We start from the raw sequence: 114,710 nt of genomic DNA, 5'->3' as shown, positions 1-114,710 counted from the left end.
GGTGCGTGTGGTCAAGCTCGATCCGATCCTGTGGTACCTGATGGATGGCGGCGGACTGCGCGGCATGCAGCTGGCAGTGCAGCAACTGAGCGAGGCGATCGGCGGCGAGACGGCGCAAGGATCCGCGGCGCCGGCGAACGCGGCAAGCGAGCGCCGCTCGCAGCGTTAGGCGATCGGCGCCGCCGCGCCACTCAGGCCGCCGGCTCGGCGTGAATCTTCCCCAGCAGCCACTGCATCCCGGCCAGATGCTGCTGGTCGTGGCTGCACAGATAATGGACCAGGCTGCGGACCGTCAGTGGTCCGTAGCCCTCGAACTCCGCGGTGCGGGCCAGTTGCCGATCGTCCAGGCCGGCAAGCAACGCGACGGTCTTCTCGCGTGCCGTGCGGAAGTCTGCGAGCACCTGCGCGGCATCGGCCGTCGCATACGCGCGCTCGATCGCCAGCGCGTCGCCGTCGATCGACGGCAGCAGCGGGTGGGTCTCGCTCAGCGCGCGCTCGAAGCGCACGTGATAGCCGTCGATCTCGATATCGCGAACGTGGCACAACTGGCCGATCGCGGTGAACGGCTCGCTCGGCACACCCTCCCAACTGGCGGGTGACCAGTTGCGATGCGTGGCCGGAACGGCGGCGTGGAAGGTCTCAAGTTGGCGCGGGAAAGCGCGCAGGGCGGCAAGGGTGGCGGCGTCGATCATGTCGTGGGGGCGCTGGTGCGCAGCGTGGTGGAACGCGTCGCTCAATGTACCCAGCCACGGGGCACGCCGACAATCATGACGCCGCTGTTCTCCCTCGCCATACCGGAACAGAAGAACAGAAGAACAGAAGAACAGAAAAACAGAACCGAGCGGCAGCACCGCTAGGCGGCGGCCGCCTCGTCGCCGGCATTCCGATCGATCTGCCGCATTGCCTTCTCGATGTCCTCGGCCTCGGTTGGCCTGACCAGCCGCGCGACTTCCTTGCCGTCGCGCAGGAACACCAGCGTCGGCCACAGCTTGATGCGGAACGAGCGGCCCAGCGGACGGCCACTGCCGTCCTCGACCTTGATGTGCCGCACCCGTTCGTGGCGCGCAAAGGCCGAAGCGATCGGCGCCTGCGCCCGCATGCAGTAGCCGCACCAGGGCGCGCCGAATTCCAGCACCGCCGCGCCGGGGAGCGCGTCGATATCCTCGCGCGGCGGTTCGATTGCCATATAGGTTTCGGACATGGCCATTTTGTCGTCTCCATCGTTGTCGTCGATACCCATGATCTAGCGAAATTCACGCCAAGCCAGGCTCAAGTGTGTGGCGAAGCTGACGTAAACCCTGAATGAAACCACACTAACATCTGAATTAAGCGGCTAATGGGCCGCTTTTCTGATGGATAGCCGTCCCCTGGCCCACCATGAACATCAGTCAACGTCTGCTTTTCACGCTGTTCTTTTCCCTGTTCGGTTTGCTCGCCGTCGGCTTCGGCGGCATCTGGCAGTTGAACCAGGCCGAACAACGCCTCGAGTACTTCAACGAAAACACGCTGACCAGCGTGCGTCGGCTCAATGCGATCAAGGACAGCACCACCGCGATCCGGGTCCAGTTGTATCGCCACGCGCTGGCGGACGATCCCAAGGCCAAGGACGATGCCGAGCAGGAGATCGTCAACGCGATCAAGCGCTTCGACGATCTGGCCGCGAAGTACGAGCGCGAGGACATCTCCAACGATGCCGACCGCAAGCTGCTCGAGGAAGATCGCGCCGCACTGGCGCGCTACCGCGCCCAGCATGCCGCCTTCTTCGCGCTCTCGCGCACCAACGACACCGCCGGCCTGCACGCGATGCTGTCGTCGGGCGAGCTGCATCTGGCCTCGGCCGCGCTGCGCAAGCAGATCGACGCGCATCTGGACTTCAACACCAAAATGGGCGACGACTCGGTCGCCGAGAACCAGCGCGCCAGCGCGATCGCGGTGCGCGTGTTCGCTGCCGTGATCGGCGTGACCGTGCTGGCGGTCGCCGTGCTGGCGTGGCTGCTGTATCGCCGCATCCGCGACAGCCTCGGCGAGATGCAGGCCAGCATGCAGCATGTCAGCGAAACGCTGGACCTGACCCATCGCTCGCCGGTGCATCGTCTTGACGAGGTCGGCCGTACCGCGCAGAGCTTCAATGCGCTGCTCGATCGCGTTGCCGCGGCGATGCGCGAGGTGCGGCAGTCCAGCGATTCGGTCGGGGTGGCCGCACGCCAGATTGCGGCCGGCAACGCGGACCTGTCGTCGCGCACCGAGCAGCAGGCCGCCTCGCTCGAGGAGACGGCTTCCAGCATGGAAGAGCTGACCACCACGGTGCGCCACAACGCCGACAGCGCGCGCCAGGCCAGCACGCTGGCCGACAACGCCGCCGCCGTCGCGCAGCACGGCCATGTCGCCACCGGTCAGATGGTCGAGACGATGGGCGCAATCAGCACCAACTCGAACCGCATTGCCGAGATCACCGGCATGATCGAAGGCATCGCGTTCCAGACCAACATCCTGGCGCTGAACGCGGCCGTGGAAGCGGCGCGGGCGGGCGAGCAGGGCCGCGGTTTCGCGGTGGTGGCGGGCGAGGTCCGCACGCTGGCGCAGCGCTCGTCGAGCGCCGCCAAGGAGATCAAGGAACTGATCGACGCCTCGGTCACGACGGTGCGCACCGGCTCGGCGCAGGCCGAGGGCGTGGGCGCGACCATGAACGAGATCCAGCAGGCGGTCAAACAGGTGTCCGACATCATCGGCGAGATCGCTGCGGCCACTGGCGAACAGAGCCGCGGCATCGAGCAGGTCAACCAGGCGGTCGGCCAGATGGATCAGGTCACGCAGCAGAACGCCGCGCTGGTCGAGGAGGCCGCTGCCGCCGCCCATTCGCTGGACGAACAGGCCGCGCGCCTGCTCGAGACGGTGTCGATGTTCCGCCTCGCGGCCGGCCATGGTGCCGCCGCACCGTCGAAGGCGCCCGCGGCTCGCCACGCGCAACTGGCAGCGGCCTGACGCCGAAGCGCCGCGACCCGAGGCTTCGACGGCTCGGGCTGCGCTAGTGCCGGTTGGCGGCCACCCGCTGCACGGTGCCGCGATGGCCATCGACCGCCAGCGTATCGCCGTCGGTCAGTTGCGACAGGATGCCCGGCAGATTGACCACGGCCGGAATGCCGAACTCGCGCGCGACGATCGCACCGTGCGACAGGTAGCCGCCGGTCTCCATCACGAGGCCGCCGGCGCGCAGGAACAGCGGCGTCCAGGCCGGATCGGTGCTGGGCGCGACCAGGATGTCGCCGTTTGCCATCGCGGTCGCCTGTTGCGGGCTGCGCGCGACGCAGGCCGGTCCCTGTGCCTGGCCGGCGCCGACCGGGGTGCCTGTCCAGCGGCCGGCGGCGGCATCGGCCAGCGATGCGGCATCCGGGGGCGCTGAAGGCAACACCGCCGGCAGCGCGCCCGGCTGTTCCACGATCACCGCGGGCTCGGCTTCGGCGGCCTGGCGAGCCAGGATCTCCGCGCGCCGCGCCGCGCGCCGGGCGGCATGCCACAGCGGCAGGCGGCCTTCCGCGGCAGCCAGCAATTCGTGGGCGGTCAGATGGAACACATCTTCGGGCCGCGCCAGGCGCTGGCCTTGACCCGGATCGCCGGCACCGGCCAGGTGCGTGCCCAACGCCAGCGCGGTACGCCGCACGGCTTCCAGATACCGCATCAAGGCGCTGCGCGCCGCCTCGCGCTGATTGCACTCGCGCGTCGCCACCCGCACCATCCGCCGCAGCAGCGGCAGCATCATCGGCCGGGCCAGCGGCGCAATCGCGTCGCGCAGGTGCCGCCATGCGGCGCGCGCCGCGTCGTGCTGGCGCTGTCGCACCGCATGCGTGCTGGTGCCGATCATGCCGACCACGGTATCGAGCAGATAGTCGGGTGCCTCGCGCCAGCGGGGCTGCCGCACATAGCTCTCCGCAGTGGCGCGATGGCCGTAGCGCTCGAGAAATTCGGCGAACGCGCTGCGGAACGGGCTGTGGGGCGGCAGCGCTTGTTCCCATTGCGCGCCAACGCGGCCTGCGCTGCGCAGCCACGCCAGCGCGTCGCGGTCGGCCGCTGCGGTCTCGGCCAGCATGATCAGCGCATAGCCCTGCTGGGCGGTGACGCTCGGTTCGCCGCCCGCCATCAGTGCGGCGGTCAACGCATAGCCTTCGCCGGGACAGTACCGCTCCACGAGATCGACCAGCCCTGCCAGCGTGCCGCCGGCGGATCCCTGCAGAAAGAACAGCGCATCGGCCTGCGCGACCGTGCGGAACTGCTCGCGCAGCAGCCGTGCCAGCGCGGCGGGATCGTCGGGCAGCGTTTGCTGGCGCCACTGGCGCGTCTGCTCGGCGGCGCGCGCCAGCGCGGCTTCGCCCCGGCGCCGTTGTCCCGGTGAGCGCGCCAGATAGCGGAGCATGCGCAGGCCGCGTGCGAGCCGGTCGCGCCCGCTTGGCGGCGGCACGGCGATCTCCGGCTGGGTGCCGCCGAGCAAGCGGTTGACCGCTTCGGGACGCACGCCCAGGGCGTCGTAGCATTCCCATTGCATCAGCGACACGTCCAGATACAGGCGGCCGTCGAACAGCGCCGCATGCTCCGTGCCGGCCAATATCGGATAGCCGGACAGCCGGAAGCCGAGCGTCAGCATCCGGTTGGCCATCGTCCGGCAGCCGTGCCAATCCAAAGCGGACAGCGGGTCGGGCATGATCTCGCGGGTATTGCCGCGGGACCAGTAACGCGGCTGCTCGCGCAGCGCCCGATATGTGTGCCGCGCCCGTGCGGTGACGGGGCGCGCCTGCACGATCCAGAAGCGCTCGCCGTCCCAGACCCATTCGATGTCGTAGCGGGGACTGGCGAAGTCGAGGGCGCTCGCGGCGTCGCGCGCCAGTTCGGCGAGCGCGACGGCCTGCGCGTCGGACAGCACCGCCTGAACGGCCTGCTGCGCGGGCGTGTCGATCACGGCGGTGCCGCCGCCGGACAGGATCTGCGTCATCCGCTGCTTGCTGCCAAGCCGGCGTCCGATGACGCGCAGCGTATCGTCCCCGTCGGTGCTTTCGTTGTTCTGCAACCGATATTCGTCGCCATCGGCCTGTCCGCCGACCAGCGCTTCGCCGAGGCCCCAATGCGCATGGATCAGCAACTGATCGTCGCGGCCCGATAGCGGATCGCAGGTGAAGGCGATGCCGGCCGCCACTGCGCGCAGCAGCGGCATCACCACGACCGCCATCGACGGCGCTTCCCGATCGAGTCCGAGGCGCTGCCGATAGGCGACCGCGGCCGGTTCCCATACCGAATCCCAGGCGGCCTGCACTGCCTCGGCCACGGCATCCACGCCGATTACGTTCAGCCGCGACAGGTGGATGCCGGCGAACGAGGCCTGGGCCGAATCCTCCTGCGGAGCCGACGAGCGGACCGCCAGCGGGATCGTCTCCCAGTCACGGACCGCCAGTTCACGAGCGAGCGCGTCGCGCAGAGCCTGACATACCGGGTCGCCGGCGCGCCGGTCGCGGCTGGCATCGGCATGGATCACGAAGCCGTCGGGCACCGGCACGCCCAACTGCGCCATCAGCGCCAGCTGCCAGCCCTTGCCGCCGGCGGCCGTGGGGCCGTGCGCGGCAGCGGCCGGCCAGTCGAGCAACAGCGTGCTCATCGTTCGAGCTCCGGCTCCGCGGCACGTGCGGCGCCGTGAAAGAACAGGTCGACGATGGCCGCGAACTCGGCGCGCAGATCGCCGTCGGCGGCTGCGAGCCAGCGCATCAGCGCGCCCAGATACAGATGGTGGAACAGCGTGGCCAGCTGCCCCGACGGCAGGTCGCGCCGCAGTTCGCCGCTTTGCTGCGCGGCCGCCATCAGGGCATCGAAGGCCAGGTCCATGCCGCTGCGCCCGGGCGCCGCTTCGCGGTCGCCATTGACGTCATGGGCGCCCGGCCCGAAGCGGCCCGGCCCGAGGTCGAGAAAGCGAAAGCGCAGATAGTGGGGCAGGTAGCCGCGGCGCGCCTCGCACCAGTCGGCCGATGCCGACAGCAGATAGCACAGCCTCGCCTGAAAGCTGCCGAGCCCGTCCAGCGCCGCGCGCAACTGCTGCAGTCCGGCGGCCAGCTCGCCGTGGAACTGGTGGGCCAGCAGCGCCTCCTTGACCGGGAAATGGTTGTACAGCGTGCCCTTGGCCACGTCGGCCTGCGCGGCGATCTGCTCCATCGTGACCGCGTCGTAGCCGTGCGTTTCGAATAGCGCGAAGGCGGTCGCGGCGAGATGGTCCAGCGTCTGGTTGCGCTTGCGCTGGCGCCGCCCCAACGGCGGGGCGGCGCAGGCGTTGGCCGCGTGGGCGGGAGAGTCGAACGGCGTTTGAGCGGATCGCTGTGGCGTGGCTTCCATTTGCACGTCGCTTAATTTTGAACGTCGTGCAATTTTATGCGCCGCAATGCGCTTGTCAAGCGATTCGAGCAAACGCTCAGACGACGGTCTCCGCCTCGGTGTCGCCGATATAGACGACCTTCTCGGTCATCGGATCGAACGGCAGCGAGCCGTGCTCGTGTATCACCAGCCAGCGGCCATCGCGCTTCTGGAAGCAGACCGTGATGCGGATCCAGGTGCCGCCGGCCGGATGATCCGGCTCGTCCAATGGGGCGATGCGGCTCAGGCAATGGCAGAAGGCGAGATCGGCGCCGACGGTCAGCGCGATGTCCTTGCGTTCGGAGCGGAAGCGCTGGGGCAGATACGGAAAGCATGCCTCCCAGGTGGCCCGGTACGCGTCGACGCCTTGCAGCGCATAGGGCGGCTTGACGTCGAACATCGCCACGTCGGGCGCATAGTTCGCGGTCATGGCGGCGACGTCGCGCCGTTCCAGCGCTTCGGCCCAGTCCTCCATCATCTGCAGGATGATGCGCTCATTGGTCTGCTCGTCCTTGCTGATGCTCATGATGTGCTCCTTGTCGGTTCGGTGGCGAACCCGCCGGCCGGCCATCGGCCCGGGCCGTACGGCGGTTCCTATACCCTTGTCGAACGGCGCCGGGCCGATTCGACAGCGCCGTGGAACTTTGGAGCGCCGCTGGAATCTCGTGCTCTAAAATGCACAGAACCGGGTTTGCCACCGCTGGCAGCGGCGGCATTCGCGCCGATACTTGTCGGAAGACCTGTCAGGTCGCAAACCATCGAGGAGTGCGTCATGAGGAAGGTTCGTCTTGTCATCGTGCTGGGTGCCGTCATGCTGCTGGTCGGCGGCTGCTTCCTGCTGGGCATGGGTGACCGCGCCAGGTTGACTGTGGCGCAGGGCACCGGTCCTTCGCCGACCCTGCCGCCGCCGAACAAGACCTTGCTGCCCACCGTGGACATCGCGCCGGCGATCGGCTGGCCGGACGGCGCGAGGCCGACGCCGGCGCCCGGGCTCTCCGTGACCGCCTTCGCCGACGGCCTCGATCATCCCCGCTGGCTCTATGTGCTGCCCAACGGCGACGTGCTGGTGGCCGAGTCGAATGCGCCGCCCAAGCCCGAGTCCGGCAAGGGCATCCGCGACTGGGTCATGAAGCTGGTGATGAAACGCGCCGGCGCCGGGACCCCAAGCGCCAACCGCATCACGCTGCTGCGCGATACCGACCGCGACGGCGTCGCCGACAAGCGCTCGGTGTTCCTGCAGGGCTTGAATTCGCCGTTCGGCATGGTGCTGGTGGGGAACGACTTTTATGTCGCCAATGCCGATGCGCTGATGCGTTTTCGCTACCGTCCCGGCGCCGACCGGATCGACGAGCCCGGCGTCAAGGTGGTGGATCTGCCCGCCGGCATCAACCACCACTGGACCAAGAACGTGATCGCCAGCCACGATGGGCGCAAGCTGTACATCACGGTCGGCTCGAACAGCAATGTCGGCGAGAAAGGCATGGAGATCGAAGAGGGCCGCGCCGCGATCTGGGAACTCGATCGCGCCAGCGGCAAGATGCGCCTGTATGCGACCGGCCTGCGCAATCCGAACGGTCTCGCCTGGGAACCGGTGACCGGCCAGCTGTGGACGGCGGTCAACGAGCGCGACGAGATCGGCAGCGATCTGGTCCCCGACTACATCACCGCGGTGCGGGATGGCGGCTTCTACGGCTGGCCGTACAGCTATTGGGGCCAGCACGTCGATACGCGGGTCAAGCCGCAGCGGCCCGAACTGGTTGCCACCGCGCTGGTCCCCGACTATGCGCTCGGCCCGCATACCGCATCGCTGGGCATCACGTTCGCGGACGGATTGCGCTGGCCCGAGCCGTTTCGCGAAGGGTTGTTCGTCGGCCAGCATGGCTCGTGGAACCGCAAGCCCAAGAGCGGCTACAAGGTGATTTTCGTGCCGTTCCGCGGCGGCGTGCCAAAGGGCGAGCCGATCGATGTGCTGACCGGCTTCCTCGATGGCAACGAGCGCGCCCATGGCCGTCCGGTCGACGTCAAGGACGATCGCCGGGGCGGGCTGCTGGTGACCGACGATGTCGGCAACGTGGTCTGGCGCGTGACGGCGATGACGCCGAAGCGCCGATGAGGGGCGGTGGAGCGGGGTGGGCGGCCGCCGTGTTGCTGCCGCTGTCGGGATGGGCCGTCGCACAGGATGCGCCCACGGCGCCGGATTCGGGTTCGGATGCGGAGCGGGCGCTGGCGCCAGTGGTGGTGACGGCCACGCGCATCGACGCCTCGGTATTCGATACGCCCGCATCGGCCGACGTGGTCTCCGGCAGCGCGCTGCGCGAGGGCCGACCGCAGATCAATCTGAGCGAGGGGCTCGGCGGCGTGCCGGGCCTGCTGGTCAAGGACCGGCACAACTATGCGCAGGACCTGCAGTTGTCGATCCGCGGTTTCGGCGCCCGTTCGAGCTTCGGCGTGCGCGGCCTGCGGCTGTATGTCGACGGCATTCCCGCGACGATGCCGGACGGGCAGGGGCAGACGTCGAACATCGATATCGCCTCGATCGATCGCGTCGAGGTATTGCGCGGTCCCGCGTCGGCGTTGTACGGCAATGCGTCCGGTGGCGTGATCCAGGTCTGGACCGAGCCGGGCGCCCGCCCGCCGCTGCTCGAAGGCAGCTTCGGCGCCGGCAGCTACGGCACCTGGCGCTATGGCCTGAAGGCCAGCGGCGCGCCGGCCGAAGGCGAGCCGGGTCTGGACTATCTGGTCAGCGCATCGCGCTTCACCACCGAGGGGTATCGCGACCACAGTGCCGCGCGCAAGAACCTGGGCAATGCGAGGCTGACCTGGCGTCCCCATGCCGACAGCAGCTGGACGCTGGTGGCGAACGCGGTCGATCTGAGCGCGCAGGATCCGCTCGGGCTGACACGCGCGCAGTTCGAGACCGCGCCGCGCTCGGCGCCGCTGGCCGAACAGTTCAACACCCGCAAGACCGTGCAGCAGGCGCAAGGCGGCCTGCGCCACGAGCGCCGGATCGACGCCAACAACACGCTGATGGCGATGGTCTACTACGGCCAGCGCGAGACGCGCCAGTTCCTGTCGATTCCACCCGCGGCGCAGCGCAGCCCCTTGTCGGCCGGCGGTGTCATCGACCTGGCCCGCGACTACGGCGGGGCGGACCTGCGCTGGACGCACCATGCGCAGGTCGGCCACATGCCGTTGACGCTGATTGCGGGACTGGCCTACGACACGATGGAGGAAACGCGCCGCGGCTACGAGAACTTCATTGGCAGCGCCGAGCAGCCCGTGCTCGGCGAACAGGGTCGCCTGCGGCGCGACGAACGCAACACGGTCTGGAACTTCGATCAGTATCTGCAGGCTTCGCTGGACTTGACCCCGCGCTGGACCGTCGAAGCGGGCCTGCGCCACAGCACCGTGCGCTTTTCGTCGAGCGACCGCTATATCGTCGGCGCCAATGGCGACGACAGCGGCTCGGTGCGTTACGACAAGTGGTTGCCGGTCGGGGCGGTACGCTATCGCGTCGGCGACTCGCTGAATCTGTATGCCACCGCCGGACGCGGCTTCGAAACGCCGACGCTCAACGAAATCTCGTATCGCCCGGACGGCGCGGCCGGCCTCAATTTCGCGCTGCGCCCGGCCACCAGCACGTCGGTCGAAGTCGGCGCCAAGCAGAAGCTGGCCGGCGGCCTGCTGACCGCCGCGCTGTTCCAGACCCGCACCGATCAGGAGATCGTCACCGCCACCAGCAGCGGCGGCCGCGCCAGCTATCGCAATGCCGGCCGCACACTGCGCCAGGGCCTGGAACTCGGCTGGAGCGGCGTGCTGCATCGGCATTGGCAGGCGCAACTGGCCTACAGCTTTCTCGACGCGACCTTCCGCGACACGGTGCCGCCCGGCATCGTCGCCGGCAACCGCCTTCCCGGCACCGCCCGCCACGCCTTCTATGGCGCGCTGGGATGGGCTCCGCCGCGCGGCTGGCGCGCCGGCATCGACGTGCGCTATCTGAGCGCGGTCCCGGTAGACGATCGCAACAGCGACCGCGCGCCCGGCTATTTAGTGACCGGCATCCAGGCGAGCTACGCAATGCCCTTCGGCCGCTGGACCGTCAATGCCTTTGCGCGCATCGACAATCTGTTCGACCGCCGCTATGCGGGATCGGTGATCGTCAACGATGGTAATGGGCGATATTTCGAGCCGGCGGCGGGGCGCAATGCCTTTGCGGGGATATCGCTGTCGTATGCGTTCTGAGACCGGCGTTTTGAGACCGGCGTTCCAAGTCCCGCCGTTCTGAGAACGGCTTTCTGAAGCCGGTATTGCGGTAATTGCTCCGTTAATTCCGTGCCGCGAAGAATGCAATGGAGTTCGCAGAAAGCGGGCCGTGTTTCAGCTCTTACAATATGTCACGCCTTTCCGGAGCGACGGGAAATTATGCTCAAGATTCCCAATAAGGAGTGAAGGAGAGGGAAATGAGAACGAATTTCAAATACCGGGGGCTGGCGTTCGGCGTGGCCGCGTCGGCCGCAATCCTGGCCGGCTGCGGTGGCGGCGGCGATGACGATGGCGATGGCGGCAAAGGTACGCTCAGCGTATCGATGACCGACGCGCCGGCCTGCGGCTTCGATCATGTCTTCGTCACCGTCGACAAGATCCGCGTCCATACCAGCGCCAATGCCGAAGATGGCGCGGGTGGCTGGGCCGAGATCGACGTCAACCCTTCCCGCCGTATCGATCTGCTGTCGCTGCAGAACGGCACGCTGACCAAGCTGGGCCAGACCGTGCTGCCGGCGGGCCAGTATCAGCAGATCCGGCTCGTGCTCGACCGCAATACCGGCAATTCGCTCGCCAATTCGGTGGTGCCGACCGGCGGCACCGAACAGCCGCTCGATACGCCGAGCGCGACACAGAGCGGTTACAAGATCATTCGTCCGTTCACCGTGCAGCCCGACACGCTGGTCGACCTGGTGCTCGACTTCGATGCCTGCCGGTCGATCGTTCAGCGCGGCAACGGCTCCTATGCGCTCAAGCCCGTGGTGACCGCCGTGCCGCTGGTGGTCAGCGGCGCGATCCAGGGCTATGTGTCGCCCGCACAGGCGGGCGCAACGGTCTATGCCCAGCAGAATGGCGTGACCATCAAGGGGACGCTGGCCGACAGCAATGGCGCCTTCACGCTGTCGCCGCTTTTGCGCAGCAGCGATGCCGGCAATTACAGCGTGGTGGTGGTGCAGAACGATCGTGCGACCGGCGTGATCCAGAACGTGCCGGTCACCGCGCAGACCACCACCACGGTGTCGACCTCGGCCGCGCCCATCACGCTGCCGGCCTCGCCAATGCGCCGGATCACCGGCTCGGTGCTGCCCGCCTCCGCACAGGCCTTCGTGCAGGCGAAGCAGACCGTCGCCGGCGCGCCGATCGAGGTGGCGGTCGCCAATGCGAACTTCGATACCGGCGCCTATCAGCTGAACGTGCCGGCTGCGGCGCCGCTGGTGGGCACGTATCAGCAGACGCTGCCGATCGCGCTTGCTGCCGATACGGCAGCGGCAGGCAAGTACACTGTCACGGCGACTTCGATCACTGGGGCCACGCTGAGCACCGACCGCGACGTTTCCGCGGCCGATGCGACGGCGAACTTCCAGTTCTGATGCAACGAACCCCCAACGAAAAAACCAGGAAAACGCAATGAAGGCAATGAAAGGAATTTGCGCGCTGCTGATCGGCGCCGGCACGCTGCTCGGCGGCTGCGCGGTCTATACCCCGCACGGTGCGGTCGTCACGCCGGGTGCAGTCGTGGTGGACCCGGGCCCCGGCCCGTACCACTGCCCGCCGGGACAGGCGAAGAAGGGCCGCTGCTGATCGCGGCGACCCGGTTGGCGATGAGCCGACCGCCACCGTGAAGATGGGCCCGCGGGCCCATCTTTTTTTGCCTGTTCTTGCCATGACGGCCGGCGGCAATCCCTCAATCGCGAATCAGCTTGTCGAGCTTGCCCTGGACCCTGGCCCAAGCCTCGTGCTCCGGCAACGGCCCCTTGGCCCGCAACAGCGGTTTCCATTCCGGCTTGCGCGCCAATTCGGCATTGATGGCAATGAAATGGCGCTGGTCGTCGGGAAGATTTTCTTCGGAATAGATCGCACCCACTGGGCATTCGGGCACGCACATCGAGCAATCGATGCATTCGTCGGGATCGATCACGAGGAAATTCGGCCCTTCGTGGAAACACGACATTGGGCAAACCTCGACGCAATCGGTATAGCGGCACTGGATGCAGGCATCCGTTACGACAAACGTCATGGGGCAATGCGACAGGGACAGCGGGACAACGAAAGCCCCGATGCTAGCGCGCAAGGCGGCCGCCGTGCCGGCGCCGGTTTGTGCGACACCATCAAAAATCTTCAAGCCAGGCCGCGGTACGGCCTTCGACGGGCGCCAATAAAAAGGGGCCGGTAGGACTACCGGCCCAACGTCCTTGCACCCATGAAGAAGACAAGGTCGATATGATCGTTCGCGCGGCGGCGCGCTGTGGCTGGCGCCGCCGCATGCCCGCGCTTGCGGGCGCCAGCAGACTGGCTTAGAAGCGGTGACGCATGCCGATCGTCACGCCGGTCTGGTTCTCGCCGGCCTGGGCGGTGCCCGCGCCGTTCAGGCCCAGATCCGAACCGTCCTTGTTGCGCACGTAGCCGACGTTCATATAGACGTCGGTGCGCTTGGACAGCGAGTAGTCGGCGGACAGCACGAACATCCACGGATCGGCACCGGTGTTCTTGGTGTCTTCGTAGTAGGCCGCGCCGGTCAGGCTGAAGGCCGGGGTGAACTTGTAGCGAGCGCCGGCCCAGTACAGGTTGCTGCGGACGCTGGTGTCGGTCAGCGCGCCGAGGCCCTCGTCACGCATCCAGCGATAGCCGGCGAACACCTTGGCGGCGCCGAACTCGTAGGCCGTACCGATCGCCGCGCGCTTGGCTGCGCGGTCCTGCAGCGCGATGGTGGCGCCCTGGTACTGGTCGTAGGCGGTACCGATCGAGAAGCCGCCCGCCGCATACGACAGGCCACCGCCGAACTGGCGCGCCACCTTGGCTTCGCCCGGCACTTCGCCGTTGTTGTCGCGGCCGAAGCTGTAGAAGCCGGTCGCGGTCAGGCCACCGAACTTGCCGGTGTACTTGATGTTGTTGTCGGCGCGGCCGTTGAAGGCCGAATCGACGCTGTTCAGCGAGTAACGCGGGCCGACGCCCATCGGGTCGAAGGCGCCGAACAGGTCGTACAGCGCGTTTTGCTGACGGCCCAGCGTAATGGTGCCGAAGTTGCCTTGCAGGCCGACGTAGGCGGCGCGGCCGAACAGGCGGCCACCCTGGGCCGAACGGCCGGTGTCGATATCGAAGCCGCTTTCCAGCACGAACAGACCCTTCAGGCCGCCGCCCAGGTCCTCGGTGCCGCGCAGACCCCAGCGCGAGCCCGACAGGTTGCCGGAGTTCATGCGCACGGCGGTGTCGCCGCCGCCGGCGCTCGGGGCGTTGCTGATGACTTCGATGCCGGCATCGACGATGCCGTACAGCGTGACGTTGGTTTGGGCGGACGCTGCGCCGGAGGCGGCGGTGGCAGCGGTCGCGGCCAGCGCGAGGAGGGCTTTCTTCACGGTGTGTTCTCTTTTGACTGGTGATGGAAGACTGAACAGGTCTGCCGCCGGCAGCGTGGCGCGGGTTCGACCCGTGAACCCCTGCCGGCGCAAACGGGGGCGATCTTCGCTTGCTTTTATGACACCTATAAGTAAGGTGAAAATCACGTTGTAAAAAAGCTGCACCGCAGTCGCCAACCACCGGATTGACCTGTCCGTGAAGACGTCCAAAGCGTGCCGATACGAAAAGGGCGAAGCGCCAAAGCGCTTCGCCCGATCGGCGATTCAGGTCAATCGAGGTCCCGCGGCGCCTCAGCTGCCCTTGGCCAGACGGCTTTGCATGCGCTTGGCGCGATCGGCCGAGCCCGGATGCGAATCGAACATGCCCGACTTGCCGCCATCGAGCTTGGCCAGCTTCTCGAAGGCCGTCACCAGGCCCTGGCGATTGGCCTTGTTCTTCGTCAGCAGGTCGAACGAGTAATCGTCGGCCGCGGTTTCCTGCGCCTGCGAGAACTGCGCATTGATCAGCTTCTCCGACAGATCGCCCAGCTGCGATTGCGACAGCGCGGCCACCGTGCCGTTGGCGCTGGCGGCCAGCGCGCCGCGCGCGGCGACGGCGGTGTAGGCCACCTGCATCTGGCTCTTGCTGTGGCCCAGTGCCACGTGGCCGATTTCATGGCCGAGCACGCCGCGCACCTCGTCGTTGTTCATCATGTCCATCAGGCCGCTGTAGACGCGCACGCAGCCGTTGGCCATCGCCCAGGCGTTGACGTCCTTGGTCAGGTAGACCTTCGCCTGGACCGGCACGCCGCTGTCCTTCAGGCCGGCCATGATCGCGGTCAGGCGCTTGGTGTACGGGCTGTTGGCCGGCGCGATCCTGTTTTCCTTGTCCGATTCGGCGCAGGCCTGTTCCGACAGCGTCTTGACGTCGGCGTCCGACAGCGTGGCGGCCTTGAACAGCGAGCCGCCGGCATCGACCAGGCCATTGACATTGCTGCCGGCGCAGCCGGCGATCAGCGCGGCGGCGCAGGTGGAAAGCAGGGTGAGAGAGAGAACGGTTTTCATGCGTTGAATTGCCCCTGGATTTTTATTAATTCGTATCAAGCGTGCCCGACAAATAAAAGGCGCCGCATTGTACGGTTTTTTTCAATCCTGCATTGCAAACAACGGTCATTAAAAAACGCCGGGCGGGCCGGCGTTTCAGGACTATTGGCGGCCATTGCCGCATCAGGATCGCTTGCGATTGACAAATTCCGCCATAAAGCGCTGCGGCTCGCCGGTATCGAATGCGCTGCCGAATTCGGCGACGCTGTCGGCGATCGCCGTATCGACCGGCTGATCCTCCCATTGGCGCAGCAGCCGTTTCTGCTGGCGCACCACCGTCGGACCGAAGCCGGCCAGCAATTGCGCCACCCGCTCGACCTCGGCGTCGAGCTCGGCCAGCGGCACCACGCGATGTACCAGCCCCCACGACAGCGCCTGCGCGGCGTCGCACAGCTCGCCGGTCAGCAGCATCCATGCCGTGCGGGCATTGCCGATCAGCCGCGGCATCAGCGCGGCGTGAATCACCGACGGAATGCCGACCTTGACTTCGGGCATGCCCAGGTTGGCGTTGTCGCCGGCGATCCGCAGGTCGCAGGCCAGCGCCAGCTCCAGTCCGCCGCCCAGGCACCAGCCCGGCATGCGGGCGATCACCGGCACCGGGCAGTGCCGCACGGCGTCGCACAGCGCACGCAGGCCCGTGATGAAGCGCTGGGCACTGTCGCGCGTCAGTCCGGCCATTTCCTTGATGTCGGCGCCGCCGATGAAGCCCTTGTCGCCGGTGCCGCGCAGGATCAGCACGCGCACCCGCGGATCGGCGGCGAGCGTGCGTACCGCCTCGGTCAGCGCGGCGATCACCGGCGTGCCGAGGATATTGAGCGAGCCGGCTTCGCTGATGGTCAGCGTGGCAATGCCGCGCGCGTCGATGACGACGGCGGCGTGGCGGCCAGGATCGGCATCCGTATGGGTGGGGGCGTTCATGATGTCCTCACTGCAGTCTGGCGAACTGGATCTTGTCGACGACGCGCTTCCAGTGCTGGTTTTGATGGCGGATCAGGTCGGCGAAGGCCTTGCGCGAGGTCCATGCCGGAATCGCGCCCTGCTTCTCGATGGCGGCGATGACCTCGGGATCGGCCAGCGCCTGGCGCACCGCATCGTTGAGCTTGTCGAGGATCGCGTCGGGCGTGCCGGCCGGCGCGCCGAGGCCGAACCACGACGGATTGTTCATCGCCGGCAGCCCGGCCTCCGCGTAGGTCGGCACATCGGGCAGCAGCTTGAGCCGCTGCTTCGCGGCCACCGCCAGCGGCTTCAGGCGCTTGCCCTGGATCAGGCCCGAGGACGACGGAATATTGTCGAACACCACCTGGATCTGGCCGGCCACCGCGTCGTTCAGCGCCGGTCCCAGGCCCTTGTAGGGGACATGCAGCATGCGCGTGCCGGTCTCGCTCATGAACAGCTCGCCGTTCATGTGGCTCAGGCCGCCGTTGCCGGAGGAGCCGAACGAGTACTTGCCGGGGTTCGCCTTCAGCAGCTTGATGAACGAGGCCACGTCGGTCGCCGGGAACGACGGATTGACCACCAGCACGTTGGGCACGTCGGCCAGGTTGCTGATCGGCGCGAAGTCCTTGACCGGGTCGTACGGCGTTTTCACGTAGACGTTCGGATTGACGGCGTGCGAGCTCTCGACCTCCATCACCAGCGTGTAGCCGTCGGCCGGCTGCTTGGCCGCATAGGCGCTGCCGACCGCGCCGCCCGCGCCCGGCCGGTTTTCGACCACCACCGGCTGCGCCAGGATCGCACCCATTTTCGTGCCGACGATCCGCGCCAGGATGTCGGTGGTGCCGCCGGCCGCGTAGGGCACGATCAGCTTGATCGGCTCGTTGGGAAAGCTGTCGGCATGCGCGTGCGTGGCGATGGCGGCCGTGGCGATCAGCGCGGCGAGCATGGCACAGATCGGCGGGCGGGACTTGCGCGCCGGAGCGCGGTGCGGATGTTTCAAGGGTGTCTCCTCGTGGATGTCGGTATGGGAAGGAAAGAATCAGCTGCCGTGCTCGCCGAGCAGCGGCGGTGCGGCGGGCGAGGCGGCAAGCGCGTCCGGCAGCATCGGATTGCGCACCATCGGATTGCGCACCATCGGAATGCGGCCGAGCGCCGGATGCTCGGCGTACTGCAGCAGGCCGCGGTGCCGGACCTGCGGATGCGCGAAGACTTCTTCGATCGAATGGATCGGTCCCCATGGCACGCCGGCCGCATCGAAGGCATCGGTCCACTGCCGGCGCGGGCGGGTCGCGAATACCTGCGCCAGCAAGGCGCGCAATGCCGGCAGATTGGCGATGCGCGCGCTGTTGGTGCGATAGCGCGGATCGTCCGGCAGGTCGGCGAGCCCGGCCACCTCGCAGAAGCGCGCGAACTGCGCATCGTTGCCGATCGCCAGGATCAGGTGGCCGTCCGCGCAGCGGAAGACCTCGTAGGGCGCGCAATTCGGATGCGCATTGCCGCTGCGCGGCGGGTTGCGCCCCGAGAACAGATAGTTGGCGCCCTGGTTGGCGTTGAGCGCCACCGCGACATCGAGCAGCGCGATGTCAAGATGCTGCCCCACGCCGCTGGCCTGGCGCTGGAACAGCGCGGCCAGTACCGCCGAGGTGGCATACATGCCGGTGCTCAGGTCCACCACCGCGACGCCGGTGCGCAGCGGCCCCTCGCCGGGCTCGCCGTCGGGCTGGCCGGTATAGCTCATCAGGCCGCCCATGCCCTGGAACACGTAGTCGTAGCCGGGCTTGTCGGCCATCGGGCCGCTCTGGCCGAAGCCGGTGATCGACAGGTAGACCAGCCGCGGGTTGCGCGCCTGCAGGCTCGCATAGTCGAGCCCGTAGCGCCGCAGCGTGCCGGCCTTGAAGTTCTCGACCAGCACGTCGGCCTCGTCGGCCAGCGCCAGGATGGCGGCCTTGCCCTCGGCGGTGGTGAAGTCGATCGCCAGCGAGCGCTTGCCGCGATTGCAGCAGGCGAAGTATGCCGACATCCGTTCGCTGCCATCGGCCGACTGCAGATAGGGCGGACCCCAGCCGCGCGTATCGTCGCCGCGCTCCGGATGCTCGATCTTGGTGACCTCGGCGCCGAGGTCGGCCAGATTCTGGGTACACCAGGGCCCGGCAAGGATTCGGGACAGGTCCAGCACCTTGATGCCGGACAGGGCCTTGTGCAGCATGGGGTCTCCGCGTCGATTCGATCGCGGAGCAGTATATTTTTGCGCCCGGCGGCCAACCAGTCGAATGTCTTCAAGCCACCGTTCGCGGCAATTCAACGGTACGGCCGGGCGTCATGGCAGCACGTCGCGCGTCGCGGCCACGTGCGGATCGCCCAGCAGGAACTCGGCAAACGCCTCGGCGAAAGCGGGCAGCTTGCCCGGCGCCGGCAGCACCAGATTGAGCTGGCGCCGCGCCCAGTCCTCGGCCAGGCGCACCCCGACGACGCGGCCGTCGCGCAGCGAGCCCGCGGCGACGCTGCGCGGCACCAGCGCCAGCCCCACGCCGGCTTCGACCAGCGCCAGCACCGCATCGAAGGTCGGCGCATGCAGGCGCACATTGGGCGTGCGTCCCAGCCGGTGCGCGGTATCGCGCAGGAAGACCACATTGCTGGTATCGCGGCCGGGGCAGACGAAGTCGTGCTCCAGCGCCGCGCCGAAGCGCACGCCGCCGGGCTGCGCCCGGGCCTCGCGCGTCAGCGGATGATCGGCTGGCACGGCGAGCATCAACTCGTCGATCGCGTACGGCATCCAGCGCACGCCCTGCGTCTCGACCTCGCCGGCCAGCACGCCGACATCGGCCTCGCCCGCGGCGATGGCGGCCGCGATCTCGCGGCTGGCCCGTTCCTCCAGATCGATATTGACGTCGGGATGGGCGTTCAGGAAACGGCTGACGCTGGGCAGAATGAAGCCGTTCAGCGAACTGCTGTTGGCGATCAGGCGAATATTGCCCTTCAATCCCGCGGAAAACCGCCCGAGTTCGCCATGCATCCGTTCGAGGCCGCGCAGCAGCTCGCGCACGTGGCCGAGCAGCGCGGTGCCGGCCGCGGTCAGCTCCATGCCGCGCGCCGCGCGCACGAACAGCGGCGTGCCCAGCGCCAGCTCGAGGTTCTTGAGCCGATAGCTGGCCGCCGATGCGGTGATATGAATGGCGGCGGCGCCGCCGGACAGGCTTTGCGATTCGGCGATGGCCTGGAACAGCCGAAGGTCCGTCAATTCGTAGCGCACCGGGTTCTCTCTGGCGGGTCGGTCGGGGCGGGCCGGGCAATGCATTGCGTGGCCCGTGCCGCATTCTAAGCCCCGCCTCGCGCCGCACGCCGGCGTTGCCGCGCCGTGGCTACAGGCCGAACGGGTAGGTGTCCGGCATGCCGGTGCGCGCCGCAGTGGGCAAGGCCTTCACGGCCTCGGTGCGGTCGAACCATGCCAGCGCGTCGAACTGCTGCGGCAGGCAGGCGAACGCATAGTGGCTGGCGAATTCGGTATCGGGCCGATACACCACGCCGATGAAGCGTTCCTGGCGCGGCACCGTCAGCAGCGCGCGCGCCTGCTCGTGGACGCCTTCGCGCAGGTCGATGAAGCAGCGGTCGATACCGGTGCGCCGGAACAGCGCCTCGTAGCTGTCGGCGCGCGCGGGCACGACGTCCATCACCTGCATCGGTCCGTCCCAGTCGGACGCGGCGGCCACGGTGCCGCGCGACGTGGAAAAGCCGATCAGCGCCGCCTCCCTGCCGAAGCGCGCGCGGCACAGCCGACCGATATTGGTCTCGCCATGGTCGCGGCCCATCGCGGTCGCATCCGCGTCGCCGATGTGCGAGTTGTGCGCCCACACCACCGCCTTGGCACCGGGCGCATAGGTGTCCAGCAGACGCGCCAGCGTGTCGAACATATGGGTGTCGCGCAGGTTCCAGCTTTCGGGCCCGCCGTAGTACATCAGCCGGTAGTACTGCTCGGCCGAGGCCACCAGATGCGCGTTCTGCGCGGCGTCGAAGAAGGGCTCGCGCCCGCGCATGGCGTAGTCCAGCTGCTTTTCCAGCAGCGCCTGCAGCTGGGCAATGACTTCGTCCTCGCAGTCGCGCGTCCGGCCGCTCAGCACCGCGCGGCCGTAACGCGACGGATCCTCGCGCCACGGCAGCAGGCAGCCGTAGCGTTCGCGCGCCTCGCGCGCGCCGTCGGGATCGACGCGGTTCAGATAGCCCAGCACGGTCGCGATCGAGCTGCCCAGGCTGTAGATGTCGAGGCCGAAGAAGCCCGCGCGCTGGTCCGGCGTGCGTTCGGCGTTGTAGCCGCGCATCCATTCGACCAGCGCCTCCACCGATGTGTTGCGCCACATCCAGGTGGGAAAGCGCCGGAACGGCGGTTCCTGGTGTTCGGCAGCCGGCAGTTGGCGGACATAGCGGTCGATCGCGGCGGCGTCGGGCCAGTCGGCTTCGACCGCGACGATGCGAAAGCCGTGCCGCTCGATCAGCCGTCGCGTGAAGGCGGCGCGCGCCTCGTAGAACTGCGCGGTGCCGTGCGTCGATTCGCCGAGCAGGACCACGCGGCAGTCGGCAAACCGGTCCACCACCTCGGCGAATCCCGCATCGTCGATGGCCGGCAGCCGTTCGGCCGCCTCGGCGATCCGTTCGACGATATCGGTGTCGGCGAGCACCTGGCCGGTCATGGGATCGTGCAGTGCGCTGGTCATGTCGGTCCTCCGCGGGTCGTCGATGGTTCTCGATTGATGGGTCTCGATCGAAGGTCTGATCGGTGGTCGTGGTGAATGGTCTTGGTCGATGGTCCTCAGTCGCCGCCGTTCTCGTTGCCGGCCTCCTCGGCCGTGCGCGCGACCAGCGGCACGAAGGCCACGCCGGCGAGGTCCTCGCGCTCCAGCGTGCCGTCCGCGCGCTTGCCGATGCGCAGAAGCCGCTGCGCATGACCGGGATGGCCGTGCGGCATCACCAGCGTGCCGCCCGGCGCCAGCTGCGCCAGCCATGCGGCGGGGATGTCGGGGCTGGCCGCGGCGGACACGATGGCGTCGTAGGGCGCGCCCGCTTCCCAGCCGGCGGTGCCGTCGGCCAGGTGGACCTCGACGTTATCGAAGCCCAGCGCGCGCAGCACGTCGCTGGCGCGCTCGGCCAGCCGACGCCAGCGCTCCACCGAAATCACGCGGGCGGCGATGCGCGCCATCACCGCGGCCGCATAGCCCGAGCCGGTGCCGATCTCGAGTACCCGGGAGGCGGGATGCAGCCGCGCCGCCTCGACCATGCGGGCGACGATATAGGGCTGCGAAATGGTCTGGCCGGAGCCGATCGACAGCGGTGCGTCGTCGTAGGCCGATTGCCGCAGCGCGTCGGGCACGAAGCGCTCGCGCGGCACCTCGCGCATGGCCGCCAGGACCGCCGGATCGCGGATGCCGCGTGCGGCGATCTGCAGCTCGACCATGCGCAGACGATAGCGTTCGAGCTGATGTTCGGGCTGATGTTCGGCCTGATTTTCGGGGCCGTTGAAGAGGCGGGAGGTCATGGCGATCGAGGCGTGGCGGATGTGGCGCATGTCGTGTCTGGGGTGTCACGCATCGTCCGTGCCATCGACGCCGGCGGCGACTCCCCCGTGCTTTCGATCACGTCGTTTTGCCGGGCTTCGCACTGCTGGAAGATCGTGCACGGGCCCGCGTACAAGGCGTGTAAATGCTCCATGCGCTTGCACGGCGCGATGGGCGCGATGCCGCTGGCGTCGTTCTTGCGTTCCGCTCGGCTTCTTTTCCACCGCCGTCCGGCGACTTCCAAGGAGCATGACGATGAAGAGCAAAGCACCTCGCGCGAATTCGATGACCGCTGACGTCACCGATGTCACCGATGTGACCGATGTGACCACCGAGCAGTTGGCCGGGCAGCGGCCGATTCCCGCGGTTACCGAAGTGCCCGACGCTTCCACCATGCTGGCGCGCGACTACCTGAAGCTGGCCGCGCTCGGCTGGAGCTTCTATGGCGCGCTGATGGAGGAGGCCGGCTTCCAGTGGACGTCGTGGGTCTGGAAGTGGGACCCCGACGAGCGCCTTGCGCAGCAGATCACCGCGCCCGCCCCGGCGTTGTCGATGGCAACGAAGTATGGCCAGACCGCCTGGGAGATCGGCGCCGACATGCAGGGACGCTGGCTCGATGCGTGGATGCGGTTCTTTACGTGGAATCCCGCGGCGGCGCTGGGCGGGATGACGGCGACGACGGAGGCGGGCGCTAGAGCGCAGTAACCGCGGACCTGGGCACGTTCGCGGTGCGACGATGTAGCGGGAGCGCTGGCAGAAGGCTCCCCTCTCCCACTTGTGGCAGACGGGTGGGGGAGAGGGCAGGGCGATTCAGGCTGCGACATCGCTGTTGCGAACGACCCTCTCCCCCAACCCCTCTCCCGCGTGGCGGGAGAGGGGAGCGAGTAGCAGCGAGCCGAAGCGTTTGTCCCACGCTTACGGCGCAGTGCACGTATAGTTCGACGCCTGCGCCGCGGCTGCCGCGTCGTTCGCCGGCCCCGTATAGCGCGGGTATTGCGGATATCGGCACAGTGGACGCGTGAACGCGGTGGCGCCGTTGATCTCCTTCGTGGCGGTCAGCGTCCCCGGCGCGGTGCCCTTGGTCACCCAGGTATCGAGCGTGGTCAACAGATCGGTCTGATCCGCGCCGGGTCCGCCGGCGCAATGGTTGACGCCCGGCGCCAGGTAGTAGCGGACGAACTCGTCCGCCGCTGCCTGTCCACCGACTGCGCCCACCATCCCTTCGTAATAGGCATTGGTTGCCTTGAAGCTGAGGGCAGCGTCGTTGGTGCCGTGCCAGAGGATCAGTTTGGCGTTGCTGTTCTTCAATGGCCGCAGGTCGATGTTGGTCGCGTCGTTCAGGTTGGACAGGTTGGCAAGCGCGCTGACGTTGCTGTCCCAGGTATAGGTCAGCGAGTCCTGCGAGCGGTCGCGCGCCAGATAGTTCTTTACCGTGGTGTCCTGGAAGAGGAATTGCAGCGCCATGTTCAGATTGCCGTTGCCCGTCAGCCAAACGCCCCAGGCTCCCGGGTCGTCCTCGTTTCCGGTCAGTGCCCAGCCCGCATTGGAGTAGGTGCCGTTGGCCCATACCGCCGGGGACGTCCACGATTGCACGACCGCCAGCTGCGCGTCCGACAGGCACGTGTCGCCGGCATCCGAACCGCCGGAACAGCGAAGGACCGCCGGATCGAAGCGGCAGGACTGCGGATTCGACACCACGCCGTCGGCGATGCCATCCTGCGCATCGCAGGCATCGCGCACCGCCCTTGCCAGCAGACCGGTCTTTGCCGCGTTGAACGCGCCGCCGGGCGCCGCGAGCGCCTTCGCATTGCGATTGAATGCCCCCATGAAGCCGACCCAGTTGTAGGCTGGCGCGCGCGCGATGATGCCGTCGAAGAGGTTCGGATTGCGTTGCGCCGCCATCAGCGCTTCGCGGCCGCCATTGGAACAGCCCTCGAAATAGGAGCGTTCCGGCGCCTTGCCATAGGCGGTCTGCAGCATCTCGCGCGCGGAGGACATCACGGTCGGCACCGACTGATAGCCAAACAGGCTGGCCGCGTGCGGATCGTCGAGGGCGAAATCCGCCGACAGCCCGTTGCCCGAATGGCCGGAGTCGCTATTGACGGTGGCGTAGCCCTGCTTCAGCGCCGCGAGGTTGGTCGGCACCTCGATACCCGGGATCGACCCGTTGTAACCGCCGCCGCCGCCGTAATACAGCTTGCCGTTCCACTGGTCCGGAAGCCGCAGTTCCAGGTTCAATTGCGGCGGAATGGTCGCGTTGACCTTGCAGAACAGCGGTTGCGGACCGCTTGCCGCGACGGTGGCGGCTGCCGTGACTGTCGCGCCGGCGACGGTCTTCCCGGCAAGCTGCGCGCACGCCTGCTGCGCATTGGCCATGGGAGGCGGCGGCGGGGGTTTGTGGTCGTCGTCGCTGTCTCCGCAGGCGGCCAGGGCGGCCACCGTCAGGGCGGTCAGGACGATGCGATGCCAATGCGAAGCGCAAGTCTGTGCCATGTCGTCTCCTTCGTTGTCATGGAGTCAGGCCAGGACGGTCGCGACCTGCCCCTCGACACTGATCCGGCGCAAACTCGAACGGCGGCTGCTGCATTGGGGCGGCTCGAAGGAAGAATAGGCGCACGGGAGGACGCGGATTGTCGCCGCGGGGACAATCGCGACGCATTGGCATCGGGACTTGCCCTAGGTCCGTCTGCGAAGTGCTCGGCGCGCTGCGTGTTGCGCACCAAAGATGGGAAAGGAAATCGTCGCGCTTCAGCGCCGACGCTCGTGCTCGATCAACCGGGCCAGCAGCCGGACGCCTTCCTCGATCCGTTCCTCGGCAATCCCCGTGTAACCGAGGCGGAAGTGCGGCGACGGTCCGTCGGCGGCAAAGAACACATCGCCCGGCTCGATGATCACGCCATGCCGCAGCGCGACATCCCCGAGCTTGCGCGCGTCGAGTCCCGGCGGACCCTCGACCCAGAACGACGACGCCCCCGGCGAATTCTGTACGCGGCATTGCGGCAGATGCCGCGCCAGCATGTCGCCCAGCACCGCGGCGCGGCGCTGGAAGATCGGCGCGACGCGCCGCAGCAGCGCATCGTGGTGGCCCAGCGAGATGAACAGCGCGGTGGCGCGCTGGTTGTTGGCCGGCGGATGCCGAAGCATGTAGCGCCGCAGCGCCCGCGCCTGGCGGATCACCGAGCTCGGGGCGACGATATAGCCGAGCCGGATGCCGGGCACGAAGGACTTCGACAGGCTGCCGACATAGATCACGCGGCCTTCGCGATCGAGGCTTTTCAGCGCGGGAATCGGCTGCGTCAGCGCGGGATTTTCGGTGTCGTAGTCGTCCTCGATCAGCACCACGTCGTGCCGGTGCGCCTCGGCGAGCAGCGCCTCGCGCCGGTCCAGCGGCATCGTCACCGTGGTCGGGCACTGGTAGCTTGGCGTGACGAAGGCATAGTCGCAGCGCGAGAGCTGACCTTCCGGACGCAGACCCGAGTCGTCGACCGGCAGCGGCACCACCTCCCTTGCCCGCATGCCGAAGATCGCGCGCGCATCGCTGTAGCCAGGTTCCTCCAGCCCGACCACGGCGTCACGCATCAGCAGATCCGCCAACAGATACAGCGCATGCTGCGCGCCCAGTGTGACCATGATCTCGTCCGGATTGGCCCAGACGCCGCGGCGCGGCAGCACGTGCCGCTGCAACTGCTCGATCAGCAGCGGATCGTCGCGGTCGATCAGGTCGGAGGCCCAGCCGCGGATTTCCAGCACGGCCAGCGCCATGCGCGAGCATTCGCGCCAGTCCGCGGTCGGAAACAGCGCCGGGTCGAACTGGCCATAGATGAAGGGATACGGATAGTTCTGCCAGTCGTTGGGCTTGACGATGGCGCGCAGCCCGCTGATGTCGGGCAGCCGCTCGCGCCAGTCGGGGCCGGAAGTCCCGTTGTCGTTATTCGCGCTCGACGGTGTGCCAGCGCTTCCGGACGGCGCCGGCCGCGCCATGCTCGGCAACTGCTCGACGACGAAGTACCCGCGCCGGGGCCGTGTCTCGAGGAAGTGCTCGTCGACCAGCTGCTGGAAGGCCAGGATCACCGTATTGCGCGCGATACCGAGCGTCGCCGCCAGTTCGCGGCTCGACGGCAGCGCGCTGCCTTCGGGCAACTGCCGCGACAGGATCGCGGAGACGATCTGCTGGCGCAGCTGGGCCTGCAGGCTCAGGCCCGAATCGGCCGGCAATTGCAGCAGCCGATTCCAGAAGGTGTTTCCCTTGCCCGCCGTGGCCATGCCGTTCGCGCTCCGTATCGTCGGTTTCGTCCTTGGATCGGGGAGCATTATCGGGCAAGGGGCGGGGAGGGGGTATGGGTGGAAAGCCGGTGATCGAAGGCCGTGTGCCGCTGGCGGGTTTGCTCCCCTCTCCCACAAGTGGGAGAGGGAGCGTGTTTGCGGTATGCGAGCCGCATGGGTACGGCTCGCTCCTGAACTACAGCACGTCGTCCTTCAGGTGATACCAGTGGTACAGGAACCGCTGCCCCAGCCGCCGGAACGGTGCAAAGGCCGGCGATTCGACCCATTCGCGCACATTGGGAAAGGGCAGCGCCGAACGGAAGATCGGCAGCTCCGGGCCAGGGTTCTTGCCGGCGATCATCGCGGCCATGCGCCGGCCTGCCTGGGCCGAGTACATGACGCCATTGCCGCCGTAGCCCATCGCGTAATAGATCGTCTGCGCGGGATCGGGCCGGAAGATGCGCGGCATCATGTCGTGGCTGACGTCGACCCAGCCCCACCACGAGTAGTCGATCGGTATGCCCTTGAGCGCCGGGAACTTGCGCACCATGTCGTCGACCAGCTTCTGCTCGTACCGGGGCTGCGGCGCATCGGTGCCGGTGATCGCGCTGCGGCTGCCGATCTGCAGGCGGCCGTCCGGCATCAGCCGGTAGTAGTGGCGCAGGATCCGGGTGTCGGTGATGACCTGCGTCGTGCGGAAGTTGCAGGCCGCGATTTCGTCGGGCGTCAGCGGCCGCGTCACGATCGAGTTCGACAGGATCGGGAACAGCCGGTTCTTCAGATGCGGATGCAGATTCTGCGAGGTATAGCCGCCGGTGGCGACGCCGACCGCGCGCGCCCGTACGATGCCGCCCGGCGTGCGCAGATAGTGCACGCCGTCGCGCGTGGTCCAGTCGAGCACCGGGCTCGACGGATGCACGGTGGCGCCCAGCGCGCGGGCGCGGCGCAGGTAGCCGAATGCCAGCTTGCCGGCATGGATGCCGATGCCCTCGGGCTCATGCATCGCGCCGGCGGCTTCCTTGTCGTCGACGTATTCGCGCTTGACGGTGTCGGCATCGAGGATGCGGGCGTCGTAGTGGAACACCTCGCGCAGCAGCTTGGCTTCCTTCTCCAGCGCCGGCATCGCCTGCGGACGATGCGCGATATACAGATGACCGCCCGGCTGCGGATCGCAGTCGATATCGCGGATCAGCGTCTTGAAGGTCTCCATGCCCGCGCACACTTCCTCGTGCAGCCGCAGCGCGGCGTCCAGGCCGTAGCGCTGGATCCATTGCGAGCGCTTGAGCCGGCCCGAGGCGCATTGCGCCTGGCCGCCATTGCGCGTGCTGCAGCCCCAGCTGACGCGGTTGGCCTCCAGCACGGTGGCCTTGATGCCGTGTTCCTGCGCGAGGAAGATCGCGCAGGTCAGCCCGGTGAAGCCCGAGCCGATGATGGCGACATCGACGTCGACGTCGTGCGTGATCGGACCGTCGTCGGGCGGCGGCTCGCCGGCGGTGCCGATCCAGTAGGTCGGCGCGTAGTCGCGGCCCTGGCCGGGTGTCGGCGCGACCAGCGGGTCATAGGCGGGATCGTAGGGCCGGGATGGACCCGTCGGTCCGGACTGTCCACCGGCCTGACCCGGCGTTCCGGTCTCTCGTCCGATGGCGGTGATATCGGCAATGGCTTCCATCGCTGCGCTCCTGTTGGCGACGCGTTCGGCGACGCGTTCGATCAGCCGCGCGAACCGGCCGCGAGCGCGGGACGGTCCTTGCGATAGGCGTTCTTGACCGCGATCTTGCCGTCGCGGAAGGTGAACACGTCGACCATGCGTGCCTCGATGCGCGAGCCGTCGGCCTTGGTGCCGCGGAAGGTCGATTCGCTGACGCCGCGATCGCCGCAGACGAAATGCTCGCCGTCGAGCCAGGCCGCGTCGGGGAAGGTCTGCCAGGCCAGCTGGAAGCCCTCCCGTACCGCCTCGCGCCCACGGAACGTGCGGCCGAACAGCTCGCCGCCGGCCACCGCGTGGAACACGCAGTCGTCGGTCATGAAGGACATCAGCGCGTCGATGTCGTGGCGGTTCCAGGCATCGCTGAAGGCCTGCAGCGTGGCGGCGGTGACGCCGCCGCTGGCGCCACCGGCCTGCTGTCCGGACGGGTTGCTGTCGGCCGCGATCCTGGCTTCGGTGCCGGCCTGCTTGCTTGCGTACTCCACTTGAATCTCCTCGAATATTGTTGCGGTCCGCGCGGCAGCGGACCCGGTCCTTGCACGTTCCCAGCATAGGGAAGCGCCGGGACGCGCTGTAGGGCCAGTTGGATGGAATCGATTGGGCCAGCGTTTGTCGCTGGTGGGGGCGCTGGCCCTCTCCCCCAGCCCCTCTCCCGCATGGCGGGAGAGGGGAGCGCGTCATCGGCGTGCGATATGTCTGGGCATTCGCCTGCCCCATCTCCCCTCTCCCGCTTGCGGGAGAGGGGTCGGGGGAGAGGGCAGCGCGCTCGCCAGCCTCTGTGAACGTCAGAGCCGATGCACTTCGGCCCGCGGCATGTCGCCCAGATGCTGCTGGTGCGGGTCGATCTCGCTGTCGCGCAACGCCGCGCCGCGGCGGTACTGCCGTCGCACCAGATAGACCAGCAGCAGGATGCCGAGGCTGACCACGCCGAGCAGCAGCGGCTTGCGCTGGTCCGGGATGAAGGCCATTGCCACGACAATGCCGGTCATGCCGAAGATCGCCACATAGGTCAGATACGGATACATCCACATGCGCACGCGGAGCTTTTCCGGTGCCTCGCGCTCGAGCCGGGCGCGCAGCCGCAGCTGCGATACCGCGATCAGGATGTAGACGAAGATCGCCACCGTGCCGTAGGAGTTGACCAGGAAGGCGAACACCGTATCGGGCGACACGTAGGACATCACCACCGCGGCATAGCCGAACAGCGTGGAGAACAGGATCGCGCGGACCGGCACGCCATTGCGATTGAGCTTGGCGAGCGCCGCCGGAGCATCGCCGCGGCGCGTCAGTGCAAAGATCATCCGCGACGACGCATACAGGCCCGAGTTCAGTGCCGACAGCACCGCGGTCAGCACCACCGCGTTCATCACCTGCGCCGCGCCGCGGATGCCCATCGCGTCGAGCGCGCTGACATACGGCGTGGCGATGCCGGGCGAGTTCCACGGTACCAGGCACACCACCAGCAGCACCGAGCCGACGTAGAACACCAGCACGCGCGTGATCACCGAATGGGTCGCCTTGGCCACCGCCTTCTGCGGCTCCGCGGTCTCGGCCGCGGCGATGGTCACGATCTCCGCGCCGAAGTAGAACCCCGTCGCCGCCACCGCACCAGTCAGCACCGGCATGATGCCGTTGGGCGCGAAGCCGCCATGCGCGCTGAGGTTGGCGACGCTGGGCGCGGTATCGGGCCACATGCCGAGCACGAACAGGCCGGCCAGGAACAGGAACACGACGATCGCGGCCACCTTGATCGAGGCGAACCAGAACTCGAATTCGCCGAAGGACTTGACCGAGAACAGGTTGGTCAGCGTCAGCATCACCAGCAGCACCAGGCTGATGGCCCAGGAGGGCACGTCTGGCAGCCAGTAGCGGATCAGGTCGGCGCCGGCCACCGCTTCGATGGCCACCACGATGACCCAGAAGTACCAGTACATCCAGCCGGTCAGGAAGCTGGCCAGCGCGCCGGCCTCGGGTTTGCCGCGCCACGCTTCGCGCGCGTATTCGTAGAAGGAGCCGACGGTGGGCAGCGCGCAGGCCATCTCGCCGAGCATCCGCATCACCAGCACCACCAGCATGCCGGTCAGCAGAAAGGACAGGACGGCCGCCGGGCCGGCCGACTTGATCACCACGCCGCTGCCGACGAACAGTCCGGCACCGATCACGCCGCCGAGCGCGATCATCGTCATGTGGCGCTGTTTCAGGCTGTGCTTGAGGCCGCGCGAGCCCTCGGGGTTATCCAGCAATTTTTGTCTCCAGTGCTTCTCATGATGGTGTCGTCACGGCTTCGCTGTCTTTGTTTTGTCTGTCCGGGGCCGCATTGCTGCGGCGGCCCCGGAGGCCGTGATCGCGCGGCGCGGCCGGGCCGCACCGCGCGCCTCGTTGCTTCCGTTATACGTAATCCTTGTACTTGTCGAGCAGGCGGACCGGCTTGGACAGGGCATCGCGGCGGAACGGATCGCCCAGCTCACGCGTGCACATGATCTCCACGATCGTGGTCTTGCCGTGGTTCATCTGCAGGTCGATGGCCTTCTTCAGCGCGGGGCCCACGTCTTCGAGCCGATCGACCACGATGCCTTCGGCACCCATCGCGCGTGCGATATTGGCGAAGCTCGGGTTGTCCAGTTCGCCGGCGACGAAGCGGCGATTGTAGAAGTCCACCTGGTTCTTCTTCTCCGCGCCCCACTGGCGGTTGTGGAAGACCACCGCGGTCACCGGGATGTTGTGGCGCACGCAGGTCATGGTTTCCATCAGGCTCATGCCCCAGGCGCCATCGCCGGCATACGAGATTGCCGGCCGGTGCGGCGCCGCTACCTTGGCGCCGATGATGGTCGGAAAGGCGTAGCCGCAGTTGCCCCAGCTCATCGCCGCGAAGAAGCTGCGCGGCTTCTCGAAGCGCAGATAGCTGTTGGCCACCGAGTTGATGTTGCCGATATCGGTCGACACCATCACGTCGGCCGGCATGGCCTTCTCGAGTTCGCGCAGCACCTGGCGCGGATGCAGGTAGGTGCCGCCGTTGGGGGTGCGCTCGTTCTTCTGCTCCTCGATCATGTCGAGGCTGAAGGGGTCGCGCTCGTGCGTCCATTCGTCCAGTTCCTTCTCCCAGGCCGCCTTCTCGGTGGCGATCTGGTCCGCGCGTGCCGCGCGGGTTGCGTCGCAAGCCAGCGTGCGGTTGGCCAGCCGTTCGGTCAGCGCGACGGCGGCCGCCTTGGCGTCGCCGCAGATGCCCACCGAGATTTTCTTCACCAGCCCCAGCATCTTGTGATCGGCGTCGATCTGGATGATCTTGGCTGTCTTCGGCCAGTAGTCCATGCCGTGCTGCGGCAGCGTGCCGAACGGTCCGAGGCGCGAGCCGAGCGCGACCACGACGTCGGCGCGCGAGATCAGCTTCATCGCGGCCTTCGAGCCCTGGTAGCCGAGCGGGCCGCACCACAGCGGGTGGCTCGCCGGGAACGAGTCGTTGTGCAGGTAGCTGTTGACCACCGGTGCGCCGAGCCGCTCGGCCAGCGCCTTGCATTCCTCGACGCCATCGGCCATCACTACGCCGCCGCCGGAGATGATCACCGGGAACCTGGCCTGGGCCAGCAGCTCGGCCGCTTCGTCCAGGCTCTGCTCGCCGCCGGGGCCGCGGTCCAGCCGGCGCGGCTGCGGGATCTCGGCCTTGATCTGGCCGTAGAAGTAGTCGCGCGGGATGTTCAGCTGGGTCGGACCCATCTCGGCCATCGCACGATCGAAGCAGCGGCCGGTGAATTCCGCCATGCGCGCCGGGTGGGTGACATGGCCCTGGTACTTGGTGAACTCCTGGAACATCGGCAGCTGGTTGGCTTCCTGGAAGCCGCCCAGGCCGATGCCCATGGTGCCGGCCTCGGGCGTGACGATCACGACCGGGCTGTGCGCCCAGTAGGCCGCGGCGATCGCAGTCACACAGTTGCTGATGCCGGGGCCGTTCTGGCCGATTACCACGCCGTGGCGGCCCGACACGCGGGCATAGCCGTCTGCCATATGGCCGGCGCCCTGTTCATGCACGACCGGGATCAGGCGAATGCCGGCGGGCGCGAAGATGTCCATCGCATCCATGAAGGCCGAGCCCATGATGCCGAACATATCGGTGACGCCATTGGCGGCGAGGGTTTCGACAAAGGCCTCGGAAGGCGTCATGGCTTGCGGGCCGGCGGTGGGGGTGTGGTCGGACATGCTTGCGGTCTCCGGAGGTTGGGTTCGTTGTGATTCATAAAACGGTACATGTCGTACCGAAAACTGTCGTTTTGCTGAAATGTAGGACGACGCGCTGGCAGCGTCAATAGGAAAATCCATTAAACGGAATGAGTTGTGCCAAAAAGTGAGACTGGATATGATCCGGTTCAGAAGCCCCGCGAGGCAGGCGTGCGCCTGCGCGTTTGCGGGAGCCGGGAAATCCGTCCCGCCTCATCCAGGAGAACCAAAGTGGCGATCGACCTTGCCAGCGTGGAACCGGACCGCATGGTGTCGGTGCGTGACGTGTTCGGCATCGACAGCGCGATGCGGGTGCCGGCCTTCGGCGTGCGCGACGACCACGTGCCGGAGATCGATCCGGGCTACCGCTTCGAGCCGGAGGTCACGCTCGCGATCCTGTCCGGCTTCGTCAGCAACCGCCGCGTGCTGGTGCAGGGCATGCATGGCACCGGCAAGTCGACCCATATCGAACAGGTGGCCGCGCGGCTGAACTGGCCGTGCGTACGCGTCAACCTCGATGGGCATATCGGGCGCATGGATCTGGTCGGGCGCGACGCCGTGGTGCTGCGGGACGGCCAGCAGGTCACCGAATTCCAGGAGGGCATCGTGCCCTGGGCGCTGCAGCGGCCGATCGCGCTGGTGTTCGACGAATACGATGCGGGCCGTCCCGACGTGATGTTCGTGATCCAGCGCGTGCTCGAGCGCGATGGCCGCTTCACGCTGCTGGACCAGAACCGCGTGATCCGGCCGCACCCGTATTTCCGGCTGTTCGCGACCGCCAATACGGTCGGGCTCGGCAATCTGACCGGCATGTATCACGGCACCCATCTGCTCAATCACGCGCAGATCGATCGCTGGAACGTGGTGGCGACGCTCGACTATCTGCCGCACGAGGCCGAAATCGACATCGTGCTCGCGCGCGTGCCGGAACTGGCCGATGCGGCCGGACGCGAACTGGTCGGCGCGATGGTCGCCGTCGCGCAGCTGACGCGGGAGGGGTTTGCCGCGGGCGACGTGTCGACGCTGATGTCGCCGCGCACGGTGATCGCCTGGGCCGAGAACTGCCAGATCTTCCGTGATCCGGCGCTGGCGTTCCGGCTCAGCTTTCTGAACAAGTGCGAGCCCGGCGAGCGAGCGATCGTGGCCGAGTATTTCCAGCGGGGCTTCGGCGCCGAGCTGGAGCCCTGCGGCGACGCGGAGGCCTGACGATGTCGGTGTCGGCGATACCGGATGCGTCGGCCGCCACGGACGCCGCGATGACGGAGCAGGCGAAGCCTGTGCTGCCGGCTGCGACGCAGCGCCGGCGCGAGGCGTTGTGCGCGGCGGCCCTGCGCGCGCTGGCAGGGGACGCCTCGTTGCATTACCGCGCCGGCAAGCTATGGCGCGGTCAGCGGCCGCTTCCGCTGCACGCGCCGCACCTGCTCGCCGATGCGGCTCGCGACACCTTCGCCGACCTGCGCGGCGCGGTAGATGGCGCCGCGCTGCGCCTGCGGCATGGCGACGCGGCCTTGCACCGCGCGCTGCGGCCGGCCGACCCGGTGGCACGGCTGCTGTTCGAACTGTTCGAGCAACTGCGCTGCGAAACCCATCTGCCCGCCGGCATGCCGGGCGTCGCCGCCAACCTGCACCGGCGCTTCGCGCAATGGTCGCTGGCCTTCCATCGCTCGGGGCTGACCGAAGGGCGATTCGGCATCCTGATCTACACGGTGGCGCAGGTGGTCTGGTCGCGCCTGTCGGGCCGGCCGGTGGTCGAGGAGACCGAGGATCTGATCGAGGCCACGCGCGCCGCCATCGTGCCGGCGCTGGGCACCGCGCTCGCCGGCATGCGCCGCACGCGCGCCGACCAGCGTGCCTTTGCCGAGCATGCGCTGGCCGCGGCCGAGATGGTGGCCGGGATGCTGCGCGACGATGCACGGCGAGCCGGCCTGTCCGACGAGGATGGACGCGAAGCTCCCGAGTCCGTGCGCGACGGCTTTTCGCTGTTGCTCGATTTCGAGGAGGACGCCCCGTTGCAGCCGGGAGCCGGCGCCGGTCGGGGCGGCTCGCGTGCCGGCGCGGACGGTGCGCTCGCACCGGGCTACGCCGCCTTCACCACCCGCTACGACCGCGAACTGCGCGCGGCCACGCTGGCGCGGCAGGCTTCGCTGCAAGCATGGCGCGAACGCCTGGACCGGCGCATCGTCGACGGCGGCATCAATGCGGTCCGCATCGCGCGCACGCTGTCGTCGGCCTTCGCGATTCCGACGGCCGACGGCTGGTCGTCGGGCGAGGAGGAGGGCCGGCTCGATCGCAGCCGGCTTGCCCAATTGGCCTGTGCCGGCGGCCAGCCACGCATCTTCTGCCAGCCGCGCTTGCAGCCGCGTACGGATGCGGTACTGGGCTTCCTGATCGATTGCTCTGGCTCGATGAAGGCGCATATCGACCAGATCGCCGTGCTGGTCGATGTGATGACACGCGCCGCCGATGCCGCGGGCCTCGCCACCGAAGTGCTGGGCTTCACCACCGGCGCCTGGAACGGCGGCCGCGTGGTGCGCGACTGGCAGGCGGCGGGCCGGCCGCCATCGCCGGGCCGCCTCAACGAGGTCTGCCATCTGGTGTTCAAGGATGCCGACACCAGCTGGCGCCGCGCACGAACCGGCATCGCCGCGCTGTTCAAGGCCGACCTGTTCCGCGAAGGGATCGACGGCGAAGCGGTCGACTGGGCCTGCACGCGTCTGCTGTCACGCCCGCAGTCGCGCCGCCTGCTGGTGGTGATATCCGACGGCAGCCCGATGGACCGCGCCACCGCGCAGGCCAACGGCGAGCGGCTGCTGGACGACCATCTGAAGGACGTGGCAGCACGCCACGAGGCGCAGGGGCGGATCGAACTGATGGGGCTCGGCGTCGATCTGGACCTGAGCCCTTACTACCGGCTTCACTTCCCGCTGGATACCAGCCGGCCGCTGGACACGGCGGCAATCGATGCGATTGCGCGGTGGGTGGGCAGCGGGGGATGTGCGGCGCAAGTCTAGCGTCGCAACGTGGTGCCGGCTAGCGTTGCAGTTGCCTCGACATCTCGGCGAGCGGCATGGCGAGGATGGAGTTCAAGATCCGGCTTTCGCCTGCATCGGGCTGGGCCTCCGCCACGACTTGCTCGTACACCTCCCGCTTGGCACGCTGCAGCGTTGCCAGCAGCGCGTCCAGTTCGGCCGCCGCTGCGCTTGCCGCCAGGCCCAGTTCCATGCCCGCCTGAATCACGTCCTCACGGCGTATGTCACGGAAATGACGAGCGCTGCCGATGGGCATGGTCAGTTCGGAGTCCGGCCAGAACGGGTCGTTGTTGCGGTAGGCGACGGTGTCATAGACCACGGTGCTGACCAGGTCGTAGAAGGGCGCCAGCGTATAGCCCCTGGGCTCGCAGAAGAAGGACAGATTCTTCATGTGCGCGTCGCCATTGCCGATCAGCACATTGAACGCGATCCACCGAAATAGCGCCAGCGGCGACGCGGTGCGTTGCAAGGTCAGCGCGATCAGTTGTTTCAGGGTCTGCGTCGAGCTTTGCGCGTACTTGAGGACGCGGCTCTTTCCCCGTATTTGCATGCCATCAATGACATGACGTCGCCAAATCCGGCCGTCGCTGCTGCGGCGGTCGAATCGTGACACTGCAAAAACGGGCGCCGGCACACGAAAAAAGGAAGTCGCAGGAACTGGCAGACCTGCACGTGCGGCGAGCCGCATGCAATAGAACTCGTTGATGGCGGTGTGGCGCCACGTCTCGGACCGCGAATCCGGCTTCAGGAGATGCGTGGACGGTTCCGCGCCTGCCGGCTCCCAGATGGACCAGTGTCCCGGCCCATCCTCCAGAATGGCGGCGAGCTTGTGCTGCGCGCCCGCTACCGACATGTGCTTGGGGGCGTTCGCATCGACGTATACGATCGACCACCTTATGGCGTCTCCTCTCAAAAAATGGGAATAACAGGTGCGATCGACTACGTTAGCGGGTTTTCGACCGCGAAACGGCGATAACAGATACGATCGGCTACGTTATGCGTGCGCGTTATGCCGAAGGTGCCGCGAACCACTGCCACAGCGGCCCCGCCATCAGATACGCGCCCAGCACCACCAGCACCCCGAACGCCACCCGCCGCGTCGCCTCGGCCGACAGCGGCGGCGGGAAGCGCCGTGCCGCGATCGTGCTCAGCGCGACCACCGGGAAGGCCAGCGCGGCCTGCAGCCACACGTCGCTGGCCAGTTCGCCTTGCCAGGCGCTGTAGGCGGTTCGCACGGCGGAAGTCGCCGTGAAGACCAGGATCAGCGCGCAGCGGATCTGCACCATGTTCAGCGGCTGACGATAGAACTGGAAGATCAGCGGGGGCCCTGAGACCCCGAACAGGCCGCCGAGCAGTCCGCCGCAGACGCCGCTGACGAAGAAGCTGCCATCGCCGGAGCGGCTGGGCAACGCGGCGGGGCGCAGGGCCGCGCCGATGCCGCCGTACAGCACTACGGCGCCAAGCATCAGTTGCAGCACGCCGGCGGCGGTGCCGCTCAGGTAGTGCAGCAGCACGACCCCGGCCACCACCGACGGCAGGATGCCGAGGGTGGCGGCGCGGACCGCGCGCCAGTCGATATGGTGCAGCTTGCCGGGCAACGCCAGCGCGCCGTTGGCGAGCGTCAGCAGGCTGACCAGCGCGGCCAGCGTGGCGACCGGGGCCAGATGCAGGCCGCTGGCCGCGCCCATCACGATCAGACCCATGCCGAACCCGGTCACGGTCTGGAAGTAGCTGCCGAGGCCCAGCAGGGCCAGTACCGGCAGCAAGGTTTCTGGATTCATCGGGACTGCGCAGCTCCCGACGGGGTCGTGGCGGCAGGCAGCTCGATCGGCAGCGTCATCTGTGCGTCGGCATCGCCCGCTTCGATGTCCGCGGCCTGCGCCTGCACCACGGTCACTGCGATCACATGGAAGATGTCGTCCGCGCTGCAGCCGCGCGACAGATCGTTGGCGGGGCGCCGCAGACCTTGCAGCATCGGCCCGATCGCCACCGCGCCGCCGAGGCGCTCGGCCAGCTTGTAGCCGATATTGCCGGCCTCCAGGCTCGGGAATACCAGCACGTTGGCATGTCCGTGGACCTGCGACGCCGGCAGCTTGCGCTCCGCGATTTCGGCAACGATGGCGGCGTCGAGCTGCACGTCCCCGTCGATGGCCAGTTCCGGCCGCAGCGCGCGCACGCGTTGCGTCGCCGCGGCGACCTTGTCGACGGCGGCATGGTGCGCGCTGCCATTGGTGGAGAACGACAGCATCGCCACGCGCGGCGTCTCCATCAGCAGGCTCCGCGCGCTGTCGGCGGCGGCCATCGCGATCTCGGACAGCGCCTCGGCGTCCGGGTCGATCACCAGGCCGCAGTCGGAGAAGATCAGCCCGCCCTTGAGCGAGTGGAACGGCTCGCAGAACATCATCAGGAAGAAGCTCGACACCAGCCGGAAGGACGGCGCGATGCCGATGATCTGGATCGCGTGGCGCACCACGTCGGCGGTGGTATGGACCGCGCCGGCCACCGAGCCGTCGGCATCGCCGGCGCGCACCATCAGATTGGCAAAGCACAGCGGCGCGAGCACGTCGCGCTGCGCCTGCTCGGGCGTCATGCCCTTGGGCTGACGCAGCGCCAGCCATTGCTGCGCATAGCCGTCGCGCAGCCGAGAGCTGGCGGGGTCGACCACTTCCATGCCGTGCAGCGCGATGCCGTGCCGCTCCGCAGCTTTGGCGATGCATCCGGCATCGCCGATCAGGACGATGCGGGCGATGCCTTCCTGCGTGGCGCGCTGCGCGGCCTGCAGCACGCGCGGATCCTCCGCCTCGCACAGCACGATGCGCCGGGGGGACGAGCGGGCGCGCTCGATGATGCGGTGGATCGCTTTCATGGTGGTGTGGAAAATGGGATGAAACGTACCGAAAACAGGGATTTGACCGAAGGATAGGGCGGCCGCCATCAACGGTCAATAGAAATCTCGTTAAACGGTACGGAGCGTGCACTAAAACGAGACAAGGCGGGCCGTCATGGTGCGAGGCCGGCACGGAAACGAACCTCCGAAGGGTCCAATCGGCTTCGTTCGCCGCTGCCTGCAGGCTTGGACCCACGATTGCCGCCCAGTGGCACTATGGCCGGCGCCGAGCGCTGCCTACGATAGCGCTACCCAACGCGCAAGGCGTTGGCCGCCGATTGCCACCAGCAGGTGGCGACGGACGATAGAAGGACGCGACAGCCGTCCGCTGCAAGGAGACATTGGCATGCGACCTGCTTCCTGTCTTCCCCTCCTCGAGTAGGCACCTCGCCGGTGCCTGGATTCTTCCGTGCCGCCCGCTATCGCGGCACGCAACCTGTCTTTCTTGAGGAATACGACCATGCGTTGGATCGAGCGTTGGAGCAAGCAGCTAGCAACGGGCGCAGTGCTGGCCGCCGCCGTGCAGACGGGCGCGCTGGCACAGGCGAAGGAAGTGGTGATCGCCTACCAGGACATGGTGGTGCCATGGCGCCATGTGCAGGACGCCAAGGAGATCGAGAAGCAGACCGGCTACAAGGTGTCGTTCCGTCAGTTCTCCGGCGGCGGCGACGTGATCCGCGCGATGGCGTCGGGAAAGATCGCCATCGGCGAGGCCGGCACCTCGCCCATTGCTTCGGCGCTGTCGCAGGGGCTGGATGTCGAACTGTTCTGGATCCTCGATGACATCAACGCCGCCGAGGCGATGGTCGTGCGCAACGGCACCCGCATCGAGAGCGTCGGCGATCTGAAGGGCAAGCGCATCGGCGTGCCGTTCGTCTCGACGACGCACTATCACACGCTGGTTGCGCTGGAGCAGGCCAAGGTCGATCCGAAGCAGGTCCGCATCATGAACATGCGGCCGCCGGAAGTCGCCGCCGCCTGGCAGCGCGGCGACATCGATGCCACCTTCATCTGGGACCCGGTGCTCGCGCGGATCAAGCCGACCGGCAAGGTGCTGCTGACCTCGGGACAGATCGCCCAATCCACCGGCAAGGCAACCTTCGACGGCATGATCGTCAGCAAGAAGTTCGCGCGCGAAAACCCGGACTTCATGGTCAAGTTCGTCAGGATCCTGGCGGCCGCCGACGACAACTATCGCAAGAACAAGGCCGCGTGGACCGCGGAGTCGCCGATGGTGAAGGCCGTTGCCAAGGTGTCGGGCGCCAAGCCGGAGGACGTGCCGGGCAGCATGTCGCTGTACGCCTTTCCCACGCTGGAAGAACAGGCCTCCGCGCGCTGGCTCGGTGGCGGCGCCGCCAAGGCGCTGCAATCGGCGGCACAGTTCCTGAAGGAGCAGGGCACGATCCAGACCGTGCTGCCGGACTACTCGACCGGCGTCAACGCCGAGTGGGTCAAGCGGGCGATGCAGTGAGCCGCCATTCGTCCGACCAGCCAGTGATTCGCCAACCAGCCCACAGGAATAGGGAACCGAGATGGCCAAACTCGAAATCGACAACCTCAGCGTCAACTATGGCGGCGCCGGCGGGGCGCAGACGCTCGCGCTGTCCCAGGTCAATCTGACCATGGAGCGTGGCGACTTCGTCGTCGCGCTTGGGGCCTCCGGCTGCGGCAAGACCACGCTGCTGTCCTGCATCGCCGGCTTCATGCAGCCTTCCGAAGGCGAGATCCGGCTCGACGGCCGCGCCGTCAACGGCCCCGGCGCCGAGCGCGGCGTGGTGTTCCAGAAGCATGCGTTGATGCCATGGCTCAACGTCGCCGACAACGTCGCGCTCGGTTTGCGCATGCGCGGCGTCGGCCGCGCCGAGCGGCTCGCCATCGCGCGCGAGAAGCTGGCGCTGGTGGGGCTGGAGCACGTCGCCGACAAGCCGGTTTATCAGCTGTCGGGCGGCATGCAGCAGCGCGTCGGCATTGCGCGCGCGCTGGCCAACGATCCGGCGGTGATGCTGATGGACGAACCGCTGGGCGCGCTCGACGCGCTGACGCGCGAATCGATCCAGGCGCTGATCCTGCAGTTGTGGGCGCGCGAGCAGAAGATCGTTTTCTTCATCACCCACAGCGTCGAGGAGGCGCTGTTTCTTGCCACGCGGCTGATCGTGATGACGCCTTCGCCGGGCCGCATTGCCCATACCTACGAGCTTCCCTATGCGCGCCGCTATATCGAATGCGGCGATGCGCGCGCCGTCAAAGCCGATCCCGATTTCATTCGCCATCGCGAAGAAATCGTCGACCTGATCCATGCCACGCCACAAGGATAAGCCGATGCCTGCCACCGTTCAGAGCCTGTCGGGCGCGCCGCGCGCGCCGGGCGCCATCGTTGCCAACGAGATCGCGTCGACCTCGGCGCCCGCGGTTGCCGCGCCGGCTGCGTCAGCGGCCCCGGGCGGTCCCGCTACGCCCGCCCGCAAGGTGCGCGCGGTATCCGGCTACCGGATGCCCGGCGAGGGCTCCAGTTCGCGCATCTCCGCGGCGACCGTGGTGTCGCTGCTGGTGCTGTGGTGGGTGGCCAGCCACTTGGGCTGGCTGCCGCCGCTGTTCCTGCCGACGCCGGAGTCGATCGGCGCTGCCTTTGTCGATGCGTGGAATGGAAACGTGCAGGGCGGCCTGCCGCTGCTCGACCATTTCTGGGCCAGCATGGTGCGCGTGTTCGGCGCCTTCGCGCTGGCCGCGCTGACCGCGGTGCCGATCGGCGTGCTGATGGGCGTGTCCCGCATCGCCCGCGGCGTGTTCGATCCGCCGATCGAGTTCTACCGGCCGCTGCCGCCGCTGGCGTATCTGCCGCTGATCGTGATCTGGTTCGGCATCGACGAGACCTCGAAGATCCTGTTGATCTTCCTTGCCTGCTTCGCGCCGATGGCGATGTCCGCGCGCGCCGGCGTGCGTTCGGTGACGATCGAGCAGATCAATGCGGCCTATTCGATGGGCGCCACGCCGTGGCAGGTGATCCGCCATGTGGTGTTGCCCGCCGCGTTGCCCGATATCCTGACCGGCATGCGGATCGCGATCGGCTTCGGCTGGACCACGCTGGTCGCGGCCGAAATGGTGGCCGCCACCGCGGGCCTCGGTCAGATGGTGCTCAACGCCTCGAACTTCCTGCGTACCGATGTGGTGGTGATGGGCATCGTGCTGATCGGCCTGATCGCCTATGGCTTCGATCTGCTGATGCGTGGCGTGGAGAAGTGGCTGGTGCCGTGGAAGGGAAGGGTTTGATGGCTGAGGCCGGACCCCGGTGCTCTGCTGCCCTCTCCCGCGGGCGGGAGAGGGCACACCACCGCGCCAACCTCAGAACGTCGAGGCCAGATCCGCGGCCGCCTGCTGCAGCCGCGGCACGAATTCCAGCGAACGCGATAGCGGCGAGCGAACCGTCGGCGCGTGGACGGCGAGCGCGGCGACTACCTGGCCGCGCTCGTCGCGCACCGGCACCGCGACGCAGCTGATACCCGCCACGAACTCCTCGTTGTCGACGCCGATCTGCTTGTGGGCGCAGCGGTCCAGCTCCGCCTCGAGCAGTTCGACATCGGTGATGGTGTTCTGCGTGAAGCGTTCCAGTGGCAGTTGCCGCAGCAGCAGCGACAGCAGCAGCTTGCCGCTGGCCGAGCAGTGCAGCGGCACATGCGAGCCCGGCTTCAGATCGAGCCGCAGCGGCCAGGGCGCTTCCATCCGGTCCAGATAGAGCACGGCGCTCTCGTGCAGCATGGTCAGGTTGACGGTCTCGCGAATATCCTCGACCAGCCGCGACAGGATCGCGTGGCGCAGCTGGCGGGTACCGGAATGGGTGACGATGGCCACGCCGAGGCGGGCCAGCCGCGGTCCGACCGCATAGGCGTTGCGTGCCCCAGGTTCGCGGATCACCAGGCCGCCGGATTCCAGTGCGCCGAGCATTCGGTGCAGCGAGGCTTTCGGCGCCTCGAAACCCTGCATGATCTCCGCCAGCGTCAGCGGCCTGTCGGCGGCGACCAGGAATTCGAGCAGCGCGAAGGCCCGCAGCGTCGGCGTGTCGCCGCGATCGTTGGCCGCTTCGCTGGGCGGTGGGGAAGGCGGCACTGGCGCGGGCCGCGCGGCAGCCTTGGCCGCGACGGCCGGGACGGCCTTGGCGGCCCCGCGCGCCCGCGGAGAGGCCTTCGCAGCGGTGGTGACGGTTTTCAAAGCGATTCCTCCGTTCCGGAAAACGAGACAGGGCGATTGTACTTCCGGATGGATTGCCGGTGCCACGACGGGGCGGGCGCGGGTCGACGGCAGGCCAACGGCAGGCCCGGCAGAGGCGCCTATGGAACCCCTGGTTCCGCATTTTTGCGCTCAGGGTCATAACACTTTTGACTGTCGAAATTCACCATTTCGGTGCTAAAGTCGCGCTCCGACTCAAGAAAATCGACAGAGACAGCCGTGAGCCTTCCGACCCTCGAAGCCTTCCTTGCCGGCGTGGCCCGGCGCGATCCTGACCAGCCCGAGTTCCAGCAGGCGGTCAAGGAAGTGATGATGACCCTGTGGCCGTTCGTCGAGCGCAATCCGCGCTACGCCGACCAGGCCCTGCTGGAACGGCTGGTCGAACCCGAGCGCGTGATCCAGTTCCGCGTGGCATGGACCGACGACCAGGGCAAGGTGCAGGTCAACCGCGCCTTCCGCGTGCAGCACAGCTCGGCCATCGGCCCCTACAAGGGCGGCATGCGCTTCCATCCGACCGTCAATCTGTCGGTGCTCAAGTTCCTCGGCTTCGAACAGACCTTCAAGAACGCGCTGACCACGCTGCCGATGGGCGGTGGCAAGGGCGGTTCGGATTTCGATCCCAAGGGCAAGTCGGACGGCGAGGTGATGCGCTTCTGCCAGGCGCTGATGACGGAGCTGTATCGCCATCTGGGCGCGGACACCGATGTACCGGCCGGCGACATCGGCGTGGGCGGACGCGAGGTGGGCTTCATGGCGGGCATGATGAAGAAGCTGTCGAACCAGTCGGCCTGCGTCTTCACCGGCAAGGGACTGGCCTTCGGCGGCAGCCTGATGCGTCCCGAGGCGACCGGCTACGGCACCGTCTATTTCGCGCAGGAGATGCTGCACCGTACCGGCCGGGACTTCGAGGGCCAGCGCGTGCTGATCTCGGGCTCCGGCAACGTCGCGCAATACGCCGCGCAGAAGGCGATCGAACTGGGCGCCAAGGTGCTGACCGTGTCGGATTCGGGCGGCGTGCTGCACTATCCCGACGGCATGAACGACGCGCAGTTGGCCGAGCTGATGGCCTTCAAGAACGAAGAGCGCGGCCGTCTGTCGGAATTCGCCGAGCGGCAAGGGCTGCGATTCGAAGCGGGCCGCACGCCGTGGCATGTGCCGGCCGATATCGCGCTGCCGTGCGCGACGCAGAACGAGCTCGATGGCGAGGATGCGAAGCGGTTGCTGGCCAACGGCGTGTTCTGCGTGGCCGAGGGCGCCAACATGCCTTCGACGCTGGAGGCGGTGGACCATTTCCTGGCCGCGCGCATCCTGTATGCACCGGGCAAGGCCAGCAATGCCGGCGGGGTCGCGACCTCGGGGCTGGAGATGTCGCAGAACGCGATGCGGCTGTCGTGGCATCACGCCGAGGTCGACGCCAAGCTGCACTTCATCATGAAGGACATCCACCAGAACTGCATCCACCACGGACGCAAGGACGACGGCTACATCAACTATGTCGAGGGCGCCAATATCGCCGGCTTCGTCAAGGTAGCCGACGCCATGCTGGCGCAGGGCGTCATCTGACGATGCCGAGCGTCCGGACGGTCGGGACGGTCGGGGCGGTCAGGATGGTCAATGGGGACACGCGAGCGATGTAGCTTCTTACCCGTGTAGCCGCAACGGCGCTTGCGGCGTGGCAATTCTGCAACTCCGTGTAAGAACGCATCACTGCCACCTTCGATACCGCACCGCACAGCGGGCCTTCGGGCCCGCTTTCTTTTTGTCAGTCGGCGTCGGCCGACGGCGCCTGCGCCGGAATGGCTCTTGCATCTTGCTGCTGGCGCGGCCGGCATAGCGTCACCAGCGGCAGCGCAAGTCCGAAGGCGACATAGACCAGCGCCAGCGACCACGGCGAGAGCCGGCGTTCGAATCCTGGCGTCAGCCGTTTTGGCGTCAGGCGCAGATCGACCACGCAGGCCGCCGCCGCGACTGCCAGGCCGGCCAGTATCGCCGCCGCGGGCCGCTGGCGCTTCGGCGAGCGGCCCACCCAGGCTTCGTAGAACGCGGCCCAGAATACCGACATCGCATGATGGATCACGTATCCCACCGCGGTATAGCGCCATGCCGGTCCATTGGCATGAATCGCGCGATCGCCCCAGACCCAGTGGCTGACTGCATTGACCGGCGCCAGCGTGTTGCGGCAATCGAAATGGCCGCCGCAGGCCAGGGCGATGGTGGACAGGACGCTGGCGCTGGTGCCGGAGACCAGGCTGCGGCCGACGAAATCCTGGATGGCGCTCATGTCGGTTCCTCGGAACGGGATGCGGCGACCGGCGGCACCGCGCGTCCCACGGTGCTGCTGACCGGCGCCAGCGGGTTTATCGGCACCGCGATTGCGGCGGCGCTGGCACGGGCCGGCTGCCGGGTTCTCTGCGGCGTGCGCGATCCGGCGAAGGCCGCGCGCGACCTCGGCTCATGCGAATTCCGTGCCGTCGATTTCGCCGCGCTGACCGAAGCGCAGGCATGGCTGCCTCTGCTCGACGGCGTCGACGTGGTCGTCAACGCGGTCGGCATCTTCGCCGAGCGCGGCACGCAGACCTTCGAGTTGCTGCATCGGCGCGCGCCGATCGCGCTGTTCGCGGCCTGTGCGCAAGCGGGCGTGCGTGCGGTGATCCAGATCTCGGCCCTGGGCGCCGACGCGCAAGCCACCACCCCCTACCACCTCAGCAAGAAGGCCGCCGACGATTACCTCGCCGGTCTCGCCCTGCCCGCGGCGATCCTGCAGCCGTCGCTGGTCTACGGTCCCGGCGGGGTCAGCGCGAGGATGTTCGGCACGCTGGCCACGATGCCCCTGCTGCTGTTGCCGGACGGCGGCAGGCAGCGCGTGCAGCCGGTCCATCTGGACGATCTGGTGGCCGCGATCGTGCGGCTCGCGACCATGGCCGAAGGCGGCCCCGCAAGCCATCCGGCGATGCGCCCGGACTGGCCGCAGGGCCGTATCCCGGTGGTCGGACCCGCAGCGTTGACGCTGCGCGACTACCTGGCCGAGTTGCGTCACACGCTGGGGCAGCCAGGCGCGCTGCGCGTGCTGCCCGTGCCCGAAGCGCTGGTCCGTGCCGGCTTGCCGCTGATGACGCGCCTGGCGCCCGGGCTGCCGCTGAACGAAGACGCGTTGGCGATGCTCGCGCGCGGCAATACCGGCGACTCCGCGCCGCTGCATCGGCTGCTGGGCCGGCCACCGCGCGCCGTCGACGCGTTCGTGCCGGCGCGGTGGCGGGAGGCCGCGCGCACACAGGCCGTGCTCAGGTGGCAGTTGCCGGTATTGCGCACGGCCGTCGCGCTGGTCTGGATCATCACGGGGATCGTCTCGCTGGGCCTCTATCCGGTCGAGGACAGCTATGCCTTGCTGGCGCGCGCCGGCGTACCGGAGGTGCTGCGGCCGCTTGCGCTGTACGGCGCGGCCGGCCTGGACCTGCTGTTCGGGGTGATGTGCTTCGCCCCCGCGCGCTGGCGCTTCCCCTGGATCTGGGCGGCGCAGGCCGCGCTGATTCTCGGCTACACCGTGATCATCAGCGTGCGGCTGCCCGAGTTCTGGCTGCATCCCTATGGTCCCCTGACCAAGAACCTGCCCATGCTGGCCGTGCTGTGGCTGCTGGGCACGCTGGAGCGCAAGCGATGGACTACATGATCGTCAAATGGATTCACGTGGTCGGCAGCACGCTGCTGTTCGGCACGGGCGTGGGCAGTGCGTTCTACCTTCTGGCTGCCACGCTGACGCGCGACAGCCGCGCGGTCGCGGTGACCTCGCGCCATGTGGTGATCGCGGACTGGCTGTTCACCGCCAGCACGGCGATCCTGCAGCCGGTCACTGGCTACATGCTGATGCGCATCGCCAATTTTTCGTGGGAGCTGGCGTGGCTGCGCGTGTCGATCCTGCTCTATGTGGTCGCCATCGCGTGCTGGCTGCCGGTGGTCTGGCTGCAGATGCGGATGCGCACCGTGTCCGCGGCGGCCGCCGGCGCACAGGCGCCGCTGCCGCCGGCCTACTGGCGGTACTTCCGCTGGTGGTTCGCGCTGGGTGTGCCGGCGCTGTTCAGCTTCCTGGCGATCTTCTATCTGATGATCGCCAAGCCGGCCACGCTGCCGTGAACATCGGCGCACGGCCGCCGGACATCCGCTCGCATCGGCAGCCTTAGGCCGCAGCCTTAGCGCGCGCCGCTCTCGCGCGGGTCGGTACTGGGCTCGCGTGCCTGATCGATGGCGGCACCGCCGCTGCCCTTGCGCTCGCGTCCCTTCAACGGCGCCACCGGCGGCGACGGTGCGGCGCCGGAGGCCTGGGTCCGCGGAGACGGTTCGTCCTTGCCGCCCGGCGCACTGGGGCGCGGATCGCCAAGTTTGCCCAGCCCGCCAGGATTCGATCGAATCCCTTCGCCTTCCCGGGTCGACGGTTGCGTAACGGGTTTGGGCTGACGCGACATCTGACTGCCGCTGCCGCGTTCGGATTCGGTCGGCACATTGGCCGGCTGCGCTGCCGCCGTGGTCGCCCAGGCGGCGCCGAGCGCCAGCAATGCCACGCGCACACCATGTCGATGGAACAACATGATTTCTCTCCTTGCAGACTGATATCGACATGGAAAGCACAAGTCGCGCCAAGGGGCGCTCGTCCTGCAATCTAAAGCGTCGTAACCAAATTTTTACGGTTCGGCAACACTTCGGCAAACACTCCTGATCAGTACCGGCAATCGCGGTCGGTGCACAACACCGCTACGGTGTGGCGGTTCGATCCACCTCTTCGTCAGGAGCCATCATGGCGGGCACTCCTTCCGTCCTTTCGTCCGTCGTCGTCGACACCCGTCCGCCGCCAGAAGGGGGCGCCGTTTATCGAGCTAACCGAGTAACGATCGCCGTGCAAGCTGGCGGACGCTCCGCCCGCGTTCAATGCCACGATCCGCGCTCGACACCATTGTCGCCACGGCCTTCCCGCGATGGGATTACCGGCGCATGGGGAGCGGTGGTTTCCTTTTTCAGTCGACGCCATCGGCCGGCAGCGCTGAAGCGGTGTGCCAGTTCCGAATTGCGAACCGGCGCGGAGAAGCGCCGTCCCGATGGCGATACATGCTTGATGGCAAGAGACAACTCCACGCTGGTCGTAGCGAAGTTCGCGCCACCGTTGTCATTGCTGGACCTCCCGCCTGAATTGCTGTGCGAGGTGCTGGCCCGCGTTCCAGCCGGCGACCGATATTTCCTGTTCAATGGTTCGCCGCTGTCCGCCACATGCACGTCCTTTCATCGGGCGTTCAACACGATATCGGCGATGCCTCAATACCGCGAAGAAGATGCCATTGCCCGGCGCATCGCAGGGATGCGCGGGTCCGATCAGGTCTTGTCGACTACAGACGCCCTGGCCATGCTGCGGCCGCCCATACGCGAATGGGCCATTAAAGCGATCATCTCCATGTTGCGCGCAATGACGGCCGATGGCAGGCAGTCTCTGGTTGTCGACGCGCTCGCCCGAGCGCGGCAGCATTCGGTATCGTGGGCCCTGGAGTTGATGCGCTCCTTTGCCCGCTGGATTCCGCATACCGACACCGCATCGCTCGACATGCTGACCGAGTCCGCTCTCCAGCTGGTACCGAGCAATGACGAAAGCCGTTTCGCCAGATCACGCGTTCTCGCACAGCTGGCGCAAAGAATCGACCCTGACGATCTGCCAGGATCGGTCCGACGATGGCAAACCATTTACCAGGCAATGCCGGCCGATGCGTGCGACGAGGACTATGTAGCGTTGCGCGCCTTGCGCCAAGGGCTGAGCCACCTGTGCAACGATCTCCATGCCGCATTCACGATCGGCGAACCCACGGATCTGCTGATCAGCCTGCTCTTCCGCCTGAGCAAGACCAGTGGGCCGGGGTCGGATCCGTACATGACAGCCTGCAGCGACGAAGAACTCGACTATCTGCCGCCGCCACCTCCAATCGACGGCATGCCGGGCGACGAGGCTCGGCGCGCGCTTCGTGGCGTCACGGCCAAGGTCGTACCGAGCGCCGATCGTTTGCCTGCCCACATCATCTAGCCTCCGGCCAGCAAGCGATGATTCGTCGGCCCATGCGCCGGCCGCCAAGGCTCGGACATCGCCGGCACTGGAGAACCGCAGTTCACTGGAGGAGACCATGCCGATCGATGCGTATGGTTCTGTCGTTCGCGAGAATGCAACACAGGCCTTCGATTCGGGAGCGCTTTGCGCGAATCGCGCTCCGAAAGCCGTACCGGACGACATCGCGGTGCGGCCATCGCAAAAACTGATGCAGCCCATGCAGGTCACGGCTTCGAGCGTGGACCAGACGGTTCGAGAGCGGGGACCGTTTTGCAATGCAGGCAGCCAGCAATGGCCACCTCATTTCTGGACACATGCCAGGTTGCCACAAGCGAGGGGATGGCACCTGCTCAATGAAGTGACATACGCGATGTGGGCGGGGGCGACGAGCGGTCGAACTGCACTCCAGGTGGGTCCGTTTGTCGCCGACAAGTTCGATACCCTTTCCATCACTTCCCTTGTCCCCGCCACGAGCGAAGCGGGCGTCGCAGGCGGCGTCTTCACCATACTCGAAGCCGCGGGAACGCTGCACCTGACATGGAAAGCCGGCCGAAAGAAGTTCGAGCTGGATGAATGCAAACGAGAGCATGCACAGGGTCATGCGCGGTTCCTGCAAGGCGATGCCCAATGCGAGGCTCGGATAGCGTGGCTGCTTGCCAGGAAGCGGGAGCTGGAAGCCCATTTGAGAAATTGGCAGGTGGACGAGGCTAGCCATCCACTGCCGCAGAGTGCGCATGCTACGGATGCCAACGCCTTGCCAAGGAAACTCCTCGACGCCAGGTTCGAACTGCGAGACACCAATATTGCGCTCGAGAAACTGGCGCTGGGCCTGATCGCGGATATCGAGCACTACATCCTGTATGAGCAGGCAGCGAACGAGCTGGCTCAAGCCAATGACAATGTCCATACGCTTGGTATGGCTGCCGCACGCGACGTCGTGATTCAGTTGGGCGGCACCGGATGCAACGTGGCATCGGCTGTCAGCAGGGCTGGCGTCGCCGGAGTCCATCTCGCCACGGTTGGCGTCGCCGGTGGGGCGTTCAGCGTGGCGATGGGAGTCCTTCATATGGCCGCCGGTTTGCTCGCATGGCATCAGTCCGCGCGCCGACTCGACGATATTCAGTCAGCTCGCGGCCGGGCAGCAGAGTGGCGGACACCGGAGCGCCGGCGACAGCGCGTGTCCGCCATCGCAGATTCGCTCCACGAGGCCCGACACAGCGTTGCGGCATCATCTGCTGCCAATCGCCCCGCGCAGGTGCCGGGACCGCAATCGGCGGAGCGCGCACAACAAGCGGAATCGGATAAACGCGCGGACATCCAGCGCGCCAACGAGTTGGTCGACATTCTGATGCACCACCGCGACAAGGCGTTTGACGTCATCGAAACCGCGGAGCGGCAGAAGATCCGGTGGGCCAAAGTCCGCGTGATATACGGTGCGGTTTCCGTCGCGATCGGTATTGGCGCGATCCTGGCCACGACCGCATTCGGCGTGATTGCCCCGGTCGGCATCATCGTCGGTGCGGTCGCGTTGCTCGTCGGCACCGTCTGGCTGGTCACGGCCTGTATTCGGATCTACAAGGACAGGCGCGCGGCTCGCGCGCAATTGGCGTGGGACGCCCAGGCTCTTGCGCAAGCGCAGCACATCGTCGATGCACAACGCGAGGGCACCGTCGAAGAGATGCGGAACAACAAATACCTGACCATCGATGTCTTGCTCCGCGCCCTGTTCGACGGTGAGCGGCCCGTCGCAAGACGCGCGCTGTGGGAAATCCTGATCGGGCTGGAAATGGATCGCGCCTTGCTGCGGGCATTGGAGCTGCAATTGTCGGTGCGGCTCGATGAAGTCTATGAAGATGACCGCAAGACAATGATGGAAAGGATGCGGTGTTGTGCCTCTGCCACCGATGAGGCTGCGCTGAAGACGCTGCTCGAGGGTATGAGCCTGCGGAGTGACGACGCGGTGCTCGGACGCCTGCGGCGGCTGTTCCAGGACTTCATCGAAGGCAAGACGACGATGCGTCTGGAGTACGAGCGGCGCGCGGGGTTCTTCTCTTGTCTGGCGGGAAGTCTGCCTGCATGGCGTCGAAAGAAGCGTGGAGTGGGCGGATCTCAGCGGGCACGGCTCGCAATTCCGCCGACGACGCCTTCGGACCCGCAAACTTCGATGCCGGGCTGTCGCGCCGCGGGCCCCGGCCGCTGATGCGGTGGGGCCGGCGCAACGCACTCAGACGTTCGTCCGGAACGGATGATACTGATACAGCCACGTTTCAGACAGCGGCTTGCCGTTCAGACGCAGGAACAGCCGCATGTCGACCGGCTCGTCGCCGTCGACGGTCAGGTCGAACTGCGCGCGCCAGTGGCCCGGCACGCCGTTGGGCACGGCTTCGGTGAAGATGTACGAGAACTTGCCGCGCGAGGACCACAGCACGGCCTCCGGCTTGGTGCCGAACGGCAGATTCTCCAGCGGCGCGCCCTTGAACTCCACCATGAATTTGCGCACGCCGGGCGGGCGCGGCTGGCCGGGCTGCCCGCCATTGCCCATGCGCGTGGCCACGCAGCGGGCCAGCGGCGTGGGATACGGCTCGTCGGCCAGCCAGTGCAGACGGTAGCGCAACCGATAGGCGCTGCCGGCCTTGGCGGGCGCCTTCGGAACCCACATCGCGACGATATTGTCGTGAATCTCGTCGTCGGTCGGGATCTCGATCAACTGCACGGTGCCGGCGCCCCAGCCTTCGCGCGGCTCGACCCACAGGCTGGGCCGGCGCTCGTAGAAGACGCCGTCCTGGTAGTGGTCGAAATTGCGGTCGCGCTGCAGCAGGCCGAAGCCGCGCGGGTTGTCGTCGCCGAACGCCGACGCGATGGTGCGCGGCGGATTGTTCAGCGGGCGCCAGATGCGCTCGCCCGCGCCGGTCCACATCGCCAGCCCGTCGGAGTCGTGCACCTCCGGCCGCCAGTCGACACCGGTGCGCTTGACCGACTCCGAGTACCAGAACATCGAGGTCAGCGGCGCCAGGCCGAGGCGGCCGACGTCCTTGCGCAGGAACAGCGCGCAGTCGACGTCCATCACCACGCCCTTGGCACGCTGCATCGTGAAGCGGTAGGCGCCGGTGACGCTGGGGCCGTCCAGCAGCGCATGCACCGTGACGGTATCGCTGCCGTCGCGCGGGGCCTCGAAGTAGAAGTGGGTGAAGGACGGAAATTCCTCGGGCTTGTCGGGCTGGGCGACATCGACGGCGATGCCGCGCGCCGACAGGCCGTACTGGTAGAGCTCGCCGATCGCACGGAAGTACGAGGCGCCGAGGAAGGCGACCCAGTCGTTCTTGCGCCAGTCGAGCTTCTTCTGGTCGCCCAGCCGGCTTTCCTGGAAGCGGAAGCCGGCGAAGCCGCTGCCGCGCGGCAGCTTGCGCGCCGGGCTGTTGGCCGGCATGTCGAAATACGACTCGTCGTAGACGATCTCGCGCGCAGTGCCGGCGGCCCCTCCACTGGTCTCGACCAGGTGCATCCGTACCGGTACGCGGAAGAAGGTGCCCAGGTGGAAGAAGGTCACGGGGAACTGGCCGGGCCCGTCGGCAAACAGCGCATCGTCGGTGCGATAGCGGATCTTGCCGTGTTCCTCGTAGTCGATCCGGGCCAGGATGTCGGCCGGCGGCGATGGCGGCGCGACATACGGCCGGCTTGCCATGGTGCGGGCCAGTTCGACCAGGCCCTCGTGGGTAAAGGGCTGGCCCTTGGCCAGTTTGATGCGGCCAGCGGCCAGCGCGGAAGCGGGAATGCCCAGTGCGGCGAGCGCAGCAGTGGCGGCGGCGGAGACCAGCACGGTCCGTCGGTTCATTTTCGGCATGCGGAGAATCGGCGCCTTGCGGCTTCAATGAAGTTGCAGAAAAGACGCCCGCTGGCGCAAAAAGTTCGACGGCTCTGTGGGGAGCCGGACACCGCGGGCACGACAGAACGGAGCATGGTACCGCATGGCCCAGGCGCACTCGCCACTTGCCGGCATGCAAATAGAGGTTGTGATTCCGCGCTTGTGAAATATAGTATGTGATATATCAATAAATCTATATCCACCAACAAAGGCACGGGAGACAGCAATCATGAAGGTATGTATCTACGGCGCGGGGGCCATCGGCGGCTATATCGGCGCACAACTGGCCGGGGCAGGCGTCGACGTCAGCTTCGTCGCGCGGGGGCCGCATCTGGCGGCGATGCAGGCGAACGGCGTCAAGCTGCTGATCGAAGGGGAGGAGCGGGTGCGGAGGGTACGCTGCACCTCCGATCCACGCGAACTCGGGCAGCAGGACTACGTGTTCATCACGCTCAAGGCCCATTCGGTGCCCGGCGTGGTCGATCTGGTGCAGCCGCTGCTGGGGCCGGACACGGCGATCATCACCGGCGTCAACGGCATTCCCTATTGGTACTTCTATCGGCACGGCGGCGAGTTCGCCGGCACTACGCTGCAGAGCGTCGATCCGGGCGGCAGGCAATGGAACGGATTCGGCCCCGAGCGGGCGATCGGCTGCGTGCTGTATCCCGCGGCAGAGATCGCCGCGCCCGGCGTGATCCGCCATGTCTATGGCAAGAAATTCCCGCTGGGCGAACCCGACGGCACGCGGTCGGAACGCGTGATGCGGCTCAGCGAGGCGATGATCGCCGCCGATCTGGAGGCGCCGGTGCGCGAGGACATCCGCAACGAGATCTGGCTCAAGCTGTGGGGCAATCTGTGCTTCAACCCGATCAGCGCGCTGACGCATGCGACGCTGGACGTCATCACGTCGGACCCGGGCACGCGCGCGCTGTCGCGCCAGATGATGCTCGAGGCCAAGGCGATCGCCGAACGCTTCGGCGTGCATTTCCGCGTCGATGTCGAGCGGCGGATCGACGGCGCGGGTGCCGTGGGGGCGCACAAGACCTCGATGCTGCAGGACCTGGAGGCGGGCAGGGCGATGGAGATCGACCCGCTGCTGACGGTCGTGCAGGAGATGGGCCGGCTGGTTGGCCAGCCCACGCCGATGATCGACGCGGTGCTGTCGCTGATCAAGCAGCGCGAGCGGATGGCTCAGGCGGCGTGATCGCAGAGGAGGCGCAGGCCGTGGCTCGGGCGGGGGCGGCATCGGCGCGACGGGTCGGTTGCGCCGCGGCCACGCCGCCCGCCATGCCGCAACAACGCCGCTACATCGAAGTGGCGGTGCACGCGTTCTGATATACCATATACAAAAATCGAAAGAGCGATCCCATGTCCGTGCAACGTCAAGCCGAGATGTCCGCCACTGCCACAGAAGCGCCTCCCCCGGGTCTGGCGCTGTCCCTGCAGCCGATCAACGCCGGCGCGAGTCTGCGCGACCAGGCCTACGCGATGCTGCGGCAGGCGATCGCCGATGCCGACATCTACCAGTCGCGCGAAGAGATCCGTCTGGACGAGCGGGTCCTGAGCGAAGCGCTGGGCGTCAGCCGTACGCCGATCCGCGAGGCGATGACGCTGCTGGAGCAGGAGGGCTTCCTGCGCACGGTGCCGCGCCGCGGCATCTACATCATGCGCAAGACCAAGCGCGAGATCGTCGAGATGATCCAGATGTGGGCCGCGCTGGAGAGCATGGCCGCACGCCTGGCGACGCTGCATGCCACCGACGAGGAAATCTCGCAGCTGCGGCACATGTTCGACAACTTCCGCGATACCACGCCGGCCGAGCATATCGAGGAATACTCGGACGCCAATATCGCGTTCCATCAGGCGATCGTGCAGCTGTCGAAGTCGCAGATCATCATGGACACGATCAAGAACATCTTCATCCACGTCCGTGCGATCCGGAAGATGACGATCTCGCAGAGCGACCGCGCCGCGCGCTCGATCGTCGACCATCTGCGCATCATCGAGGCGCTGGAACGGCGCGATACGGAACTGGCGGAACGGCTGGTGCGGCAGCATTCGCTGGACCTGGCCGACTACGTCGAGAAGAACTGCGATTTTCTCGACTGACGGCTGCCCGCGGCATGCTGCGCAAACATCGAAGGCCGGCTCGCCGGCCTTTTTCATGCTTGATGTCCCCGCCTTATGCCCGAGCCATATGCCCGCGTCTTATGCCCGAGCCTGCGTCGCCCGCACGAACTCCGACGCCGATTCCAGCAGCCATTCCCGCACCCGCGACATCGCGTCGCTGACCGGCTGCATCTCGGGATAAACGAGGTAGTACCCGCCCGATGACGGCATCGCCAACGGCACGGGCATCACCAGCTCCCCTTCCTTCAGATAGCGCTCCACCAGGAAGCGCGGCACCAGCCCGATGCCGAGCTTTGCGCGCGCGGCGGCGATCACCATGCTGTGGTGGTCGTAGCGCGTGCCGCGCATCGCATTGACGTCCTCGACCCCTGCCAGGCGCATCCATTGTTCCCACTCGAACTGGCGCGTCGACAGATGCAGCAGCTCGGCCCCCGCGATATCGGCCGGGCGGATGCGTTTGCGGCCGCCGAAATAATCGGGATGGCAGACCGGCACTGACTCCTCCGGAAACAGCGGATCGGCGCGCGCGCCCGGATAGTGCGGCTCGCCGAAATGAACCGCGGCGTCGAAGTCGGTCCCGTCGAACAGGAACACATCGGAGCGCGCGGTCAGGTTCAGCACCACCTGCGGATGGCGCGCGTAGAACTCGGGCAGCCGGGGAATCAGCCATTCGACCGCCAGCGTCGGCAGGCAGGCGAGCTCGACGATGCCGCCGCTGCCCTCGTGAGCCATGATGTCCAGCGTATCGCGCTGCAGCTTGCGCAGCGTCTCGCGGACCTGCCGGCTGTACAGCTTGCCGGCCGGCGTCAGCGTCAGGCGCTGATTGACGCGATGAAACAGCTGCACGCCGAGCTGGCTCTCCAGCGTGGCGATCTGCCGCGACACGGCGCTTTCGGTGACGTAGAGATCGGCCGCCGCGCGGCGCAGATTCAGATGCGAGGCGGCGGCCTCGAAGGCGCGAAGACTGGACAGGCTGGGAACGCGAAAAGCCATTGGCGCGGAGGTTGGAACGTAAGTGGGACGTGGGTGAGACGTGGGTGAGTTGTGGGTTGACGAGTTGATGCGTTTTTCTCATCAGCCCCGGCAAATTTTTCGCTTGAGCACGGTTCGGCGATGAGAAAGAATCGGCGCCGTAGCAAAACCCAAAGCCAATACCAACACCAATACCAACACAGCAAGAGCCCCGGAGGAGACCGCATGCCACCGATGAACCCGTTCCGCATTGTTGCCGCCATCGCGGCAGCCGCGCTGACCGTGCCGATGACCGCAGCCGTTGCGCAGGCGCAGGAATTTCCGAACAAGGCGGTCCGCATCGTCGTACCGTACCCGCCGGGCGGGACGACCGATATGGTAACCCGGCTGATCGGCGATCAATTGTCGAAGGTCTGGGGCCAACCGGTCATCGTCGATAACCGTCCCGGTGCCGGCGGCATCGTCGGCACCAGCCTGGCGGCGAAGGCGCCGGCCGACGGCTATACGCTGCTGATGGGCTCGGTCGGCGAGTTCGCGATCAATCCGACGCTGTACCGCAAGCTGGCCTACGACGTCGCCGATTTCGCCCCGGTGTCGCTGGTCGCCCGCGTGCCAAACGTGCTGGTGATGTCGCCGTCGTTCGCGGAGCGCTCCAAGGTGATGTCCGTGCCCGATTTCGTCGCCTACGTGAAGGCCAATCCGAAGAAGGTCAACATGGCTTCGGCCGGCAACGGCACCTCGACCCATCTGGCCGGCGAGCTGTTCCAGCGCATGACCCAGACCGAGATGAGCCACGTCCCCTACAAGGGCAGCAGCCCGGCGATCTCCGACATGATGGCCGGCAACGTCGACGTGATGTTCGACAACCTGCCCGCCTCGCTCGAATTCATTCGCGCCGGCAAGCTGCGGCCGCTGGCGGTGACCTCGGCGCAGCGTTCGCCCGCCCTGCAGGACGTGCCGACGGTAGCCGCGGCCGGTCCGGTGCCGGGCTTCGACGCGACGCCGTGGTTCGGCCTGTTCGCGCCGAAGGGCGTACCCCCTGCGGTGGCCGAGAAGATCGCCAAGGACCTGGCGGTCGCGCTGAACGACGCCAGGATCCTCGGCCGCATGCGCAATATCGGCGCCGAGCCCGCCTTCAACACGCCGAGCCAGTTCGCCGAGCTGGTCAAGCGCGACCGCGAGAAGTGGGGCGAGGTCGTCAGGCAGTCCGGCGCGACCATCGATTGATTTCCGTCTGCGGCGGCCTGCATGGCGGGCCGCCGTTCCTTTTGCAGGACCGGCGCTGCGGCCCCTGCGATCCGTTTCCCAAGCCATCGTCTTCAGAGTCTCCATGTCCGATCACATCCTCTCTCTGGTGTCCGCCTGCGTGGGCGCGACCAAGGCCGCCAAGCTGCTGTCGCTGATCGAAACGCCCGCCGGTCTGCCCGCGGGCGCCGCTGGCCAGCCCAGCCGCGCCGAAATCGCGCACGCGCTGAACGTCGTGCTGTTCGACGGCATCCTGACGCGCGTGCCGACCGGCCGCGAGTACACCGAGGATGTGGCCGCCGCCGGCGGCAAGGTCAATTTCGATCATGGCGCGCTGCGCACGGTGGCCTGGCAGGCCAACGGCCAGTTGCCCCCGGGAGAGGCCGCCTTCACGCGCTTCCTGCGGCCGCTGGGCTATCGCCTGAACGGCACCTATCCGCTCGACCGCATCGGCATGACCGGCCGCTCGTATGCGCACGAGGACGCGCCGGACGGCATCGCACAATTCTTCGTCAGCGAATTCCACCCGGAGCGCTTCAGCGCCGAGCTGCAGGCCGCGGTCACCCGCGTGGTGTCGACCTCGGTCGACCCGCTGCGTCCGGACACGGTGGCGCTGCTGTGGAAGCTCGATCGCGACCGCACGCTGCCGCTGGACGAGGCCGTCCACGTGATTCGCAACCTCACCGCCTGCTTCGAGCGCCATCACGCCACGCCGCGGCTGGAGGACTACCAGCGCATCCTGCAGGAATCGGCGGAGATGGCGTGGATCGCCACCGAAGGCAATGCCTTCAACCATGCGACCGACCGCGTCGAGGACGTGTTTGCGCTGAGCGACCAGCAGCGCGCGCTCGGCCGACCGATCAAGGAGAAGGTCGAGGTCTCCGGCAGCGGCCGCGTCAAGCAGACCGCGTTCCGTGCCGATCCGGTGATGCGCGAGTTCGTCGGCGCCGCGGGCGAGATCGTGATGCGCGAGGTGCCGGGCTCGTTCTACGAGTTCATCACGCGCGACCGCTATGCCGATGGCGGCAGCCAGAACAAGCTGGACCTGGGCTTCGACGCCTCCAACGCGCAGGGCATCTTCAAGATGACCGCGGCCACGGTCTGAGGCTGCGCAGATGTCGTCCAGCAAGGAGCTGATCGGATATCTGTCGCAGGCCCATCCGGACCTGGACGTGCTGACCGAAGCCACTGACCGCGCCGGCTACGAGACCGGCGCCCGCTACGGCGCAGGCACCGCCGCGGCGGTGGTGCGGCCGGCCACGCGCGAGCAGGTGCAGGCCGTGGTGGCTGCCGCGCAGCGCTTCGGCGTGCGGCTGGTCGTGCAGGGCGCCAACACCGGTCTGGTCGGGGCGTCGACGCCCGATGCCGGCGGCGAGCAGGTCGTGCTGAGCACCGCGCGCCTGAAGGGCGCCATCACGGTCGACCCGCTGAACCAGTCGGTGACCGTCGGCGCCGGCGTGCTGCTCAGCGAGCTCAATACCCGGCTCGCGCAGGACGGCCTGTTCTTTCCGGTGGACCTGGGTGCCGACCCGACCATCGGCGGCATGATCGCCGCCAACACCGGCGGCGCGCGGCTGCTGAAGTACGGCGACGTCCGCCAGAACCTGCTGGGCGTCGAAGCGGTGCTGGCCGAGCCCGCAGGCGCGCTGCTCGACCTGAACCGGGCGCTGCGCAAGAACAATGTCGGCTTCGATTTCAAGCAGCTGTTCGTCGGCACCGGCGGCGCCTTCGGCGTGGTCACCGCGGCGACCCTGCGGGTCTATCCGCTGCCGGCGCAGACTGCCACCGCGCTGCTGGTCCCCACCGGCGTGGCCGAACTCGAGGCGCTGCTGCTGGCATTGAACGCGGAACTGGGCGATTTCCTGTCGTCGTGCGAGGGCATTTCGCGCGAAGCGGCGCAGGCCGTGGTGCGCCATCTGGACGATGTCGAAGACCCCTTCGCCGAGATGGAAGGGGCCGACTACGCGATGCTGGTCGAGCTGTCGTCGACGATGCCGAGCCGCGCCGGCGGGCTCGACCTCGAGGCGCTGCTGATGGACTTCCTGGAGCGCCACTACGGCACGCTGATCGGCAACGCCGTGGTCGGCAAGCCGGAGGCGCTCTGGTGCCTGCGCCATTCGATCACCGAGTCGATCCGTCACGAAGGCAAGATCATCGCGCTGGACCTGTCGGTGCCGCGCTCGCGTTTTCCTGCCTTCCGCGCCGAGGCGCGCGCGCTGATCGCGGCGCGCTGGCCGTGGCTGCGGATCTACGACTTCGGCCATCTCGGCGACGGCGGCGTTCACCTGAACATGGTCTGGCCGCTGCAGGACGCGCCGGCATTCGACGAGGCGGTGGCGGGCGAGGTCCGGGCCGAGCTGTACCGGCTGACCGTGGAACGCTTCGAAGGCAGCTTCAGCGCGGAACACGGCATCGGTCCGTACAACGAACGCTTCTATCGCGATTTCACCGCGGACGCCGTGCTCGACCACGTCGGCGCGATGCAGTCGCGGCTAGATCCGCGCCGCACGTTGAGCCGCCTGTGGCTCGGCAACGGCGAATGACCAGCCAGGACAAATGACCAGCCAGGACACGCCCATGTTCCCCTTTGCCTCGGCTTTCCAGCAGCCGGTCGGCTCGCCGATCCGCGAGCTGTTCCAGTACCTGTCGCGTCCGGGCATGATCTCGTTCGCCGGCGGCTATCCGGCCGCCTCGACCTTCGACACCGCGGCGATCGGCCAGTGCATGGCCGAGGCACTGGCCAGCCATCCGGCCGAATGCCTGCAATACGGTGCCACCGAAGGCGTGCCGGCGCTGCGCGAGGCGCTGAGCCGGCAGATGGCGCAGGCCGGTGCGCCGACGCCTGCCGAACGGATTCTGGTGACCTCCGGCTCGCAGCAGGGCTTCGACTTCCTGGTGCGCGCCTTCGTCGAACCCGGCGTGCCGGTGATCGTCGAGGCGCCGACCTATCCGGCCGCGATCCAGGCGCTGCGCCTGGCCGGCGCCCGGCTGGTGCCGGTGCCGGCCGACGCCGAAGGCATCGATACCGCCGCGCTCGAGCAATGCCTGCGTGAGTGCGCACCGGCCGAGCGGCCGCGGCTGATCTATCTGGTGCCGACCTTCGCCAATCCGACCGGCGCGACGTTGTCGGTGCGGTGGCGCCAGGAGGTATTGCGGCTCGCGGCGCAATACGAACTGCTGGTGATCGAGGACGACCCATACGGCTGCCTCGCGTTCGACGGCGCGCCGCCGGCCACGCTGCTGGCGATGGCCAATGGCGAACCGTCGCTGCGGGATCGCATCATTTATCTGGGCAGCCTGTCGAAGACCGTGGCCCCCGGCCTGCGGATCGGCTGGATGGCCGCGCATCCCGACGTGGTGCGGCGCGCGGTGCTGGCCAAGCAGGCCTCGGACCTGTGCACGCCGCCGTGGATCCAGCGCGCGATGGCCGCCTATCTGGACGCCGGCCATCTGCGCGGACAGCTCGCGCGCATCGTCGAGGTCTACCGGGACAAGCGCGACGCCATGGTGTCGGCGCTCGATCGCGAGCTCGGCGGCCGGATCCAATATGTGCGGCCCGCTGGCGGCATGTTCGTCTGGGCCTCGCTCCCGGACGGCACCGACTCCGCCGAGCTGCTGCGCGAAGCGATCGAGGAAAACGTGCTGTTCGTCCCCGGCAAGGCCTTCCACGTGGCGTCCGGCCAGCCGTCGCCGGCGCTGCGGCTGTCGTTCGCGACGCCTTCGGTGGCCGAGATCGAAGAGGGCGTACGGCGTCTCGCGCGCGCGTTGGCGCGGGTTTGACGGCCCCGGGCGGGGGCATTCCCGGGTAATATCGCGGGCTTCGCGAGCGCCTCAGGCGGTCCCCCCGTGACCGCCTTTCCGACCGTCCTATGGAATATCTGATCATTGCCCTTGGTGCCGCCCTCGCGGGATTCGTGCAGGGCCTGTCGGGCTTTGCCTTCGGCATGGTGGCGATGTCGCTGTGGGCGTGGACGCTCGAGCCGCGCATGGCCGCGGTGTTGACGGTGTTCGGTTCGCTGACCGGGCAGATCATCGCCGCGGTGCGCGTGCGGCGCGGCTTCGATGTCGCCGCGCTGCTGCCCTTCATCGTCGGCGGGCTGGCGGGCATTCCGCTCGGCATGCTGCTGCTGCCGTATCTGGACATGGCGTCGTTCAAGACCGCGATCGGCGCCTTCCTGGTGCTGTGGTGTCCTGCCATGCTGATGGCGCGGCGGCTGCCGCCGCTGCGGTGGGGTGGCAAGCCCGGCGATGCCGGCGCCGGACTGGTCGGCGGCGTGATGAGCGCGATCGGCGGTTTCAGCGGCACCGTGCCGACACTGTGGTGCACCTTGCGCGGCTACGACAAGGACCGGCAGCGCGCCATCATCCAGAACTTCAACCTGACCATCCTGATGGTGACGATGGCGGTCTACCTGCTCGCCGGCAACGTCACCGCGGAGATGCTGCCCCGGTTCGCCGTGGTCGCGCCCGCGATGCTGATCCCCGCGCTGATCGGCGCCCGCGTCTATCACCGCATCGACGAAGCGCGCTTCCGCGCGATCGTGCTGACGCTGCTGACGGTGTCCGGCGTGATGATGCTGGCATCGGGTTTGCCGACGGTGCTCGGCCGCATCGGCTAGTTACGGCGATCCCGACGGAGCCCGCCCGGCCGCTCAAGCCGGCTCGCTGCCGAACGCCTGCCCCAGTTCTTCGCGCAGCAGCCGGCCCAGCTCCACGCGTCGCCCGGCATGCATGCGGCTGCTGATCGCGCCCAGGCTGATCGCCGCCTCGGCGCCATAGGGCAGCGTGAAGGCGCAGCCCACGCCGGACACGCCGGCCGTGATGCTGTCGACGATCTCGGCGAAGCCCTTCTTGCGCGCGCGTTCGACCGCGCTGTTCAGCTTGGCCAGCGTCATGCCGTGTTCGGCGTAGAGCGAGGCGCGCCGCTTGAACACCTCGCGGATCGCGTCGTCGCGCATCTTCGCCATCAGGGCAAGGCCGCCGGCACCGATGCCCAGCAGCCGCCGCTGCTGCGGCACGGTCGTGAAGATGCGCACCGGAAAGGGCCCTTCCTCGCGATGCAGGCAGACGGTGAAGTCGCCCTGCTGCACCACCAGGAACACGGTATCGCCCGACAGCCGCGCCAGCCGCTTCATCGCCGGCAGCACCAGGTCGACCACCGGCGCCTTGTCATGGACGGCGGCGCCCAGCTGCAGCGCGTCCAGTCCGAGCCGATAGCGCTTGCTGGCCGGATGGCGCTCGGCGAAGCGTTCCTCTTCCAGGCAGCACAGCAGCCGGTAGGCCGTCGGCCGCTCGAGGCCGGTCGCCTCGACCAGCTCGGCCAGCGACAGTCCTTCCTCCTGCCGCTCCGCCATCAGCCGCAGCAGCTGCAGGCCGCGCCGCAGCGTCTGTGCCCCGGCGGTCCCGGCGGTCTTCGTCTCCTTGGTCATCGCTTTGTCCATATAGTGGTTATTTGGCGAGGATAAGTTTGCATTGTAGAAACCTCGCTTTCTACACTGGCCCTCGTCCGACGACAAGACCGCTGAAAGACAAACAACACGAGACGAGGAGACCGGGATGGGCAATGCCACCATCGAGATCGAGCAGACAGGCGCGGTACGGCGCCTGTGGCTGTCGCGCGAGAGCGCGCGCAATGCCCAAAGCCAGCAAATGCTGGACGAACTGGACGCCGCGCTGCAGGCGGCAGAGCACGACGACACCGTGCGCGTGGTGGTGATCGGCGGACGCGGCAATCATTTCTCGGCCGGCCACGACCTGAAGGAAGCGCAGGCCAGGCGCGCCGACTTCACGGTGGAGGAACGCTGGGCCTACGAGAGCCGGCGCTACTTCGACTACTGCCTGCGCATCTGGGACTTCCCCAAGCCCACCATCGCCCAGGTGCAGGGCGCCTGCGTCTCGGGCGGCTTCATGATCGCCAATATGTGCGACCTGATCGTGGCGAGCGAGTCGGCCTATTTTTCCGATCCGGTCGGCCATACGCTGGGCGCCGCGGCCACCGAGGTGCTGATCCATCCGTGGGTGATGGGCCTGCGCAAGGCCAAGGAAATGCTGTATGCCGGCGGCCGGATCGACGCCGCGGAGGCGCTGCGCATCGGCATGGTCAATCGCGTGGTGCCGGACGCCGCGCTGGACGACGAGGCGATGGCGCTGGCCGCGCGCATTGCGCAGGCGCCGCCGTTCGGCCTGCGGCTGATCAAGCGGTCGCTGAACCGGACGCTTGATGCGCAGGGGCTGCGCTCGGCGCTGTCCGCGCACTTCGATACGCACCAGCTGTCGCATCTGAGCGAAGGCTTCCTGCGTGCGCGCGACGCCGGCCTGGCGAAGGCGATCCAGTCGGGCCCGGCCCGCGAACCGCGGAGCGGCGAACATGGCGCATAGGCTCGACCCGCTGCTCAATCCGCAATCGATCGCCATCGTCGGCGCCAGCGGCGACGCCGGCCGCATCGGCGGCATGCCGATCGATCTGCTGACGCGCTTCGGCTACCGGGGCCAGATCCATCCGGTCAATCCGAAGTACGAGACGGTGTTCGGGCTGCGTTGCCATCCGTCGATCGAGGCGCTGCCCGAGGGCATCGACCTGGCGGTGCTGGCCATCGGCGCGGAACAGGTCACGCCAATGCTGAAGCGCTGCCACGCGCGCGGCATTCGCGCTGCAATCGTTTATGCCGCCGGCTTTGCGGAGGCGGGCGAAAGCGGCGCGGCCCTGCAGCAAGAGATGGAAGACTTCGTGCGCAGCACCGGCATGGCGGTCGCCGGTCCCAACTGCATGGGCTTTGCCAATCTGAACACGCACGCCTATACGGCGTTCGCTTCGGTCTTTCGCACGGCGCCGGCGCAGCGCGAGCGGGGCACGGTCAGCCTGCTGACGCAGAGCGGCAACGTCTGCGCCGCCGTGTTTGCCATCGCGCGCGAGCTCGGCGTGCCGTTCAGCCAGTTCATCAATACCGGCAACGAGGCCTGTCTCGATTTCGCCGAATACCTGCAGTTCCTCGCGCAGGACCCGGATACCGACGTGGTGCTCGGCTATATCGAGGAACTGCGCGATGGCGCGCGCTTCATCGACGCGGCCATCGCCTGCGCCGAGGCCGACAAGCCGGTGATCGTGTACAAGGCCGGCGAGACCGACAAGGGCCGCGAGGCGGTGCGCTCGCATACGTCGGCGCTGGCCGGCAACCAGCAGATCTATCGCGCTGCGTTCGCGCAGCTCAACGTGATCGAGTGCCAGGACTTCGCGCAGATGGCGCATCTGGCGGAACTGGCGCGCTACCGGGGCCGCAGTGCCGGCCGCCGCGTCGCGATCGTCAGCATCTCGGGTGCGGTCGGTGCGATCCTGGCAGACAAATGCATCGGTGCGGGACTGGAGGTGCCGACGTTGCCGCAGGCGCTGCAACAGACGCTGCGCGCGGGTATTCCGGACTATGGCATGGTGTCGAACCCGGTCGACGTGACCGGCAACGTCGTCAACGATCCCGGCTTCGTTCGAACCGCACTCACCGCGCTGGCGACCAGCGACGCGATCGATGCCGTGATCGTCTACGCGCCGGGCTATCTGCTCGATCGCATGGCGGACGACCTGATCGAAACGGCCGCCGCGCATCCGCGCCTGCTGCTGGCCATTGACACTGGACGCGCGACGCGCCGCGACGACCTGCGCACGCATGGCGTACCGGTGATGACCGATATCGGCATGGCGATGCAGACGCTGCCGCCGCTGCTGCAATGGCACGAGCGACGCAACCAGCGGGGCTGGCGCGCGCTGCGGAACAGGGACATGCCTCAGCAACTGCGATCGACCCCCGCGACAGCGACCGCACTCGCGACAACCGGCGCCCTCTCCCGCTTGCGGGAGAGGGCTGGGGAGAGGGAACTGGCTGCCGCGATGCCGACGCCGCCCGCCTTGCCGTGCGATGAACATGCGGCCCGCCGCTATCTGGCCGCGCACGGCGTCGGCGATATCGACGGCCGCGTGGTGCGGCACGCCGACGAGGCTGCCGCCGCGGCGGTGGAATTGGGCTTTCCGGTGGTGTTGAAGGTGCTGAGCGCCGACCTGCCGCACAAGACCGAGGTCGGGGGCGTGCGGCTGAACCTCCGCGATGCCGACGCGGTGCGCAAGGCCTGCGCCGAGATGCTGGCCAGCGTCCGGAAGCATGCGCCGCACGCCCGCATCGACGGCGTGCTGGTGCAGCCGATGTTGAGCGGCGGCGTCGAGCTGATCGTCGGCGCGGTGCGCGACCCCGTGTTCGGCCCGACGCTGACGGTGGGACTCGGCGGCGTGCTGACCGAGCTGTATCGGGACGTCAGCCATCGGCTGCTGCCGGTCGATCGGCGCACCGCCGAGCAGATGCTGCGCGAACTGCGGGCGTTCCCGCTGCTCGACGGCTTCCGCGGGCGGCCGTTGTGCGACGTGCCGGCGGCCTGCGCGGCGATCGCGGCGTTCTCGGACGCGGTGCTGGCGCTGGGCGAGGCGGCCGACGAGGTCGAGATCAATCCGCTGCTGGTGCGCGAGCGCGGACAGGGCGTGGCGATGCTCGATGCCTTGATCGTGCCGAAGCGGGAGTAAGGCTGCGGCGGGTATCGCGCACGTACCCCCACATACCACGCACGTACTGCGCAGATACCGCGCCGGAACCGCGTCGATACCGCGCCGAAACAACGAAGCGCAACACAACAACAATCGAGAGGAGACTGACCATGACCCGATCCTGGATCGCCGCCCTGGCGCTGACCGTGGCGCTGCCCCTTGCCGTGCTGCCCGGCGCCCATGCCGCCGACGCCGGCGCCTATCCCACCAAGCCGGTGCGCATCATCGTGCCGTTCACACCCGGCGGCGCGGCCGACATCATGACGCGCGCGCTCGGCGAACGGCTGCGCCAGCATCTGGGCCAGCCGGTCGTGATCGAGAACAAGCCGGGTGCCGGCACGGTGATCGCGTCCGATTACGTCGCCAGGCAGGCGCCCGACGGCTATACGCTGCTGATGGCCGCCTCTTCGCTGGGCATCGCGCCGGCGGTGTTCAAGACGGTAGGCTACGACCCGGTCAAGGACTTCACGCCGATCACGCTGGTGGCCTCGGTGGTGCACGTGCTCGAGGTCAATGCCAAGCTGCCGGTGACCAACGTCAAGGAGCTGATCGACTATCTGAAGACCAGCGGCAAGTCGGTCAGCTACAGCTCGGCGGGTTCGGGCACGTCGACCCACCTGGAGGCGGAGTTGTTCAAGACCATGGCGGGCGTCCAGATGTCCCACATTCCGTACAAGGGCAGCGCGCCGGCGCTGAACGACCTGGTCGGCGGCAACGTGCAGGTGATGTTCGACGCGTACGCGTCGTCGGCCCCGCATATCAAGAGCGGCAGCGTGCGCGCGCTGGCGGTGACCACGGCGAAGCGCTCGGCGACGCTGCCCGATCTGCCGACGGTGGCGGAGTCGGGCCTGCCGGGCTACGAGGCGATGCCCTGGCTGGGCCTGCTGGCCCCGGCCGGTGCGCCGCCCGACGTCGTCAAGCGCGTCCATGCCGCCACGCAGCAGGCGCTGAAGGACCCGGCCCTGCGCGAACAGTTCCGTGCGCTGGGCCTGGACATCATCGGCAATACGCCCGAGCAGTTCGCGACCTTCATCAAGCAGGACGCGCAGAAGTGGACCAAGGTCGCCAAGGCGTCCGGCGCGCAGGCGGATTGAGCCGATGCAGCTGACGCTGAACGAACAACAGCGGCTGATCGAGGAGAGCGCGCTGGCTTTTCTGTCGCGGCAACCCGATGCCGCGGGGCCGTGGTACGACGCACGGCCCGAATCCGGACCGCACCCGCGATGGATGCCGATGTGGCGGGCCTTCGCCGAGATGGGCTGGCTGGGACTGCCATTGCCGGCGGAAACCGGCGGCTTCGATGGCGGTGCGGTCGAAACGGGGCTGCTGATGCGCGCCTTCGGCCGGCACGGCATCAACGTGCCGTACCACGGCGGGATCCTGCTGGCGGCGCGTATGCTGGCGGCGCTCGGCACGCCGGCGCAGCGCGATCGCTGGCTGCCGGCGGTCATCGACGGCAGCCGCCGTCTGACGCTGGCCCACGACGAAGCGCAGTGCCATGACCCATGGGCACCGCGTGCCACGGTGGCGCAGCGCGACGGGACGGGCTGGCGGCTGCACGGCGCCAAGCTGCTGGTGCCGGGTGCCGGCGGCGCCGATGCGCTGCTGGTCAGTGCCCGCATCGACGGCGAGGGGAGGGAACGGGGGCCGGATGCAAAGCCGGACTTGGAGCCCGGCGCGAACCCGGACACGGCCGGTGCCACACATGCCGTGTTCCTGCTGCCAATGCGCGACCTCTCTGCGCGCGGATTGCGCCTGCACCGCTGCCATACGGTCGACGGCGCCGCCGCTGCGGACGTATGGCTCGACGGGGTCCATGTCGATGCCGACGCGATGCTGGGGCCCGCGGAGGGAAGCGATGCGACCCCGGTGCTGCACCGCCTGCTGGCCGAGGCGTCGATCGCGCTGTGCTGGGAAGCCTGCGGCGCGATGCAGGCCGCCTTCGAGCGCACGGTTGCCCATACCCGCCAGCGCGAGCAGTTCGGCCGACCCATCGCGAGCTTCCAGACCGTGCAACACAAGCTGGCCGAGATGGCGGTCTGCTGCGAGGAAGCGATCGCGGCCTGCGAGCTCGCGGCGCTGCGCGTCGATGCGGGGCTGAAGGACGCAACCGATGCCGTCGCGCTGGCCGCGATGGCGAAGTCCAAGGTCGGACGCGCGGCCCGCTACGTATCGCAGCAAGCGGTGCAGCTGCATGGCGGCATGGGCGTCTCCGAGGAGCTGCCGATCGCCGGCCTGTTCCGCAAGCTGACGCGTTTCCAGCAGCAGGGCGGCAGCCCGTCCTGGCATGCCGCGCAATATGGCCGCGCGATGCTGGCCAGCGGGGCATGGCGCGACAGCCGGACCCTGCCGTCTTCCAATCGATCTTCCGCCGAGGCCGCCGCGTCATGGATCTCCAATTGACCCCCGAACTCGCGGCGTTTCGCCACGAGGTGCGGGCCTTCCTGCGCGACAGGCTGACGCCCGAGCTGCGCCGCGGCCAGCGGCTGACTACCGCAATGTATCCCGAGCCCGAAATTTCCGGCCCCTGGCAGGCGATGCTGCGCGAGCGCGGCTGGCTGGTGCCGCTGTGGCCGAAGGAATGGGGCGGCACCGGCTGGAGCCCGGTGCAGCGCTTCGTCTTCGAGACCGAGTGCGCGCTGGCCGGCGCGCCGCTGGTCCATCCGATGGGCGTGCGGCTGCTCGGACCGGTGATCCTGCGCTTCGGCACCGAGGAACAGAAGGAACGCTATCTGCCGCGCATCCTGTCCGGCGACGACTACTGGTGCCAAGGTTTCTCCGAATCCGGGGCGGGCTCCGACCTCGCGGCGCTGCGCACGCGCGCGGTGCCCGATGGCGACGACTACATCGTCAGCGGTTCCAAGCTGTGGACCACGCACGCGCATCATGCCAACCGCATGTTCGCGCTGGTCCGAACCGGCAACGAGGGGCGCCGGCAGGACGGCATCAGCTTCCTGCTGATCGATATGGATTCGCCCGGCGTCACCGTGCGCCCGATCGCGACGATCGGCGGCGATCGCGACGTCAACGAAGTCTTCTTCGACGAGGTGCGCGTGCCGCAGGCCAATCGCATCGGCGAGGAGAACGCCGGCTGGGCCTGCGCCCGCTATCTGCTCGAGTTCGAACGCGGCGCGGGGTTCTTCAGCCCGCGGCTGCGCTCGCAATTGATGCGGGTGGGCGACGCGATGGCGGCGTTGCAGGCGGGCGGCCTGCGCCACGACGGCGCGCAGCGCGAACTGCTGCATGCGCGCTTCGGCGAGGTCTGCGCGGACCTCGATGCCTTCGAGATGCTGGAGCTGAAGACGCTGGGCCAACTGATGCCGGGGCAGAGTCCCGGCCCGGTGTCGTCGATGCTGAAGCTGCGCGCCAGCCGGCTCAAGCAGCAGATCGGCGAGCTGGGTGTGGAGATGCTGGGGTTGGAAGGGCAGCGTTGGCGCGACGATGACGCGAGCTCATCCTGCGGCATCGGAGCCGGCAGCGAAATCGTCGGCACCTTGCTGCCCGAGTATCTGAACAGCCGGGCTTACACGATCTTCGGCGGCGCCGCCGAGGTGCAGCTGGGCATCATCGCGCGCAGCCTGATCGGGGTGTAGCCGCTGCCGCCGCCGGTTCCTGTCCAGCGGCGGCGGCTCGCACCAGCACCAGCGTTCCCGCGGGACATTCGGCCACCGCTTGGCGCACCTGCGCGAGCTGCGCCGCAACGTGGGACTGGTCGATGTACTTCAGCTTGTGCCGTTCCGGATCGAAGACGAACACCTGCGGGGCCAATGCGGCGCAGTTGCCGAACCCGCAGCAGGCGCCCGGTCGCATTTCGACGCGAAGGTCATCCATGGCCCGCTCCTCAGCGCAGTGAGACCGTCAGCTTGAGCAGCATCGGGAATGAGATATCCCGAATCGGCGCGTACTGCAGGCCCTGGAGCGCCATGTTGGGGAAACGCTGGAACAGCCGCTGAAACAGCAGCTCGCCTTCGAGCCGCACGAGCTGTGCACCGATGCAGAAATGCGGGCCGCCGGCAAAGGCGAGGTGCCGATTGTCGGTGCGGTCGATGATGAAGCGATCCGGCTCCGGGAAACGCCGCTCGTCGCGGTTGCCGGCCTGCAGGCCGACCACGAGGCGGCGTCCGGGCTCGAGCACCCTGTCGCCGACCGTGATCGGCTGGCTCGCATACCGGTGCATGAAATGCACCGGCCCGTCGAACCGCAGACCCTCCTCCCAGCAGGAACGGGCCAGGCCGGGATCGGCAACCAGCCGCGCTTTCTGGTCTGGATGTCTGAGCAAGGCCAGCGTCGTCGTCGCGAACATCGCCTTCGACGTATGGTAGGCCGCGATGATCACGCCGATGATGGTCGTCACGATCTCGGAGCGCGTCATCCCTCCTTCCTTGCCTTCGGACGCCAGCATCACGCCGACGAAATCGTCGGCAGGCAATGGTTGCCGCTTCAGCGCCTGGACCACGTCGTCCACATAAGCCTGGCAATAGCTGCCGGCCTTGTCCGCTGCCTCGAGCGCGCCTTCGCCCATGCTGGTCACGCCCAGCACGGCAATCAGTTCCTGCGAACGCTCCAATACCTGCGTCGCCTGCTCGATCGACATGTGCATCAGCAAACTGGCCAGCTCGATCGCCAGCGGCTGGGCGAAGACATCGATGAAATCGGCTTCGGACTCCTGCGCCAGCCTGTCCAGATGACGCTCGATCGCGCGCTCGATGCGCTCGCGCATTTTCGCGACGGCCTTGGGCATGAACGCCGGCGTCAGGATCCGCCGAATGCGCGTATGTTCCGGATGGTCCAGGCTCGGCAGCGATTCGCGATAGTGCCGTGCGGCCGGACCGTTGCCCACACGGGCCGGAAACTTGCCCGGCTCCGGCTGGGCCGTGACGAGCGGGTGGCGCAGCACCTGGTCGACGTCCGCATGGCGTGTGATGACGACGCAGGGCTCGCCATCGATCTCGGTATCGAAGAACGGGAAGCGATCGCGCAGCACGCGGTAGCTTGCGTAGCGGTCTTCAAAGAACTGGTCGGACGACAGGTCCGGTCGGGTCAGCATGTCCATGGTGGTGGCTCGCAAATGGGGGAAGCGTGTCGAAATGCGCGCTAGAGGCGTGTTGCCATTGCGGTGGCGGCCGCAGGGGCCAGCACGAGACCGGCAGCGCGCGGTTCGATGTCGACGTTGCTGCGCAAAGGCGGGCGCAGCATCGCGGCGGCGATCCGGTCGGCCAGGCTCGTGATGATGAAGATGGCGCTGGCGGTCAGCAGCCGCCCTTGCAGCGACGCGCCAGTGAGCCAGATGTTCTCCGTGTTGCCCCATTGGGCAATCCGGGCGGACAGGTCGGTCGAGGCCCGGATCGGCGCGACGGCGCGTCGTCCGTCGGACTGGGCCTCGATCTCGCCATCGACGTTCAGCGCGAAGCAGGGCGCGTGGAATCCGGCTGCATTGACCACCGCATCGAAGTGTTGTTCGCCGCCGCCCCAATCGATGCGCCAGCATCCCAGGCCGCCGTGTTCCGCCGCGACATCGCGCGGTTCGCCTCGTTCGACGGTCAGCTGCCCACTTTCCAGATAGCGCAGGATCTTCCTGGCATTGGGCAGTGCCGCCGCGGTCAGGTATTCGAACAGAAGCGAACCGAACTCGGGATGGAATCCGCCGATGCGTCGCTCGCCGTGGTCCAGGTAGAGCGAGTTGGCCGTGTTGACGAACTTGACGACCCAGTCTTGCCAGACTGTGCCGCCGTGCTCCGCAATCGCGATGTCCTCGCGGAGTCGTTGGTCGGCCCGCTCCGCCAGCGAAAACTGCGCGCGCCAGGATCGGCCGGTGCAGGCACGGACCGCGCGTGCAAAGTACTTTCGATAGCCGAACCCGAGCGCGCCGGGCAAGGGCGCGTCGGCAGGCCCGTCCCAGCGGGTCATCGCCTGCAACAGGCCGTTCGCATCGATCGGGACTTCGTTGCCCCACATGAAGCGGGCGCGCACGGCCGGAAGCCGCCCCGACGGCGACAGCATGGTCACGCGATGGCCGGCCCGGCATAGCAGCAGCGTGGCATCGATCGCCGACAGCTTGCTGCCGATCACCAGCACTTGCGACCGCGGCGGGACCTTGGCCCGCATTTCCGCCTCGTCGTATGGGCAACGGACGAGATGCGGGTGTCCGCGATGCGGGGCAAATGCCTCGGGCAGGCGCGGCGAGCCGCCGCCGATGCAGAAGACGACATCCGAAACGATCGGCTCCGCGGCGGTGACGGCGTCCTCGAATTCGAGCGCATACCGGCGATGGCCGAGCCGCTTCAGCGCCCGGAAGCGATATGGCAGATGGGTGACCTCGATGCCGCGCGCCCGGGCCAGCCTCGCATACCGATGAAACCGATCGGCCAGATAGTCGCCGTAGATCCGGCGCGGCACGAAGCTTTCCGCGGTCGCCGCGTGGCCGTTGGCCGTCAGGTAATCGAGAAAGTCCAGCGGTTTGCCGGGCACGATCGACATGATGTCGACCGAGGTGTTGCAAATCAGATCATGATCGGGGGGAGAGAACGCGGCGCCCGGCCCGATGACGCCAGGCTCGACGACGAAGATGCGGTCCGCAGTTCCCCGCTGAACCGCGGCGATGAACATGGCGACCCCGGCTGCGCCGCCGCCCACGATCGCCAGACGCCTTTGCGCAAGACTATTCATTATCGGCTCGAATGGAAATGAAATAATTCTCGCTGCGATGCCATTGTTTTTATTGTTGTCGATTGAGTTGAATCATCGGATATTCAATCGATCCGATTATCGAGGACAATGGAATCCCCCGGCCGCATATTGCGCGGCCGAAATTCGATTGGCACCGCCCTGAATTGGCGCAGGCAATACGCCTGCGCCGCTGTCAGATGGAAATCAGACCGGAATCGCTTCCACCACCTTGATATACATGCCGGTGTCGATAATGCGATTCAGCCGGAATCCCGCCTGTTCGAGGATATGGCGGTGTTCTTCCTCGGTGCGCTCCATGCTGGCGTAGATGGCCGCACAGACCACGTCCATCACCCTGCCGGTATCGGGCTTGTTGCTGCCCGGTTCGATCACGGCATCCATCACCAGCAGCTTGCTGCCGGGTTTGGTCATTGCCTTGCGCACGTTGCGCAGGATGCGGATGGCGTCGGCATCCGCCCAGTCGTGCGTGATGTACTTGGCCGTGTAGATGTCAGCGCCGGCCGGAATGTCGCCTTCCTTGAAGAAGTCGCCGGCCGCCAGCTGCCAGCGGCTGTCGTCGCCCAGCTCGCCGAGGCGGTGCTTGGGCAGCACGTGCTGCTGGTCGAACAGGATGCCGCGCACGGTCGGATTGAGCTGCAGCACGCGCAGCAGCATGCCGCCCTGGCCGCCGGCGATATCGACCACGGTCGCATGTTCGGGGAATTCACAGGCCGCGAGCAGGAATTCGTTCTCGGGCAGCGACATCGAGCGCATGCCGACATCGAAGTGTTCCTGGTCCTGCTCGGCCTTGGCCCAGTATTCCCAGAAATACATGCCGGACGACTTCTTGAAGGCGGAGCGGCCCTTGACGGTCTCGATCAGCTGGCTGGCCGAGTTCCACAGTGCCGGATGGGTGATCATCATCACCGCGTCGCGCAACGAGCGGGGATGGTCGCTGCGCAGGTTTTCGGCGGCCGGTGTCAGGTGGTAGCGGCCCTGTTCATCTTCGCGGAATACCTCCCTGGTGCACAGCAGGCGCAGCACCTGCGTCAGCCGGCGCGGCTCCGACTCGGTTGCCGCGCCCAACTCCGCGGCGGTCTTCGGGCCATCGCGAAGATGGTCGGCAAGACCCAGCATCGCGGCAACGCGCAGCGCGGCCTGAACGGAGTACCCCATCGCCATATCGAGCACATAGAGGCCGGATTTGTCTTCGGTCTGGATGGCGAGGTCGCGTTGCACGGCGAGCATGTCCATGTCGATTCCCTTTGTGTGAGCGTGTCGGTATATCCCGCGCGGCAATAAACGGCGGGCGATATAGATATATCGGAAATACAGATCACAGCATTTTTTATCCGGTTTTTAAATGCTGCCGTGACTGTGCGCTGATCATAAGGCACGCCACCTCTGCATCAGAAGTCGGAATTTTCTATAGCAGACTTGAAAATTTTCCTCTGCATGTCGCGAGCTTGTATGGTTTCCATACGCGATTCGCATTTCGCCGGGATGACAGCCGTCGCGATATAACCATTCGCGCCGATATGGCGGATGGCGAAAAACGGCGAGGAGGGTTTGGCGCCCGGATGCCGGTGGCACAGGTCGGTACGCCGAAGCGCCGAAGCGCCGAAGCGCTGGAGGGGAATGACAGGGAATGTCAGGGAATGGAAAACCGGGCGAGCCGCCACCGCTGCGCGGCAACGGCAGCGGCTCGTTGGGGGGCAAGACCGCCTGTGCTACCTGTTCAGGGCTTTCGCCATGGTCTGCCCCAGTTCGGCCGGCGAGCGCGGCACGTGGATGCCGGCCGCGCGCATCGCCTCGATCTTCGCGTCGGCGGTACCGCTGCCGCCCGAGATGATCGCACCGGCATGGCCCATGCGCCGGCCCGGCGGCGCCGTGGTGCCGGCGATAAAGCCGACCACCGGCTTGTCGCTGCCGGACTCGCGCAGGAACTGCGCGGCTTCCTCCTCCGCCGAGCCGCCGATCTCGCCGATCATGATGATGCCCTCGGTGTCGTCGTCCTCGAGAAACAGCTTCAGGCAATCGATGAAGTTGGTGCCGTTGACGGGATCGCCGCCGATGCCGATGCAGGTCGACTGCCCGAGCCCGGCCGCGCTGGTCTGCGCCACCGCTTCATAGGTCAGCGTGCCGGAGCGCGACACCACGCCGATCCTGCCGGGCCGATGGATATGGCCCGGCATGATGCCGATCTTGCATTGCCCCGGGGTGATCACGCCGGGACAGTTCGGACCGACCAGGCGCGTGCGCGAGCCGGACAGCGCGCGCTTGACGCGCACCATGTCCAGCACCGGGATGCCCTCGGTGATGCAGACCACCAACTCGAGGCCGGCGTCGACCGCTTCGAGGATCGCGTCGGCGGCGAAGGGTGGCGGCACGTAGATCACGGAGGCCTGGGCACCGGTACGCTCGGCCGCCTCGGCCACCGTGTCGAACACCGGCAGGCCCAGATGCGATTCGCCGCCCTTGCCGGGCGTCACGCCGCCGACCATCTTCGTGCCATAGGCCAGCGCCTGTTCGGTGTGGAAACTGCCCTGCGCGCCGGTCAGGCCCTGGCACAGCACGCGGGTGTTGTTGTCGATCAGCACGGCCATTTCAATGTCCTCCGCGTTTTTTGCCCTGCGTGGCAGCCACCACCTTGGTCGCCGCATCGGCGAGGTCGTCCGCCGAGACGATCGGCAATCCCGAATCGCGCAGGATGGCCTTGCCCAGGTCGACGTTGGTGCCTTCGAGCCGCACCACCAGCGGCACGGTCAGGTCGACCTCGCGCGCGGCCGCGACCACGCCCTCGGCGATCACGTCGCAGCGCATGATGCCGCCGAAGATATTGACGAGGATCCCTTCGACATTGCGGTCGGCCAGGATCAGCCGGAACGCCGCCGCCACGCGCTCGCGCGTCGCGCCGCCGCCGACGTCGAGAAAGTTGGCCGGCTTGCCGCCGTGCAGCTGGATGATGTCCATCGTCGCCATCGCCAGGCCGGCGCCATTGACCATGCAGCCGATATTGCCGTCGAGCTTGACGTAGTTCAGCGCATGGCGCGCGGCCTCGGTCTCGGCCGGGTCTTCCTCGGCCTCGTCGCGCATCGCCTCGATATCGGCATGGCGGAACAGCGCGTTGTCGTCGAAGTTGAACTTGGCGTCCAGCGCCATCACGTGGCCGCTGTGCGTGACGACCAGCGGATTGATCTCGACGATGGACGCGTCCAGTTCGGTGAAGGCGCGATAGGCCGCCAGGAACAGCCGCGTGGCCTCGCCGATCTGCTTGCCGCGCAGGCCGAGCCCGAAGGCCAGGCGCCGCGCGTGGAAGGGCTGGATACCGGTGGCCGGATCGATCGCCAGCTTCAGGATCTTTTCCGGCGTGTGCGCGGCCACTTCCTCGATGTCCATGCCGCCTTCGGTCGATGCCATCAGCGTGATCCGCGACGTCGCGCGGTCGATCAGCATGCCGAAATAGAGCTCGCGTGCGATGTCGCAGCCTTCCTCGATATAGAGGCGCCGCACCTCCCGCCCCGCAGCGCCGGTCTGCTTCGTGACCAGCACCGCACCGAGCATCTTGCCGGCTTCCTCGCGCACGGCCTCGAGCGAACGTGCCACGCGCACGCCGCCCTTGCCGCCGGGATCGTTCTGAAAGCGTCCGGCGCCGCGACCGCCGGCATGGATCTGCGATTTGACGACCCACAGCGGGCCCCCTAGCGTGCGCGCCGCGTTCGCTGCCTCGTCCGGCGTGAACGCAACCGCGCCGCGCGGCACGGCGACGTCGTAGCGCCGCAGCAACTCCTTGGCCTGATATTCGTGAATGTTCACTGTCTCCTCACTGGTTTGGATACGTCGTTGTGGTGGCTGACAGGATGGGGCGGCATTGCGCCGGGCGCCTGCGTGAATATGGTATGTAATATATCAAGACACAACAAGGCGAAATATTTGGTGCTCGAACCCACGTCCCCAATCACATCCAGCATTGATGCAGTCCACCACTGAGCGGCAGTGTTTATAGAAGTTGGCCGAATTTATCGGCACGAAAACGGCCGTTTTGCTGCGTTGCGTCGTCGAAAGTCGGCGTCTCTCCCACATTTTCTCCTTGCTCACCTTTGATATATCACATACGGTATGTCATCAAGATCGCCCGAAACGATCGATTCGCGTCGCAAGCCGGCAGCCCTGCCGAGAAGAAGGTGAAGCGGTGCGTGCCCATACCACGGGGCCGCCCGGAGTCCAACGAGGAGACCAACACATGTCTGCAGTCGTATCGCTGCGGCCGGAATCGACGACGGCCGATGACACCCTGAAGCAGAAGAGCCGGGATGCCGGCATCGTGTCGGGCGGCCATCTGGTCGCGCGGGCGCTGAAGAACGAAGGGGTCGATACCATCTTCACGCTATGCGGCGGCCATATCATCGACATCTACGATGGCTGCGTCGACGAGGGGATCCGCATCATCGACGTACGTCATGAACAGGTCGCGGCGCATGCGGCCGACGGCTATGCGCGCCAGACCGGCAAGCTTGGCTGCGTGGTGACGACGGCCGGGCCGGGCTGCACCAATGCCGTGACCGGCATCGCCACCGCCTTCCGCTCCGAAAGCCCGGTGCTGCATATCGGGGGGCAGGGCGCGCTGACGCAGCACAAGATGGGCTCGCTGCAGGATCTGCCGCACGTCGACATGATGGCGCCGATTACCAAGTTCGCCGCCACCGTGCCGAGCACCGAGCGCGTCGCCGACATGATTTCGATGGCCGCGCGCGAGTGCTTCAACGGCGCGCCCGGGCCCGCCTATCTGGAGATTCCGCGCGACGTGCTGGACCGCGAGGTCGACGTCGCGCGCGCGGTGGTGCCGCGCCCCGGCCACTATCGCGCCTCGACCAAGTCGATCGGCGATCCGCGCGACATCGAGAAGCTCGCCGACATCCTGGTCAACGCCGAGCGTCCGGCGATCCTGTTCGGCCAGCAGGTGTGGACCGCACGCGGCCACGAGGAAGCGATCGCGCTGCTGCGCGGGCTCGATATCCCGGGCTATTTCAATGGCGCCAGCCGCGGGCTGCTGCCGCCGGGCGATCCGCATCATTTCGACCGCACCCGCTCGCAGGCGTTTGCCAATGCCGATGTGCTGGTCATCGTCGGCACGCCGTTCGACTTCCGCATGGGCTACGGCAAGCGCATCAGCAAGGAGCTGACGCTGGTGCAGATCGACATGGACTACCGCACCGTCGGCAAGAACCGCGAGATCGATCTGGGCCTGGTCGGCGATCCCGGCGCGATTCTCGGCGCCGTGCTGCAGGCCGCCACCGCGCGCATCAAGCAGGACAAGCGCCAGGCGCGCCGCAAGTGGATGGCCGACCTGACCGAGGCGGAGGGCGTGGCCACCGAGAAGCTGATGCCGCTGTTCCTGTCGGAGAACACGCCGATCCATCCGTATCGCGTCGCCTACGAGCTGAACAACTTCCTCGGCGAAGACACCATCTACATCGGCGACGGCGGCGATGTGGTCACGATCTCCGCGCAGGCGGTGCGGCCCCGCAATCCCGGCCAGTGGATGGATCCGGGTGCGCTGGGCTCGCTCGGCGTCGGCACCGGCTTTGCCATCGCCGCGGGTCTGGCCAATCCGGGCAAGGAGGTGCTGTGCTACTACGGCGACGGCTCCTTCGGCATGACGGCCTTCGACATGGAGACCGCCAACCGCTTCGGCGTGCCGTACCTGGCCGTGATCGGCAACAACTCGGCGATGAACCAGATCCGCTACGGGCAGCTGGCCAAGTACGGCGAGTCGCGCGGCAACGTCGGCAACCTGCTGTCCGACGTGCCGTTCAGCCAGTTCGCGCAGATGCTCGGCGGCTACGGCGAGGAGGTACGGGATCCCGCGCAGATCGCCGGCGCGCTGCAGCGCGGACGCGAGTCGATCGCCCGCACCGGCAAGTCCGCGGTGATCAATATCTGGGTCGATCCGCGCGAATACGCCCCGGGCACCAAGAACCAGACCATGTACAAGTAGCCGGCGGCCGGCCACCGGCCGACAGCGCGATCGCGGCGAGCGGTACCGGATGCGCGGGTTTGCGCAAGACCCACGCATCCGGCGGGCGGCGCACGCCCTCGCTGCATCGGCCGCGCGGACCTGGCTCCCTAGCAACCCACGATCACACCATAGAGGCGAGGAGACGACGCCATGAGCAAGGCATTGGAAGGAGTACGCATCCTGGACATGACGCACGTGCAGGCGGGGCCCTCGGCCACGCAGCTGATGGCGTGGCTGGGCGCGGACGTGATCAAGGTCGAGCTGCCCGGCCGGGGCGATATCACGCGCAGCCAGCTGCGCGATGTGCCAAACGCCGACAGCCTCTATTTCACGATGCTGAACTCCAACAAGCGCAGCCTGACGCTGAACATGAAGACGCCGGAAGGCAAGGCGCTGCTGGAGGACCTGGTCGAACGCTGCGACGTGCTGGTCGAGAACTTCGGCCCGGGCGTGCTCGATCGCGCGGGCTTCGACTGGGACCGGCTGCGCGCGCTCAATCCGCGGCTGATCTACGCGTCGATCAAGGGTTTCGGCCCCGGGCCGTATGCCGACTGCAAGGCGTACGAAAACGTCGCGCAATGCATGGGCGGTTCGGCATCGACTACCGGCTTCGAGGAAGGGCCGCCGACCGTGACCGGCGCACAGATCGGCGATTCGGGCACCGGCGTGCACTGCGTGATCGGCATCCTGGCGGCGCTGCTGCAGCGCGAGCAGACCGGCAAGGGCCAGCGCGTCGAGGTCGCGATGCAGGACGCGGTGCTGAACCTGTGCCGCGTCAAGCTGCGTGATCAGCAGCGCCTGGCGGCCGGCGCGCTGCGCGAGTACCCGAACAAGGAATTCGGCGACTACGTGCCGCGCGCGGGCAATGCCTCGGGCGGCGGGCAGCCGGGCGCGGCGCTGCGCTGCGCACCGGGCGGGGCCAACGATTACGTCTACGTGATCGTGCAACCGCAGGGCTGGGAACCGCTGATGCGGCTGTGCGGGCGCGAGGACCTGATCTCGCATCCTCAGTTCGCCACGCCGGAGGCCCGCCTCAAATGCCTGCCCGAATGCTTCTCGATCATCGAGAAATGGACGCGCACGCGCACCAAGTTCGAGGTCATGGAAGCGCTCAACGAGGTCGACGTGCCGTGCGGCCCGATCCTGTCGATGAAGGACCTGATCGAGGACCGCTCGCTGTACGAGCGCGGCTACCTGGTCGAGGTCGATCACCCGCAGCGCGGCCGCTATGTGCAGCTCGGCTGTCCGATCAACCTGTCGGAATCCCCGGTCCAGGTCGATCGCTCGCCGCTGCTGGGCGAGCACACCACCGAGATCCTCGAGTGGCTGGGCCGCACGCCCGCGCAGATCGAGGCGCTGCGCGCGGCCGGCGCAGTCTGACGTCGCCTTGCCCTGGGCGGCCCGGTGCCGCCCTTCGTTCGCAAACTCCGCTGCAACCATGACCCAATGGAGGTCTGACATGGCGTATGACAAGGACGCGGTGCGCAATATTCTCGCCACCGCCAAGGAACAGGGACGCACCGCACTGACCGCACCCGAAGGCAAGCTGGTCTGCGATGCCTACGGCATTGCGGTGCCGGGCGAAGGGCTGGCGACGTCGCCGGCCGAGGCGGTCGAGCTGGCGGGCCGCATCGGCTTTCCGGTGGTGATGAAGATCGTGTCGCCGGACATCCTGCACAAGACCGAGGCCGGCGGCGTGCTGGTGGGCCTGGACGACGCGCAGAAGGTCGAGCAGGGCTATCAGACCATCCTGGATAACGCGAAGCGCTACAACGCCAAGGCGGACATCGTCGGCGTGCAGGTGCAGAAGATGATCGGCGGCGGCCAGGAGGTCATCATCGGCGCGGTCACCGATCCGTCGTTCGGCAAGCTGGTGGCCTTCGGCCTCGGCGGCGTGCTGGTCGAGGTGCTCAAGGACATCACCTTCCGCATGGCGCCGGCCAGCGAGCAGGACGCGCTCGGCATGCTCGACGGCATCGCCGCCGCGCAGGTGCTCAAGGGCGTGCGCGGCGCCGAGCCGGTCGATCGCGCGGCGCTGGCCAACATGATCCAGCGCGTGTCGCAGCTGGTGACCGACTTCCCCGAGATCGCCGAGCTGGACCTGAACCCGGTCTTCGCGAGCCCGAGCGGCGCGATCGCGGCCGACGTGCGCATCGTGCTGGATCACGCGCCGCAGCCGCAGCGCTATCGCCCGACGCAGGAGCAGATCGTCGCGCAGATGAACCGCATCATGCGGCCCGACACCGTCGCGGTGATCGGCGCCTCGTCCGAGGATGGCAAGATCGGCAACTCGGTGATGAAGAACCTGATCAACGGCGGCTACCAGGGCAAGATCTATCCGATCCACCCGAAGGCCGAAGAGATCATGGGCATGACCGCCTACAAGAGCGTGCTCGACGTGCCCGGCGAGATCGATGTGGCGGTGTTCGCGATCCCCGCCAAGCTGGTGGCGCAGGCGCTGGAGGAGGTGGGCAGGAAGGGGATTCCCGGCGCGGTGCTGATTCCGTCCGGCTTTGCCGAGACCGGCAATGTCGAAGGGCAGGAGGAGATCGTCGCGATCGCGCGCAAGCACAACATCCGGCTGATGGGGCCGAACATCTACGGCTTCTACTACACGCCCAAGAACCTGTGCGCGACGTTTTGCACGCCTTATGACGTCAAGGGCAAGGCCGCGCTGTCCTCGCAGTCGGGCGGCATCGGCATGGCCATCATCGGCTTCTCGCGCTCGGCCAAGATGGGCGTGTCCGCCATCGTGGGCCTGGGCAACAAGTCCGACATCGATGAAGACGATCTGCTGACCTTCTTCGAGCAGGACGACGAGACCGAGATCATCGCGCAGCATTGCGAGGATCTGAAGGACGGCCGCGCGTTCGCCGAGGCGGCGGCCCGCGTGTCGAAGGTCAAGCCGGTGGTGGTGCTCAAGGCCGGCCGCACCAGCCTGGGCGCGCGCGCCGCCAGCTCGCACACCGGCGCGCTGGCGGGCGACGACCGGATCTACGAGGACGTCTTCAAGCAATGCGGCGTGATTCGCGCCCGCTCGCTGCGCGATCTGCTCGAGTTCGCGCGCGGCATTCCGAAGCTGCCGACGCCGAAGGGCGAGAACGTGGTGATCATCACCGGCGCGGGCGGCTCGGGCGTGCTGCTGTCCGATGCCTGCGTCGACAACGGGCTGTCGCTGATGACGATGCCGGAGGATCTGGACGCTGCCTTCCGCAAGTTCATCCCGCCGTTCGGCGCGGCCGGCAATCCGGTCGACATCACCGGCGGCGAGCCGCCGACCACCTATCGGAACACGATCAAGCTGGGGCTGGAGGACCCGCGCATCCACGCGATCATCCTCGGTTACTGGCACACGATCATCACGCCGCCGATGGTGTTCGCCAAGCTGGTGGTCGAGGTCAAGGAGGAGATGGCGGCCAGGGGCATCGAGAAGCCGATCGTGGCCTCGCTGGCCGGCGACGTGCAGGTCGAGGAAGCCGCCGAATACCTGTACCAGCACGGCGTGCCGGCCTACGCGTACTCGACCGAGATCCCGGTCGCGGTGCTCGGTGCCAAGTACAAGTGGGCGCGGGGCGCGGGCAAGATCTGACTCTGCGACGACGGGGGAGAGCGGCGGCGTTGGGAGGCGCCGCTTGCCCTCTCCCCCGGCCCCTCTCCCGCAATGGCGGGAGAGGGGAGAGCGGTCGGCGCATGCTGATCGTGATTGCGGCAGCCCGGTGTTTTCTCCCCTCTCCCGCTCGCGGGAGAGGGGCCGGGGGAGAGGGCAGCGCCCCAACACCGCCGATAACAACCACCCGCCACAGGAGACCCCATGCAAACCTGGATTCGCTTCGACGCCGGCGATGGCCGGCCACGGATGGGCCGGCTCGATGGCGAGCGGGTGTTCGAATACGACGGCCCGGGCTACGCCTCGCCGAACCCCACCGGCGTTTCGTTCCCGCGCAACGAGGTGCGCCTGCTCGCCCCATGCGAGCCGTCCAAGATCGTCGCACTGTGGAACAACTTCCATGCGCTGGCCCGCAAGCTGGACAAGCCTGAGCCCGCGCATCCGCTGTTCCTGATCAAGCCAGGCACCTCGCTTGCCGGCCCGGGCGACACGATCGTGCGGCCGGTCGGTTATGGGGGCAAGATCGTCTTCGAAGGCGAGCTGGGCATCGTGATCGGACGCGTATGCCGCGATGTGCCGGTGGCCGACGCGGCCGCGCATATCTTCGGCTATACGGTGGTCAACGATGTCACCGCGGCCGATTTGATCGCCGAAGACCCGAATTTTCCGCAGTGGTGCCGCGCCAAGGGGTTCGATACCTTCGGCTGCATCGGCCCGACGATCGTCACCGGCTTCGATTGGCGCGACGCCAGCGTGGTCACGCGGCTCGATGGCGCCGAGCGCCAGCGCTATCCGCTGGACGACATGATCTTCACGCCCGAGCAAGTGGTCAGCCGTCTGTCGCGCGACATGACCCTGATGCCCGGCGACGTGATCGCCTGCGGCACCTCGCTCGGCGTGGGCTCGATGAAGGCGGGCGCGGTGGTGGAAGTGCGCATCGAAGGCATCGGTGCGCTGGTCAATCCGGTCGGCGGCTAGCCTGCGCGGCAACGCGCCGCCGGCCTCGCTCGCGATGGAGGCCTGCCATGATGGACCCGCAAGAACTGGCTTATCTGGTGGCCGGCGCATCGATGCTGGCCGGCCTGGCGGGCTTCGGGCACACCGGTGCATATGGGCTGCATGCGGGATGCCTCGGCGGATTGGGGCTTGCGATGGCGACCGCCTGGCTGTCCGGCGGCAACGGCCCGATGGTGGTGCTGGCGGGATCGGCGCTGGCCGCGGTAGCGGCAGCGGGGATCGCGATCGGCGCGCGGGCGGGTGTGCGCGGCGCGCGCTCGTCCGGGGCGAAGTAAGGGTAAGGGAGCCAGCGGAAGGGGGGGCAGCGAAGGTAGCCAGCAGACGGGAGCCAGCGGACTTGAGCCAGCGGACTTGAGCCAGCGGACTTGAGCCAGCAGAAGGCAGCCCGTTGAAGAGAGCCATCGGGTCCCCGCGCGGCCGGAGAGCCGATGGCATTCGTTCTCGATGCTGGAGTCCCGCTTGCGCGGGAACGACGTGATGCGGCTCGGGCCGCGGCTCGGCGCTCAGCTGACGCGCCGGCCCATCGCTTCCAGATACCCGTTCTTCTTCTCCAGGATCAGCTGGCTCAGAAACGGCGCGTCATAGGCCGTCAGCAGATGCGCGTGATAGGTCTCGATATAGTGCGCGATCTGGGTGCGCTCGCAATCGACCACGCCGCACAGCCAGCGATACATCGCCTCGTCCCAGTGAAAGGGCAACTCCAGTTCGACGAACGCCGAGTTGTAGGCGGCAAGTTGCGCCTGTACCGGCAACTGCGGGTCCGCGGCTGCGGCGGGGACGTCGTTCTGCCGTTCGATCTGCGCTTGTTCCATGGTCGCTCTCCTATGCCGGTGCGGTGGGACATGCGGGCAGAATAGGGGGCGGGAACGATTAATAACAATTGAAGTTCGTCGGCAAAACCATAAGCCATCGTTTATGCATCGACGCTGCCGCACGCTGGCGCTATGAGCGGGCGGTGGCCGCACCCTTGCCGCGAATCAGGCCGTCGACCGCGGTGATGCGATCGATCTGCGCCGCGCCTTCGCTCAGCAGGAAATGCTTGAAGGCCAGCGCGACCGGCGGCAGCCGCTTGTTCTTGCGATGGACCACGTACCAGTTCAGCATCACCGGAAAGCCTTCGACGTCGAGCACCGCAAGATGGCCGGTGCGCAATTCCAGCGCGACCGTGTGGGCGGACAGGAAGGCGATGCCCATATTGGCGATCACGGCCTGCTTGATGGTCTCGGTGCTCTTGATCTCCATCGTGATGCGCAGGTTCTGCAGCCGGGCCGCGAAGCCCTCCTGCATCGAGTTCCAGGTGTCCGAGCCTTTCTCGCGGCAGATGAAGGCCTCGTCGGACAGCGCGGAGAGCGGCACGTTGCGCTTGCCGACCAGCGGATGGTCGGGCGCGGCGACGATGACGTAGGGGTGGGGCGCGAACGATTCGTTGACGGTGTCCATGCCGGCCGGCGGGCGCACCATCACGGCAAGGTCGGTCAGGTTGCCGGCCAGTTGGTGCAGCAATTCCTCGCGATTGTGCACCGCCAGGTTCAGCGTCACGCCGGGATGCCGCCGCATGAATTCGGCGATCACGCGCGGGAAGAAGTAATCGCCCGCGCTGATCACCGCGATATTGAGCCGGCCTCCCGCGATGCCGCTGAGCTGTGCCATCGCGTCTTCGGCCTCGCGGAACTGCTGGATGATGCTGCGGCTGTAGTGCAGCATCTCGGTGCCGGCGGGAGTCAGGTAGATCTTCTTGCCGAGCTGCTCGAACAGCGGCAGGCCGACGTGGTTCTCGAGCTGGCGCACCTGCGTCGACACTGCGGGCTGCGTCAGATGCAATTCCTCGGCCGCGCGCGAAAAACTCAGGTGACGGGCCACTGTTTCGAAGACCTTCAGCTGGCGCAGCGTGGCATTTTTCATGGCGGCCTCGTTCGGTCAGCGCGACGCTGATGAGCGCGTATGGGGTCGCGTTGCATCGCGGCATGGCGATGGCGTCGCCGTCCATCCATAGACGGTCGTCAATGATCTTAATAAAAAAGTTAAGGCGTCGTGGATAGTCGTTTGCACTAGCATCGAAGGACCCATCGGCGCCCGCGCACCCCTGCCGGACGACCGTGGCGACATAAAAAAGCACAGCGCTGCCCCGCCGGCCCACGCCGGCGGCGACCGCAGCGGCCGCGTGCCCACGAGGCATGCGGTGCCAGAGGAGACCACGATGAATGTCTCGCTTCCGCAGTTGAAGGCCTTCGCCGCCGTCGCGCGGCATCGCAGTTTCACCCGTGCCGCCGCCGAACTGGGCCTGACGCAATCCGCCGTCAGCCGCAGCGTGCGCGAGCTCGAAGAGGAGATCGACCTGCGGCTGTTCGACCGCACCACCCGTCAGGTGGAGCTGACCGAAGCCGGCACGCTGCTGTCCGAGCGGATCTGCCATTTGATCGACGAGGTCGAACAGACCCTGCACGAAACGCACTCGAGCGCGCGTCCGGCGCATGGGCGCGTGCAGCTCGCGGTCGGTCCCATGCTGTCTTCGATGCTGGCGCCAGCCTGGCTGCAGGCTTGCCAGAGCGCGTGGCCCGACATCGATATCGTGCTGCGCGATGTCGGGCCCGAAGCGGCGCTGCATGCGGTGCGCGGCGGCGAGGTCGATTTCGCGGTGGTCAGCGACCCCGAGCCTTGCGCCGAACTGCAGTTCGATCTGCTGTACGAGGAGACCTTCCACGCCGTGCTGCCTGGCGGCCACCCGCTGGCGTCGCGCGAGGCGCTGGGATGGGGCGATCTCAACGATGCGCAGCTGTTCGGGCTCGACCGGCAGTCGGGCATGCTGGTGGCCATCGAACGCGCCATGACGGCCTACCACGTGCGGCCGCGGGTGTATCGGCCCCTTGGGCATTTCTGCGCCGTGCTCGGCATGGTCGCGCGGCGGCAAGGGCTGGGCGTGGTGCCATCGCGGGCGCGCGCCGCCGGCGTCCCGCCCGGCGTGGTGCTGCTGCCGCTGCGGCCGCACGCCGCGATGCAGGTGGTGCTGGTGCGCCGCAAAGGCAGATCGCTGAAGCCGAATGCGGCCGCGATCTGGCGCGTCATCGCAGAACAGGAGGGTCCCGATGTGGCGTTGAAGACTGGATAACGGCAGCCTGTGGCACGGGAACGACAGAAAAGGGCGCTTTCTGATATATTACATACAGAATATTTACATCTGGTGCGTTGCACCATATACTGGTCACTCCTTGATTGATGTCTTATCGGAGTGTCCTGATGCAAACCACCCTGTTGACCCTGCTGTCGCTTGGCCTGTTCTCCCTTGGCGTGTCCGCCACCGTGCTGCTCGCGACCTCGTTGCCGGCACCGGCGCTGCTGCGCGCCCAGGCGCATGGCCGCTTCGCCGGCTTCGGTAGTGCCTCCCACGACGAGGACGCCGGCGAAGACGCGCACAAGGCGGCCGGCCAGTTCGTGCTGACCCATGCCTGATCACAAGTTCGCTGGCCACGCCGCCGGTCGTCCCGACGTCCGATAGCGACGGACGGTTCGGCCCTGTGGCCAGCGGCTTGCTTCCGCATTCCCCTCCTTCCTGTCCTGCCTTTCCTTCCTCCTTTCAGTTTCAGGACATCGCCGTACCGTTCGCCTTCGTGCTCCCTGCCGCTAGGGATTTACCCGAGGCAACGTCGTCGGTTTCCTCCCATTGCCATCCACCGCGCTACTCGACGCCACGCGATTCGCCATATCGGCCGAGCATGCGTATTGATGCGCGAGCGCGAGCAAAGTCCCTGAATTGTCGAGCCTCGCCAAAGGGAATTCGTGTCCGCATCGATGCCCAATGCGCACCAATCGCTGCCGCCGTCGCGCGCCGCGCATACGGATTCCGCGCGCCGCTTCTGCCGGCAGACGAGGCTTCTCGCCGCGAAACGCCTTGACCATTTTGATATATCACATACCGTATAACACTAATGGACGCCGCCAAGGCCGCGCGGAGGACACCCCGGCGCGCCGTCGGGGAGGCGCCACGGCCGATGGCGCTATCATCGACCCGGCGACGTCCCCGCGCCGCTTTCCCCCAGGCATCCACGATAACGAACAGAGATCGCCATGAATCAGGTCGTGATCCCCATTCCGGTAGACAGCATTGGCCGGCAGCGCAAGCGCCGACAGCCCAAGGGGCGGCAGGTCGATCCTGCCGCGCTGGCAGAAGTCCGCGCGTTGCTTGGCGATGCGCCGCGCCGGCGCGACCTGCTGATCGAGCATCTGCATGCGATCAACGATCGCTACGGCCAACTGGCCGCGCCGCATCTCGCCGCGCTGGCCGCGGAAATGAAGATCTCGCAGGCGGAGGTCTACGAGGTCGCGACCTTCTATCACCACTTCGACGTCGTGCGCGAGGATGCCGACGGGACCATCGCGCCGCCACCCGCGCTGACCGTGCGCGTCTGCGAGGGCATCGCCTGCGAGATGGCCGGTGCGCAAGCGCTGCTGGCCAGACTGCCCGCGCTGCTCGGCACCGACGTGCGCGTGGTGGCCGCGCCCTGCATCGGCCGCTGCGAGCGCGCGCCGGCGGCACTGGTCGGACAGAATCCGGTGGACCAGGCCAGTGCGGAAGCGATCGTGGAGCGCGTCGCGGCGGGTGCGGTGCGTCACGAGCCCGAGCCGTACGTTGACTATCTTGCCTATCGCGAGCAGGGCGGTTACCGGACCTTGCGTGCGGTGGCCGAAGGCGCGCTGTCCACCGACGATGCGATCGCGACGATGGAGCATGCGGGGTTGCGCGGCCTCGGCGGCGCCGGTTTCCCGACGGGACGCAAATGGCGCATCGTGCGGGCCGAGGCCGGCCCGCGGCTGATGGCCGTCAATATCGACGAAGGCGAGCCCGGTACCTTCAAGGACCGCTTCTATCTGGAGCGCGATCCGCATCGCTTTATCGAGGGCATGTTGATCGCCGCGCAGGTGGTGCAGGTCGATGCGATCTATATCTACCTGCGCGACGAGTACGCCGGCTGCCGCGCGCTGCTGACCGAGGAACTGCGGCGGCTGCGCGAAGACCCACCGTGCGCCGACCTGCCGCCGATCGAATTGCGGCGCGGCGCCGGCGCCTATATCTGCGGCGAAGAGTCCGCGATGATCGAATCGATCGAAGGCAAGCGCGGCTGGCCTCGGCTGCGGCCGCCGTACGTCGCGCAGGTCGGCCTGTTCGGCCGGCCGACGCTCGAGCACAACTTCGAGACGCTGTACTGGGTGCGCGACATCCTCGAACGCGGACCGGAGTGGTTCGCCGGCCAGGGTCGGCACGGGCGCAAGGGGCTGCGTTCGTTTTCCGTATCGGGTCGCGTCAAAAAGCCCGGCGTGCACCTGGCACCGGCCGGCATCACGATCACGGAACTGATCGACGAGTATTGCGGCGGCATGCTCGATGGCCACCGTTTCTACGGCTATCTGCCGGGCGGCGCATCGGGCGGCATCCTGCCGGCGTCGATGGGCGATATCCCGCTGGACTTCGATACGCTGCAGCCGCATGGGTGCTTCATCGGCTCGGCGGCGGTGGTGGTGCTGTCGGACCGCGATCGCGCCGTCGACGTGGCGCGCAACCTGATGCATTTCTTCGCGCACGAGTCCTGCGGCCAATGCACGCCGTGCCGCGTCGGCACCGCCAAGGCCGTGCAGCTGATCGCGCAGCCGCAGTGGGACCGCGAGGCGCTGGCCGACCTGTCCGCGGTGATGCGCGACGCCTCCATCTGCGGGTTGGGGCAGGCCGCGCCCAATCCGATCGATTGCGTGATCCGCTATTTCCCGCACGAGCTGGCCTGAGCGCAAGGCGTTGCACGAACAAGCCGTACGACAGATCCACGAGACTGCCATGAATGCATTGACCCGCGCCGAACGCGCCCTCGTCCAGGCCTCCGATTCCGCTTCGGTCGCCTTCAACCTGAACGGCCGCGAAGTGGTCGCCGCTCCCGGCGAAACGCTGCTGCAGGTGGCCAGGCGCGAAGGCGTCGAGATTCCGCACCTGTGCTACAAGGACGGCCTCGAGCCCGCCGGAAACTGCCGCGCCTGCATGGTCGAGATCGACGGCGAGCGCGTGCTGGCGCCGTCGTGCTGCCGGCAGCCGGCCAACGGCATGAACGTGCAGACCGATTCGCCGCGCGCGCGCAAGGCGCAGAGCATGGTGCTCGAACTGCTGCAATCCGATATGCCCGAGACCGCGTACACGCGCGACAGCGAACTTGACCAATGGTCCGCGCGGCTCGAGATCGGCAAGCCGCGCTTCGCGCCGCGCGAGCCCGTGGCGCCCGATCTGTCGCATCCGGCCATCGCGGTCAATCTGGATGCCTGCATCCAGTGCACGCGCTGCCTGCGCGCCTGCCGCGACGAGCAGGCCAACGACGTGATCGGCATCGCGCTGCGCGGCGCCGACGCGAAGATCGTGTTCGACATGGACGACCCGATGGGCACGTCCACCTGCGTGGCCTGCGGCGAATGCGTGCAGGCCTGCCCGACCGGTGCGCTGATGCCCGCGCGAGCGGCCGCGCTCGCGGTGCCGGACAAGCAGGTGCAATCGGTCTGCCCGTATTGCGGCGTAGGGTGCCAGCTGACCTACCACGTCAAGGACAACCGTATCCAGTACGTCGAAGGACGCGATGGCCCGGCCAATCATGCGCGGCTCTGCGTCAAGGGCCGCTATGGCTTCGACTACGCCGCGCATCCGCACCGGCTGACGGTACCGCTGATCCGCCGCGACGGGGTGCCCAAGCGCGGCGATGCGGTGATGGACCCCGAGCGCGTGATGGAGGTGTTCCGCGAGGCGACGTGGGAGGAGGCGCTGGCGTTTGCCGGCGGGGGCCTCGCGCGCATTCGCGATGCCCACGGCAAGCGCGCGCTGGCCGGCTTCGGCTCGGCCAAGGGCAGCAACGAGGAGGCCTATCTGTTCCAGAAGCTGGTGCGCACCGGCTTCGGCAGCAACAACGTCGACCATTGCACGCGGCTGTGCCATGCCTCGTCGGTGGCCGCGCTGCTGGAGGGGATCGGCTCGGGTGCAGTGTCCAACCCGGTGATCGACGTGGGCAAGGCCGAGGTCGTGATCCTGATCGGCGCCAACCCGACCGTCAATCATCCGGTGGCGGCGAGCTGGATCAAGAACGCGGTGCGCAACGGCACCAAGCTGATCGTCGCCGATCCGCGCCGCTCCGATCTGGCGCGCTTTGCCTATCGCTTCCTGCAGTTCCAGCCGGATACCGATGTCGCGCTGCTCAACGCGATGATGCATGTGATCGTCACCGAGGGGCTGGTCGATCGCGACTTCATCGAGAGCCGCACGATCGGCTACGACGAACTCGAACGCAATGTCGCCGCCTACAGCCCGGAGGCGATGGCGCCGATCTGCGGCATCGACGCGGAGACGATCCGCCATGTCGCGCGGCTCTACGCGACCGCGGGCAGCGCGATGATCCTGTGGGGAATGGGCGTGTCGCAGCACGTGCATGGCACCGACAATGCGCGCTGCCTGATTGCGCTGGCGCTGATGACCGGCCAGATCGGGCGGCCCGGCACGGGGCTGCATCCACTGCGCGGCCAGAACAATGTGCAGGGCGCCTCGGACGCGGGTTTGATTCCGATGATGTATCCGGACTACCGGCGCGTCGACGATGCCGACGCCGCGGCGCGCTTCGAGGCGCTGTGGGGCACGCCGCTGGATCGCCAGCCGGGTTTGACGGTGGTCGAGGTGATGCAGGCCATCGAGCGCGGCGAGGTGCGCGGCATGTACATCATGGGCGAGAACCCCGCGATGTCGGACCCGGACGCGCAGCATGCACGCGAGGCGCTGGCCGCGCTCGATCATCTGGTGGTGCAGGACATCTTCCTGACGGAGACGGCGTACCTCGCGGACGTGGTGCTACCGGCCTCGGCGTTCCCGGAGAAGACCGGCACCTTCACCAATACCGACCGCATCGTGCAGCTCGGCCGGCAGGCGATCGATCCACCGGGGCAGGCGCGCCAGGATCTGTGGATCATCCAGCAGATGGCCGCGCAGCTGGGTCTGGACTGGCGCTACGAGGGTGTGGCGGACGTGTTCGACGAAATGCGGCTGGCGATGCCGAGCATCGCCGGTATCACGTGGGAGCGGCTGCAGCGCGAACACGCGGTGACCTACCCTTGCCGCGAGGAAGGCGATGCGGGCGAGCCGGTGATCTTCACCGACAGCTTCCCGACGCCGAGCGGACGCGCCCGCTTCGTGCCGGCCGATATCCTGCCGGCGGCGGAACGACCGGACCAGGACTATCCCTTCGTGCTGATCACCGGGCGCCAGCTCGAACACTGGCATACCGGCAGCATGACGCGCCGGGCAGGGGTGCTCGACGCGCTCGAGCCCGATCCGACCGCGCTGGTCCATCCGCTCGATCTGGCGCAATGGGGCGGCAAGCCGGGCGACGTGATCACGCTGGCGTCGCGCCGCGGCGAAGTCGCGCTGTATGCGCGCGCCGACGAGGGCACGCCGCGCGGCGCGGTGTTCGTGCCGTTCTGCTACTACGAAGCGGCGATCAACAAGCTGACCAATCCGGCGCTCGACCCATTCGGCAAGATTCCGGAGTTCAAGTACTGCGCGATACGGGTGACGCTCGGCGGCACGCCGCCGGTGCAGTCCAGCTATGGCGGTGGGCAGATCCTGGCGCGGGTTGGCTGAGGCGGCCGCGTAAAGGCGTTGAAGGGGAGGGCGGCCGCTGTCGCGACATCATGCCGACGTTGCGGCAGCGCCGCGACGGTCCCTCCCTTCGATGCTGGCACGATACGCTTGCAGGGCCAGGCCGATCACCGCGTCGGCGCCAAGCTCGTCCAGAAAGGAAGCGGTGTGGCCGCAATGGCCATCGATCGCGCGCGCCCCGCATACCGGGCAATGGACGCGATATGACACCGCCACGCGGTGCCAGCGCGCCGACAGCGGACCGTAGCTCGGCAGATTGCCGATCCAGTACAGCGTGACGGTGGGCACATCGAGCGCGCGTGCCAGATGCGCGGGGCCCGTATCGTTGGAGACCACCAGGCAAGCGCGCGCCAGCAGCGCGGCCAGCGCGCCGAGCGACAGCGTGCCGGGCAGCGCCAGCGGCCGATGCCGCATCGCGGCGGCGACCCGATGCACCAGCTGCGCTTCCGACGGATCGCCGTTGATCGCGACCAGCGCGCCCTGCGCCGCCAGCGCATCGCCCACGGCAGCGAAGCCGTCGGCGTGCCATCGCCGGCGCGCATCGGTCGCACCGGGCTGCAGCACGACCAGCGGTCGAGTCAGGTCAGCCACGGCTGCCTGGGCGGGCGCGAGCTCGTCATGATCGCGCGCCCGCAACGACAGGCGGGGCTCGATCGCGCTTGCACGTGCGCCCACCAGCCCCACGCATTCGTTCAGCAGCAGGGCGCGCGGATGCAGGTCGATGTCGGGCGGCAGGTAAGGGAAATTGCGATCGAGCGCGCTGGCGCCCGGTGCGCGGAAGCCTGCCGTCACGCGGGCGCCGAGCGCGCTCACCAGCGGATTGCTGTACTGGCCGCCGCCATGCAGCTGCACGGCCAGATCGAAGCGGCGGCGTTGCATCTGGGTGAAGAAATCGCGTAGTGCGTCGCCCTCTTCGGCCGCCGGCTCCGCCGTATCGGGCGGCGCCGTGACGCCCGGTACTGCGGGCAGGCAGACCACCTCGTCGACCGGGCCCGGTCTGCCATCGAGGAATTCCGCATGCCAGCGCTTGCCCAGCAGGGTCAGCGTCGCTTGCGGATACGCGGCCTTCAGCGCTTCCAGCGCGGGCAGCGTCAGCACATAGTCGCCCACCGCGTTGGCGCGCAGCACGGCGATGCGGCGTACGTCGGGGACGATGGCACGGGCGGGCTCGCCAACGGCGCCCGCAGTCATGGGTGGCAACCCGCCATCACGCCTCCCGCGCGCAAGCCGCGGTATCGGGCGGCACCGCGGCGCCATACAGGGACGGATTCAGCGCAGGATCGTTGTACATCTTGAATTGACGATGCGCGCGGTAGGTGCAGCGGCCGGCCAGCATGCCCGACCACAGCTGGCGCAGACAGCGGCCGAGGTGATCGCGTTGCTCTCTGAGGCTGGTCAGCCCGGCCGTGCAGCGCTGGCGGTGCGCATCGTCGGCGTCGCGGCGCTCGGCCTGCAGCGCCATATGGTGGACCTTCAGCGTGCCGATCGACATGCGATCGATCAGCGAGCCGGCGGTCTCGCTGTTGACCCAGGCATCGGACGCGGGCGCGATGCGTTCGGCGGCGAGGGCTTCGAGGATGGCGGCGTCCATCGCCTCGATCGCATCGTTGCGCTGCTGGTTGTAGCGGTCGATGGCGCGCTTGTTGGCGACGATGGCGCTGTCGGGCACGTCGGTGCGGCGCGCCTGGTCTTCCTGCTCCCACAGCAGCGCGTTGCAACGGTGATTCTCGACGACGTGGGTCAGCAACGGATGGCGCACGGACAGGGTCGGCGCCACCGGCCATCCCGGCATCGACAGCGCGGCAAGGTGCAGCGCTTCGATCGCAGCGACATCGCACCATACGGTTGCCGCGTCGCACGGTAAGAGTGTGAGCGTCGTCATGCCGGCTGCCTCCATCAGCGTGGGCGCGGCGCGAGTCCGCGAACCGGTTGCGGGCAGAGCGCATGCGAGCAATCCGCATGCCGAGACGGCGGCCGCGTCCGGTCCCGCATCGTGACGGCGGTGGAACAGGGATCCCGAGGTATCGCGACGCGTGCCGGAAGGAACCGATGCGTCGGACCGCGGGGCGGTTGGCCGGTAAGAATTACCGGACCATGCCGAGATCTCCTACCCGCAGCGCCGAGCGTTCGGGCCGCCCGGCATGCGGCGCCGGCACCGCGGCTGCGAACGCGCCGCGCGGCGCCAGGCGCTGCGCAAGGAATTCCACGATCCGGTCCATCACACCGGCATCGCGCAGGATGCGCCGGTGGCCCAGGCCTTCGGTAGTCAGCAGCGTCGCAGCCGGCCAGGCGCCGGCGATGGCGGCGCCATCTTCCCAGCGCACCTCCTTGTCGTGGCGATCATGGATGACCAGCGTCGGCGGTACCGGCCGGCAGCGGCCGATGTCGGGCACGTTGAACGCGCCCCACGGCATGCCGAGCCACTGTTCGCTGTTGCGCTGCACCCGCGCCAGGACCGCGGGCGCCACGCCCAGCTGCCAGGCCAGCGTGGCCGAAGCGTGGCGCATGTCGGCGGGCGCGCCGATCAGCACCGCGGCATCGACGGGCAGTCCCTCGCGCAGCGCCAGCGCTGCCGCGGCGCCGCCAAGCGAATGCGCGATCACGGCATGGATCGGCCCGGCGTGCCAGGCGGCCGCCAGCAGCGCGCGCGACATCTCGATCAGCGAGCTCTGGCCGGGGCCGAGCGCACCGGCATCGGAGGCGCCGTGTGACAGCGCATCGAAAGCGACCACCCGGTGCCCGGCGGCGAGCAAGGCCGGCACCAGCGCCTGCCAGTGCGCGGCATTACCGCCCCAGCCATGCGCCAGCAGCACGGCCGGGCCTTCGCCATGCCACCGGTAGACGCGAACGCGGCGTGTCGCGCCACCGCCGGTCGCCAGGGCCCAGTCGGCGCGGGCGCCGGCGAGGAAGGCCTGCCCCGCCGCATCGACGTTTGCTTCCGGCACGCCGAACCAGGCGCGTTCGAAGGCGCGCGCGGTCTGCTCGGGAAATAGCGCCGACGCGGTCTGCCAGCGCAGGCGTCGCCATGCCAGGCCGGCCTGCGCCAGGCGCGCGGCGATCTGGCCCGGCAACGCTTGGCCGGGGCGATGGGGAGACAGGGCCTGTGTCACGATATTCACTCCGTTTTGCGGTTCCATCCCAAGCCCGTCCTCGTTGTGCGGCCCCCTCGTGCTTCCCTCGGGCCTCGATAAGACCGACCGGTCGTGCTATTTATCGGCGAAAAAGCGGGCCGAGGGAAAACGTTGCTTCCTGGACCAGCGCAGGCGTTCGGCGCTGGTGGCCTATGCAGCCTGCGCGGCCGCGCGTTTGCCGCGTGTGACCAGCGAATTGAACGCGCGGCGCGCCATCGCCTGAGCGTCGGCGCGTCCGAGCATCTTCAGCGATTGCTGGAAGGCCATCACGATGCCGGCCATCTCGAATGCGAGCTGGCGCGGTTCCTCGTCCGCGCCGAGGCTGCCGTCCTGGATGGCGTCGCTTGCCACGCGAACGACGATGCCGTTCCAGTCCTTCAGCGCGCGCACCAGCATGTCGCGGATCACGCCGGGCCGGTCGCGATATTCCTGGCCCAGCGCCATGAACAGGCAGCGGCCGCCCGAGTCGGTGCTGCCGATCCATTCGAGCTGTCCTTCGAACAGCGCGCGCAGACGCGGGACGCCGCGCGGCTGGCGCAGCGCGGGCTGCACGACCATCGCCGTGAAGCGCTCGATCGCCAGTTCCAGCACGGCCTGCTGCAAGGCCTCCTTCGACTTGAAATGCGCGTACAGGCCGCTCTTGGACATGCCCGTGCTCGCGGCCAGTTCGGCAAGCGACAGCTGTTCGAATCCGATCCGCGTGGCGGCGTCGAATGCTTGAGCGATGATCGCGCTACGCGTCAGATGGCCTTTTTGCATGCTCGGAAGAATAGCACGACCGGTCGGTCTGTCAAACCGAACTTGGCGCTAACGAGGCCTATTCGCTATTGTGGAAGCACGGGCACTTCAAAGGGCCCGATATCGAGATGGCAGGGGCTGGAGGAAAGCGACCGGCACAAATCGTGAATTCTGTAAAAGTGTTTCCCTGATTACATACGGAACGCGACGTGTGCTCTATACTCGAATGCACGTCCGCGCACTTTCTTTTTTGGTGACTGGAGACCGATATGAACAGTACAGCCGTGCCACGAGGCGCTAGCGAACCGTTCCGGCAACTGCGGGCGCTGCGCCGTGCGCGCAAGCTCAAGCAGGAGGACGTCGCCCGCAAGGCCGGGATCTCGCGCGAGGCGTATCTGCGCGCGGAGTCGGGCCAGGCCGATCCCCGCATGTCTACCTTCCTGGCCGCCTGCGAGGCGCTGGGTCTGGAAGTGGTGCTCGCCCCCCAGCATCTGGCCCAGGACGTCAACGCCTTTATCGCCAGCCGCAACGGCGGCGTGACTGCGGCCTCGATGGCAGGTCCGGCGGGCGGCGCATCGGCATCCTCGGCTTCGTCCGCCTCCTCGGGCGGCGGCACGTCCGGCGCGGGTGGCATGGGCAACCCGCAGGGCGAAGGCCAGAAACCGGTCTGATCCCGTCATCTTTCCCCTCGCGGCCGGCGTTCGTCCGGCCGCTGGTTTTCGCGTCGCGCGGCCTCTGATCGCGTTCGGCGTGGCCGCCTTCGCTCGTCAGAGCGAGGCTGCGCACGACCTCCCCCAGTTCTCCCCGATCCGTCCTGATCATCACGCTGCTCGGCTGCGTCACATCGTGATGCCGACCGTCGCCGTTTTCGTCTTTTCCGTCGCGGCGTGCCGCTTTCGGGCGCGAACCGGATTGACACCCTTGGTGTCGCTGATTACGATTCGGTAAATTCGTTTCTCAATACGTAATTAGAGGCCGGCGCCGGCCTAGCCGTGGCATCGGGGCGGCCTATGCTGAAATACCCGGCCCGCGGATGCCGAACCGGGCGGAAGCGCGCCGACCCAGCAAACGAAGCAATCGAAAGCAAACGAAGCAGAACGGAGACAAGCCCCATGTCCAAAGCCTTTGCGTCGCAAGCCGATCTCGAAGCGAAGCAGGTCACCTTCACCCGGCTGTCCGACAACGCCTACGCCTATACCGCAGAAGGCGACCCGAATTCGGGCGTGGTGATCGGCGACGACAGCGTGCTGATCGTCGACACCACCGCCACGCCGGCGATGGCGCAGGACCTGATCGCGCGCATCCGCACCGTGACCGACAAGCCGATCAAGCACGTGGTGCTGTCGCACTACCACGCAGTGCGGGTGCTGGGCGCGTCGGCCTATTTCAGCGAAGGCGCGCAGAACGTGATCGCCAGCCGCGGCACCTACGAGATGATCGTCGAGCGCGGCGAGGCGGACATGAAGTCCGAAATCGAACGCTTTCCGCGGCTGTTCGCCGGCGTCGAAACCGTGCCCGGACTGACCTGGCCCAACGTGGTGTTCGAGCGCGAGCTGACGCTGTTCCTCGGCAAGCTGGAAGTCAGGATCCTGCATCTCGGTCCCGGCCACACCAAGGGCGATACCGTGGTGTGGATTCCGTCGCAGAAGATCCTGTTCTCCGGCGACCTGGTCGAATACGAGGCCGCCTGCTACTGCGGCGACGCGCAGCTCGAGGAATGGCCGTCGACGCTGGACGCGCTGCGCGCGTTGCAGCCGCAAGCGCTGGTGCCGGGACGCGGGCCCGCGCTGACCACGCCCGAGCAGGTCGACAAGGGCATCGCCTACACGCGCGATTTCGTCAGCACGCTGCTGCAGCGCGGCCGCGAGGCGGTGGCGCAGAAGCTGGACCTGAAGGCGGCGATGGCGCATACGCGCGCCGCGATGGACCCGAAGTTCGGCCACGTCTTCATCTACGAGCACTGCCTGCCGTTCGACGTGGCGCGCGCCTATGACGAGGCCAGCGGCATCAAGCATCCGCGCATCTGGACTGCCGAGCGCGACAAGGAAATGTGGGCCGCGCTGCAGGATTGAACCCCGGCGGCATGCTGGCCGCCGCAGTCCGCGGGACAGCGGGCGCGGCGGCGGGATGGAGACGATATGGAAACCACAGCTCAGGTTACGGCCCAGGTTACGGCTCAGGCAGGCGACAACTACCAGTCCCGCACCTTCGCCTACCGGCCCTGCGCCGAGCAGCAGCCGGGTGCGCAGGCTCTGGTGCGGCCCGTGGTGGTGATCGGCGCCGGTCCGGTCGGCCTGTCGACGGCGATCGACCTGGCCCAGCAGCAGGTGCCGGTGGTGCTGCTCGATGACGACTGCACGCTGGCCAGCGGTTCGCGCGCGATCTGCTTCGCCAAGCGCACGCTGGACATTTTCGATCGTCTGGGCTGTGGCGAGCGGCTGGTCGGCAAGGGCGTGCGCTGGCACGTCGGCCGCGTGTTCTTCGATCAGGAGCAGGTCTACAGCTTCGATCTGCTGCCCGAGAGCGGCCACCATCGCCCGGCCTTCATCAATCTCCAGCATTACTACGTCGAGGGCTATCTTGTCGATCGTGCCGCCGAACTGCCGGGCCTGGAACTGCGCTGGCGCCATCGCGTCAGCGGCGTGCGGCAGCAGGCCGACCAGGTCGTGCTGACAGTGTCGACGCCCGACGGCGACTACGCGCTGCCGGCGCGCTACGTGGTGGTGGCCGACGGCGCGCGCAGTCCGGTGCGCCAGCTGATGGGGCTGCAGAGCCAGGGCCGCACCTTCCGCGACCGTTTCCTGATCGCCGATGTGCGGATGGCGGCCGGCTTCCCGGCCGAGCGCTGGTTCTGGTTCGATCCGCCGTTCAACCGCAACCAGTCGGTGCTGCTGCACCGGCAGCCCGACAATATCTGGCGCATCGATTTCCAGCTGGGCTGGGACGCCGATCCCGAGCAGGAGCGCCAGCCCGAACGCGTGCTGCCGCGCCTGCGCGCGCTGCTCGGGCCCGATGCGAAGTTCGAGCTCGAATGGGTCAGCGTCTACACCTTCTCGTGCCAGCGCATGGAGCGGTTCCGTCATGGCCGCGTGCTGTTCGCCGGCGACGCCGCGCATCGCGTCTCGCCGTTCGGCGCGCGCGGCGCCAACAGCGGGGTGCAGGATGCCGACAACCTGGCGTGGAAGCTGCGGCTGGTGCTGGCCGGACTGGCGCCCGACGCGCTGCTCGACACCTATGCCAGCGAGCGCGAATACGCGGCCGACGAGAACATCCTGCATTCAACGCGTTCGACCGACTTCATCACGCCGAAGAGTGCGGCCAGCCGCGTGTTTCGCGACTCGGTGCTGCGGCTCGCACGCCAGCATCCGTTCGCGCGCCAATTGGTCAACAGCGGCCGGCTGTCGACGCCGACCGTGCTGACGCCGTCGCCATTGAACACACCCGATACGGCGCAGTTCGCCGGCGCGATGGTGCCGGGCGCGGTCTGCGCCGATGCGCCGGTGCGCGTCGTCGGCGGTGTTGAAGAGGGCGAGGGCTGGCTGCTGCCGCATCTCGGCAATGGCTTTACCGCGCTGGTGTTCGCCGATGCCGATGGCCTGTCCCCGACGGCGTGCGCGGCGCTGGAGCAGGGGGCCTCTGCGCCGGTGCCGATCCAGGTCGTTTGCGTGGTCCCCGCCGCCATGCCGCCGTCTTCATCGCCAACGCTGCCGCACGGTGCGGTCGTGCTCGAGGACATCGAAGGGCTGGCCGCACGCCGCTACGACGGCCAGCCCGGCACCTGCTATCTGCTGCGCCCGGACCAGCATGTCTGCGCACGCTGGCGCGACATCGAAGCCGACGCGCTGCAGGGCGCGCTGCGCCGCGCGCTCGGCATGATCGACGTGCAGTGGCGCGACGAGCCGGCACAGTCGACGCCGCAGGCCGCGCAGCTTGTCACCGAAGCGAATCTCGCGCAGCCGGACGACGTCTACGAAGCGCTGCTCGAGATGCATCGCGATCTGAGCGATGCGCAAAGCCAGGCCGCCAACGCGCAGCTGATCCTGCTGCTGGCCAACCATATCGGCGATACCGCGGTGCTGCGGCAGGCGATGGCGCTCGCGCGCGCCGCCGTACCGCCGGCTGTGCCGAACCCGCCAGCCGAAGCCGCGGTGTCGATTCCCTTGCCGGCATAAGCCGACCCCTTCAAGCCAATCCTTTTCCGAAACCTTTCCCAGACCGTCTGTCAGGACCACCATGACCCAAGCACTACGCCAAGACACCGACGCCGGCGCGCTGCGCTACCAGTCCGGCTTTGCCAACGAGTTCGCCACCGAAGCCCTGCCCGGCGCGCTGCCGGTCGGACAGAATTCGCCGCAGCGCGCGCCGTACGGCCTGTACGCGGAGCAACTGTCGGGCACCGCCTTTACCGCGCCGCGCGCGCACAACCGCCGCTCGTGGCTGTACCGGATCCGCCCGGCAGCGATGCACGAGTCCTTTGTCAAGATCGAGCAATCGCGCATCGTCAGCCGCTTCGACGAGGTGGCGCCGTCGCCGAACCAGATGCGCTGGAGCCCGCTGCCGATGCCGGACGCGCCGACCGACTTCATCGACGGCATCGTCACGATGGGCGGCAACGGCGGCCCCGACGCGATGGTCGGCTGCGGCATCCACCTGTACCTGGCCAACCGCTCGATGCAGGGCCGCTTCTTCTACAACGCCGACGGCGAGATGCTCATCGTGCCGCAGCAGGGACGGCTGCGCCTTGCCACCGAACTGGGCATGCTCGAGGTCGAGCCGCAGGAGATCGTGGTGGTGCCGCGCGGCGTGCGCTTCCGCGTCGAGCTGCTCGACGGCGAGGCGCGCGGCTATATCTGCGAGAACTACGGCGCGCTGCTGAAGCTGCCCGACCTCGGCGTGATCGGCTCGAACGGTCTGGCCAATCCGCGCGACTTCCAGACCCCGGTGGCCTGGTACGAGGACGTCGAGGGCGATTTCGAGCTGGTGGCCAAGTTCCAGGGCAATCTGTGGCGCGCGAAGATCGATCATTCGCCGCTGGACGTGGTGGCCTGGCATGGCAACTACGCGCCGTACAAATACGATTTGCGCCGCTTCAACACGATCGGCTCGATCAGCTTCGACCATCCGGACCCGTCGATCTTCCTGGTGCTGCACAGCCCGTCCGATACCGAGGGCGTCGACAACATCGACTTCGTGATCTTCGGCCCGCGCTGGCTGGCGATGGAACACTCGTTCCGCCCGCCCTGGTTCCACCGCAATATCGCCAGCGAGTTCATGGGCCTGATCGAAGGCGTCTACGACGCCAAGGCGGAAGGATTTGCCCCGGGCGGCGCGAGCCTGCACAACTGCATGAGCGGCCATGGCCCCGACGCCGAGACGTTCGCGCGCGCCACCGAATCGGATACCACCAAGCCGCACCGCATCTCCGACACGATGGCCTTCATGTTCGAGACGCCGACCGTGATCCGGCCCACGCGCTTCGCCGCCGAATCGGCCGCGCTGCAGTCGGACTACCAACGCTGCTGGCAAGGGCTGAAGAAGCATTTCAACCCGAACGTGCGCTGATGGCGCGCGTGCCGACGACATACGCCGACGACATACGCCAACGATACAACCAACGTACCGCCAAGTAGCGCACCGTAGCGCGACGTAGCCAAGGTAGCGCTACTTGGCGAACAATCCAACGCACTGCATCCATGACCCAAGCCCAAACCTCCCGCAGCTGGATCGAATCGGCCAACGACGCCGCCACCCATTTCCCGCTGCAGAACCTGCCGTACGGCGTGTTCTCGCACGGCGCACAGGCCCCGCGTGTCGGCGTGGCGATCGGCGATCGCATCGTCGACCTGTCGGTGCTCGACGAAGCCGGCCTGCTGCCGGCCGCGGCCCGCGGCACCTTTGCCGCGCCGGTGCTGAACCGCTTCATCGCGCTGGGCCGCCCGATCTGGCGCGAGACCCGCCAGCGCATCGCCGCGCTGCTGTCTGCCGACACGCCGACGCTGCGCGACGACGCCGCGCTGCGCGAGCGCGCCGTGGTGCCGATGGCCGGCGCGAAGCTGCATCTGCCGGTCGAGATTCCCGGCTATACCGACTTCTATTCGTCGAAGGAACACGCGACCAACGTCGGCCGCATGTTCCGCGACCCGGACAACGCGCTGCTGCCGAACTGGCTGGAAATCCCGATCGGCTACAACGGCCGCGCCAGCTCGGTGGTGGTCAGCGGCACGCCGATCCGCCGCCCGAATGGCCAGATCAAGCTGCCGAACGAGGCGCGCCCGATCTTCGGCGCCTGCCGCAAGCTCGACTACGAACTGGAGATGGGCTTTATCGTCGGCAAGGACTCGGCGCTGGGCGAGCCGGTCGCCGTCGATCAGGCCGACGACTATCTGTTCGGCATGGTGCTGCTCAACGACTGGAGCGCGCGCGATATCCAGCAGTGGGAATACGTGCCGCTGGGGCCGTTCAATGCCAAGACGTTCGGCACCTCGATCTCGCCGTGGGTCGTCACGATGGAAGCGCTGGAACCGTTCCGTCGCGACAACCCCGAGCAGTCGCCCGAGCCGCTGCCATATCTGCGCCAGTCGGCGCGCAACGCCTACGACATCGAGCTGGAGGTCGCACTGCGTCCGCAGGGCGCCGAGCGTGCCGAGCGGATCAGCCGCACCAACTTCCGCGCGATGTACTGGACCATGGCGCAGCAGCTGGCCCATCACACGGTATCGGGCTGCAATGTCCGCGTCGGCGATCTGATGGGTTCGGGCACGATCAGCGGCACCACGCCGGATTCGTACGGCAGCCTGCTGGAACTGACCCGCAACGGCAACGAGCCGCTGAAGCTGGCCGGCGGCGTGGAGCGCGGCTTCCTGCAGGACGGCGATGAAGTGGTGATGAGCGGCTGGTGCCAGGGCGATGGCTATCGCATCGGCTTTGGCGAGGTCAGCGGCGAAGTGCTGCCGGCACCCAAGGTCGCGGCCCAGGGCTGAGCGCCCAGGCCCGACAACGGCACGTCACGCTCGGCCGGCAACGGATCAGTCGGCCGGCGTGGCGTCCAGCACCACCGCCGCGCGTCCCGTCAGCAGCACGGCGTCGCCGGCGCGCAGCGCGAATTCGTAGAGCACCTGACGTTCGTCCCCGCCGATGCGCTCGGCCTCGATCGTCAGCGGATCGGCCAGGGTATCGAGCCGCTCGACGCGGACCTCGACCTTGCGCACGCTGGCCAGATAACCGACACGCGGCGTGGTCGCCGTGCCCGATTGCAGCAATGCGCCGTGCACAGCCATCGCCTGCGCGGCATATTCGATGCCGCACAGCGCCGCCAGCCTTCCCTCGGCACGCAGCGGGTGATCGGGCGACGCATGGTTGCGCGCCTCGCAGCGGATGCGCTGCGCATTCCAGTCGATCACCTTGTCGAGCAGACACATCGCGCCGCGATGCGGGATATGCGCGGCGATCCAGTCGCGGCCCACCGGCGTGCCGAGCGGCATGTCTACCCCGGACGCACCGAAGTCGCCCATCCCGTTCACCGCCATGGCGCGACCTCGACGCGCAGCCGCAGCGGATCCAGATAATCGAGCACCGCCGTGGCATCGTCGCCGCGGGCCAGCACCTGCAGCAAGGGCAGGGCGCGCGCGGCCGGGATGGTGGCGCGCAGCGCTTCGAGCGCGGCGTCAGTCATCGGCGGCGCTGCGTCGCCGTCGATCATCAGGGAAGGCCGCAGGCTCGCCAGCGTTGCCGGTCCCGGCTCGGCGGTCAGCACCAGTGCGAGCCCGAAGACATCGGGGATCGGCCGCGCGCTGCGCAGCGGCTCGGGATAGTCGGTGTCGTAGGCAATCAGCACGCAGGGCGCGCCGGTCGCCAGCACCTGGCTGTAGGCATCGAGCAGCCCGGCGGCAAAGCTGCCGTCGTGCGCGCACATCGCATTGGACGGCGCCATCGCGCCGGTGGCGATGCTCCAGTAGCCGGCCGGCGCGTTGTGCACCGAGTTGTGAAAACGGGTCGGCGAGATCAATGGGTCGTCGCCGGCCAGCGATTCGCAGATCGCATGGTAGTTGTGGCCGTCGGCGCCGGAGGCGCTGAACACGGTCGCCAGCGTGGCGGCATCGCGCCCGCTGGCGGCGATTGCCTGTCGGCCGACCGCCAATGCCAGCTTGACGGCCGGACCGGTGCGCCGGCGCTCCGCCGACGGCAGGCCCTCCGGCGCGGGCAATGCGGTGGCGGCGGGCGAATAGGGCGCCTGCCCGCGCAGGATCGCGGCACCTTGCTGCCAGTCCGTCAGCCCCGGTCCCAGCAGCCCGATCCCTTCGACAAACACCGGCGCCGTCATCGCGGTTCGCCCCGCAGGTGCACGTCGGCGCGGCCGAACAGCAGGCTGCAATTGGAGCCGCCGAAGCCGAAGGCATTGCTCAGCGCATAGCGCGGACGCTGTGCCGCATCCGGCGTCGGGGTTTGCATCAGATAGTGCACCGGCAGCGCGGGATCGAGTTCGGTATCGGCGATGCCCGCCGGCAGCCAGCCCTCGCGCAGCGCCAGCGCGCTGATCACCGCTTCGATCGCGCCGGCCGCACCGAGGGTGTGGCCGGTCGCGCCCTTGGTCGAACTGCAGGGCGTCGTGCCGAACAGCGCCAGCACGGCCTTGCCCTCGGCGGCGTCGTTGCTCGGCGTCGCGGTGCCATGCAGATTGATGTAGTCGATGTCGAACGGCGTCAATCCGGCGTCGGCCAGCGCCTGCTCCATTGCCAGCCGAGCGCCCAGTCCGTCCGGATGCGGACTCGACATGTGGTGCGCGTCGCTCGACTCGCCGACGCCGCACAGCAGCACCGTATCGTCCGGCATCGCCGCGGCCGCGGTCTCGGGCAAGCGCTCGAGCAAACCGAAGGCGCCGCCTTCGCCGATCGAGATGCCATTGCGGCGCGCGTCGTACGGCCGGCAGGGGGCGGCCGACACCAGTTCCAGCGAATGGAAGCCGTACAACGTGGTGTGGCACAGCGAATCGACGCCGCCCACCAGCGCCGCGTCGATCAGTCCGGCCTGGATCATGCGCCGTGCCGAGGCGAAGACCTTGGCGCCGGACGAGCAGGCCGACGAGATCGCGGCGGCGGGGCCGGTCAGGCCCAGATACGCGCGCACGAACGCCGGCAGCGAGAACGGGCTGTGCCGATGCGCGTATTCGAAGCCGGCCGGCAGCGCGCCGGTCGCGGCATCGCGCCGCCGGTAGGCCTGTTCGGTTTCGAGGATGCCGCCGGTGCTGGTGCCGAGGAACACGCCGATGCGATGGGCGCCGTAGCGCGAAATCGCCTCGCGCACGCGTTCGGCAAAGCCGTCCTGCTCGAGCGCTATCCGCGCGAGCCGGTTGTTGCGGCAGTCGAAGCTGGCAAATTCGGCGGGCAGCGGCGCGTCGTCGACGCCGGCAACCTCGCCGACATGGGTGTGCAGCCGCACGTCGCCGAAGCGGCAGGGCGCGAGGCCGCTGCGCTGGGCGCGCAACGCGGCGGAGGTCGCCGCAAGGCCGCGACCCAGGCAACTGGTGACGGTGAAATGGGAAAACTGCAGCGCAAGCACGGGGGAAGACGGGGACAGCGGACGATCGGGATGCGAGGCGGCGCGATGCGAAGCCGCGCCGAAGTTGCCGGGATTGCCGGAACTTCCGGAGCTTCCGGAGCTTCCGGAGCCGGCGGAGCTTTCGGAGTCTCGGGAGCTTCCGGCATGGCGGTCGGTGGCGGGCACCGATGGGCGGCGCGATTGTATCAAAGCGGCTCCAGCTCGCCGGCGGCGGTCACGGTGCCGCGGCGTTGCGCCGATGCCGATGTCGCGGCTGGGGTCCCTGCGTTGTGAACGGGCTCGGAGTCCAGCGTACCGACCATCAGCACATTGGCGCCATGCGCATCGCGCGGCAGCGGCACCTCGCGCAGCGTCATGCCCATGCCGCGCAGCAGCGCGCGCCATTCGTCGGCGGGCCGGCAGGTCAGCGGGCTGGTGCGGCCGGCGCGCAGCCACTGCACCACGCGGTCGACCGCGCGGCTGTAGCGGGCCCGCCAGCCGGCGCTGGCGTCGCCTACCCGCATCAGCAGCCGCCCGCGCGGCGCCAGGCAGCGCAGCGCGTCGCGCAGCAGCGCCTCCTGCGCGGGGCGGTCGATGTAATGCAGCACATCGAGCAGTACCACCAGGTCGCAGGCCGCGGCGACCTCGGCTACCGCGGCGCGGGCGTCGGCCTGCCGGATGTCGGCCGGCCACGGGCCAGGCCCGGCCAGCGCGGCGCGGGCACGCTCGGCGTCGGCCGGGGTCAGTTCGATGCCGAGATAGGAGCGCGGCACCGGCGGCGGCGGCCATCCCGGTGGCCAGTTGTCGGCATGGCATTGCCGCGCCGCCAGCAGCCAGCTCGCCAGCAGGCCCTGACCGCAGCCGATATCGAGAATGCGCGCGCCGTCGGGAATCAGGCCCTGCGCCAGCGCGATCGCAAATACCGGATCGTTGCGCAGCTTGAAGCGAGCGAAATGCACGGCGAAGGGATCGGCGGCGCGGTAGCGGGCGCTGGCCCGCGCGATCAGCGCCTCGCCGGCCTGGCCGGCGGTATCGGTCCACCGCGTCATGCCGGCACCGCCTCGCGCAGCGTCACGTAGCGAAGCCCCGCCTCGTCGATGGCGCGCAGCACGCGCGGCAGCACCACCAGGATCATCGGCGTGCCGGTGCGGTCGGTGCCCGGGTTGCCGTCATGCATCAGCAGGATGTCGCGCGCGGCCAGGTCCTTCAGCAGCCGCGCCTCGACCTTGTCGGGGTCGCCGCCGCGGAAGGTGTCGAAGCCGCGCCGCGTCCAGCTCGCGAGCCGCAGCCCGTGCCGGCACAAGGCCGGTTCCAGCAACGGATTGCGCAGCCCGGCGGGCGCGCGGAAGAAGCGCGGCACCTGCCCGGTCAGCTCGGTCAGCAAACGCTGCGCTTCGCCGACCTCTTTCGTGATGCGGCCGGGGCCGAAGGTCGAAAAGTGCAGCCAGTGGTGCTGCGTATGGTTCTCGATCGCATGGCCCCTGCGCACGATGTCGGCCACCAGGTCGGGATGGCGCAGCGCGCGTTCGCCGATGCAGAAGAACGTGGCGCGGGCGCCGTGCGCGTCGAGCAGGTCCAGCACGGCCGGCGTGACCTCGGGATTGGGGCCGTCGTCGAAGGTCAGCGCGATGCTGTGGCCCGCGCTGGGCGGCAGCCGCAGCAGGTTCGGTCCCAGCAGCGTGCTGCGCGGCCACAGGCCGGCGCCGGCCAGCAGCAGATTGGCGGCGACCACCGAGCCGGCGGCCCAGGGCAGCGTGGCAGGCTGGGCCAGCACCGCGGCCACGGCGCCCAGGTGAACGGCGGCCGCGCCGCCGATCAGCGCCGACGGTCGCCAGCTGCGGACCGTGCCCGGCGCGGCGGTGGATTGCGTCCCGGGATAGGAATTGCGCATGCGCGTCATGGTCTTGCCTCCTGATCGTGACCGGCCTGGGTCGGACGGGGCGAAGCGCCCAGCATGGCCGCCGGTGCGAACACCGCCGAGAACAGCAGCGCCAGCACCGCGCCCGGACCGACCGTCTGGCCGAAGGCCTGCAACAGCGGCAGATGTGATAAGCCTAGCAGACCGAAGGCGGCCACCGTGGTGAGGTTGGCCAGCAGCAGCGACACCAGCGTGCGCGGCGCGATCGCCGCGGGCTCGCTCGATTCGGGTTCGTTCGCACCGGATTCGGTCGCTGCCGGTTCGCTGGCTCCGCGCTCGCCCGCCTCCGACGTCCTTGCCGCGCCATTGAAGAACAGCGCGTAGTTCGATCCCACCGCGACCAGCAGCAGCATGCCGACCAGATGCAGCAGCGACAGCGTCTTGCCGGCCAGCGCCAGCGCCGCGATCACCACCAGCGCCGCCGCCGCCAGCGGCAGCAGCGTGGCCACCACGCGGCGCGGCGAACGCAGCGCCACCAGCAGCAGGATCGCGATGGCGGCGGCCCCGCCCAGCGACAGCCGCAGCGCCTCGCGCAGATAGCCGGCATAGAGCCGGTCCGACTCGCCCTTGAGGTCGACAAACAGCGCATCGGCCACGCCGGCCTTGGCGATCGCGGCGCGCAGGACCGCTGTGGAGACCAATGTGGGGTCTTGTGCGGCCGCCGGTCCCCGGCTCGCCGCCACCGGGGCCTGGGCCGGCGCGCGCAGCGGCAGCGTCGCAGTCCAGCGGCCGTTGTGCTCGGTGAGCAGCGCATCGACCGCCAGCGCCATGGATGTGCCGCGCAGGTCGGCCCGCGTCAGCGGTTTCATTGCGCGAACGCGCGCGACCTCGTCGAGAAAGGGCACGAACAGCGTCGGCTTGACCGGCAGCCCGGCGACGGCCGCCTGCAGCCGCCCGGCCAGTTCGTCTCGCGCCGGCAGCGCGGCCAGCCGCGCCAGCTGGGTCGTCTCGCTCGGCAGGAAGCGGGCGGGGCTGTCGAAGCCGCCGATGACGCCTTGCGCGACCAGCGGCGCGAGCTGCGCGCCGACGCGCTCGGCGCCTTGCAGCGCGCCCTGTTCGGTCGCCGCGGAAACGGTGACCACATAGCGCACGTCCGGCGCACCGAGGTCGGCCCGCAGGCTGGCATCGAGCGCCTGCGTGTCCGCCGGCACCGGGCTCAGCGACGTCAGTTCCTGGCTCCACAACGGCGTGCGCTGCACGGCGACGATCCACACGAGCGCCAGCGCGGCGGCCAGCACCAGGGCCAGCGCGGGCCAGCGCAGCCGCGGCGCATGCGCCGCGACACGGGCCAGCCGGTTGCCGAGCGGACGCAGATCGCGCATGCGCCAGCGCGCGGGGATCAGCTGCGGCAGCACGAAACGGGTCACCAGCGCGGCGGTGGCCAGGCCCGCGATCGAGAACAGGCCGAGCTGCGCCAGCCCCGGAAAACCGGACAGCAGCAGCGAGGCGAAGCCGCAGATCGAGGTCAGCACGCCCAGCCGCACGGTGGGCCAGAACGCGCGCGTCCAGCGTTCGCGCGCGGCCGTCGCGGCGGCGGCATCGGCTTCGGCTCCAGCTTGCCCATCGCCATCCGGGTCCTGCGCCCGGTCCTGCGTGGTCTGCGCGAACAGATAGATCGCATAGTCGACCGACTCGCCGATCAGCGTGGTGCCGAATCCCAGCGTCAGGCCGTGGACCATGCCGAAGCCCAGGCTGACCGCCGCGGTGCCGGCCAGCACGCCGGACAGCACCGGCACCAGGCCAAGCGCCAGCGCCGTGGGCGAGCGATGGACGAACCACAGCAGCGCGACGATTACCGCGATGCCGATCGCCGACAGGCGTTCGACTTCGGCGCGGATGGTGTCGCGCGTCTGCACGCCGATCGCGCCGGGGCCGGACATCACCAGGCGGTATTCCCCGGCCTTGGCGCCTGACTCGGATACCGCGGCGGCGAAGGCGGAGCGGATCGCCGCCATCGCCTGCGCCTGCGCGTCCAGGTCCGAACCCGGCGCGGCGGTCTGCGCCAGCAGCACCGCGCGCTTGCCATCGCGCGAGGCCCAGACGCCGTCGCGCATCGCCGCACCATGGCTCGGGTCGAGATCGGCCAGCAGCGTCGCCACCTCGCCGGTGGGGTCGCGCGGCAGCAGCGGCTTGATCATCAGCCCCGCCGACGAGCCCAGCAGATCGATGGTGTCGCCGATCGCCGCGCGCAGGCCGGCTTCGGTGAAGCGCTCGGGCGTGACGGCTGGACTGAGCAGATAGCGGTGTGCGAACAGATAGCGCTGGTCACGCTCACGGTTGACCGGCTCGCCGTTGGCGATCGCGGCAAACGACGGGTTGCCGCGCAGCTTGCCGGCCAACGCCTTCGACAGCGCCGCGCGCCGGGCGCCATCCTGCGCGCCGCCGCCTTCGATCCCGATCAGCAGCAGCCGCGACACCAGACCATCGCGCAACTGGTCGACCAGCAACTGCTGCTCGGCAGTCGGCGCGCGCGGCAGGAAGGCGGACAGGTCGGCGCTGAAGGTTGTGCGCGCGACGATCGCCGCGCAGGCCAGCAGGACGGCCAGCCAGAGCGCGACCGCGATCCGCGCGGGAAACGTGCGGGCAAGCAAGCGATTGCCGGCCTGACTCATTGGCCGCCGGTCGGGACGATGGTCATCACCGAGCGGTCGCCGTCGGCCTGGCGGATCTCGACGCGTTCGAGCCGCTCGCCGGCACCGTCGATGCGGATCGCCGCGATGGCCGCGGCCATGCGGCTGTCGGAGGGCGTCAGCGTCAACGTCCACCGTTTGGCGGTGCCCTCCAGCGCGAGCCGGTAGTACTGCTCCAGCGCTTGCCGGTTGCCGGCCAGCGTGCCGCGCAGGCTCTCGATAAAGGCCGCCAGCTCGGGGTGGTTGCCCAGCGGAATGGTGGTCTTGCGGCCGGCACGCTCGACCGTCAGCATGTCGCCCTGCACCAGCAGCGTCTCCGGCTTGGGCGTCAGCGTGCGCTTTTCGAGGCGGTCCGGCGCGACGAAGCGCAGCTCGCCGCTCGATTCCAGCGGCCGCTCCAGCATCGCCATGTACTTCTTCTCGACGAAGCGGGCCCGGCCGGATGGTTGGCCGGCCAGCGTCGCCATCAGACGGTCGACGCTCCACGCGGCATCGGCGCGGGCAGGGGCGGTCGCCGTGGATGCGATGGATGTCGCGGGTGCAGCGGGTGCAGCGGCGGCGCCGGCCGGCGGCAACAGGCAGGCAAGGGCGAGGCAGCACACCGCGCCCAGACGAACGGCAAGACCGAGGGGGAGCAAGCGAAGGCGTTCGACGTTCCAGGTCATCGACATCATGCGTTTGCAGGCGTGCGCGCCGGCGCCTGCCAGAAATCGTAGAAGTTGAACCAGTTGTACGGCGCCGCCCGGCAATGCCGCTCGAGCAGTTCGACATAGCGGCGCAGCGCGGCCTCGATCGCTGCCTCGCGCTCGGCGGCCGGCGTCGCCGAGAAGTCGGCGATCGTGTCGAAATGAATGTCGTAGCGGTTGCCGCCGCGATACAGGCCGGTCATGAACAGCACCGGCCGGCGCAGCATTGCCGCCATCCGCAGCGGCCCGGTGGCGAAGGGCGCCGGTGCGCCGAGAAATTCGCAGTGGCGCATCGGGTCGGTGGCCAGCCGGGTCAGCGTGCGGTCGGCCAGCAGGCCGAGCAGGTAGCCGCGCTCCAGATAGTCGCGCGCCTGCAGCATCGCGTCGAGCCGGCCCAGCGCGATCACGTCCTGCCGCACCGCAGGATTGATCGCCGCCAGCACCTCGTTGAGGCGGCTGGCGTTGTCCTGGTACATCATCACCGCCAGCCGCAGCGCAGGATAACGCTGGCCGACCGCGCGCACCGCCTCGAAGCTGCCCAGGTGCGCGCCGAACAGAAAGGCGCCGTCGCCGCGCGCGATGGCCTGCCGGATGATCGGCTCGCCGTGCACGCGGATATCGAACAGATCCAGGCGGCCGTTCAGCAGATAGACGCGGTCATGGATGGTCGAGGCAAAGGCCAGGCCCTGGCGCATCACGTCTGCCACGCCGGCCGGGCGCCCCAGCGCACGCGACAAATACAGGCGCGAGGTGCGGCGTGCGCCCGGCGAGATCAGCAGATAGATTCCCACCACCGGCCACAGCAGCGCGCGGCTGGCGCGCCGGCCCAGACGCAGCGACAGCCAGCGCATCGCGCGCAGCAGGCGCAGATGGCTGCGCTCGGGCTGGCTGCTCCAGTCGTCGGCGGGCGCCGCGTGGCTCTTGTGCGGTGCCGTCATACCGCCGTGTCGGTCGGTGCGGCCGGGCCCGGCAGCGTCAGCATGCCGCTGGCGACGGTGCGGCCCGGGGCTTCGAGCTCGAAACGGACCGTCTGGGCCGCCGTGTCGTCGGCGTTGTGACCGGTGATGCCGTCGCCCACGCAGGCATAGCGGACCGCGACCGGTTCGTTGGGCACGACCGTCGCCAGGAATTTCACCGAGGCGAGACGCGAAGGCTGCGGCGCCCGCCCGAGCGCGGCGGCGATGCGCAGCACCGCGTGGTCGAGCAGCACCACGCCGGGCACGATCGGCCGGCCGGGAAAGTGTCCCGGCAGCGCCGGATGGCCGGACGCGATGGTGAAGACGCCGGCGCTGTTCATGCCGGTCCCAGCACGGTGGTGGGCGCGCGATCGCCATGGCGGGCGCCGTGGCCGCCCTGCAGCCGCGCCACCAGCGGCTCGAGCAGATCGCGCGGCAGCTTCCCGGTGGCGTTGCGCGGCAGGCCGTCGACGAAGAACACGCGCCGCGGCAGGAAGGCCGGATCGATGCGCGCCCGCAGCGCGTGCACGATATCGGCCGCGTTCAATCCCGGCGCCACTACCAGCGCGGTCAGGCGCGCTTCCTTGCCGAGTCCGCCGGCAGGCTCGCCGCGCGGCATATGGAAGACGCCGTCGAGCACGCCCGGAATCGCGTTCAGATGGTGGTTCAGATAGGCCAGAGAGGTCCGCTTGCCGGCGATCTTGATCAGGTCGGCCTTGCGGCCGTGCAGCAGGAAGCGGTGGGCGTCGAGCGGTTCGATCTCGTCGTTCAGCGCCACCGGCTGAGGCAAATGGGCGCCGCCGGCCAGCCAGGCCGGGCCGTCGTCGGCATCGTCGCCAACGGCCGTGGCTTCGGCACGTTGAGAGCGGTCGAGCCGCAGCGTCACGCCGGGCAGCAATTGCCAGGCGGCGTCGTGGGCGGTGCGGCGCGTGGCGATATGACCGGTCTCGGTGCTGCCGTAGATTTCCAGCAGCGGCGCGCCGGTTCGCGCTTCGATGTCGCGTGCGAGCCGGGGCGCCAGCGGCGCGGTCGCCGACAACAGCCTTGCCACCGCCGGCAACTCGACCGGCGACAGCTGCAGCGTGCGCAGATGCACCGGCGAGGCCACCAGCACACGCGGCGCCGGCACTGCGGCCAGCGCGGCGGCGACGTCGTAGGGATAGAAGGGGTGGGCCGCGCTCAGCGCCACGCCGCCGTGCAGGGCCAGCATCACGGTGCATTCGAGCCCGTACATGTGCTGGGCCGGCACGGTGCCGACCAGCGTTGCGCCGGCGAGCGCGTCGATGCCGAGCCGGGCCGCCGCCGCGCGGGCATTGCGCACCATCTCGCCCCAGGTCTTGCGATGGGGCATCGGCAGGCCGGTCGAGCCCGAGGTGAACAGATAGGCGAGCGTGCGGTCGGCCGGAATCCGGGGGATCGCGATCGCCTGCGCGTGTCCGGCAGTGTCGTTGGCGATGCCTTCATGCGAACCTTCGTCCGCACCTGCGTCCGCACCTTCATCCACACCCGGCAGCGTCACCCGCATGCCCGGCATCCCCGCTTCGCAAGCGCAGCCGGGACCATCGTGCAGGCAGAAGGTGTCCGGCGCGAAGGTGGCCAGTTCGCGGACCATTGCCGGTGTGTGCGCCGGCGGCAGCAGGCTGATCTTGTCGGCCAGCAGGCTGGCGCACAGGCCGACGGTAAAGAGGTAACGGTCCGCGCACATGTTGAACACGTGGCGGCCGGCCGGCAGCCGGGACGCCAGATGGCGGACGTCGGCCAAAAAACGCGCCAGGGTGACCGGAGCGCCGTCCCGATAGGCGACGATCTGGTCGCCGCGGGTATGCGCGATCAGCGGCAGCGTCCCCGCGGACGGGTGCACCCGGGCGCCGCCGGCAGGGCGGGCGGCAAAACGGGGTGGGCGCGATCGGCGCGAAATGCGGGACACTGGCATGGCGGCGCGGTCGGTGCTTCGGTACGGCATCGGCGGAGGGCAGGCAGTGCACTTCCGCGGCCGCAGCGAAGCGATCCGGTCATCGATCTTTGGGGACTATGGCTGGAAGACCCGAAGTGTGGGGCTTCCGTTTCTCGCCGTGGCGGCGAGGTTGTTACCAAATTTCACCCGTGTGGAGTGAACCCGGTGGGCTTGGTAGCATTGCGCCCGAAGGCGGTGCCGCAGTATACCCCACGGCTTTGCGCGGCCCCGGCTCCGGCCGGGGCTGCCACCGCGACGACATAACTTACATTTAGCGACAATGACCGATCTCGAAATCGAACTGGCCCGGATGATTCTCGGCGAACTGGACATTACCGAGCTGACGCTGGACCAGGTCACGGCCGATACGCCGCTGTATGGCGAAGGCTTCGGCCTCGATTCGATCGATGTGCTGGAAATTGCACTCCTGATCTCCAAAAAGTACGGATTCGAACTGCGCTCGGACAATCCGGACAACAAGACCATCTTCGCCACACTGGGCAGCCTGGCCGCCTACACCGCCGCCCACCGTACCCGCTGATGCCCCGGACGTCCCGGTCGCCCCGGTCGGCGCCCGCGCCCGCGCGCAAGCTGGCCCTGGTCACCGGCGGCAGCGGCGCGCTCGGCCAGGCCATCTGCGAGACGCTGGCCGCCGGCGGCTGCCGCGTCTGGGTCCATGCCAACCGCAGGCTGGACGAAGCGCAGCAGGTGGCCGCGCGCATCCGCGCCGCCGGCAGCGAGGCCGAGGCGATCGCCTTCGATGTGACCGACCCCGACGCCACCGAACACGCGCTGCAGCGCATCCTCGCCGACGGCCCGGTGCAGGTGCTGGTCAACAACGCCGGCATCCACGACGACGCACCGATGGTCGGCATGACGCGCGAGCAATGGCGCCGCGTGATCGACGTCTCGCTGCATGGCTTCTTCAACGTGACCCAGCCCCTCTTGATGCCGATGATGCGAACCCGCTGGGGACGCATCGTCAATATCGCATCGGTGGCAGGCCTGATCGGCAATCGCGGTCAGGTGAACTATGCTGCAGCCAAGGCGGGCGTGATTGCGGCCACGCGTTCGCTGGCGATCGAGATGGCGTCGCGCGGCGTCACGGTCAATGCAGTGGCGCCGGGCATCGTCGCATCGCCGATGGCGCAGTCGGCCTTTCCGCCCGAGCGGGTCCGCGAGCTGGTGCCGATGGGGCGGGCCGGCCAGCCGGAAGAGGTCGCGGCAATGGTCGCCTATCTGGTATCCGAGGCGGCCGGCTATGTCACCGGGCAGGTGCTGTCGATCAACGGCGGCATGGCGACCGGCTAGCGTGACGGCGGGGCGGCCTGCTGGCATGTCGCCATCGGATACCGACAAAGGGATGAACAAAGGAACCAACGGGACATCACAAACGTCGAGGAGAAGGTAGCAGTGCGCAGACAGGGGCCGGCGCTCGCGCAGCGCGCCAGGCCGGCCACGGACAACACATTGATGGAGCACGGCCGCATGACCGAACGTTCGACCACGCATCTGGTGATCATCCCGAGCTACAACCCCGGCCCCAAGGTGCGCGAGGTCGTGCGCGAGGCGCGAGCCCAATGGAACCCGGTCTGGGTCGTCGTCGACGGCAGTACCGACGGCAGCACCGAATGGCTGCAGCAGCAGGCCGAGGCCGATCCCGGCCTGCGCGTGCTGGTGCTGCCGAAGAACCGCGGCAAGGGCGCCGCGGTGCTGCACGGGCTGGAGCAGGCCGCCGCCGAGGGCTACACGCACGCGCTGACGATGGATTCCGATGGCCAGCATCCGGCCGCGATGATCGGCAAGATGCTGGAGCTGTCGCGCCGCAATCCGGACGCGATGGTGCTGGGCAAGCCGGTGTTCGACGAGAGCGCGCCGCGCGCACGGGTCTATGGACGGCGCCTGAGCAATGTCTTCGCCGACCTCGAGACGCTGTGGGCCGGCATCGGGGACTCGCTGTACGGCTTCCGCGTCTATCCGATCGCGCCGCTGTGCGCGGTGATGCGCGGCAACCGCTGGATGCGGCGCATGGACTTCGATCCCGAGGTCGCGATCCGGCTGTGCTGGCGCGGCGTGCGGCCGATCAACATCGATACCCCGGTGCGCTATTTCCGCGAGGACGAGGGCGGCGTGTCGCACTTCCACTATGTGCGCGACAACATCCTGCTGACCTCGATGCATATCCGGCTGGTGATCGGCTTCCTGCTGCGGCTGCCGATGCTGGCGCTGCGCCGGCTGGGCGAGCGCAGCAGCGCGGGGACGAAACCGGCGGCCTGAACCACCCGATTCACCCGTGGTTTGCTCCCTCTCCCGCCCCGCGGGAGAGGGGCCGGGGAAGAGGGAAAACAGCGCCCGCAGGCCACCGCGCATACCGTCGCATGTCAAGTCCTGACATAGGTTGACAGTTCTTGGCCCTATTGAGCCAAGGTAAGCAACGCCCGATGGACCTCATCGGG

98 protein-coding genes (1 of these 98 running past the window's edge) are annotated in these 114,710 nt (G+C 68.0%); 47 read left to right on the top strand and 51 right to left on the bottom strand.

Annotation, left to right across the window (positions count from 1 at the left end; all coding sequences use genetic code 11):
• Positions 1–169, top strand: the final stretch of a protein-coding gene (locus tag HTY53_RS03930) for a siderophore ABC transporter substrate-binding protein (protein WP_174105159.1). 875 nt of this gene lie to the left of the window's left edge; the window shows 169 of its 1,044 coding nt (coding positions 876–1,044); the start codon falls outside the window, past its left edge; its stop codon occupies positions 167–169.
• Between the two features lie 22 nt (positions 170–191).
• Here the strand turns inward: HTY53_RS03930 and HTY53_RS03925 are convergent, their stop codons facing one another.
• Both HTY53_RS03925 and HTY53_RS03920 read right to left on the bottom strand, forming a co-directional pair.
• Complete coding sequence (locus HTY53_RS03925; protein WP_217435505.1) at positions 192–692, bottom strand: DinB family protein; 501 nt, start codon at positions 690–692, stop codon at positions 192–194.
• Between the two features lie 161 nt (positions 693–853).
• Complete coding sequence (locus HTY53_RS03920) at positions 854–1,207, bottom strand: thioredoxin family protein (RefSeq protein ID WP_174105158.1); 354 nt, start codon at positions 1,205–1,207, stop codon at positions 854–856.
• A gap of 170 nt (positions 1,208–1,377) precedes the next feature.
• Between HTY53_RS03920 and HTY53_RS03915 the strand changes: the two genes are divergently transcribed.
• Complete coding sequence (locus HTY53_RS03915; RefSeq protein ID WP_174105157.1) at positions 1,378–2,982, top strand: methyl-accepting chemotaxis protein; 1,605 nt, start codon at positions 1,378–1,380, stop codon at positions 2,980–2,982.
• A 43-nt stretch (positions 2,983–3,025) separates the two neighbouring features.
• On the opposite strand, the gene HTY53_RS03910 is transcribed toward HTY53_RS03915, so the two are convergent.
• From HTY53_RS03910 to HTY53_RS03900, 3 genes are all read right to left on the bottom strand, one after another.
• The gene (locus HTY53_RS03910) at positions 3,026–5,638 is read right to left on the bottom strand and encodes a PEP/pyruvate-binding domain-containing protein (protein WP_174105156.1); all 2,613 of its coding nucleotides are present in this window, start codon (positions 5,636–5,638) and stop codon (positions 3,026–3,028) included.
• Positions 5,635–6,363 (bottom strand): TetR/AcrR family transcriptional regulator, encoded by a 729-nt coding sequence (locus HTY53_RS03905; RefSeq protein WP_238509399.1) that lies wholly within the window; start codon positions 6,361–6,363, stop codon positions 5,635–5,637. Before HTY53_RS03905 ends, HTY53_RS03910 begins: the two co-directional genes overlap by 4 nt.
• Positions 6,364–6,439: 76 nt before the next feature.
• A complete protein-coding gene (locus HTY53_RS03900) occupies positions 6,440–6,907 on the bottom strand; it encodes a YybH family protein (protein ID WP_174105155.1) in 468 nt (155 codons plus the stop codon).
• A 246-nt stretch (positions 6,908–7,153) separates the two neighbouring features.
• Between HTY53_RS03900 and HTY53_RS03895 the strand changes: the two genes are divergently transcribed.
• The 4 genes from HTY53_RS03895 (at position 7,154) to HTY53_RS03880 (ending at position 12,225) form a co-directional block, all read left to right on the top strand.
• Complete coding sequence (locus tag HTY53_RS03895) at positions 7,154–8,494, top strand: PQQ-dependent sugar dehydrogenase (RefSeq protein ID WP_174105154.1); 1,341 nt, start codon at positions 7,154–7,156, stop codon at positions 8,492–8,494.
• Positions 8,491–10,623, top strand: coding sequence for a TonB-dependent receptor family protein (locus HTY53_RS03890; protein ID WP_254599795.1), 2,133 nt, complete (start codon positions 8,491–8,493; stop codon positions 10,621–10,623). The genes HTY53_RS03895 and HTY53_RS03890 overlap by 4 nt, the downstream gene beginning before the upstream one ends.
• Before the next feature lie 218 nt (positions 10,624–10,841).
• Positions 10,842–12,014 carry a DUF4382 domain-containing protein gene (locus HTY53_RS03885; protein ID WP_174105153.1) on the top strand — a complete coding sequence of 391 codons (1,173 nt, stop codon included), beginning with the start codon at positions 10,842–10,844 and terminating at the stop codon, positions 12,012–12,014.
• Between the two features lie 37 nt (positions 12,015–12,051).
• Entirely contained in the window at positions 12,052–12,225 is a 174-nt protein-coding gene (locus HTY53_RS03880; protein ID WP_174105085.1) for a hypothetical protein, read from the top strand.
• A 103-nt stretch (positions 12,226–12,328) separates the two neighbouring features.
• On the opposite strand, the gene fdxA is transcribed toward HTY53_RS03880, so the two are convergent.
• From fdxA to HTY53_RS03835, 9 genes are all read right to left on the bottom strand, one after another.
• Positions 12,329–12,661: a ferredoxin FdxA gene (gene fdxA, locus HTY53_RS03875; RefSeq protein ID WP_174105319.1), complete on the bottom strand. Its 333-nt coding sequence runs from the start codon at positions 12,659–12,661 to the stop codon at positions 12,329–12,331.
• Between the two features lie 277 nt (positions 12,662–12,938).
• On the bottom strand, positions 12,939–13,997 hold the full coding sequence (locus tag HTY53_RS03870; RefSeq protein ID WP_174105152.1) for a porin: 1,059 nt from the start codon (positions 13,995–13,997) through the stop codon (positions 12,939–12,941).
• A gap of 291 nt (positions 13,998–14,288) precedes the next feature.
• Positions 14,289–15,041 (bottom strand): M48 family metallopeptidase, encoded by a 753-nt coding sequence (locus HTY53_RS03865; RefSeq protein ID WP_174105151.1) that lies wholly within the window; start codon positions 15,039–15,041, stop codon positions 14,289–14,291.
• A gap of 162 nt (positions 15,042–15,203) precedes the next feature.
• The gene (locus HTY53_RS03860) at positions 15,204–15,998 is read right to left on the bottom strand and encodes an enoyl-CoA hydratase (RefSeq protein WP_174105150.1); all 795 of its coding nucleotides are present in this window, start codon (positions 15,996–15,998) and stop codon (positions 15,204–15,206) included.
• 7 nt (positions 15,999–16,005) lie between these two features.
• Complete coding sequence (locus tag HTY53_RS03855) at positions 16,006–16,962, bottom strand: Bug family tripartite tricarboxylate transporter substrate binding protein (protein WP_174105318.1); 957 nt, start codon at positions 16,960–16,962, stop codon at positions 16,006–16,008.
• Positions 16,963–17,055: 93 nt separating this feature from the next.
• Positions 17,056–18,222 (bottom strand): CaiB/BaiF CoA transferase family protein, encoded by a 1,167-nt coding sequence (locus tag HTY53_RS03850; protein ID WP_174105149.1) that lies wholly within the window; start codon positions 18,220–18,222, stop codon positions 17,056–17,058.
• A 111-nt stretch (positions 18,223–18,333) separates the two neighbouring features.
• Positions 18,334–19,266: a LysR family transcriptional regulator gene (locus HTY53_RS03845; RefSeq protein ID WP_174105148.1), complete on the bottom strand. Its 933-nt coding sequence runs from the start codon at positions 19,264–19,266 to the stop codon at positions 18,334–18,336.
• A gap of 109 nt (positions 19,267–19,375) precedes the next feature.
• A complete protein-coding gene (locus tag HTY53_RS03840) occupies positions 19,376–20,722 on the bottom strand; it encodes an erythromycin esterase family protein (protein ID WP_254599794.1) in 1,347 nt (448 codons plus the stop codon).
• A 95-nt stretch (positions 20,723–20,817) separates the two neighbouring features.
• On the bottom strand, positions 20,818–21,540 hold the full coding sequence (locus HTY53_RS03835; RefSeq protein WP_254599793.1) for a protein-L-isoaspartate(D-aspartate) O-methyltransferase: 723 nt from the start codon (positions 21,538–21,540) through the stop codon (positions 20,818–20,820).
• Positions 21,541–21,582: 42 nt separating this feature from the next.
• Here HTY53_RS03835 and HTY53_RS03830 point away from each other — a divergent pair, with 42 nt between their 5' ends.
• On the top strand, positions 21,583–21,855 hold the full coding sequence (locus HTY53_RS03830; RefSeq protein ID WP_174105147.1) for a hypothetical protein: 273 nt from the start codon (positions 21,583–21,585) through the stop codon (positions 21,853–21,855).
• Positions 21,845–22,264: a hypothetical protein gene (locus HTY53_RS03825; RefSeq protein ID WP_174105146.1), complete on the top strand. Its 420-nt coding sequence runs from the start codon at positions 21,845–21,847 to the stop codon at positions 22,262–22,264. Before HTY53_RS03830 ends, HTY53_RS03825 begins: the two co-directional genes overlap by 11 nt.
• Before the next feature lie 210 nt (positions 22,265–22,474).
• Here HTY53_RS03825 and HTY53_RS03820 read toward each other — a convergent pair whose 3' ends face one another.
• From HTY53_RS03820 to xsc, 6 genes are all read right to left on the bottom strand, one after another.
• Complete coding sequence (locus tag HTY53_RS03820; protein WP_174105145.1) at positions 22,475–24,052, bottom strand: tannase/feruloyl esterase family alpha/beta hydrolase; 1,578 nt, start codon at positions 24,050–24,052, stop codon at positions 22,475–22,477.
• A gap of 255 nt (positions 24,053–24,307) precedes the next feature.
• Positions 24,308–25,822 carry a PLP-dependent aminotransferase family protein gene (locus HTY53_RS03815; RefSeq protein WP_174105144.1) on the bottom strand — a complete coding sequence of 505 codons (1,515 nt, stop codon included), beginning with the start codon at positions 25,820–25,822 and terminating at the stop codon, positions 24,308–24,310.
• Between the two features lie 196 nt (positions 25,823–26,018).
• Positions 26,019–27,491 carry an NAD(P)/FAD-dependent oxidoreductase gene (locus HTY53_RS03810; RefSeq protein WP_174105143.1) on the bottom strand — a complete coding sequence of 491 codons (1,473 nt, stop codon included), beginning with the start codon at positions 27,489–27,491 and terminating at the stop codon, positions 26,019–26,021.
• Between the two features lie 41 nt (positions 27,492–27,532).
• Positions 27,533–27,904 (bottom strand): nuclear transport factor 2 family protein, encoded by a 372-nt coding sequence (locus tag HTY53_RS03805; RefSeq protein ID WP_174105315.1) that lies wholly within the window; start codon positions 27,902–27,904, stop codon positions 27,533–27,535.
• A gap of 408 nt (positions 27,905–28,312) precedes the next feature.
• Positions 28,313–29,713 carry an amino acid permease gene (locus HTY53_RS03800; protein WP_174105314.1) on the bottom strand — a complete coding sequence of 467 codons (1,401 nt, stop codon included), beginning with the start codon at positions 29,711–29,713 and terminating at the stop codon, positions 28,313–28,315.
• A 202-nt stretch (positions 29,714–29,915) separates the two neighbouring features.
• A complete protein-coding gene (gene xsc, locus HTY53_RS03795) occupies positions 29,916–31,718 on the bottom strand; it encodes a sulfoacetaldehyde acetyltransferase (protein ID WP_174105142.1) in 1,803 nt (600 codons plus the stop codon).
• A 249-nt stretch (positions 31,719–31,967) separates the two neighbouring features.
• On the opposite strand from xsc, the gene HTY53_RS03790 reads away from it, so the two are divergent.
• Together HTY53_RS03790 and HTY53_RS03785 are read left to right on the top strand one after the other, a co-directional pair.
• Entirely contained in the window at positions 31,968–32,942 is a 975-nt protein-coding gene (locus HTY53_RS03790; protein ID WP_438820924.1) for an AAA family ATPase, read from the top strand.
• Between the two features lie 50 nt (positions 32,943–32,992).
• The gene (locus tag HTY53_RS03785) at positions 32,993–34,747 is read left to right on the top strand and encodes a cobaltochelatase CobT-related protein (RefSeq protein WP_174105141.1); all 1,755 of its coding nucleotides are present in this window, start codon (positions 32,993–32,995) and stop codon (positions 34,745–34,747) included.
• A gap of 19 nt (positions 34,748–34,766) precedes the next feature.
• Here HTY53_RS03785 and HTY53_RS03780 read toward each other — a convergent pair whose 3' ends face one another.
• The 3 genes from HTY53_RS03780 to pta all read right to left on the bottom strand — a co-directional run bounded on the left by HTY53_RS03780 (position 34,767) and on the right by pta (position 37,631).
• Positions 34,767–35,618 carry a HipA domain-containing protein gene (locus HTY53_RS03780; protein ID WP_254599792.1) on the bottom strand — a complete coding sequence of 284 codons (852 nt, stop codon included), beginning with the start codon at positions 35,616–35,618 and terminating at the stop codon, positions 34,767–34,769.
• 154 nt (positions 35,619–35,772) lie between these two features.
• On the bottom strand, positions 35,773–36,546 hold the full coding sequence (locus tag HTY53_RS03775; protein ID WP_174105140.1) for a TSUP family transporter: 774 nt from the start codon (positions 36,544–36,546) through the stop codon (positions 35,773–35,775).
• Entirely contained in the window at positions 36,543–37,631 is a 1,089-nt protein-coding gene (gene pta / locus HTY53_RS03770) for a phosphate acetyltransferase (protein WP_174105139.1), read from the bottom strand. The genes HTY53_RS03775 and pta overlap by 4 nt, the downstream gene beginning before the upstream one ends.
• A gap of 481 nt (positions 37,632–38,112) precedes the next feature.
• Here pta and tauA point away from each other — a divergent pair, with 481 nt between their 5' ends.
• The 3 genes from tauA to HTY53_RS03755 all read left to right on the top strand — a co-directional run bounded on the left by tauA (position 38,113) and on the right by HTY53_RS03755 (position 40,919).
• On the top strand, positions 38,113–39,123 hold the full coding sequence (tauA, locus tag HTY53_RS03765) for a taurine ABC transporter substrate-binding protein (RefSeq protein ID WP_174105138.1): 1,011 nt from the start codon (positions 38,113–38,115) through the stop codon (positions 39,121–39,123).
• Between the two features lie 61 nt (positions 39,124–39,184).
• A complete protein-coding gene (locus tag HTY53_RS03760; RefSeq protein ID WP_174105137.1) occupies positions 39,185–39,967 on the top strand; it encodes a taurine ABC transporter ATP-binding protein in 783 nt (260 codons plus the stop codon).
• Positions 39,968–39,971: 4 nt separating this feature from the next.
• On the top strand, positions 39,972–40,919 hold the full coding sequence (locus HTY53_RS03755) for an ABC transporter permease (protein ID WP_217435490.1): 948 nt from the start codon (positions 39,972–39,974) through the stop codon (positions 40,917–40,919).
• A 72-nt stretch (positions 40,920–40,991) separates the two neighbouring features.
• On the opposite strand, the gene HTY53_RS03750 is transcribed toward HTY53_RS03755, so the two are convergent.
• Positions 40,992–41,753, bottom strand: a complete 762-nt coding sequence (locus HTY53_RS03750; protein WP_174105311.1) for an IclR family transcriptional regulator — start codon at positions 41,751–41,753, stop codon at positions 40,992–40,994.
• Positions 41,754–42,092: 339 nt separating this feature from the next.
• On the opposite strand from HTY53_RS03750, the gene gdhA reads away from it, so the two are divergent.
• Positions 42,093–43,436, top strand: coding sequence for an NADP-specific glutamate dehydrogenase (gene gdhA / locus HTY53_RS03745; RefSeq protein ID WP_174105136.1), 1,344 nt, complete (start codon positions 42,093–42,095; stop codon positions 43,434–43,436).
• A 199-nt stretch (positions 43,437–43,635) separates the two neighbouring features.
• On the opposite strand, the gene HTY53_RS03740 is transcribed toward gdhA, so the two are convergent.
• Entirely contained in the window at positions 43,636–44,154 is a 519-nt protein-coding gene (locus HTY53_RS03740) for a hypothetical protein (protein ID WP_174105135.1), read from the bottom strand.
• A gap of 51 nt (positions 44,155–44,205) precedes the next feature.
• On the opposite strand from HTY53_RS03740, the gene HTY53_RS03735 reads away from it, so the two are divergent.
• Both HTY53_RS03735 and HTY53_RS03730 read left to right on the top strand, forming a co-directional pair.
• The gene (locus HTY53_RS03735; RefSeq protein WP_368040898.1) at positions 44,206–45,540 is read left to right on the top strand and encodes an SDR family oxidoreductase; all 1,335 of its coding nucleotides are present in this window, start codon (positions 44,206–44,208) and stop codon (positions 45,538–45,540) included.
• Positions 45,528–46,001, top strand: a complete 474-nt coding sequence (locus HTY53_RS03730; RefSeq protein WP_174105133.1) for a DUF2269 family protein — start codon at positions 45,528–45,530, stop codon at positions 45,999–46,001. The genes HTY53_RS03735 and HTY53_RS03730 overlap by 13 nt, the downstream gene beginning before the upstream one ends.
• A 56-nt stretch (positions 46,002–46,057) precedes the next feature.
• Here HTY53_RS03730 and HTY53_RS03725 read toward each other — a convergent pair whose 3' ends face one another.
• Entirely contained in the window at positions 46,058–46,453 is a 396-nt protein-coding gene (locus HTY53_RS03725) for a hypothetical protein (protein WP_174105132.1), read from the bottom strand.
• 206 nt (positions 46,454–46,659) lie between these two features.
• Here HTY53_RS03725 and HTY53_RS03720 point away from each other — a divergent pair, with 206 nt between their 5' ends.
• Together HTY53_RS03720 and HTY53_RS03715 are read left to right on the top strand one after the other, a co-directional pair.
• On the top strand, positions 46,660–47,925 hold the full coding sequence (locus tag HTY53_RS03720; RefSeq protein WP_174105131.1) for a hypothetical protein: 1,266 nt from the start codon (positions 46,660–46,662) through the stop codon (positions 47,923–47,925).
• Positions 47,926–48,022: 97 nt separating this feature from the next.
• Positions 48,023–50,146: a hypothetical protein gene (locus HTY53_RS03715; protein WP_174105130.1), complete on the top strand. Its 2,124-nt coding sequence runs from the start codon at positions 48,023–48,025 to the stop codon at positions 50,144–50,146.
• 24 nt (positions 50,147–50,170) lie between these two features.
• Here the strand turns inward: HTY53_RS03715 and HTY53_RS03710 are convergent, their stop codons facing one another.
• On the bottom strand, positions 50,171–51,787 hold the full coding sequence (locus tag HTY53_RS03710) for a glucan biosynthesis protein (RefSeq protein WP_174105129.1): 1,617 nt from the start codon (positions 51,785–51,787) through the stop codon (positions 50,171–50,173).
• 250 nt (positions 51,788–52,037) lie between these two features.
• Here HTY53_RS03710 and HTY53_RS03705 point away from each other — a divergent pair, with 250 nt between their 5' ends.
• Both HTY53_RS03705 and HTY53_RS03700 read left to right on the top strand, forming a co-directional pair.
• Positions 52,038–53,012 (top strand): 2-dehydropantoate 2-reductase, encoded by a 975-nt coding sequence (locus HTY53_RS03705; protein WP_174105128.1) that lies wholly within the window; start codon positions 52,038–52,040, stop codon positions 53,010–53,012.
• Between the two features lie 188 nt (positions 53,013–53,200).
• The gene (locus HTY53_RS03700; RefSeq protein ID WP_174105310.1) at positions 53,201–53,917 is read left to right on the top strand and encodes a GntR family transcriptional regulator; all 717 of its coding nucleotides are present in this window, start codon (positions 53,201–53,203) and stop codon (positions 53,915–53,917) included.
• A 99-nt stretch (positions 53,918–54,016) separates the two neighbouring features.
• Here the strand turns inward: HTY53_RS03700 and HTY53_RS03695 are convergent, their stop codons facing one another.
• On the bottom strand, positions 54,017–54,931 hold the full coding sequence (locus HTY53_RS03695; RefSeq protein ID WP_174105127.1) for a LysR substrate-binding domain-containing protein: 915 nt from the start codon (positions 54,929–54,931) through the stop codon (positions 54,017–54,019).
• A gap of 213 nt (positions 54,932–55,144) precedes the next feature.
• Between HTY53_RS03695 and HTY53_RS03690 the strand changes: the two genes are divergently transcribed.
• The 5 genes from HTY53_RS03690 (at position 55,145) to HTY53_RS03670 (ending at position 60,774) form a co-directional block, all read left to right on the top strand.
• Positions 55,145–56,137, top strand: a complete 993-nt coding sequence (locus HTY53_RS03690) for a Bug family tripartite tricarboxylate transporter substrate binding protein (RefSeq protein ID WP_174105309.1) — start codon at positions 55,145–55,147, stop codon at positions 56,135–56,137.
• A gap of 103 nt (positions 56,138–56,240) precedes the next feature.
• Entirely contained in the window at positions 56,241–57,260 is a 1,020-nt protein-coding gene (locus HTY53_RS03685; RefSeq protein ID WP_174105126.1) for a DUF1338 domain-containing protein, read from the top strand.
• Between the two features lie 10 nt (positions 57,261–57,270).
• Positions 57,271–58,698, top strand: a complete 1,428-nt coding sequence (locus HTY53_RS03680; protein WP_174105125.1) for an FAD-binding oxidoreductase — start codon at positions 57,271–57,273, stop codon at positions 58,696–58,698.
• Between the two features lie 34 nt (positions 58,699–58,732).
• Complete coding sequence (locus HTY53_RS03675) at positions 58,733–59,935, top strand: PLP-dependent aminotransferase family protein (RefSeq protein ID WP_254599791.1); 1,203 nt, start codon at positions 58,733–58,735, stop codon at positions 59,933–59,935.
• An 89-nt stretch (positions 59,936–60,024) separates the two neighbouring features.
• Entirely contained in the window at positions 60,025–60,774 is a 750-nt protein-coding gene (locus HTY53_RS03670) for a sulfite exporter TauE/SafE family protein (protein WP_174105123.1), read from the top strand.
• Between the two features lie 33 nt (positions 60,775–60,807).
• On the opposite strand, the gene HTY53_RS03665 is transcribed toward HTY53_RS03670, so the two are convergent.
• Entirely contained in the window at positions 60,808–61,584 is a 777-nt protein-coding gene (locus tag HTY53_RS03665) for an IclR family transcriptional regulator (protein WP_174105122.1), read from the bottom strand.
• A 127-nt stretch (positions 61,585–61,711) separates the two neighbouring features.
• On the opposite strand from HTY53_RS03665, the gene HTY53_RS03660 reads away from it, so the two are divergent.
• From HTY53_RS03660 to HTY53_RS03640, 5 genes are all read left to right on the top strand, one after another.
• Positions 61,712–62,533 (top strand): enoyl-CoA hydratase, encoded by an 822-nt coding sequence (locus HTY53_RS03660; protein ID WP_174105121.1) that lies wholly within the window; start codon positions 61,712–61,714, stop codon positions 62,531–62,533.
• The gene (locus HTY53_RS03655; protein WP_174105120.1) at positions 62,523–64,715 is read left to right on the top strand and encodes an acetate--CoA ligase family protein; all 2,193 of its coding nucleotides are present in this window, start codon (positions 62,523–62,525) and stop codon (positions 64,713–64,715) included. The genes HTY53_RS03660 and HTY53_RS03655 overlap by 11 nt, the downstream gene beginning before the upstream one ends.
• Positions 64,716–64,846: 131 nt before the next feature.
• Positions 64,847–65,830 (top strand): Bug family tripartite tricarboxylate transporter substrate binding protein, encoded by a 984-nt coding sequence (locus HTY53_RS03650; RefSeq protein ID WP_174105119.1) that lies wholly within the window; start codon positions 64,847–64,849, stop codon positions 65,828–65,830.
• A 4-nt stretch (positions 65,831–65,834) separates the two neighbouring features.
• Positions 65,835–67,139, top strand: coding sequence for an acyl-CoA dehydrogenase family protein (locus HTY53_RS03645; RefSeq protein ID WP_174105118.1), 1,305 nt, complete (start codon positions 65,835–65,837; stop codon positions 67,137–67,139).
• The gene (locus tag HTY53_RS03640; RefSeq protein ID WP_254599790.1) at positions 67,136–68,329 is read left to right on the top strand and encodes an acyl-CoA dehydrogenase family protein; all 1,194 of its coding nucleotides are present in this window, start codon (positions 67,136–67,138) and stop codon (positions 68,327–68,329) included. Before HTY53_RS03645 ends, HTY53_RS03640 begins: the two co-directional genes overlap by 4 nt.
• On the opposite strand, the gene HTY53_RS03635 is transcribed toward HTY53_RS03640, so the two are convergent.
• From HTY53_RS03635 to sucC, 6 genes are all read right to left on the bottom strand, one after another.
• The gene (locus HTY53_RS03635) at positions 68,301–68,567 is read right to left on the bottom strand and encodes a ferredoxin (RefSeq protein ID WP_174105116.1); all 267 of its coding nucleotides are present in this window, start codon (positions 68,565–68,567) and stop codon (positions 68,301–68,303) included. The two genes, HTY53_RS03640 and HTY53_RS03635, sit on opposite strands and share 29 nt — an antisense overlap.
• 10 nt (positions 68,568–68,577) lie before the next feature.
• On the bottom strand, positions 68,578–69,789 hold the full coding sequence (locus HTY53_RS03630; RefSeq protein ID WP_174105115.1) for a cytochrome P450: 1,212 nt from the start codon (positions 69,787–69,789) through the stop codon (positions 68,578–68,580).
• A 41-nt stretch (positions 69,790–69,830) separates the two neighbouring features.
• On the bottom strand, positions 69,831–71,402 hold the full coding sequence (locus HTY53_RS03625; protein ID WP_174105114.1) for an FAD/NAD(P)-binding protein: 1,572 nt from the start codon (positions 71,400–71,402) through the stop codon (positions 69,831–69,833).
• 204 nt (positions 71,403–71,606) lie between these two features.
• Positions 71,607–72,656 carry a methyltransferase gene (locus HTY53_RS03620; protein WP_217435488.1) on the bottom strand — a complete coding sequence of 350 codons (1,050 nt, stop codon included), beginning with the start codon at positions 72,654–72,656 and terminating at the stop codon, positions 71,607–71,609.
• Positions 72,657–73,132: 476 nt separating this feature from the next.
• Positions 73,133–74,008 (bottom strand): succinate--CoA ligase subunit alpha, encoded by an 876-nt coding sequence (gene sucD, locus HTY53_RS03615; RefSeq protein ID WP_174105113.1) that lies wholly within the window; start codon positions 74,006–74,008, stop codon positions 73,133–73,135.
• 1 nt (position 74,009) lies between these two features.
• A complete protein-coding gene (gene sucC / locus HTY53_RS03610) occupies positions 74,010–75,218 on the bottom strand; it encodes an ADP-forming succinate--CoA ligase subunit beta (protein ID WP_174105112.1) in 1,209 nt (402 codons plus the stop codon).
• A 427-nt stretch (positions 75,219–75,645) separates the two neighbouring features.
• Between sucC and HTY53_RS03605 the strand changes: the two genes are divergently transcribed.
• From HTY53_RS03605 to HTY53_RS03585, 5 genes are all read left to right on the top strand, one after another.
• A complete protein-coding gene (locus HTY53_RS03605) occupies positions 75,646–77,400 on the top strand; it encodes a thiamine pyrophosphate-binding protein (protein WP_174105111.1) in 1,755 nt (584 codons plus the stop codon).
• A gap of 171 nt (positions 77,401–77,571) precedes the next feature.
• Positions 77,572–78,801, top strand: a complete 1,230-nt coding sequence (gene frc, locus HTY53_RS03600) for a formyl-CoA transferase (RefSeq protein WP_174105110.1) — start codon at positions 77,572–77,574, stop codon at positions 78,799–78,801.
• A 79-nt stretch (positions 78,802–78,880) separates the two neighbouring features.
• Positions 78,881–81,010, top strand: coding sequence for an acetate--CoA ligase family protein (locus HTY53_RS03595; RefSeq protein ID WP_174105109.1), 2,130 nt, complete (start codon positions 78,881–78,883; stop codon positions 81,008–81,010).
• A 222-nt stretch (positions 81,011–81,232) separates the two neighbouring features.
• Positions 81,233–82,006, top strand: a complete 774-nt coding sequence (locus tag HTY53_RS03590; RefSeq protein WP_174105108.1) for a fumarylacetoacetate hydrolase family protein — start codon at positions 81,233–81,235, stop codon at positions 82,004–82,006.
• Positions 82,007–82,053: 47 nt separating this feature from the next.
• Complete coding sequence (locus HTY53_RS03585; protein WP_174105107.1) at positions 82,054–82,320, top strand: hypothetical protein; 267 nt, start codon at positions 82,054–82,056, stop codon at positions 82,318–82,320.
• Positions 82,321–82,548: 228 nt separating this feature from the next.
• Here the strand turns inward: HTY53_RS03585 and HTY53_RS03580 are convergent, their stop codons facing one another.
• On the bottom strand, positions 82,549–82,857 hold the full coding sequence (locus tag HTY53_RS03580) for a LysR family transcriptional regulator (RefSeq protein WP_174105106.1): 309 nt from the start codon (positions 82,855–82,857) through the stop codon (positions 82,549–82,551).
• A 130-nt stretch (positions 82,858–82,987) separates the two neighbouring features.
• Positions 82,988–83,947: a LysR family transcriptional regulator gene (locus HTY53_RS03575; protein ID WP_174105105.1), complete on the bottom strand. Its 960-nt coding sequence runs from the start codon at positions 83,945–83,947 to the stop codon at positions 82,988–82,990.
• Between the two features lie 295 nt (positions 83,948–84,242).
• Between HTY53_RS03575 and HTY53_RS03570 the strand changes: the two genes are divergently transcribed.
• The 4 genes from HTY53_RS03570 (at position 84,243) to fdhF (ending at position 90,689) form a co-directional block, all read left to right on the top strand.
• Positions 84,243–85,151, top strand: coding sequence for a LysR family transcriptional regulator (locus HTY53_RS03570; RefSeq protein WP_174105104.1), 909 nt, complete (start codon positions 84,243–84,245; stop codon positions 85,149–85,151).
• Between the two features lie 128 nt (positions 85,152–85,279).
• Complete coding sequence (locus tag HTY53_RS03565) at positions 85,280–85,492, top strand: hypothetical protein (protein WP_174105103.1); 213 nt, start codon at positions 85,280–85,282, stop codon at positions 85,490–85,492.
• A gap of 615 nt (positions 85,493–86,107) precedes the next feature.
• Positions 86,108–87,817, top strand: coding sequence for an NADH-ubiquinone oxidoreductase-F iron-sulfur binding region domain-containing protein (locus tag HTY53_RS03560; RefSeq protein ID WP_174105102.1), 1,710 nt, complete (start codon positions 86,108–86,110; stop codon positions 87,815–87,817).
• Between the two features lie 49 nt (positions 87,818–87,866).
• Positions 87,867–90,689 (top strand): formate dehydrogenase subunit alpha, encoded by a 2,823-nt coding sequence (fdhF, locus tag HTY53_RS03555; protein WP_174105101.1) that lies wholly within the window; start codon positions 87,867–87,869, stop codon positions 90,687–90,689.
• Between the two features lie 48 nt (positions 90,690–90,737).
• Here the strand turns inward: fdhF and HTY53_RS03550 are convergent, their stop codons facing one another.
• The 4 genes from HTY53_RS03550 to HTY53_RS03535 form a co-directional block, all read right to left on the bottom strand.
• Positions 90,738–91,898, bottom strand: coding sequence for a glycosyltransferase family 9 protein (locus HTY53_RS03550; RefSeq protein WP_174105100.1), 1,161 nt, complete (start codon positions 91,896–91,898; stop codon positions 90,738–90,740).
• Positions 91,899–91,914: 16 nt separating this feature from the next.
• Positions 91,915–92,589, bottom strand: coding sequence for a DUF4254 domain-containing protein (locus HTY53_RS03545; protein ID WP_254599789.1), 675 nt, complete (start codon positions 92,587–92,589; stop codon positions 91,915–91,917).
• Between the two features lie 202 nt (positions 92,590–92,791).
• The gene (locus HTY53_RS03540; protein ID WP_174105099.1) at positions 92,792–93,844 is read right to left on the bottom strand and encodes an alpha/beta fold hydrolase; all 1,053 of its coding nucleotides are present in this window, start codon (positions 93,842–93,844) and stop codon (positions 92,792–92,794) included.
• A gap of 144 nt (positions 93,845–93,988) precedes the next feature.
• The gene (locus HTY53_RS03535; RefSeq protein WP_174105098.1) at positions 93,989–94,597 is read right to left on the bottom strand and encodes a TetR/AcrR family transcriptional regulator; all 609 of its coding nucleotides are present in this window, start codon (positions 94,595–94,597) and stop codon (positions 93,989–93,991) included.
• Positions 94,598–94,845: 248 nt separating this feature from the next.
• Here HTY53_RS03535 and HTY53_RS03530 point away from each other — a divergent pair, with 248 nt between their 5' ends.
• The 5 genes from HTY53_RS03530 to fahA all read left to right on the top strand — a co-directional run bounded on the left by HTY53_RS03530 (position 94,846) and on the right by fahA (position 101,556).
• On the top strand, positions 94,846–95,247 hold the full coding sequence (locus HTY53_RS03530) for a helix-turn-helix domain-containing protein (RefSeq protein ID WP_174105097.1): 402 nt from the start codon (positions 94,846–94,848) through the stop codon (positions 95,245–95,247).
• Positions 95,248–95,688: 441 nt separating this feature from the next.
• Positions 95,689–96,648, top strand: a complete 960-nt coding sequence (locus HTY53_RS03525; RefSeq protein WP_174105096.1) for an MBL fold metallo-hydrolase — start codon at positions 95,689–95,691, stop codon at positions 96,646–96,648.
• Between the two features lie 66 nt (positions 96,649–96,714).
• Positions 96,715–98,748: an FAD-dependent monooxygenase gene (locus HTY53_RS03520; protein WP_217435487.1), complete on the top strand. Its 2,034-nt coding sequence runs from the start codon at positions 96,715–96,717 to the stop codon at positions 98,746–98,748.
• 61 nt (positions 98,749–98,809) lie between these two features.
• On the top strand, positions 98,810–100,138 hold the full coding sequence (gene hmgA / locus HTY53_RS03510) for a homogentisate 1,2-dioxygenase (protein WP_174105095.1): 1,329 nt from the start codon (positions 98,810–98,812) through the stop codon (positions 100,136–100,138).
• Positions 100,139–100,269: 131 nt separating this feature from the next.
• Positions 100,270–101,556: a fumarylacetoacetase gene (fahA, locus tag HTY53_RS03505; protein WP_174105094.1), complete on the top strand. Its 1,287-nt coding sequence runs from the start codon at positions 100,270–100,272 to the stop codon at positions 101,554–101,556.
• A gap of 45 nt (positions 101,557–101,601) precedes the next feature.
• Here fahA and HTY53_RS03500 read toward each other — a convergent pair whose 3' ends face one another.
• The 10 genes from HTY53_RS03500 to HTY53_RS03460 all read right to left on the bottom strand — a co-directional run bounded on the left by HTY53_RS03500 (position 101,602) and on the right by HTY53_RS03460 (position 112,161).
• A complete protein-coding gene (locus tag HTY53_RS03500) occupies positions 101,602–102,087 on the bottom strand; it encodes a hotdog family protein (protein WP_438820927.1) in 486 nt (161 codons plus the stop codon).
• A gap of 5 nt (positions 102,088–102,092) precedes the next feature.
• Entirely contained in the window at positions 102,093–102,896 is an 804-nt protein-coding gene (locus HTY53_RS03495; protein ID WP_174105093.1) for a beta-ketoacyl synthase chain length factor, read from the bottom strand.
• A complete protein-coding gene (locus HTY53_RS03490; protein ID WP_174105092.1) occupies positions 102,893–104,131 on the bottom strand; it encodes a beta-ketoacyl-[acyl-carrier-protein] synthase family protein in 1,239 nt (412 codons plus the stop codon). Before HTY53_RS03490 ends, HTY53_RS03495 begins: the two co-directional genes overlap by 4 nt.
• A 185-nt stretch (positions 104,132–104,316) precedes the next feature.
• Complete coding sequence (locus tag HTY53_RS03485) at positions 104,317–105,159, bottom strand: class I SAM-dependent methyltransferase (protein WP_174105091.1); 843 nt, start codon at positions 105,157–105,159, stop codon at positions 104,317–104,319.
• The gene (locus HTY53_RS03480; protein WP_254599788.1) at positions 105,156–106,010 is read right to left on the bottom strand and encodes a polysaccharide deacetylase family protein; all 855 of its coding nucleotides are present in this window, start codon (positions 106,008–106,010) and stop codon (positions 105,156–105,158) included. Before HTY53_RS03480 ends, HTY53_RS03485 begins: the two co-directional genes overlap by 4 nt.
• A complete protein-coding gene (locus HTY53_RS03475) occupies positions 106,007–108,640 on the bottom strand; it encodes an MMPL family transporter (protein WP_174105090.1) in 2,634 nt (877 codons plus the stop codon). Before HTY53_RS03475 ends, HTY53_RS03480 begins: the two co-directional genes overlap by 4 nt.
• Complete coding sequence (locus HTY53_RS03470; protein ID WP_254599786.1) at positions 108,637–109,332, bottom strand: outer membrane lipoprotein carrier protein LolA; 696 nt, start codon at positions 109,330–109,332, stop codon at positions 108,637–108,639. Before HTY53_RS03470 ends, HTY53_RS03475 begins: the two co-directional genes overlap by 4 nt.
• Positions 109,329–110,282: an LpxL/LpxP family acyltransferase gene (locus HTY53_RS03465; protein ID WP_174105089.1), complete on the bottom strand. Its 954-nt coding sequence runs from the start codon at positions 110,280–110,282 to the stop codon at positions 109,329–109,331. The genes HTY53_RS03470 and HTY53_RS03465 overlap by 4 nt, the downstream gene beginning before the upstream one ends.
• Positions 110,279–110,641 carry a hypothetical protein gene (locus HTY53_RS25125; protein WP_438820923.1) on the bottom strand — a complete coding sequence of 121 codons (363 nt, stop codon included), beginning with the start codon at positions 110,639–110,641 and terminating at the stop codon, positions 110,279–110,281. The genes HTY53_RS03465 and HTY53_RS25125 overlap by 4 nt, the downstream gene beginning before the upstream one ends.
• Positions 110,638–112,161, bottom strand: a complete 1,524-nt coding sequence (locus HTY53_RS03460) for an AMP-binding protein (protein WP_438820922.1) — start codon at positions 112,159–112,161, stop codon at positions 110,638–110,640. Before HTY53_RS03460 ends, HTY53_RS25125 begins: the two co-directional genes overlap by 4 nt.
• 373 nt (positions 112,162–112,534) lie before the next feature.
• Here HTY53_RS03460 and HTY53_RS03455 point away from each other — a divergent pair, with 373 nt between their 5' ends.
• The 3 genes from HTY53_RS03455 (at position 112,535) to HTY53_RS03445 (ending at position 114,531) form a co-directional block, all read left to right on the top strand.
• Entirely contained in the window at positions 112,535–112,795 is a 261-nt protein-coding gene (locus HTY53_RS03455; protein ID WP_174105088.1) for a phosphopantetheine-binding protein, read from the top strand.
• On the top strand, positions 112,795–113,565 hold the full coding sequence (gene fabG, locus HTY53_RS03450) for a 3-oxoacyl-ACP reductase FabG (RefSeq protein WP_174105087.1): 771 nt from the start codon (positions 112,795–112,797) through the stop codon (positions 113,563–113,565). The genes HTY53_RS03455 and fabG overlap by 1 nt, the downstream gene beginning before the upstream one ends.
• Positions 113,566–113,742: 177 nt before the next feature.
• Positions 113,743–114,531 (top strand): glycosyltransferase family 2 protein, encoded by a 789-nt coding sequence (locus tag HTY53_RS03445; RefSeq protein WP_174105086.1) that lies wholly within the window; start codon positions 113,743–113,745, stop codon positions 114,529–114,531.
• The last annotated feature ends 179 nt before the right edge of the window (positions 114,532–114,710 follow it).

It is taken from the genome of Cupriavidus gilardii, assembly GCF_013314895.1.
GTDB lineage: Bacteria > Pseudomonadota > Gammaproteobacteria > Burkholderiales > Burkholderiaceae > Cupriavidus > Cupriavidus gilardii_C.
The sequence above is the reverse complement of the archived record's forward strand: the minus strand, read 5'-3'. Positions and strand labels throughout refer to the sequence as shown.

Coding starts and splice junctions, on each gene's coding strand:
- HTY53_RS03925 (WP_217435505.1), bottom strand. CDS start 692: ATGATCGACGCCGCCACCCTTGCCGCCCTGCGCGCTTTCCCGCGCCAA.
- HTY53_RS03920 (WP_174105158.1), bottom strand. CDS start 1,207: ATGGCCATGTCCGAAACCTATATGGCAATCGAACCGCCGCGCGAGGAT.
- HTY53_RS03915 (WP_174105157.1), top strand. CDS start 1,378: ATGAACATCAGTCAACGTCTGCTTTTCACGCTGTTCTTTTCCCTGTTC.
- HTY53_RS03910 (WP_174105156.1), bottom strand. CDS start 5,638: ATGAGCACGCTGTTGCTCGACTGGCCGGCCGCTGCCGCGCACGGCCCC.
- HTY53_RS03905 (WP_238509399.1), bottom strand. CDS start 6,363: ATGGAAGCCACGCCACAGCGATCCGCTCAAACGCCGTTCGACTCTCCC.
- HTY53_RS03900 (WP_174105155.1), bottom strand. CDS start 6,907: ATGAGCATCAGCAAGGACGAGCAGACCAATGAGCGCATCATCCTGCAG.
- HTY53_RS03895 (WP_174105154.1), top strand. CDS start 7,154: ATGAGGAAGGTTCGTCTTGTCATCGTGCTGGGTGCCGTCATGCTGCTG.
- HTY53_RS03890 (WP_254599795.1), top strand. CDS start 8,491: ATGAGGGGCGGTGGAGCGGGGTGGGCGGCCGCCGTGTTGCTGCCGCTG.
- HTY53_RS03885 (WP_174105153.1), top strand. CDS start 10,842: ATGAGAACGAATTTCAAATACCGGGGGCTGGCGTTCGGCGTGGCCGCG.
- HTY53_RS03880 (WP_174105085.1), top strand. CDS start 12,052: ATGAAGGCAATGAAAGGAATTTGCGCGCTGCTGATCGGCGCCGGCACG.
- fdxA (WP_174105319.1), bottom strand. CDS start 12,661: ATGACGTTTGTCGTAACGGATGCCTGCATCCAGTGCCGCTATACCGAT.
- HTY53_RS03865 (WP_174105151.1), bottom strand. CDS start 15,041: ATGAAAACCGTTCTCTCTCTCACCCTGCTTTCCACCTGCGCCGCCGCG.
- HTY53_RS03860 (WP_174105150.1), bottom strand. CDS start 15,998: ATGAACGCCCCCACCCATACGGATGCCGATCCTGGCCGCCACGCCGCC.
- HTY53_RS03855 (WP_174105318.1), bottom strand. CDS start 16,962: ATGCTCGCCGCGCTGATCGCCACGGCCGCCATCGCCACGCACGCGCAT.
- HTY53_RS03850 (WP_174105149.1), bottom strand. CDS start 18,222: ATGCTGCACAAGGCCCTGTCCGGCATCAAGGTGCTGGACCTGTCCCGA.
- HTY53_RS03840 (WP_254599794.1), bottom strand. CDS start 20,722: ATGACCAGCGCACTGCACGATCCCATGACCGGCCAGGTGCTCGCCGAC.
- HTY53_RS03835 (WP_254599793.1), bottom strand. CDS start 21,540: ATGACCTCCCGCCTCTTCAACGGCCCCGAAAATCAGGCCGAACATCAG.
- HTY53_RS03825 (WP_174105146.1), top strand. CDS start 21,845: ATGACCGCTGACGTCACCGATGTCACCGATGTGACCGATGTGACCACC.
- HTY53_RS03820 (WP_174105145.1), bottom strand. CDS start 24,052: ATGGCACAGACTTGCGCTTCGCATTGGCATCGCATCGTCCTGACCGCC.
- HTY53_RS03815 (WP_174105144.1), bottom strand. CDS start 25,822: ATGGCCACGGCGGGCAAGGGAAACACCTTCTGGAATCGGCTGCTGCAA.
- HTY53_RS03810 (WP_174105143.1), bottom strand. CDS start 27,491: ATGGAAGCCATTGCCGATATCACCGCCATCGGACGAGAGACCGGAACG.
- HTY53_RS03800 (WP_174105314.1), bottom strand. CDS start 29,713: ATGACGATGATCGCGCTCGGCGGCGTGATCGGTGCCGGACTGTTCGTC.
- xsc (WP_174105142.1), bottom strand. CDS start 31,718: ATGTCCGACCACACCCCCACCGCCGGCCCGCAAGCCATGACGCCTTCC.
- HTY53_RS03785 (WP_174105141.1), top strand. CDS start 32,993: ATGACGGAGCAGGCGAAGCCTGTGCTGCCGGCTGCGACGCAGCGCCGG.
- HTY53_RS03780 (WP_254599792.1), bottom strand. CDS start 35,618: ATGTCGGTAGCGGGCGCGCAGCACAAGCTCGCCGCCATTCTGGAGGAT.
- HTY53_RS03775 (WP_174105140.1), bottom strand. CDS start 36,546: ATGAATCCAGAAACCTTGCTGCCGGTACTGGCCCTGCTGGGCCTCGGC.
- pta (WP_174105139.1), bottom strand. CDS start 37,631: ATGAAAGCGATCCACCGCATCATCGAGCGCGCCCGCTCGTCCCCCCGG.
- tauA (WP_174105138.1), top strand. CDS start 38,113: ATGCGTTGGATCGAGCGTTGGAGCAAGCAGCTAGCAACGGGCGCAGTG.
- HTY53_RS03760 (WP_174105137.1), top strand. CDS start 39,185: ATGGCCAAACTCGAAATCGACAACCTCAGCGTCAACTATGGCGGCGCC.
- HTY53_RS03755 (WP_217435490.1), top strand. CDS start 39,972: ATGCCTGCCACCGTTCAGAGCCTGTCGGGCGCGCCGCGCGCGCCGGGC.
- HTY53_RS03740 (WP_174105135.1), bottom strand. CDS start 44,154: ATGAGCGCCATCCAGGATTTCGTCGGCCGCAGCCTGGTCTCCGGCACC.
- HTY53_RS03730 (WP_174105133.1), top strand. CDS start 45,528: ATGGACTACATGATCGTCAAATGGATTCACGTGGTCGGCAGCACGCTG.
- HTY53_RS03725 (WP_174105132.1), bottom strand. CDS start 46,453: ATGTTGTTCCATCGACATGGTGTGCGCGTGGCATTGCTGGCGCTCGGC.
- HTY53_RS03720 (WP_174105131.1), top strand. CDS start 46,660: ATGGCGGGCACTCCTTCCGTCCTTTCGTCCGTCGTCGTCGACACCCGT.
- HTY53_RS03715 (WP_174105130.1), top strand. CDS start 48,023: ATGCCGATCGATGCGTATGGTTCTGTCGTTCGCGAGAATGCAACACAG.
- HTY53_RS03710 (WP_174105129.1), bottom strand. CDS start 51,787: ATGCCGAAAATGAACCGACGGACCGTGCTGGTCTCCGCCGCCGCCACT.
- HTY53_RS03705 (WP_174105128.1), top strand. CDS start 52,038: ATGAAGGTATGTATCTACGGCGCGGGGGCCATCGGCGGCTATATCGGC.
- HTY53_RS03700 (WP_174105310.1), top strand. CDS start 53,201: ATGTCCGCCACTGCCACAGAAGCGCCTCCCCCGGGTCTGGCGCTGTCC.
- HTY53_RS03695 (WP_174105127.1), bottom strand. CDS start 54,931: ATGGCTTTTCGCGTTCCCAGCCTGTCCAGTCTTCGCGCCTTCGAGGCC.
- HTY53_RS03690 (WP_174105309.1), top strand. CDS start 55,145: ATGAACCCGTTCCGCATTGTTGCCGCCATCGCGGCAGCCGCGCTGACC.
- HTY53_RS03685 (WP_174105126.1), top strand. CDS start 56,241: ATGTCCGATCACATCCTCTCTCTGGTGTCCGCCTGCGTGGGCGCGACC.
- HTY53_RS03680 (WP_174105125.1), top strand. CDS start 57,271: ATGTCGTCCAGCAAGGAGCTGATCGGATATCTGTCGCAGGCCCATCCG.
- HTY53_RS03675 (WP_254599791.1), top strand. CDS start 58,733: ATGTTCCCCTTTGCCTCGGCTTTCCAGCAGCCGGTCGGCTCGCCGATC.
- HTY53_RS03670 (WP_174105123.1), top strand. CDS start 60,025: ATGGAATATCTGATCATTGCCCTTGGTGCCGCCCTCGCGGGATTCGTG.
- HTY53_RS03665 (WP_174105122.1), bottom strand. CDS start 61,584: ATGACCAAGGAGACGAAGACCGCCGGGACCGCCGGGGCACAGACGCTG.
- HTY53_RS03660 (WP_174105121.1), top strand. CDS start 61,712: ATGGGCAATGCCACCATCGAGATCGAGCAGACAGGCGCGGTACGGCGC.
- HTY53_RS03655 (WP_174105120.1), top strand. CDS start 62,523: ATGGCGCATAGGCTCGACCCGCTGCTCAATCCGCAATCGATCGCCATC.
- HTY53_RS03650 (WP_174105119.1), top strand. CDS start 64,847: ATGACCCGATCCTGGATCGCCGCCCTGGCGCTGACCGTGGCGCTGCCC.
- HTY53_RS03645 (WP_174105118.1), top strand. CDS start 65,835: ATGCAGCTGACGCTGAACGAACAACAGCGGCTGATCGAGGAGAGCGCG.
- HTY53_RS03635 (WP_174105116.1), bottom strand. CDS start 68,567: ATGGATGACCTTCGCGTCGAAATGCGACCGGGCGCCTGCTGCGGGTTC.
- HTY53_RS03630 (WP_174105115.1), bottom strand. CDS start 69,789: ATGGACATGCTGACCCGACCGGACCTGTCGTCCGACCAGTTCTTTGAA.
- HTY53_RS03625 (WP_174105114.1), bottom strand. CDS start 71,402: ATGAATAGTCTTGCGCAAAGGCGTCTGGCGATCGTGGGCGGCGGCGCA.
- HTY53_RS03620 (WP_217435488.1), bottom strand. CDS start 72,656: ATGGACATGCTCGCCGTGCAACGCGACCTCGCCATCCAGACCGAAGAC.
- sucD (WP_174105113.1), bottom strand. CDS start 74,008: ATGGCCGTGCTGATCGACAACAACACCCGCGTGCTGTGCCAGGGCCTG.
- HTY53_RS03605 (WP_174105111.1), top strand. CDS start 75,646: ATGTCTGCAGTCGTATCGCTGCGGCCGGAATCGACGACGGCCGATGAC.
- frc (WP_174105110.1), top strand. CDS start 77,572: ATGAGCAAGGCATTGGAAGGAGTACGCATCCTGGACATGACGCACGTG.
- HTY53_RS03595 (WP_174105109.1), top strand. CDS start 78,881: ATGGCGTATGACAAGGACGCGGTGCGCAATATTCTCGCCACCGCCAAG.
- HTY53_RS03590 (WP_174105108.1), top strand. CDS start 81,233: ATGCAAACCTGGATTCGCTTCGACGCCGGCGATGGCCGGCCACGGATG.
- HTY53_RS03585 (WP_174105107.1), top strand. CDS start 82,054: ATGATGGACCCGCAAGAACTGGCTTATCTGGTGGCCGGCGCATCGATG.
- HTY53_RS03580 (WP_174105106.1), bottom strand. CDS start 82,857: ATGGAACAAGCGCAGATCGAACGGCAGAACGACGTCCCCGCCGCAGCC.
- HTY53_RS03575 (WP_174105105.1), bottom strand. CDS start 83,947: ATGAAAAATGCCACGCTGCGCCAGCTGAAGGTCTTCGAAACAGTGGCC.
- HTY53_RS03570 (WP_174105104.1), top strand. CDS start 84,243: ATGAATGTCTCGCTTCCGCAGTTGAAGGCCTTCGCCGCCGTCGCGCGG.
- HTY53_RS03565 (WP_174105103.1), top strand. CDS start 85,280: ATGCAAACCACCCTGTTGACCCTGCTGTCGCTTGGCCTGTTCTCCCTT.
- HTY53_RS03560 (WP_174105102.1), top strand. CDS start 86,108: ATGAATCAGGTCGTGATCCCCATTCCGGTAGACAGCATTGGCCGGCAG.
- fdhF (WP_174105101.1), top strand. CDS start 87,867: ATGAATGCATTGACCCGCGCCGAACGCGCCCTCGTCCAGGCCTCCGAT.
- HTY53_RS03550 (WP_174105100.1), bottom strand. CDS start 91,898: ATGACTGCGGGCGCCGTTGGCGAGCCCGCCCGTGCCATCGTCCCCGAC.
- HTY53_RS03545 (WP_254599789.1), bottom strand. CDS start 92,589: ATGACGACGCTCACACTCTTACCGTGCGACGCGGCAACCGTATGGTGC.
- HTY53_RS03540 (WP_174105099.1), bottom strand. CDS start 93,844: ATGGAACCGCAAAACGGAGTGAATATCGTGACACAGGCCCTGTCTCCC.
- HTY53_RS03535 (WP_174105098.1), bottom strand. CDS start 94,597: ATGCAAAAAGGCCATCTGACGCGTAGCGCGATCATCGCTCAAGCATTC.
- HTY53_RS03530 (WP_174105097.1), top strand. CDS start 94,846: ATGAACAGTACAGCCGTGCCACGAGGCGCTAGCGAACCGTTCCGGCAA.
- HTY53_RS03525 (WP_174105096.1), top strand. CDS start 95,689: ATGTCCAAAGCCTTTGCGTCGCAAGCCGATCTCGAAGCGAAGCAGGTC.
- HTY53_RS03520 (WP_217435487.1), top strand. CDS start 96,715: ATGGAAACCACAGCTCAGGTTACGGCCCAGGTTACGGCTCAGGCAGGC.
- hmgA (WP_174105095.1), top strand. CDS start 98,810: ATGACCCAAGCACTACGCCAAGACACCGACGCCGGCGCGCTGCGCTAC.
- fahA (WP_174105094.1), top strand. CDS start 100,270: ATGACCCAAGCCCAAACCTCCCGCAGCTGGATCGAATCGGCCAACGAC.
- HTY53_RS03500 (WP_438820927.1), bottom strand. CDS start 102,087: ATGGGCGACTTCGGTGCGTCCGGGGTAGACATGCCGCTCGGCACGCCG.
- HTY53_RS03495 (WP_174105093.1), bottom strand. CDS start 102,896: ATGACGGCGCCGGTGTTTGTCGAAGGGATCGGGCTGCTGGGACCGGGG.
- HTY53_RS03485 (WP_174105091.1), bottom strand. CDS start 105,159: ATGACGCGGTGGACCGATACCGCCGGCCAGGCCGGCGAGGCGCTGATC.
- HTY53_RS03480 (WP_254599788.1), bottom strand. CDS start 106,010: ATGACGCGCATGCGCAATTCCTATCCCGGGACGCAATCCACCGCCGCG.
- HTY53_RS03475 (WP_174105090.1), bottom strand. CDS start 108,640: ATGAGTCAGGCCGGCAATCGCTTGCTTGCCCGCACGTTTCCCGCGCGG.
- HTY53_RS03470 (WP_254599786.1), bottom strand. CDS start 109,332: ATGATGTCGATGACCTGGAACGTCGAACGCCTTCGCTTGCTCCCCCTC.
- HTY53_RS03465 (WP_174105089.1), bottom strand. CDS start 110,282: ATGACGGCACCGCACAAGAGCCACGCGGCGCCCGCCGACGACTGGAGC.
- HTY53_RS25125 (WP_438820923.1), bottom strand. CDS start 110,641: ATGAACAGCGCCGGCGTCTTCACCATCGCGTCCGGCCATCCGGCGCTG.
- HTY53_RS03455 (WP_174105088.1), top strand. CDS start 112,535: ATGACCGATCTCGAAATCGAACTGGCCCGGATGATTCTCGGCGAACTG.
- fabG (WP_174105087.1), top strand. CDS start 112,795: ATGCCCCGGACGTCCCGGTCGCCCCGGTCGGCGCCCGCGCCCGCGCGC.
- HTY53_RS03445 (WP_174105086.1), top strand. CDS start 113,743: ATGACCGAACGTTCGACCACGCATCTGGTGATCATCCCGAGCTACAAC.